The organism is Gordoniibacillus kamchatkensis (assembly GCF_000829455.1).
In the GTDB taxonomy this organism is placed as follows: domain Bacteria; phylum Bacillota; class Bacilli; order Paenibacillales; family NBRC-103111; genus Gordoniibacillus; species Gordoniibacillus kamchatkensis.
This window is the reverse complement of sequence record NZ_JXAK01000014.1, coordinates 1-114,188: the sequence shown is the minus strand read 5'-3', so window position 1 is coordinate 114,188 and position 114,188 is coordinate 1. Positions and strand designations below refer to the sequence as shown.

Annotated in this window: 111 protein-coding genes, 5 pseudogenes and 1 riboswitch (1 of these 117 running past the window's edge); of the genes and pseudogenes, 73 read left to right on the top strand and 43 right to left on the bottom strand. The window is 56.5% G+C overall.

From position 1 onward, the window contains the following. From SD70_RS40285 to SD70_RS10360, 3 genes are all read left to right on the top strand, one after another. On the top strand, positions 1–73 hold the final stretch of the coding sequence (locus SD70_RS40285; protein WP_394297951.1) for a transketolase-like TK C-terminal-containing protein. It extends 413 nt beyond the left edge of the window; the window shows 73 of its 486 coding nt (coding positions 414–486); its start codon lies beyond the left edge, outside the window; its stop codon occupies positions 71–73. A 49-nt stretch (positions 74–122) separates the two neighbouring features. Further along, a complete protein-coding gene (locus tag SD70_RS10365; RefSeq protein WP_041047479.1) occupies positions 123–401 on the top strand; it encodes a DUF2277 domain-containing protein in 279 nt (92 codons plus the stop codon). Between the two features lie 84 nt (positions 402–485). Beyond that, positions 486–1,343, top strand: a complete 858-nt coding sequence (locus tag SD70_RS10360) for an MBL fold metallo-hydrolase (protein ID WP_041047510.1) — start codon at positions 486–488, stop codon at positions 1,341–1,343. 19 nt (positions 1,344–1,362) lie between these two features. On the opposite strand, the gene SD70_RS10355 is transcribed toward SD70_RS10360, so the two are convergent. Both SD70_RS10355 and SD70_RS10350 read right to left on the bottom strand, forming a co-directional pair. After that, positions 1,363–2,178: a DUF2935 domain-containing protein gene (locus tag SD70_RS10355; RefSeq protein WP_041047478.1), complete on the bottom strand. Its 816-nt coding sequence runs from the start codon at positions 2,176–2,178 to the stop codon at positions 1,363–1,365. A 17-nt stretch (positions 2,179–2,195) separates the two neighbouring features. Next, positions 2,196–3,365 (bottom strand): alpha-hydroxy-acid oxidizing protein, encoded by a 1,170-nt coding sequence (locus SD70_RS10350; RefSeq protein WP_231571142.1) that lies wholly within the window; start codon positions 3,363–3,365, stop codon positions 2,196–2,198. Between the two features lie 179 nt (positions 3,366–3,544). Between SD70_RS10350 and SD70_RS10345 the strand changes: the two genes are divergently transcribed. The 3 genes from SD70_RS10345 (at position 3,545) to SD70_RS10335 (ending at position 6,669) form a co-directional block, all read left to right on the top strand. Continuing rightward, positions 3,545–4,888: an ABC transporter substrate-binding protein gene (locus tag SD70_RS10345; RefSeq protein WP_041047477.1), complete on the top strand. Its 1,344-nt coding sequence runs from the start codon at positions 3,545–3,547 to the stop codon at positions 4,886–4,888. 114 nt (positions 4,889–5,002) lie between these two features. Next, positions 5,003–5,854, top strand: a complete 852-nt coding sequence (locus tag SD70_RS10340) for a carbohydrate ABC transporter permease (RefSeq protein ID WP_082053250.1) — start codon at positions 5,003–5,005, stop codon at positions 5,852–5,854. Next, positions 5,851–6,669 carry a carbohydrate ABC transporter permease gene (locus tag SD70_RS10335; RefSeq protein WP_041047476.1) on the top strand — a complete coding sequence of 273 codons (819 nt, stop codon included), beginning with the start codon at positions 5,851–5,853 and terminating at the stop codon, positions 6,667–6,669. The genes SD70_RS10340 and SD70_RS10335 overlap by 4 nt, the downstream gene beginning before the upstream one ends. A gap of 152 nt (positions 6,670–6,821) precedes the next feature. On the opposite strand, the gene SD70_RS10330 is transcribed toward SD70_RS10335, so the two are convergent. Together SD70_RS10330 and SD70_RS36870 are read right to left on the bottom strand one after the other, a co-directional pair. After that, the gene (locus SD70_RS10330; protein WP_041047475.1) at positions 6,822–7,007 is read right to left on the bottom strand and encodes a hypothetical protein; all 186 of its coding nucleotides are present in this window, start codon (positions 7,005–7,007) and stop codon (positions 6,822–6,824) included. Positions 7,008–7,028: 21 nt separating this feature from the next. Next, entirely contained in the window at positions 7,029–7,286 is a 258-nt protein-coding gene (locus tag SD70_RS36870) for a hypothetical protein (protein WP_197080984.1), read from the bottom strand. A gap of 200 nt (positions 7,287–7,486) precedes the next feature. On the opposite strand from SD70_RS36870, the gene SD70_RS10320 reads away from it, so the two are divergent. The 7 genes from SD70_RS10320 to melA are packed head-to-tail and all read left to right on the top strand — an operon-like array spanning position 7,487 to position 15,370. Next, positions 7,487–8,692, top strand: coding sequence for a sensor histidine kinase (locus SD70_RS10320; RefSeq protein ID WP_197080983.1), 1,206 nt, complete (start codon positions 7,487–7,489; stop codon positions 8,690–8,692). Next, positions 8,670–10,181 (top strand): response regulator transcription factor, encoded by a 1,512-nt coding sequence (locus tag SD70_RS33155; RefSeq protein WP_052487262.1) that lies wholly within the window; start codon positions 8,670–8,672, stop codon positions 10,179–10,181. The genes SD70_RS10320 and SD70_RS33155 overlap by 23 nt, the downstream gene beginning before the upstream one ends. A gap of 34 nt (positions 10,182–10,215) precedes the next feature. Next, positions 10,216–11,364: a mandelate racemase/muconate lactonizing enzyme family protein gene (locus SD70_RS10310; RefSeq protein ID WP_041047472.1), complete on the top strand. Its 1,149-nt coding sequence runs from the start codon at positions 10,216–10,218 to the stop codon at positions 11,362–11,364. Then, positions 11,361–12,356 (top strand): alcohol dehydrogenase catalytic domain-containing protein, encoded by a 996-nt coding sequence (locus tag SD70_RS10305; protein ID WP_041047471.1) that lies wholly within the window; start codon positions 11,361–11,363, stop codon positions 12,354–12,356. The genes SD70_RS10310 and SD70_RS10305 overlap by 4 nt, the downstream gene beginning before the upstream one ends. 39 nt (positions 12,357–12,395) lie before the next feature. Beyond that, positions 12,396–13,226: an SDR family NAD(P)-dependent oxidoreductase gene (locus SD70_RS10300; protein ID WP_052487261.1), complete on the top strand. Its 831-nt coding sequence runs from the start codon at positions 12,396–12,398 to the stop codon at positions 13,224–13,226. Further along, the gene (locus SD70_RS10295; protein WP_041047470.1) at positions 13,223–13,999 is read left to right on the top strand and encodes an SDR family NAD(P)-dependent oxidoreductase; all 777 of its coding nucleotides are present in this window, start codon (positions 13,223–13,225) and stop codon (positions 13,997–13,999) included. The genes SD70_RS10300 and SD70_RS10295 overlap by 4 nt, the downstream gene beginning before the upstream one ends. Positions 14,000–14,047: 48 nt before the next feature. Continuing rightward, positions 14,048–15,370 (top strand): alpha-galactosidase, encoded by a 1,323-nt coding sequence (gene melA / locus SD70_RS10290; RefSeq protein WP_041047469.1) that lies wholly within the window; start codon positions 14,048–14,050, stop codon positions 15,368–15,370. 432 nt (positions 15,371–15,802) lie between these two features. On the opposite strand, the pseudogene SD70_RS37865 reads toward melA, so the two are convergent. Then, positions 15,803–16,519, bottom strand: a pseudogene (locus tag SD70_RS37865) (DUF1906 domain-containing protein). 190 nt (positions 16,520–16,709) lie between these two features. Continuing rightward, on the bottom strand, positions 16,710–16,895 hold the full coding sequence (locus tag SD70_RS10280; protein WP_041047468.1) for a hypothetical protein: 186 nt from the start codon (positions 16,893–16,895) through the stop codon (positions 16,710–16,712). Between the two features lie 80 nt (positions 16,896–16,975). Between SD70_RS10280 and SD70_RS10275 the strand changes: the two genes are divergently transcribed. The 7 genes from SD70_RS10275 to SD70_RS10250 all read left to right on the top strand — a co-directional run bounded on the left by SD70_RS10275 (position 16,976) and on the right by SD70_RS10250 (position 23,112). Further along, entirely contained in the window at positions 16,976–17,638 is a 663-nt protein-coding gene (locus tag SD70_RS10275) for a sugar phosphate isomerase/epimerase family protein (RefSeq protein ID WP_052487260.1), read from the top strand. Continuing rightward, entirely contained in the window at positions 17,604–17,798 is a 195-nt protein-coding gene (locus SD70_RS33150) for a hypothetical protein (RefSeq protein ID WP_197080982.1), read from the top strand. Before SD70_RS10275 ends, SD70_RS33150 begins: the two co-directional genes overlap by 35 nt. 25 nt (positions 17,799–17,823) lie before the next feature. Further along, positions 17,824–19,008 carry a Gfo/Idh/MocA family protein gene (locus tag SD70_RS10270; protein WP_041047467.1) on the top strand — a complete coding sequence of 395 codons (1,185 nt, stop codon included), beginning with the start codon at positions 17,824–17,826 and terminating at the stop codon, positions 19,006–19,008. A gap of 73 nt (positions 19,009–19,081) precedes the next feature. Continuing rightward, positions 19,082–20,059 (top strand): helix-turn-helix domain-containing protein, encoded by a 978-nt coding sequence (locus SD70_RS10265; RefSeq protein ID WP_052487258.1) that lies wholly within the window; start codon positions 19,082–19,084, stop codon positions 20,057–20,059. Further along, positions 19,971–21,293, top strand: a complete 1,323-nt coding sequence (locus tag SD70_RS10260) for an ABC transporter substrate-binding protein (RefSeq protein ID WP_052487257.1) — start codon at positions 19,971–19,973, stop codon at positions 21,291–21,293. The genes SD70_RS10265 and SD70_RS10260 overlap by 89 nt, the downstream gene beginning before the upstream one ends. 35 nt (positions 21,294–21,328) lie before the next feature. Next, on the top strand, positions 21,329–22,282 hold the full coding sequence (locus SD70_RS10255) for a carbohydrate ABC transporter permease (RefSeq protein ID WP_041047466.1): 954 nt from the start codon (positions 21,329–21,331) through the stop codon (positions 22,280–22,282). 59 nt (positions 22,283–22,341) lie between these two features. Beyond that, entirely contained in the window at positions 22,342–23,112 is a 771-nt protein-coding gene (locus SD70_RS10250) for a carbohydrate ABC transporter permease (RefSeq protein WP_082053249.1), read from the top strand. 48 nt (positions 23,113–23,160) lie between these two features. Here the strand turns inward: SD70_RS10250 and SD70_RS10245 are convergent, their stop codons facing one another. Both SD70_RS10245 and SD70_RS36865 read right to left on the bottom strand, forming a co-directional pair. After that, complete coding sequence (locus SD70_RS10245; protein WP_041047464.1) at positions 23,161–23,550, bottom strand: MarR family winged helix-turn-helix transcriptional regulator; 390 nt, start codon at positions 23,548–23,550, stop codon at positions 23,161–23,163. Positions 23,551–23,593: 43 nt separating this feature from the next. Then, positions 23,594–23,794 (bottom strand): hypothetical protein, encoded by a 201-nt coding sequence (locus tag SD70_RS36865; protein ID WP_052487256.1) that lies wholly within the window; start codon positions 23,792–23,794, stop codon positions 23,594–23,596. Between the two features lie 60 nt (positions 23,795–23,854). Between SD70_RS36865 and SD70_RS10240 the strand changes: the two genes are divergently transcribed. Continuing rightward, entirely contained in the window at positions 23,855–25,459 is a 1,605-nt protein-coding gene (locus SD70_RS10240) for a chloride channel protein (protein WP_052487255.1), read from the top strand. 521 nt (positions 25,460–25,980) lie between these two features. Here the strand turns inward: SD70_RS10240 and SD70_RS10235 are convergent. Further along, positions 25,981–26,520: a PadR family transcriptional regulator gene (locus tag SD70_RS10235; protein ID WP_041047462.1), complete on the bottom strand. Its 540-nt coding sequence runs from the start codon at positions 26,518–26,520 to the stop codon at positions 25,981–25,983. A gap of 379 nt (positions 26,521–26,899) precedes the next feature. Between SD70_RS10235 and SD70_RS10230 the strand changes: the two genes are divergently transcribed. From SD70_RS10230 to SD70_RS39205, 11 genes and pseudogenes are all read left to right on the top strand, one after another. Next, positions 26,900–27,901: an FUSC family protein gene (locus SD70_RS10230; protein ID WP_052487254.1), complete on the top strand. Its 1,002-nt coding sequence runs from the start codon at positions 26,900–26,902 to the stop codon at positions 27,899–27,901. Between the two features lie 136 nt (positions 27,902–28,037). Then, positions 28,038–30,364, top strand: a pseudogene (locus tag SD70_RS10225) (xanthine dehydrogenase family protein molybdopterin-binding subunit). After that, on the top strand, positions 30,361–31,194 hold the full coding sequence (locus tag SD70_RS10220; protein ID WP_041047461.1) for an FAD binding domain-containing protein: 834 nt from the start codon (positions 30,361–30,363) through the stop codon (positions 31,192–31,194). Before SD70_RS10225 ends, SD70_RS10220 begins: the two are co-directional and overlap by 4 nt. Before the next feature lies 1 nt (position 31,195). After that, positions 31,196–31,654 (top strand): annotated as a pseudogene (locus SD70_RS10215) ((2Fe-2S)-binding protein); the annotation flags it as partial. Then, positions 31,620–31,910, top strand: a pseudogene (locus SD70_RS40280) (XdhC family protein); the annotation flags it as partial. The pseudogenes SD70_RS10215 and SD70_RS40280, both read left to right, overlap by 35 nt. Positions 31,911–31,951: 41 nt before the next feature. Further along, the gene (locus SD70_RS10210; protein WP_052487253.1) at positions 31,952–32,767 is read left to right on the top strand and encodes an XdhC family protein; all 816 of its coding nucleotides are present in this window, start codon (positions 31,952–31,954) and stop codon (positions 32,765–32,767) included. A 183-nt stretch (positions 32,768–32,950) separates the two neighbouring features. Next, positions 32,951–33,718, top strand: coding sequence for an HD domain-containing phosphohydrolase (locus SD70_RS33140; RefSeq protein WP_052487252.1), 768 nt, complete (start codon positions 32,951–32,953; stop codon positions 33,716–33,718). A gap of 186 nt (positions 33,719–33,904) precedes the next feature. Then, the gene (locus tag SD70_RS10200; RefSeq protein WP_041047460.1) at positions 33,905–35,326 is read left to right on the top strand and encodes an ATPase domain-containing protein; all 1,422 of its coding nucleotides are present in this window, start codon (positions 33,905–33,907) and stop codon (positions 35,324–35,326) included. An 11-nt stretch (positions 35,327–35,337) separates the two neighbouring features. Next, positions 35,338–35,574 (top strand): hypothetical protein, encoded by a 237-nt coding sequence (locus SD70_RS10195; protein ID WP_041047459.1) that lies wholly within the window; start codon positions 35,338–35,340, stop codon positions 35,572–35,574. After that, complete coding sequence (locus tag SD70_RS36860; protein WP_041047458.1) at positions 35,571–36,110, top strand: hypothetical protein; 540 nt, start codon at positions 35,571–35,573, stop codon at positions 36,108–36,110. Before SD70_RS10195 ends, SD70_RS36860 begins: the two co-directional genes overlap by 4 nt. Further along, positions 36,047–37,729 (top strand): helix-turn-helix transcriptional regulator, encoded by a 1,683-nt coding sequence (locus SD70_RS39205; protein WP_041047457.1) that lies wholly within the window; start codon positions 36,047–36,049, stop codon positions 37,727–37,729. The genes SD70_RS36860 and SD70_RS39205 overlap by 64 nt, the downstream gene beginning before the upstream one ends. 5 nt (positions 37,730–37,734) lie before the next feature. Here SD70_RS39205 and SD70_RS10180 read toward each other — a convergent pair whose 3' ends face one another. The 8 genes from SD70_RS10180 to SD70_RS10145 all read right to left on the bottom strand — a co-directional run bounded on the left by SD70_RS10180 (position 37,735) and on the right by SD70_RS10145 (position 44,770). Continuing rightward, positions 37,735–38,820 carry a GerAB/ArcD/ProY family transporter gene (locus SD70_RS10180; RefSeq protein ID WP_041047456.1) on the bottom strand — a complete coding sequence of 362 codons (1,086 nt, stop codon included), beginning with the start codon at positions 38,818–38,820 and terminating at the stop codon, positions 37,735–37,737. A gap of 24 nt (positions 38,821–38,844) precedes the next feature. Beyond that, positions 38,845–39,087 carry a hypothetical protein gene (locus SD70_RS10175; RefSeq protein ID WP_041047455.1) on the bottom strand — a complete coding sequence of 81 codons (243 nt, stop codon included), beginning with the start codon at positions 39,085–39,087 and terminating at the stop codon, positions 38,845–38,847. Between the two features lie 10 nt (positions 39,088–39,097). Then, a complete protein-coding gene (locus SD70_RS10170) occupies positions 39,098–40,312 on the bottom strand; it encodes a Ger(x)C family spore germination protein (protein ID WP_041047454.1) in 1,215 nt (404 codons plus the stop codon). Continuing rightward, positions 40,309–41,403 (bottom strand): GerAB/ArcD/ProY family transporter, encoded by a 1,095-nt coding sequence (locus tag SD70_RS10165; RefSeq protein ID WP_041047452.1) that lies wholly within the window; start codon positions 41,401–41,403, stop codon positions 40,309–40,311. The genes SD70_RS10170 and SD70_RS10165 overlap by 4 nt, the downstream gene beginning before the upstream one ends. A gap of 1 nt (position 41,404) precedes the next feature. Next, a complete protein-coding gene (locus SD70_RS10160) occupies positions 41,405–43,021 on the bottom strand; it encodes a spore germination protein (RefSeq protein WP_052487251.1) in 1,617 nt (538 codons plus the stop codon). A 29-nt stretch (positions 43,022–43,050) separates the two neighbouring features. Further along, a complete protein-coding gene (locus SD70_RS10155) occupies positions 43,051–43,425 on the bottom strand; it encodes a spore coat protein (protein WP_041047450.1) in 375 nt (124 codons plus the stop codon). Positions 43,426–43,441: 16 nt separating this feature from the next. Next, positions 43,442–43,747: a hypothetical protein gene (locus tag SD70_RS10150; RefSeq protein WP_041047449.1), complete on the bottom strand. Its 306-nt coding sequence runs from the start codon at positions 43,745–43,747 to the stop codon at positions 43,442–43,444. 114 nt (positions 43,748–43,861) lie between these two features. Continuing rightward, positions 43,862–44,770: a LysR family transcriptional regulator gene (locus tag SD70_RS10145; RefSeq protein WP_041047448.1), complete on the bottom strand. Its 909-nt coding sequence runs from the start codon at positions 44,768–44,770 to the stop codon at positions 43,862–43,864. A gap of 167 nt (positions 44,771–44,937) precedes the next feature. Here SD70_RS10145 and SD70_RS10140 point away from each other — a divergent pair, with 167 nt between their 5' ends. The 4 genes from SD70_RS10140 (at position 44,938) to SD70_RS10125 (ending at position 50,253) form a co-directional block, all read left to right on the top strand. Continuing rightward, on the top strand, positions 44,938–46,212 hold the full coding sequence (locus tag SD70_RS10140; protein ID WP_041047447.1) for an HlyD family secretion protein: 1,275 nt from the start codon (positions 44,938–44,940) through the stop codon (positions 46,210–46,212). A gap of 5 nt (positions 46,213–46,217) precedes the next feature. Continuing rightward, positions 46,218–47,453, top strand: a complete 1,236-nt coding sequence (locus SD70_RS10135; protein WP_041047446.1) for an ABC transporter permease — start codon at positions 46,218–46,220, stop codon at positions 47,451–47,453. Positions 47,454–47,483: 30 nt separating this feature from the next. Continuing rightward, positions 47,484–48,785 carry a TolC family protein gene (locus SD70_RS10130; RefSeq protein ID WP_052487250.1) on the top strand — a complete coding sequence of 434 codons (1,302 nt, stop codon included), beginning with the start codon at positions 47,484–47,486 and terminating at the stop codon, positions 48,783–48,785. 205 nt (positions 48,786–48,990) lie between these two features. Further along, positions 48,991–50,253, top strand: coding sequence for an ATP-binding protein (locus SD70_RS10125; RefSeq protein WP_052487249.1), 1,263 nt, complete (start codon positions 48,991–48,993; stop codon positions 50,251–50,253). A gap of 75 nt (positions 50,254–50,328) precedes the next feature. Here SD70_RS10125 and SD70_RS35910 read toward each other — a convergent pair whose 3' ends face one another. Beyond that, positions 50,329–50,424, bottom strand: a complete 96-nt coding sequence (locus SD70_RS35910) for a sporulation protein YjcZ (RefSeq protein WP_156157958.1) — start codon at positions 50,422–50,424, stop codon at positions 50,329–50,331. Between the two features lie 265 nt (positions 50,425–50,689). After that, positions 50,690–50,828: riboswitch (cyclic di-AMP (ydaO/yuaA leader) on the top strand. 6 nt (positions 50,829–50,834) lie between these two features. On the opposite strand from SD70_RS35910, the gene SD70_RS10120 reads away from it, so the two are divergent. The 5 genes from SD70_RS10120 (at position 50,835) to SD70_RS10100 (ending at position 56,471) form a co-directional block, all read left to right on the top strand. Next, complete coding sequence (locus tag SD70_RS10120) at positions 50,835–51,458, top strand: CAP domain-containing protein (protein ID WP_041047445.1); 624 nt, start codon at positions 50,835–50,837, stop codon at positions 51,456–51,458. A 329-nt stretch (positions 51,459–51,787) separates the two neighbouring features. Beyond that, on the top strand, positions 51,788–52,801 hold the full coding sequence (locus tag SD70_RS10115) for a LacI family DNA-binding transcriptional regulator (RefSeq protein ID WP_041047444.1): 1,014 nt from the start codon (positions 51,788–51,790) through the stop codon (positions 52,799–52,801). A 54-nt stretch (positions 52,802–52,855) separates the two neighbouring features. Next, positions 52,856–54,688: a DUF5054 domain-containing protein gene (locus SD70_RS33135; RefSeq protein ID WP_052487248.1), complete on the top strand. Its 1,833-nt coding sequence runs from the start codon at positions 52,856–52,858 to the stop codon at positions 54,686–54,688. Further along, on the top strand, positions 54,685–55,437 hold the full coding sequence (locus SD70_RS10105; RefSeq protein WP_041047443.1) for a glycosyl hydrolase-related protein: 753 nt from the start codon (positions 54,685–54,687) through the stop codon (positions 55,435–55,437). Before SD70_RS33135 ends, SD70_RS10105 begins: the two co-directional genes overlap by 4 nt. 467 nt (positions 55,438–55,904) lie before the next feature. After that, positions 55,905–56,471, top strand: a complete 567-nt coding sequence (locus tag SD70_RS10100) for a DUF1273 domain-containing protein (protein WP_041047442.1) — start codon at positions 55,905–55,907, stop codon at positions 56,469–56,471. An 86-nt stretch (positions 56,472–56,557) separates the two neighbouring features. Here the strand turns inward: SD70_RS10100 and SD70_RS10095 are convergent, their stop codons facing one another. Continuing rightward, the gene (locus tag SD70_RS10095) at positions 56,558–56,755 is read right to left on the bottom strand and encodes a CDGSH iron-sulfur domain-containing protein (protein WP_041047441.1); all 198 of its coding nucleotides are present in this window, start codon (positions 56,753–56,755) and stop codon (positions 56,558–56,560) included. A 164-nt stretch (positions 56,756–56,919) separates the two neighbouring features. Here SD70_RS10095 and SD70_RS10090 point away from each other — a divergent pair, with 164 nt between their 5' ends. After that, positions 56,920–57,366: a MarR family winged helix-turn-helix transcriptional regulator gene (locus tag SD70_RS10090; protein WP_052487247.1), complete on the top strand. Its 447-nt coding sequence runs from the start codon at positions 56,920–56,922 to the stop codon at positions 57,364–57,366. Positions 57,367–57,883: 517 nt separating this feature from the next. Here SD70_RS10090 and SD70_RS10085 read toward each other — a convergent pair. Both SD70_RS10085 and SD70_RS10080 read right to left on the bottom strand, forming a co-directional pair. Continuing rightward, positions 57,884–59,053: a YhgE/Pip domain-containing protein gene (locus SD70_RS10085; RefSeq protein ID WP_041047440.1), complete on the bottom strand. Its 1,170-nt coding sequence runs from the start codon at positions 59,051–59,053 to the stop codon at positions 57,884–57,886. A 142-nt stretch (positions 59,054–59,195) separates the two neighbouring features. Beyond that, the gene (locus SD70_RS10080) at positions 59,196–60,077 is read right to left on the bottom strand and encodes a LysR family transcriptional regulator (RefSeq protein ID WP_052487246.1); all 882 of its coding nucleotides are present in this window, start codon (positions 60,075–60,077) and stop codon (positions 59,196–59,198) included. A 145-nt stretch (positions 60,078–60,222) separates the two neighbouring features. Here SD70_RS10080 and SD70_RS10075 point away from each other — a divergent pair, with 145 nt between their 5' ends. The 6 genes from SD70_RS10075 to SD70_RS10050 all read left to right on the top strand — a co-directional run bounded on the left by SD70_RS10075 (position 60,223) and on the right by SD70_RS10050 (position 67,728). Further along, complete coding sequence (locus SD70_RS10075; protein ID WP_052487245.1) at positions 60,223–61,224, top strand: DMT family transporter; 1,002 nt, start codon at positions 60,223–60,225, stop codon at positions 61,222–61,224. Positions 61,225–61,468: 244 nt separating this feature from the next. Continuing rightward, positions 61,469–62,446 (top strand): ABC transporter ATP-binding protein, encoded by a 978-nt coding sequence (locus SD70_RS10070; protein WP_041047439.1) that lies wholly within the window; start codon positions 61,469–61,471, stop codon positions 62,444–62,446. Next, positions 62,443–63,246, top strand: coding sequence for an ABC transporter permease (locus tag SD70_RS10065; RefSeq protein WP_041047438.1), 804 nt, complete (start codon positions 62,443–62,445; stop codon positions 63,244–63,246). The genes SD70_RS10070 and SD70_RS10065 overlap by 4 nt, the downstream gene beginning before the upstream one ends. A 6-nt stretch (positions 63,247–63,252) precedes the next feature. After that, positions 63,253–64,035: an ABC transporter permease gene (locus SD70_RS10060; protein WP_041047437.1), complete on the top strand. Its 783-nt coding sequence runs from the start codon at positions 63,253–63,255 to the stop codon at positions 64,033–64,035. Positions 64,036–64,129: 94 nt separating this feature from the next. Beyond that, entirely contained in the window at positions 64,130–65,797 is a 1,668-nt protein-coding gene (locus SD70_RS10055) for a hypothetical protein (RefSeq protein WP_052487244.1), read from the top strand. After that, positions 65,794–67,728, top strand: coding sequence for a TOMM precursor leader peptide-binding protein (locus SD70_RS10050; RefSeq protein ID WP_041047436.1), 1,935 nt, complete (start codon positions 65,794–65,796; stop codon positions 67,726–67,728). Before SD70_RS10055 ends, SD70_RS10050 begins: the two co-directional genes overlap by 4 nt. Before the next feature lie 74 nt (positions 67,729–67,802). Here the strand turns inward: SD70_RS10050 and SD70_RS39200 are convergent, their stop codons facing one another. Beyond that, a complete protein-coding gene (locus tag SD70_RS39200; protein ID WP_269432454.1) occupies positions 67,803–67,928 on the bottom strand; it encodes a hypothetical protein in 126 nt (41 codons plus the stop codon). Between the two features lie 230 nt (positions 67,929–68,158). Here SD70_RS39200 and SD70_RS10045 point away from each other — a divergent pair, with 230 nt between their 5' ends. The 12 genes from SD70_RS10045 (at position 68,159) to SD70_RS33115 (ending at position 80,471) form a co-directional block, all read left to right on the top strand. Continuing rightward, the gene (locus SD70_RS10045) at positions 68,159–68,833 is read left to right on the top strand and encodes an orotidine 5'-phosphate decarboxylase / HUMPS family protein (RefSeq protein ID WP_041047435.1); all 675 of its coding nucleotides are present in this window, start codon (positions 68,159–68,161) and stop codon (positions 68,831–68,833) included. A 32-nt stretch (positions 68,834–68,865) separates the two neighbouring features. Then, positions 68,866–69,762: a sugar phosphate isomerase/epimerase family protein gene (locus tag SD70_RS10040; RefSeq protein WP_041047434.1), complete on the top strand. Its 897-nt coding sequence runs from the start codon at positions 68,866–68,868 to the stop codon at positions 69,760–69,762. Between the two features lie 6 nt (positions 69,763–69,768). Continuing rightward, complete coding sequence (locus SD70_RS10035) at positions 69,769–70,908, top strand: glucose 1-dehydrogenase (protein WP_082053243.1); 1,140 nt, start codon at positions 69,769–69,771, stop codon at positions 70,906–70,908. Between the two features lie 57 nt (positions 70,909–70,965). Next, positions 70,966–72,138, top strand: coding sequence for a Gfo/Idh/MocA family protein (locus tag SD70_RS10030; RefSeq protein ID WP_041047433.1), 1,173 nt, complete (start codon positions 70,966–70,968; stop codon positions 72,136–72,138). A gap of 76 nt (positions 72,139–72,214) precedes the next feature. Beyond that, entirely contained in the window at positions 72,215–73,051 is an 837-nt protein-coding gene (locus SD70_RS10025; protein ID WP_041047432.1) for a metallophosphoesterase family protein, read from the top strand. A gap of 213 nt (positions 73,052–73,264) precedes the next feature. Beyond that, positions 73,265–74,323 (top strand): glycoside hydrolase family 15 protein, encoded by a 1,059-nt coding sequence (locus SD70_RS10020; RefSeq protein WP_041047431.1) that lies wholly within the window; start codon positions 73,265–73,267, stop codon positions 74,321–74,323. Positions 74,324–74,504: 181 nt separating this feature from the next. After that, positions 74,505–75,017 carry a DUF4912 domain-containing protein gene (locus SD70_RS33130; RefSeq protein WP_052487242.1) on the top strand — a complete coding sequence of 171 codons (513 nt, stop codon included), beginning with the start codon at positions 74,505–74,507 and terminating at the stop codon, positions 75,015–75,017. 25 nt (positions 75,018–75,042) lie between these two features. Further along, on the top strand, positions 75,043–75,300 hold the full coding sequence (locus SD70_RS39195) for a hypothetical protein (protein WP_197080981.1): 258 nt from the start codon (positions 75,043–75,045) through the stop codon (positions 75,298–75,300). Further along, positions 75,279–76,529, top strand: a complete 1,251-nt coding sequence (locus tag SD70_RS34695) for a glycoside hydrolase family 57 protein (protein ID WP_197080980.1) — start codon at positions 75,279–75,281, stop codon at positions 76,527–76,529. Before SD70_RS39195 ends, SD70_RS34695 begins: the two co-directional genes overlap by 22 nt. Next, positions 76,526–78,016, top strand: coding sequence for a glycosyltransferase family 4 protein (locus SD70_RS36845; protein WP_197080979.1), 1,491 nt, complete (start codon positions 76,526–76,528; stop codon positions 78,014–78,016). The genes SD70_RS34695 and SD70_RS36845 overlap by 4 nt, the downstream gene beginning before the upstream one ends. 32 nt (positions 78,017–78,048) lie before the next feature. Continuing rightward, complete coding sequence (locus tag SD70_RS33120; protein ID WP_052487241.1) at positions 78,049–79,155, top strand: sugar phosphate nucleotidyltransferase; 1,107 nt, start codon at positions 78,049–78,051, stop codon at positions 79,153–79,155. Next, a complete protein-coding gene (locus SD70_RS33115) occupies positions 79,116–80,471 on the top strand; it encodes a hypothetical protein (RefSeq protein ID WP_052487240.1) in 1,356 nt (451 codons plus the stop codon). Before SD70_RS33120 ends, SD70_RS33115 begins: the two co-directional genes overlap by 40 nt. A 696-nt stretch (positions 80,472–81,167) precedes the next feature. Here SD70_RS33115 and SD70_RS09990 read toward each other — a convergent pair. From SD70_RS09990 to SD70_RS09985, 3 genes and pseudogenes are all read right to left on the bottom strand, one after another. Continuing rightward, positions 81,168–81,755 (bottom strand): VOC family protein, encoded by a 588-nt coding sequence (locus tag SD70_RS09990; RefSeq protein WP_041047429.1) that lies wholly within the window; start codon positions 81,753–81,755, stop codon positions 81,168–81,170. 560 nt (positions 81,756–82,315) lie between these two features. Next, entirely contained in the window at positions 82,316–82,618 is a 303-nt protein-coding gene (locus SD70_RS35900) for a hypothetical protein (protein ID WP_156157955.1), read from the bottom strand. A gap of 652 nt (positions 82,619–83,270) precedes the next feature. Beyond that, positions 83,271–84,238, bottom strand: a pseudogene (locus SD70_RS09985) (NADH:flavin oxidoreductase/NADH oxidase). Positions 84,239–84,649: 411 nt separating this feature from the next. Between SD70_RS09985 and SD70_RS09980 the strand changes: the two are divergent. Both SD70_RS09980 and SD70_RS09975 read left to right on the top strand, forming a co-directional pair. Beyond that, complete coding sequence (locus SD70_RS09980; RefSeq protein ID WP_041047428.1) at positions 84,650–85,516, top strand: helix-turn-helix transcriptional regulator; 867 nt, start codon at positions 84,650–84,652, stop codon at positions 85,514–85,516. Positions 85,517–85,915: 399 nt separating this feature from the next. Then, positions 85,916–86,581, top strand: coding sequence for a lysoplasmalogenase (locus tag SD70_RS09975; protein WP_052487238.1), 666 nt, complete (start codon positions 85,916–85,918; stop codon positions 86,579–86,581). Between the two features lie 267 nt (positions 86,582–86,848). On the opposite strand, the gene SD70_RS09970 is transcribed toward SD70_RS09975, so the two are convergent. Both SD70_RS09970 and SD70_RS37855 read right to left on the bottom strand, forming a co-directional pair. Next, entirely contained in the window at positions 86,849–87,259 is a 411-nt protein-coding gene (locus SD70_RS09970) for a cupin domain-containing protein (protein ID WP_041047427.1), read from the bottom strand. 20 nt (positions 87,260–87,279) lie between these two features. Beyond that, a complete protein-coding gene (locus SD70_RS37855) occupies positions 87,280–87,942 on the bottom strand; it encodes an aldo/keto reductase (RefSeq protein ID WP_052487237.1) in 663 nt (220 codons plus the stop codon). 191 nt (positions 87,943–88,133) lie between these two features. On the opposite strand from SD70_RS37855, the gene SD70_RS09955 reads away from it, so the two are divergent. Further along, positions 88,134–88,679 (top strand): TetR/AcrR family transcriptional regulator, encoded by a 546-nt coding sequence (locus SD70_RS09955; RefSeq protein ID WP_041047426.1) that lies wholly within the window; start codon positions 88,134–88,136, stop codon positions 88,677–88,679. Between the two features lie 631 nt (positions 88,680–89,310). On the opposite strand, the gene SD70_RS09950 is transcribed toward SD70_RS09955, so the two are convergent. Next, the gene (locus tag SD70_RS09950; protein ID WP_041047425.1) at positions 89,311–90,147 is read right to left on the bottom strand and encodes a helix-turn-helix transcriptional regulator; all 837 of its coding nucleotides are present in this window, start codon (positions 90,145–90,147) and stop codon (positions 89,311–89,313) included. A 232-nt stretch (positions 90,148–90,379) separates the two neighbouring features. On the opposite strand from SD70_RS09950, the gene fabF reads away from it, so the two are divergent. After that, the gene (fabF, locus tag SD70_RS09945; RefSeq protein WP_041047424.1) at positions 90,380–91,627 is read left to right on the top strand and encodes a beta-ketoacyl-ACP synthase II; all 1,248 of its coding nucleotides are present in this window, start codon (positions 90,380–90,382) and stop codon (positions 91,625–91,627) included. 74 nt (positions 91,628–91,701) lie between these two features. Then, entirely contained in the window at positions 91,702–92,121 is a 420-nt protein-coding gene (locus SD70_RS09940) for a YmaF family protein (protein ID WP_041047423.1), read from the top strand. 103 nt (positions 92,122–92,224) lie between these two features. On the opposite strand, the gene SD70_RS09935 is transcribed toward SD70_RS09940, so the two are convergent. The 4 genes from SD70_RS09935 to SD70_RS09925 are packed head-to-tail and all read right to left on the bottom strand — an operon-like array spanning position 92,225 to position 95,178. Then, positions 92,225–93,022 (bottom strand): HipA family kinase, encoded by a 798-nt coding sequence (locus SD70_RS09935; RefSeq protein WP_156157954.1) that lies wholly within the window; start codon positions 93,020–93,022, stop codon positions 92,225–92,227. Next, entirely contained in the window at positions 92,922–93,617 is a 696-nt protein-coding gene (locus SD70_RS33105) for a glycosyltransferase family 4 protein (protein WP_052487235.1), read from the bottom strand. Before SD70_RS33105 ends, SD70_RS09935 begins: the two co-directional genes overlap by 101 nt. Beyond that, the gene (locus tag SD70_RS33100; RefSeq protein ID WP_052487234.1) at positions 93,605–94,156 is read right to left on the bottom strand and encodes a glycosyltransferase family 4 protein; all 552 of its coding nucleotides are present in this window, start codon (positions 94,154–94,156) and stop codon (positions 93,605–93,607) included. Before SD70_RS33100 ends, SD70_RS33105 begins: the two co-directional genes overlap by 13 nt. A gap of 2 nt (positions 94,157–94,158) precedes the next feature. After that, positions 94,159–95,178, bottom strand: a complete 1,020-nt coding sequence (locus SD70_RS09925) for a phosphotransferase (RefSeq protein WP_041047422.1) — start codon at positions 95,176–95,178, stop codon at positions 94,159–94,161. A gap of 250 nt (positions 95,179–95,428) precedes the next feature. Between SD70_RS09925 and SD70_RS09920 the strand changes: the two genes are divergently transcribed. Next, positions 95,429–95,626: an ankyrin repeat domain-containing protein gene (locus SD70_RS09920; protein ID WP_331436762.1), complete on the top strand. Its 198-nt coding sequence runs from the start codon at positions 95,429–95,431 to the stop codon at positions 95,624–95,626. A gap of 381 nt (positions 95,627–96,007) precedes the next feature. On the opposite strand, the gene SD70_RS36830 is transcribed toward SD70_RS09920, so the two are convergent. Beyond that, entirely contained in the window at positions 96,008–96,109 is a 102-nt protein-coding gene (locus SD70_RS36830; protein ID WP_197080978.1) for a sporulation protein YjcZ, read from the bottom strand. Between the two features lie 178 nt (positions 96,110–96,287). Here SD70_RS36830 and SD70_RS09915 point away from each other — a divergent pair, with 178 nt between their 5' ends. Continuing rightward, a complete protein-coding gene (locus SD70_RS09915) occupies positions 96,288–97,103 on the top strand; it encodes a nucleotidyltransferase domain-containing protein (protein WP_197080977.1) in 816 nt (271 codons plus the stop codon). Here SD70_RS09915 and SD70_RS09910 read toward each other — a convergent pair. Next, positions 97,056–97,685 carry a flavin reductase family protein gene (locus SD70_RS09910; RefSeq protein ID WP_041047421.1) on the bottom strand — a complete coding sequence of 210 codons (630 nt, stop codon included), beginning with the start codon at positions 97,683–97,685 and terminating at the stop codon, positions 97,056–97,058. The genes SD70_RS09915 and SD70_RS09910 overlap by 48 nt on opposite strands. Before the next feature lie 234 nt (positions 97,686–97,919). Between SD70_RS09910 and SD70_RS09905 the strand changes: the two genes are divergently transcribed. The 5 genes from SD70_RS09905 to SD70_RS09885 all read left to right on the top strand — a co-directional run bounded on the left by SD70_RS09905 (position 97,920) and on the right by SD70_RS09885 (position 104,592). Then, a complete protein-coding gene (locus SD70_RS09905) occupies positions 97,920–99,683 on the top strand; it encodes a cache domain-containing sensor histidine kinase (protein WP_041047420.1) in 1,764 nt (587 codons plus the stop codon). After that, a complete protein-coding gene (locus SD70_RS09900; RefSeq protein ID WP_041047419.1) occupies positions 99,680–101,257 on the top strand; it encodes a response regulator in 1,578 nt (525 codons plus the stop codon). The genes SD70_RS09905 and SD70_RS09900 overlap by 4 nt, the downstream gene beginning before the upstream one ends. Positions 101,258–101,365: 108 nt before the next feature. After that, positions 101,366–102,703 carry an extracellular solute-binding protein gene (locus SD70_RS09895; RefSeq protein WP_156157953.1) on the top strand — a complete coding sequence of 446 codons (1,338 nt, stop codon included), beginning with the start codon at positions 101,366–101,368 and terminating at the stop codon, positions 102,701–102,703. Between the two features lie 94 nt (positions 102,704–102,797). Next, positions 102,798–103,667, top strand: a complete 870-nt coding sequence (locus SD70_RS09890) for a carbohydrate ABC transporter permease (protein WP_041047418.1) — start codon at positions 102,798–102,800, stop codon at positions 103,665–103,667. Between the two features lie 25 nt (positions 103,668–103,692). Continuing rightward, entirely contained in the window at positions 103,693–104,592 is a 900-nt protein-coding gene (locus tag SD70_RS09885; protein ID WP_394297949.1) for a carbohydrate ABC transporter permease, read from the top strand. A gap of 31 nt (positions 104,593–104,623) precedes the next feature. On the opposite strand, the gene SD70_RS09880 is transcribed toward SD70_RS09885, so the two are convergent. Next, on the bottom strand, positions 104,624–105,496 hold the full coding sequence (locus tag SD70_RS09880) for a helix-turn-helix transcriptional regulator (RefSeq protein WP_041047417.1): 873 nt from the start codon (positions 105,494–105,496) through the stop codon (positions 104,624–104,626). Between the two features lie 152 nt (positions 105,497–105,648). Here SD70_RS09880 and SD70_RS09875 point away from each other — a divergent pair, with 152 nt between their 5' ends. After that, entirely contained in the window at positions 105,649–107,034 is a 1,386-nt protein-coding gene (locus tag SD70_RS09875) for an MFS transporter (protein ID WP_082053240.1), read from the top strand. Positions 107,035–107,048: 14 nt separating this feature from the next. Here the strand turns inward: SD70_RS09875 and SD70_RS09870 are convergent, their stop codons facing one another. From SD70_RS09870 to SD70_RS09835, 8 genes are all read right to left on the bottom strand, one after another. Continuing rightward, positions 107,049–108,038: a phosphotransferase family protein gene (locus SD70_RS09870; RefSeq protein ID WP_041047416.1), complete on the bottom strand. Its 990-nt coding sequence runs from the start codon at positions 108,036–108,038 to the stop codon at positions 107,049–107,051. Between the two features lie 239 nt (positions 108,039–108,277). Further along, positions 108,278–108,622 (bottom strand): hypothetical protein, encoded by a 345-nt coding sequence (locus tag SD70_RS09865; RefSeq protein ID WP_041047415.1) that lies wholly within the window; start codon positions 108,620–108,622, stop codon positions 108,278–108,280. Between the two features lie 107 nt (positions 108,623–108,729). Then, the gene (locus tag SD70_RS09860) at positions 108,730–110,388 is read right to left on the bottom strand and encodes a b(o/a)3-type cytochrome-c oxidase subunit 1 (protein ID WP_052487231.1); all 1,659 of its coding nucleotides are present in this window, start codon (positions 110,386–110,388) and stop codon (positions 108,730–108,732) included. 17 nt (positions 110,389–110,405) lie between these two features. Further along, a complete protein-coding gene (locus tag SD70_RS09855) occupies positions 110,406–110,894 on the bottom strand; it encodes a cytochrome c oxidase subunit II (protein ID WP_041047414.1) in 489 nt (162 codons plus the stop codon). 32 nt (positions 110,895–110,926) lie between these two features. After that, on the bottom strand, positions 110,927–111,151 hold the full coding sequence (locus tag SD70_RS40275) for a cytochrome c oxidase subunit 2A (protein ID WP_156157952.1): 225 nt from the start codon (positions 111,149–111,151) through the stop codon (positions 110,927–110,929). A gap of 235 nt (positions 111,152–111,386) precedes the next feature. Continuing rightward, positions 111,387–112,502, bottom strand: a complete 1,116-nt coding sequence (locus tag SD70_RS09845) for a PAS domain-containing sensor histidine kinase (RefSeq protein WP_041047412.1) — start codon at positions 112,500–112,502, stop codon at positions 111,387–111,389. Next, positions 112,495–113,145, bottom strand: a complete 651-nt coding sequence (locus SD70_RS09840) for a response regulator transcription factor (protein ID WP_041047411.1) — start codon at positions 113,143–113,145, stop codon at positions 112,495–112,497. Before SD70_RS09840 ends, SD70_RS09845 begins: the two co-directional genes overlap by 8 nt. A 187-nt stretch (positions 113,146–113,332) precedes the next feature. Next, positions 113,333–113,797: a GAF domain-containing protein gene (locus tag SD70_RS09835; RefSeq protein WP_052487230.1), complete on the bottom strand. Its 465-nt coding sequence runs from the start codon at positions 113,795–113,797 to the stop codon at positions 113,333–113,335. Positions 113,798–114,188: the final 391 nt, after the last annotated feature.

The window sequence follows — 114,188 nt, the reverse complement described above, 5'->3', positions numbered from 1 at the left end:
GGTACTGATCCGCGAGTACGGATTTACGGCGGAACAAATCGTGTCCCGGGTGAAGGCGTTGCTGGCCAAATAACGGCCATGGTATCATGAAACAACAATACCAACTAACCAAGGAGGACGCCATGTGCCGCAGCATTAAGACGCTCTTTAACTTCGATCCGCCGGCTTCCGATGACGAAGTAACGGCGGCTTCGCTCCAATTCGTGAGAAAGCTGTCGGGCTTCACCAAACCGTCCAAAGCGAACGAGGAGGCGTTCAATCGCGCTGTCGAGGAGGTGGCTGCGGCCGCCCGCAAGCTGATGGATTCGCTCGTCACGAACGCCGAGCCCCGTAATCGCGAGACCGAAATTGAGCGCGCCCGCGCCAGATCGGCGAAAAGGTTCGGAACCGGCGAGAGCTGAAGGCCGGTTTTCCGTTGCATAGCTTTGTCCAAACTTTGGAAACCTAACGTTGCCAGTCTACAGACGGAGGTTATGGTTTCGAACATGGACAAAGATATGTTGTACGGAAGCGATTACAAATTTATTCCCGCAACTTCCATAAGCAGCGGCCGCGGCTTGGAAGTGCTGCCCGACTTGTACTGCCATACGGTGCAAATTGTGAATATTTGTTTGCTCGGAAATCCCGATACGAACGATTTTGTTTTGGTTGACGCAGGCATGCCCGAATCGGCGGACGAAATCGTTTCTGTTGCCGAAGAGCGTTTCGGCGCAAACAGCCGTCCCAAGGCTATCGTCTTGACGCACGGCCATTTTGACCATGTCGGAGCTATTATCGATTTGGTGCTCCATTGGAACGTACCCGTGTACGCGCATGAATTGGAGCTGCCTTTCCTGATCGGCGTAAGGCGTTATCCCGAACCGGATCCGACTGTCGAAGGCGGTATGGTCGCCAAGTTGTCCGGATTTTTCCCGAACGAACCCGTCAACTTGGGAAGCCGTGTCGCCCCGCTTCCGCCGGACGGGAGCATACCGCAATTGCCGGGTTTTCGCTGGATTCATACGCCAGGCCATACGCCCGGACACATTTCTTTATTCCGAGATGCGGACCGGGCACTTATCGCGGGCGATGCGTTTGTTGCCGTCAAGCAGGACTCGCTGTATAAGGTGCTTACGCAAGAGCCGGAAATCAGCGGGCCTCCCGTATATTTTACGCCGGATTGGCTAGCAGCCGGGGAATCGGTGAAGAAATTGGAGCAATTGAAGCCGGCTGTCGCTGTGACCGGCCACGGAGCGCCTGTGTCGGGCGACATGCTGGCGAACGGATTACAGCGGCTGGCTCGCGATTTCGACCGGATTGCCGTTCCGCAGTATGGCCGGTATGTCGACGGGAATAACCGCTGACGCGGAAAGCGGAAAGACTTTAAAGCTCGGAGGCACGCGGCTCGCCAGGGTCGCAGGGCGGAGGCGCGGCGCCGGTCGATTCGGCAAGCTTGCGGAGATAGTAGCATTCTTCGCGCGCCATATGATCGGCCATCAGAGGCGAAATGATGCCTAACAGTTCATGCCGGACGGAGAGCTCTTCCAGTTCCTTCAAAAAATCTTGGAAAATGACCAATTCCAGCCCGACATCGCGATGAAAGCGGCGCAATGCGGGAAAATCGTTCAGATGAGCGCGCAAGTAGCCGGCCAGCTCGACCGCCTTCATATAGAAGTGCCCGAAATGCGTCTCGAAGCGCTCTCCTTTGTGCTTCAATTGTTTCTCGGTCACGTCGAGATTGGCGGATATGATCGCCGCATGCGCCGAGGCGTCGGATACCCACAGCAGATGATGGTGAAGCGGATGCTCCTGAGGGGCCATCCGGCCTTGAACCAGAAAACCGAGAATGCGCAAATATTCGTCGAGCTCGTTGACCATATGATTGAAAAACGTTTCGCTCAGCCCCACGGCGACTTCGCCAAAGAGCAGCTTTCTTAACAAATCAAGCTTGAACTGCCGCAGCTCGCCCGTATAGTGCTGCGCTTGCCGGCTGAGCTGAACGATGCCGTCCGAGGCTAACTGTCCGCGCGCCTGCTCCAGCAAATGATCGAATATTTGCATAAAACGATGCGCATGCGCGATGTTGGCCATTTCGACCGGGGCGAGAGAACGGTATATGAATCTGGCGTGGTCGCCCATAATTTGCAGCCAGAACCGGTGCTCGTACAGAGCGACTTGCTCGAAATCGGAGCCGTTCATCCGCGTTCCTCCTTCCGTTATGTGGAACGTACCAGCAAAGAACTGTTCAGGCCGGAGACGGAGCATATGCCGGCATTGGCCATCGATATATCAAGTTCGGCGATCAGGTCGCTTACCACCCGTGTTACCCCCACTTCTCCCGCAACAGACAAAGCGTAAACGTACAGTCTCCCTACAAGCACAGCCGAGGCGCCCAGCGCCAAAGCTTTCATCACATCGGCACCGCGCCGGATCCCGCTGTCCATCAGCACGGGAATGCGCCCGCGGATGCGTTCACAGACGGATGGCAGCGCTTCGAGCGCAGAGATCGTTCCGTCCAGCTGCCTCCCGCTATGGTTGGATACGACAATGCCGTCCGCACCGGCAGCGAGAGCCTGTTCCGCATCGACCGGATGGAGAATCCCTTTGAGTAAAATCGGAAGGCGGGTGATGTTCCGAAGCCGGCTGAGCCCGCGCCAGGTAAACGCCGGATTGTAAAAAATGCGAAACACTTCGTTTAATATGTACGAGTGATCGGCATAATAACGCTTCGGAATGCCGGCCATGAATACTGGATCGGTAATAAAGTTGGTGACGGCATGCGGAAACATGATCGGAAAATAGGCGTTGCGCAAATCCGGTTCCTGCCAGCCTTCCAACGGCCGGTCTACCGTAATGACGATAGCCGAGTAGCCGGACGCTTCCGCCCTTCTTATGAAGCTTTCCGCCACCTCGAAGCTTTTCGGCGGGTAGAGCTGGAACCAGCGAACGGCATCTCCCATAACCGCGGCGACTTCTTCTATCGAGCGCGACGATTCCGTGCCGAGAATAAAAGGCACGCCCAGAGAGGCGGCCGCGCGGGCGGAAGCCGCCTCCGCTTCGGGATGAAAGAGCGCTTGCCTTCCTATAGGAGCGAGCAGGACAGGGGCAGGAAACGTCACCCCGAGCACCTTAACCGAAAGGTCTCTTTTCGCAACGTCTTGCAAAAACCGGGGAACGATGCGCCATTGCCGAAAGGCTTCTTCATCCCTTATTTTCGCGTCTTCGCTTCCGGCCGCGCCAGCCAAATAATCGTACGTTCCGGGGGCGAGACAGGCGCGGGCGCGAAGCTGCCATTCTTCCGGGCTTACCGGCAAACGCAACGGCCGCGGAATGGCGTATTCCATATTGAGCTTGTTCTGCATCTCCGGCCCGTAATTGTCCGACACGTACAAGCCCCTCCCCGGCCTCAAGCCTTCATTTAATCGTATTGCCCGCACACCGTGTTTATGATAAGTGGAAAATAGCGCTTTGAAAGTGGATTTCAACCATTTGTAAGCGTTGCCAATTATGCTAGCATGAAGGGGAGAAGCAAAGCTTCCGAATCGTCAAAGGGAGGATAGGTAACATGAGAAAAGCGGTTATTACAGCATTGACCGTCATCATGGCATTCTCCATCGTACTTATGGGCTGTTCGCAGCGGCCGACGCAAGGAGCCGGCTCGAACGGGAGCAGCGCAGCAGCGCCGCCTGCCGACGCCGGGGCTAAAAAAGACGATACCGCCAAAGCGGGCGGCAGCTCCGGCGGGGACAAAATCCGTCTCACCGTATACAGCACGGTCAGCACCACAGCGATTCAAGACGTTATGAAAGGCATTGCCGGCGACTTTATGAAGGAAAATCCGAACATTCAAGTGGATTTTCAATTCCCGGGCACGGAATATGAAAACATCCTGAAAGTCAAGATGGCCGCCAACGATTTGCCGGACGTGTTCGATACTCACGGCTGGGCGATTATCCGCTACGGCAAATATTTGGCCGATCTGAGAGACCAGCCTTGGGCTTCCAAGCAGACGGATACGGTGAAAAACGTTGTCACGGACAAGGACGGCAAGGTGTACGCCCTGGTCATGAGCGAAGCGAAGGACGGCATTTCCTACAATGCCGACATCTTGCAAAAATACAACATCGACGTTCCGAAAACGTTCGACGAGCTGATGGCGGCAGCCGAAAAGATCAAGACGCAAAGCAAGGGAGAGATCGACCCGTTCTTTATGTCCGGGATCGACAACGGCATGATCGGCGGATTTCTCGATTTATACGCGACGCCGCACTATATCAGCACGAAAGAGAACGATGCGCAAAACTTGCTCGACGGCAAGTTCGATTGGAACAAATGGACGCCGCTCGCGCAAAAGCTGCTGGATATGAAAAATAAAGGATACATCAATACCGATGTGCTTACCGCAAAACGAAGCGATGTCCCGCAGCGGTTCGCCCAGGGCAAAATCGCCTTTATTACGGGAGCTCCTTCGTGGGCGGACGACGTCCATAAAATCAATCCTAACGTGAAAGTCGGGATTATGCCGATCCCTTCCGTCGCACCCGGCGACGAGCCGACTTTCTCCGGCGGCGAACGGTATACGATGGGGGCATGGAAAGACGGAAAGCACCTGGCCGAATCGAAGAAGCTGATCGACTTCTTCGCCAAGACGGAAAATATGGAGAAGATGGCCAACGCGACCAAGATTCCTCCGGGACTTAAGGATGTTGGCTCCAAGCACGAGTTCTCCGAATACTACAGCAAATATGCAGGCAATCGCGTATTCCCGTACTTTGACCGGGTCTACCTCCCGAACGGCATGTGGGACGTGATGTGCAAGACGGGCACCTCGCTCCTCGCCGGAACGGTCACGCCCCAGCAATTCTCCGAAAAAATGAAGCAGGAATACGAGCGTCTCCGCAACAAATAAGCGGCGAATCGGGAGGTGCGGCATTTGGCGGAAACAAACACATTATCCGTGCCGGACAGCCGGACGAAACGGTCGATTTCCGGTTATACGAAGCGGTTTATCCGCAAAGGAACTATGCTGAATCTGCTTTACTTGCCGGCGCTCATCCTGTTTATCGTATTCATTTTTTATCCATTTCTTAAAGGCATCCAAATTTCGTTTACGAACTGGAACGGCTACAATCAGGATTACAAGTGGGTGGGCTTTAGAAACTACGCGAGACTGGCGAACGACCCCGATATCGGCAAAATTATTAGAAATACCGTGATTTATGGCGTCGGAAGCTCGATTTTTCAAAACATCATCGGACTGCTTTACGCTCTGTATTTAAACATGAATATCCGCATCCGAGGGCTGGTCAGAACGATCATATATTTGCCGGTCATTATCAGTTCCCTCATTATGGGCTATATTTGGTACTTCTTTTTCCAGTATCAGGGCGGCGCCATCAACGATATTTTGCTTCTGTTCCAGGATAAGCCCGTGAACTTGCTCGGCGACCCGAATATCAACGTATGGATCATTACGTTTGTAAACACGTACCAATATTTGGGTATTGCGATGGTCCTGTTTTTGGCAGGCTTGCAAACGATCCCGAAAGATTACTACGAGGCGGCCACCATCGACGGCGCCGGCCCGTTCTCGCGATTCGCCCACGTCACTTGGCCGCTGCTCGCCCCGGCCTTCACCGTCAGCATGGTTCTCAATCTGATCGGCGGCCTGAAGCTGTTCGACGTCATCGCGGCACTGACCAACAGCGGCCCCGGCTATGCGTCGGCGTCGCTGTCCACCCTCATTTATTTGCTGTACTTCGGGCGGGAAGATGCCGGTTACGCGGCTACCGTCGGCATTCTCATGTTTGTGATGATTTCCGCCGTCAGCATGATCTCTCTGATTTTCCTGCGAAGGAGGGAGGTTTCCGCATGAAGCTGAGCGGAAAAAAGCTGACCGTCATCCCGTCTCTGGCCATCTGTCTCGTTCATATTTTGCCATTTTATATATTGGTCACTACCTCGTTTAAGGCCATGGACGACTTGAGTTCCAAATGGATCATGCCCGGTTATTTGTACCTCGACAATTTCATCAACGCCTGGGAGCATGCCAGATTGGCGACGGCTTTTAAAAATAACATCATCGTCGCGCTGGTTGCCATAACGTTCATTGTCATTCTCGGTTCCATCGCGGCCTACCCGTTGTCCCGCCGGCAAACAAGGTGGAATAAATTCGTCTACATGCTGTTCGTATCCGCATTAATCGTGCCGCCTTTGACGAGCTTGGTGCCGCTCTATAAATTCGTCGTCGATCTTGGCGGCATGAACCGGTATTGGGGCATTATTTTGCTGCATGTTACGTTCCACTTGCCGATGACGATCTTTTTATACACCGGGTTTATCGGCACCATTCCGCGCGAGCTTGACGAGTCGGCGATGATCGACGGCGCGGGACAGTTCGGGTTGTTTTACCGAATCATTTTGCCGCTTTTGATGCCGATCACGGCGACCGTCATTATTTTGCACGGCGTTTCGATTTGGAACGATTTTCAGTTCTCGCTGTTCTTTTTGCAGAAACCGGAATTGAGAACCGTTACCGTCGCCCTTTCCAGCTTTTTCGCCGAAGACAGCAACATGATCGGGTGGGTCGCCGCAGGCTCCTTTATGGGCGCGCTCCCGATGACCGTCCTCTATTTGTTCCTGCAGCGTTACTTTATTACCGGGCTTTCGGCAGGCGCAGTGAAAGGGTGAAGCGAGCCGCCGTGCCCAGGCTGCCCGAGAAAGGCGGAGCGGAGGATGGGAATGTAGGCCTTGGAGCGCAGCGTGCGTCTGTGAACTCGTGTTCCAACCGTGGTTTCATCATTCAGGGAACACGAGTGCGGCGAAGCCGGAGACCCGCATTCTTAGGTCCGCAGCGCAGCCGATCTTTCTCGGCAGGCTGAAAAGACTGCAGTAATGGAAACAACGGCGAATCGGTAAAATAAAGTAAAGACGGAGGTCGGACGGAGGGGAGACGCGATGCGGAAGTCGATCCGGTTCAAGCTTACGCTGCTGTTTCTGGCGACGATCGTCTTCCCTGTCGTCGTCATTGTCGTTGCGATGCCCTCCTACTACCAGAAAACGATTGTGAGCCAGGAATCCTCGCAGATGGAAGATACGTTGACGGCGCTTACATTCGGAATCGAAACGTATTTGGACGATTTGGACCGAATGACGGTTACGCCGTATTTGAACGACGATGTCATGCGGGCACTCAAGTTAAAATCTTCCGCCCGCTGGGGGCTGTTGACCGATTTCGAGAAGTATGAGGCGGAGCAGGCGCTTTCCAGCACGCTGCCCAAATTTTTGCGAAATACGCGCAAAGACATCCTGGGCACCATTCTTCTTCCCATGGACGGATCCGTCTATATTACTTCTCCCGCCAGTTATGTCAATGGAGCTGTGCAAGGCTATCAGTTCGAGAAACAGGATTGGTATATCCGCGCCTTGGAGGCCGACGGGAAAGTCGCCTTCATCAGCGTTCACCCGCAAAATTATTTGGAAGGCGGCGGCGCCGAAGTGTTCTCCGTTGCCCGCCTTATTAAAAGACCCCGATACGCGCCGCCCGCTCGGCGTCATCATGGCGGATGCGGACACCGTTGCGCTGGAGCGAATGATGCGCGGAATCCGGCTGAAGGACGGATCGCTTGCGGCAATTATGGACGACAAGAGGAAGCTGATTTATGCGAGCCACGCTCTGTCGGCCTCCGCGCAAAGCCAGCTGGCTGCGGACAATCGTTTGGTCAAAGAGAAGAACGAAAGCTATTCCGTTGTGGCGGAAACGGTCAGCCGCTCGAACTGGCGGATCGTCGTGCTCTTTCCCGAATCGATAATAAAGAAAGAGCTCCAACGTATATATGGGGTAGGATTTTTGTTCGCGGGCTTCGGCTTGGTTATCGCCTTGCTGCTTTATTTCGCTGTATCGCATTGGATGGTCAAGCCGTGCAAACAGATGATCCAGGTGATGAAACGGATTCAGCGCGGGCATTTGGATACTTTGTATCCGGTCCGCGGGGGCGACGAGATGGCCCAGCTCGGCAGCAGCCTGAACACGATGATCCTGCACCTCAGGGAGCTGATCGACCGCGAGTTCCGCGCCGCCCTCGGCCGCCGCAACGCGGAGTTCCGGGCGCTGCAGTCGCAAATTCAGCCGCATTTTCTGTACAACACGCTAAACGGGTTTATCGGCCTCAATCGTTCCGGCCAAAGCCGGCTGCTCGAGCGGGCCATTTTGTCATTAAGCGGCATGCTGCGCTATACGCTGGAGCAAAACGACGAAGTGCAGCTGAAGGAGGAGTTCGATTTTATCGCCAAATACGGGGAGCTGCAGCGCATGCGGTTCGCGCACAAAATGGAGCTGGATATCGCGCTCGATCCGGAAGCGGAGCGCATTCCGGTGCCGAAGCTGCTCATCCAGCCCATTGTGGAAAACGCCATTATCCACGGCATCGAGCCTTGCGGCCGGCCGTGCCGGTTGACGATACGGGCGCGCCTGCGGCGGTCCGCTGGCGATGCGGGGGCGGTGCTGGACATTCGGATTAGCGACAATGGTACGGGTTATGACCCGGACAAAGCGATGGCAGGCGTAGGCATAAGCAATGTGCGGGAGCGGCTGCGCTACGCTTACGAGGACGCGGTGCTGCGCATCGAATCCGCCACCCAGGAAGGGACGACGGTGACGATCTCCATTCCGCTGAAGGAAGTGAATGTAATTGAAGCTGCTCATTGCCGATGACGAGCACTTGGCCCGGATCAGTCTCAAAAGCATGATCAAGGAGATGGAAGCCCCGTGGAACATCGTCGGAGAAGCGGCTGACGGCGAAGAGCTGCTGGCGCTTGTCGAAGAGCACAAACCGAATATCGCCATTGTCGATATCCGTATGCCGAAGCTGGACGGACTAGACGCCATACGTCTCGGCAAAGAACGGTCCCCCTGCACGCATTGGGTCATTTTGAGCGGATTTTCGGATTTTGCTTATGCGCAGCAGGCCGTCAAGCTGGGCGCTTCGGACTACTTGCTGAAGCCGGTCGATCCCGACGAACTGGAGCGGGTGCTGCTCAACATTTACAAGGACAACAAGGACTATATTTCGCTTATGAACGAGCAATTTGCCTGCAGCGTGTTCGCCTTGTGCAACAATTTGACTTCCCTTCAAACGGAACAGCGCGACAGCTTGTTTTACCGCGGCCGCTTTATCGGCTGGCTGTTTGCGCTGGACGCCGAATTGCCGCTCGAGCGTATCGCTGCGCTGGAGAGCGGGTTTTACGGGATGCTGCGGGAGACGCTGCCTGGCTACTTGGCATACGGCATGCATGTGGCGTTGACGGCGCTTGGGGACGGCCAGCTTGCGCTCATTGCGGTGTGGGACCCGAGTCTAGGGCCGGAAGGGAAGCGGCGAGTCGACGAATATGCCGGCTTCGCCGTCGATGCCGCCGCCCGTTACGGCAGCGCAAAAGCAGCCATTACGATCGTGCAGAGCGAGCCATGCGGCGGCTTCGAAGCGCTCGGCGAGCAGCTTCGCGATTTGCAGCAGTGGGCGCCGCTCCGCGCGTTATGCGGCATCGGCCGCAGCCTGACGTACGCTGAACTCGAACGGCAGGCCGCCGTCCCGGGCGCGGCGGAAACGGCCCGCAGCTTATGCGACATCGCCGATCATTTGAAAAACGGGCTGTACCTCCACTATCAGCAGGCGGTGAACGCCTTCGAATTATCGCTGCGTACATACGGCTGGTCGGGTCCGGGCGCAGAAGGGAAAGGCGCCGGCATCGTTCCGTTTTTGCGCGCCGCCGTAGGGCTGGATGTGCGGGAAGACGCGCCGCGCGCGGCCGTGATCGAGGCGCTTCGCCGGCACGGGGAAAAGATGCTGCGCGGCCAATGCAGCAAGGAATCGGCCGCGTCCGACCTCGCCGAGCAAGTGATCCGCTTCGTCGACAAACACTACATGGACGATATCGGAATCGGGCAAATCGCTTTGAATCTGGGCGTTTCTGTCAATCATTTGAGCGCCGCGTTCCAGAAAAAAACGGGCGTGACGTTCGTCAAATATTTGACGCGAATTCGGATGTACAAAGCGAAGGAGCTGCTGCTGGGAACGAATTTGCAAGTCAAGCAAATCGCCGAGCGGGTCGGCTACTACAGCACCCGCCATTTCACGAGACTGTTTACCGAAACGTTCGGCAGCTATCCGTCGGATTACCGCAAGATGGAACAAGCGAAATTTTAGGCAGATTAACGGCCGAAGGAGGTTTTGGCGAGGCATGAAAATTACGGATGTGGAGACGTTCATATGCGGAAATCCATGGAAAAATTGGCTGTTCGTCAAGCTGCACACGGACGAAGGCGTAACCGGCATCGGCGAAGGAACGCTCAACGGGTTTGCGAAGACGGTGGAAGCGGCCATCCACGAGCTGAAGCATTTGTATATCGGCATGGACCCGCACGACGTGGAGACGATCGCCCTGAAAATGATCCGCGACGTCTATTCCGACGGCGGTCAAATTCAAGGCTCGGCGCTGGCCGCGGTCGAAACCGCCTGCTGGGACATTATCGGGAAAGCGGCCGGGCAGCCGCTCTACAAGTTGCTTGGCGGCAAGTGCCACGACAAGCTGCGCTGCTACGCGAACGGATGGTACAGGGGGCCGCGCGAGCCGCAAATGTTTCACGACAAGGCGAAGGAGGTCGTCGCCAGAGGCTACACGGCGCTCAAATTCGATCCGTTCGGGAACGCTTGGCGGACCGTGGAGCGGAAAGATTTTCAGACGGCTATCGAGATTATTGCCGCCGTGCGGGAAGCGGTCGGGGACGAGGTAGACATCCTGATCGAGGGGCACAACCGCTTCAGCGTCCATACGGCGCTGCAGTTTGCGGAAGCGATGGCCCCGTACAAGCCGGCCTGGTTCGAAGCGCCGGTGCCGCCGCAGCGCATTTCCTCGGTCGTCGAGGTGGCGAAGCGGAGTCCCGTGCCGATCGCCTGCGGCGAAGATTACTACTGCCGCGAGCAGTTTGCGGAGCTGCTGAAGCACGACGCGGTTCACATTATTCAGCTGGAGCCGCAGTTCCTCGGCATTTCGGCAGCCAAGCAAATTATCGGCATGGTTCACGCCCATAACGGCGTCATCGCGCCGCACAGCGCGCAGGGGCCGGTTTGCTCCGTCGTTTGCGCCCATTTGAACATGGCTTCGCCGAACTTTTACTTGCATGAAATGTTCGATGAATTCAACGAGCCGTGGGAAGAAGAAGTGCTGCAGCCGCCGCTCAAAGTCGAACGCGGCTTCCTGCGGCCGCCGGAGCGTCCGGGCATCGGCGTCGAGCTCAATTTGGAACAAATTGCGAAGCATCCGTACGATCCCGGCTACTGGATACCGCTGTTCAAGCAAGGCTGGGAGAAGAGGGAGGGACAAGGGTGAGGGCGCTCGTGTACGAAGGACCGCGGATCATGAACGTCCGGGAAGCGGAGGCGCCGGAGCCGGGAGAGGGGGAAGTCTTGATCCAGGTCGAACGGGCAGGCATTTGCGGCTCGGAATTAAGCGGCTATTTGGGCCACAACTCGCTGCGCAAACCTCCTCTCATTATGGGGCACGAATTTTCCGGCGTTGTCGAGCGCCTGGGCAGCGGGTGCGAAAGCGCGGCGCTCAGCCCGGGCGACCGGGTGACGGCGAACCCGCTTGTCTCGTGCGGCAAATGCCGCGCTTGCACGAACGGCGCCGCGCAGCTTTGCGCCGGGCGGCAGCTGGCCGGAGCTCACCGGCCTGGAGCGTTCGCTGAATATGTTGCAGTGCCTGCAACCAATGTGCATCGGCTCGAAGACCATGTCTCCTTCGACGAGGGGGCGTTTGCCGAGCCGTTCGCATGCGCCGTCCACGTTTGCCGTAAGCTGAAGCTGCGGCCGACCGACCGGCTGCTCATTATGGGGGCCGGGCCTATCGGGCTGTTGACGCTGCAGGCGGCTCAGGCGTACGGCTTGCGTCACGTGGCGGTCGCCGACCTGAACGATGAGCGGCTGAGCATCGCTGCGGAGCTTGGCGCCGCCGCAGGGATGAGCGTGCAGGCGCTCGCCGGCGGGGATAAGTTCGACGCCGCCGTCGACGCCGTCGGTGCCGGGGCAACGCGGCGGGCTTGCGTGGAATTCGTGAAGCCTGGCGGGCGGGTCGTGTTCACCGGGCTGCATGAGGAGGAGAGCAGCCTTCCGCTCAATCTTCTCGTACGCAGCGAAACGCAGGTGACGGGAGCGTTCGCCTACCATACGGACGACTTTGAGACGGCGCTGCAATGGATCGGGGAAGGCCGGGTCCGGCTGCTGCCCTGGACGATTCACGCACCTCTGGAAGAAGGACGCGCGTGCTTCGAGCGGCTCATTTCCGGCCCGGGCCGCGTTGCCAAAATATTGCTGACGCTATAGCCTATAGACGCAATCCATGAGAGGGAGGCGCTAGTTGCTATGCATATCGATCTGCATGGGAAAGTGGCCATCGTCACCGGCGCAGGGCGGGGAATCGGCCGCGAAATTGCCATGACGCTCGCCCGCGAAGGCGTTGCCACCGTAATGACGGACGTTAACGAGTCCGACTTGAAGGACGCGTATGAAGGGTTTGTGAGCGAACGGTTAACCGGAGCTTATTACCCGTGCGACGTGCGGGATTATACGCAAATCGAACGGATCGTGCGGCAGGTGGAGCAAGATTGCGGGCGAATCGACATTCTCGTCAACAACGCCGGCGTAGCGAGCGGCGGAACAGTGGAAACGCTGCGCGAGGACGTATGGGATTTGAACCTTGACGTCAATCTGAAAGGCACGTTCCTGATGTGCAAGGCGGTCGTGCCGGTCATGAAGCGGCAGCGGTCGGGGCGCATTATCAATGCGGCGTCGTTCGCGGCTATCGTGCCGAGCTACGGCGGCGCCGCCTATGCTTCCTCAAAAGCGGGCGTAGAGCAGTTCACCCGGGTGCTCGCAGGCGAGCTCGGGCCGTGGAACATAACGGTCAATTGCTACGCGCCGGGCATGATCCCGACCGCGATGAACGGCTTCGCCGAGCTTCCGGCGCAGCGGCAGGAGCGTTTGCTCGACACTTTGACGCTGCGGCGCTGGGGGGAGAAGCGGGAAGTGGCCCATTTGATCTGCTTCCTCGCTTCCGATTTCGCCTCCTATATTACCGGCACGATGATCGATGTGAGCGGCGGCAAGCTGGCGACGCAAATCCCCCGGGTCGCTTACGAGCAGGCGGAGCTGCAAGGGGAATACGAGCTGGGGCTGCGGAGGGAACCGCGATGAAGGAGGCGATCGATTTTACCGGGCGGACGGTCGTCGTTACCGGCGCTGCGCAAGGAATCGGCGCGGCGATCGCCGAGCGTTTCCTTCGGCTCGGAGCGGCAGCCGTCGCCGCCGATGCGGATGAGCGCGGGGAGCATACCGCCGCCGGCTGGCGGCAAGCGGGTTACGCGGCGCGCTTCGTCCGCTGCGACGTTTCGCGGGAGGCGGACGTGCGCAGCATGGTCGCGTACGCCGAGCAAGAGTTCGGCGGCATCGACGTGCTCGTCAACAACGCCGGCATTTTTCCGCGCTCCGATCCGTTTGAAATGGAGGAAGCGTTCTGGGACCGCGTCATGGGCGTCAATCTGAAAGGGGCGTACTTGGCGTGCCGGGCCGCCGCTGCCGGCATGATCCGGCGTGGGCGGGGCTGCATCGTCAATATCGGTTCGCTGCACGCGTCGAAAGGGGCGCCCGATACGCTCGCTTATGCGATCTCCAAAGGCGGGCTCGTTACCTTGACCCGCAATCTGGCGGCAACGCTCGCCCCGCACAGTATCCGGGTGAACTGCGTGCATCCCGGGTGGGTCGCCTCGGAGGGGGAGCTGGCGCGTTTGCGGGCTTTGGGCGAAGACGCCGAGCAGCTGCAGCACGCCAATCGGCGCATGCCGATGGGGCGCATGCAGACCGGGGCCGACATTGCCGACGCCGTCGCCTTCATCGCGTCCGATTGGGCGGAGCAAATTACCGGGCAGCAGCTGACGGTCGATGGCGGCCTCAGTCTGGGCAAGCTGTAGGGCTGCTTTCCGGGAACCCGATACTTTGTTGGGAGGAGAATTCGCGAGATGAAGAAAATCGCTTTTATCGGCGCAGGCAGTCTCGTCTTTACGAAAAACCTCGTCCGCGATTTGCTGACGTTCCCCGCTTTCGCGGACTGTACGATCGCCTTGATGGACATCAATCCCGAGCGGCTCGGCTATGCGAAGAGCGCGGTAGACAACATCATCGCCGCCGGCGGATACCGGGCAGCGGTCGTTGCGACGACCGACCGCATCGAAGCGCTGTCCGGAGCGGACGGGGTCGTGTGCACCATTTTAGCCGGCGATTTGGACGTATGGCGCTACGATTTGGAAATACCGAAGCGGTACGGCGTCGACATTAATATCGGCGATACGCGCGGGCCGGCGGGGATATTCCGCTTTCTGCGCACGGTTCCCGTCATGCTGGACATTTGCCGAGATATCGAGCGATACTGCCCCGACGCGATATTTTTGAATTACACGAACCCGATGGCGATGCTGTGCAGGGCGATGCAGAGCGAATCGAGCGTGCAGGTGACGGGGCTTTGCCACAGCGTGCAAGGCACCGCAGCGATGCTGGCCCGCTGGATTGGAGCGCCGATGGAAGAAATTACGTACCGCTGCGCAGGGATCAATCATCAGGCGTTCTATTTGGATTACAAATGGAACGGCAAGGACGCCTACCCGCTCATTCGCGAGGCGGTCGTCAGCAGGCCGGAAATTTACAACGAAGAGCAAGTCCGCAACGAGATGTTTCTGCACCTCGACTACTATGTGACGGAATCGAGCGGCCACAACTCCGAATATAACGCGTGGTTCCGTAAACGGCCCGATCTGATTGAGAAGTACTGCACGCACGGCACCGGCTGGAATCCGGGGGAATATGCGTACACGGTCAAGCGCGCGGAGAGCAGGCGCAGCCGCTGGCAGGAGCAGCTGGAGGAGTGGCGGGACAGTCCGATCGATTTGCGGCGAGGGGAGGAGTACGCCTCCTCCATTTTCAACGCGACGATCGGCGACGGAACGCTGTTCGAGTTCAACGGCAACGTGCGCAACTTCGGCCTGATCGACAATTTGCCTCAAGGCTGCTGCGTCGAAGTGCCGGTATTGGCCTCGAAGCGAGGGCTGAGCCCGATTCATGTCGGCGCGCTGCCGGACCAGTTGGCCGTTCTTGTCAATACGAGCGCGAGGTGCGAGGAGCTGGCTGTCGAAGGCGCTTTAACGGGCGATCCGCGCAAAATTTTCCATGCCATCTGCTTCGACCCGCTCACTTCCGCCGTGCTCAGCCTGGCCGAAATCAAGTCGATGGTCGACGACATGTTCGCGGCGAACCGGGAGTGGCTGCCGCAATTCCGGCATTTTTCTTGACGGAGCAGGCGTATAAGCGCGTCCCGGCACGGCGGCGAAGGACCATTCCATAAGGCGGCATATTGCTTCCGTCTTTCGTCCACGATTGCGGCGTCTGCGGCAAAGGGGCATAGGGAGCCGCATCGCAAAGAGGCGGCTCTCTTTTTGGCGTGGATTGCAGTTTTGCTGAGCTGGCGCCCCCTCGACTCTGTAAAATGCAAACGGAGATCGAACCATGTTCATTTACGGCGGTGACCGTCAGGTCAGGTTTGATTTCCCAGGGAAGGAGGGCTGGTCTTCGAACGGAAATCGATAATTGTGCCCGCTGAATGTGGCCCCGCGTCCACGTAGCATATTTTTATTGAGGAGAAATAAAGACGAATCCCTTCAAACAGGTAAAATCATTATACTTGCGCCAGCCAAAGCCAGCGGAGTGATGAACTTTTACCCTCATTAAGTTGTCGGTTGCCCCGATGCCTTACGCAGTTCGTTCGCCAATCGATGAAATTCCGCCTGTGCTTCGGGTACATTCGTCGCAAAGTAGGCCGCTGATAAAAAGGCAATGATCTTATTCGCATCGTCTATACTTAACCTTATATTCCACCATCCTTCCATTCCGTAGGATTCATCCAAATCGATATCAATCCCGTTAGAAGTAATATCGTTCTGATATTGATAAATATTTAGTGCGTCCGACTTATTACCTCCGCTCCATGCGTATGTCTGCCAGAACCTTGAGCATGCGCCGGCAGCTCGTACAGCTTCAACAACTGCATAGGGACCATAGACGCCCGTTGAATAGTTTGGCGTTGCTTCTGCAGCTGCCTGGATGTATTCAATTACAGTTGGCATCTGCTCTGCAGTAGCATCAAAATCAACAGCAAAGTATATCGCGCTTTCTTCCGGTTGGCCAACTGCCTACGCAACTTGCAAAGCAGTTGCGCCATCCTCTAACCCAGCAGCACGGCCGCCGAGTGCCCGGCCGGCGCTTGTCTCGAATACGGAGACGATCTGTAGTCCCGCTGCACTGATTGCATCCACTTCTGCTTTCGTCAACGCCTTCCAACTGTCTGGTACGAGGTAGCGGCATACGAAGTCATACCCGTCACTTTTGAACTGTGTCGCTGTGGCCGTTGTCAACGGTGTAGCGCAATCAAAACCTTTAGCCATTCTACCTACCTCCCGGTCCGCATATCTGATACAAGTCTCGGCGTAGTGCAGCTCGCGCTGATATGAGAAAATCTTATGCGCCCCGCGTCTGCTGCTTGCTCATCTTCTCTCAGATGAATGATTCTTTTAAAGTAGCATATGAATTTCTCTTATATTTGAATCCGCTTTTGCCCATGCTAATCATCTTAATTTAAACCGGAACCCGAAGTAAGCCGTACACCGGGCCGCCGCTGCTTAGAGCCGCAACGCTCGCACAATACTTATAAAATACCGCTTTGTCCTGATCCGACAAAGCGACATTTTTCATGAGACTGCCCGAAATGCAGCCGTCGCAAGAAGTCAATTTCAGCAAAATGGCAATGCAAATTTCGCCCATCCGGCAATACCGCCCTAGCCGGAAACCGCTTTATGATAGAAAAAGAATATATACTTCTTCCGAAAGGATGAAACGATGGCGTGTTTACGTTAACCGGCTTTGCGGACGAGATTTCGCACGATTTGAGCGTGCAGCTGGAGGAATTGAAGAAGCTCGGCATTCGGCACTTGGAGCTGCGGGGGATTTGGGGCCAAAATGTGCTGGAATTGACTGACGGTGACGTAGCCAAAGTGAGCAGACTCTTGTCGGAATCGGGCTGCGCCGTTTCCAGCATCGCCTCGCCGATCGGCAAATATCCGATTCGCGAACCGTTTGCTCCGCAGCAGCAAGCGATGAACCGGGCGATCGAGCTCGCGAATCGACTTGGCGCGTCTTACATACGGGTGTTTTCGTACTATGTCCCGCAAGGCGAAGATCCGGCGCAATACCGGGACGAGGTGATCGGCCGTATGGAGCAGCTTGCCCGGCAAGCCGAACAAGGCGGCGTGACGCTGGTTTTGGAAAACGACCGGGGCGGTTTGTACGGCGACAATGACGACCGGGTGCTGGACATCGTGCGGACGGTCGGCTCTCCGGCCCTGCAGCTCGCTTTCGATCCCGGAACTCGTTCTCGAGAACGTGGCCCCGGTCAGTCAGGCGTACGGCAAACTGGCGCCTTATATCGCTTATGTCCATATGAAAGATGCCGATATGGGCAAAGAAATGTTCGTGGAAGCCGGCAGAGGCGACGGGCAAATCGCTGAGCTGATCGACCGTCTGCGGGAGTCGTCGTTTTCCGGCTTCTTGTCGATCGAGCCGCATCTGCACAAGGCTTACCCCGAAGCGAGCAATCCGGAGCGGTTTGCCATTGCCGCCAAGGCGCTGCAGCAGCTGCTTAAAGACAAACAGATCGAGTGGAACTAACGAACTTCGAAGGAGGCAGCATACGATGAGTGGCCGCAAATTGAAACTTGGCCTGGTAGGGCTCGGAAACATCGGAAAGACGCATTTAAGAATCGTGAAGGAACTGGATAACGTGGAACTGGTAGGCATATGCGATGTTGTGCGGAACAGAGCCGACCAGTTCGCCGCAGACAACGGTACAACCGCTTATTACGACTACAAGGATATGTTCGATCGCTCCGGTCTCGAGGCCGTCATCATCGGGGTTCCGCACTATGGGCACAAGGATGTCGCTATGGAAGCGTTCTCGCGGGGGCTGCACGTGCTCTGCGAGAAACCGATAGCGGTTCACGTGGGCGACGGCAACGACATGATTGCCGCGTACGAAGCGGCCAAAGCAAAGAAGCCCGAGCTGATCTTCGCGCTCATGTTCCAGGAGCGCACCCTTCCCTATTACAAAAAAATTAAAGAAATTGTCGCGAGCGGCGAGCTTGGCCGGCTGATGAGAGCGACATGGATCAATACCGCCTGGTTCCGGTCGCAGGCGTACTACGACAGCGGCGATTGGCGGGCGACATGGGCCGGGGAGGGCGGCGGCATTTTGACGAACCAATGTCCGCATAACTTGGATTTTTACCAGTGGGTGTTCGGCTTGCCGCAGCGCATCAGCGGCCATGCCAATATCGGCAAATACCACGACATCGAGGTCGAGGACGAAGTAACCGCCTATTTCGAGCATGAGAACGGGATGGTCGGCCACTTTATCGTCACGACGGCAGAGACGCCGGGGACGAACCGCCTCGAGATCGTCGGCGAGAACGGGCGCCTTCTGTTCGAACCGGGGAGCCTGAAGCTGTACCGGACGCCGATGTCCATTTTGAAGCATTTGAAAGAAACGGCACAAGGCTTCGCTAACCTGGAGGCGCAAGAAGAAGACGTACCGGTAAACCTCGATGCGCCAAGCGGCCATCGTGTCGTGATTGAAAAGTTCGCCGAGTCCGTGCTGAGCGGAAAGGAGGACCTGATAGCCCACGGAAAGGAAGGCATTCGTTCGGTGACGCTCGCCAACGGCATTATGCTCTCGTCGTTCACCGGGCGAATCGTAGAGCTGCCGCTTGACGCAGACGAATTCGAGCGCCATCTGCAGAAGCTGATCGCTTCTTCCAAGTACGTGAAACAAACGCGCGACGGCGGGCATGCCGATATGTCCGGTTCTTTTACGAAAGCATAAGAGGAGTTACGGCATCGACAGCGAAACAGACTCTAAGGAAACGCGTCACTATCGCTATTTCGGAGGGTTTGCGATGAGGCTGCCTTACTTGCTGAACTACGAATATTTGAAAAGCGTCCCGGCAAAGGCCGGAGAGTTCCAGTCCCACTCGAACTATGAAATCTTCTACTTTCACGAAGGCCGGGGTTACTACTTAATCGGCGATAAAATTCATCAGCTGTTCCCGGGGACGCTCATTCTTATGCACGGCTTGACCCTGCATACGCCATGCAGTCTCGACGGGTATCCGTACGTCCGGACGCTCATGAATTTTGACCAGTCTTACGTTCGTGCGGCGGCGGAGCATCTGTTTGCGACGAACGTGCTGGAGCCGTTCGAGAAGCTGGGCAACTATGTGATCCTGCTCAACGAGGAGGAGAAAGCCGAGTTCGAATCGATCCTGGGCATGATGCAGCGCCATTACGCGAAGCCGGATACGACGTCGCGGGAGCGTTTTCGGCTCCATTTTCTCGATGTCCTGTTTTTTGTTTACGACGTCATGAAAAAGCCCTTGCGGAGCGTGCCCGAGCTATCCCAACTAAAGGAAAGGCACATTCAAGCGATTTTGTCTTACATTGACCGCCATTTGACGCAAACGATCCGGCTTGAACATCTCGAGAAGAACTTGCACTTGAACCGGCATCACATCGTACGGTTGTTTCGCGATGTGACGGGGATGACGGTATTTCAATACATTTTGAAGCGAAGGCTCAACGAGGCGAAGCTGCGGTTTTTAACGGAGCCTCAGAGCGGCGTCACCGATGTGTGTTACTTGTCCGGCTTTAAGAACGTGTCTCATTTCAGCCGGGCGTCAAACAGCAGGAAGGCTGCTCGCCGGAGCAATACCGGCGGCAGCTGCGGCTTTCTCTGTGAAGCTGCGTTTGAACAGGCAGTTTTGAAATCGCTTTCTAAAGGAGAGGGTAATGGTGAGCAAGCTGTTAAAGAGTATGGGGACCGCAATCGTTCTTCTCGTTGTTCTTGCCGCAACAGGCTGCGGTTCGATCGGAGTTAAGGACGAGGCGAAAACAGACAGCGCGACGAGCGCGGATTCGGCCAAGACGCCGAAAGCTTCCGCGATCAAGCTGCGGATCATGTGGTGGGGCTCGCAGGCCAGGCACGATGCGACATTGAAAATTCTCGATTTGTACACAAAGAAAAATCCGAATGTAACGTTCGAAACGCAATATTCCGGTTATGACGGTTATTTGGACAAGCTCTCGACGCAAGCGGCGGCGAAAAACGCCCCGGATATTATGCAAATCGACGCTCCTTGGCTCGCCGACTGGAACGCTCGCGGGCAATTCGCAGACTTGTCCGCCGGCATCAACACGAAGGACATCGACCCGAACCTGCTTGAAACCGGCAAATACAACGGGAAGCTGACAGCAATCCCGCTCGGAAACAACGCATGGGGCATGATATACGACAAAGCCGCGTTGGAAAAGCTGGGCGTGCCTCCCATAAAGGACGGCTGGACATGGGACGAATATTTTAAACTCGTTGAGGATATTCAGCCCAAGCTTGGCAAGGGGCAGTATGTCATTAAGGACGGGACCAACGACGGGACGCAGTATGCCGCTTTTCAGTTAAGCAAAGGAAAAGGGTGGCCCATTACGCAGGACGGCAAATTTAACTATGACCGGGACACCTGGCTCGAGTGGGCCAAGAAGTTTGCGGATTTGCGCAAAAAAGGCGCCGTGCCTCCGCCGGACGTCCAGTCAGCGGATAAGGATCTGGATCCGACCCAAGATATGCTCCTCACCGGCAAACTGTTATTTAAAGGGTTGCACGCGGCGCAAGTATCTGCTTTCGATGCATTAAAGCCGGGCAGCATTGGCGTTGCGACGATGCCGAGAGCCGCACAGCCAGGCGGGTGGCTGAAAGCGACGTTTTATTTCTCCGTAAGCCAGGATTCTCCGTACAAAGAAGAGGCGAAGAAATTCATCGACTGGTTCATTAACGACCCGGAAGTGGCGGAAATTGCCGGCACGACAAGAGGCGTTCCGATCTCGAACAAAATCGTTTCGCTGCTGCAGCCGAAATTTAACGCAGGCGACAAGCTGACGGTCGAAATGATCAACAAAACGGCCGTAAGCTCGCAAACGTTCAATCCGGGGGCGCCGGGATGGACCGATTTCGGCAAGGACGAGAAAGACATTAAAGACCGGCTCATGTTCGAAAAGATTACCCCGGAGCAAGCCTACGACGAGCTTGCCAAAGCGGCCAAAAAGTACGAGAAAAAATGAGGCGGGCTGATGCCCGTATCGAATCGGAGGCCACCATGTACCAAGACTCGGTGCTTGAAGGCGGTAAAACCGTGAAAAGAGCCCGGACCGCCAAATTGAAAAACCATTCGGTATCGAACGTTGCCGGATATTTGTTTATTTCGCCTTGGCTCGCCGGGTTTCTGTTTTTGACGCTTTGGCCTATGGCTCAATCGCTCTATTATACGTTCACAGATTTCTCCCTGCTCAGCGCACCGAAGTGGATCGGCCTGCAAAACTTTCAGGAAATCGCGCAAGACCGCTTTTTCTACAATTCGCTTAAGGTCACATTCACTTACGTGCTGACTTCCGTTCCGGCCAAACTGGGCTTTGCGCTGCTCGTAGCGATGCTGCTCAATCAAAAGCTGAAAGGGATCGAACTGTACAGAACGATCATTTACTTGCCGTCATTGATAGGCGGCAGCATTGCCGTAGCGGTGCTCTGGAAAAATATATTCGGCATCAGCGGCTTTATCAACCATATCGTTCCGCTCTTCGGCATTCCGGCGAAAAATTGGATCGGAACGCCGGGTACGGCGCTAGGCACTTTGGTGACGCTTAGCGTATGGCAGTTCGGTTCGGCCATGATCATTTTTCTGGCGGGACTCAAGCAAATTCCAAGCGATCTGTATGAGGCCGCTGCGGTGGACGGAGCGGGGAAATTCCGGAAATTCGTCTCCGTGACGCTGCCGATGCTGTCTCCGGTCATTTTCTTCAATCTGATTATGGGCGTTATCAGCTCGTTCCAATCGTTCACCGCGGCATTTGTCATTACGAACGGCGGACCGCTCAATTCGACCGAAATGTACGCCCTCTATTTGTACGAAAAAGCTTTCGCCACTTTGCACATGGGCTATGCTTCGGCACTGGCCTGGATCTTGCTCGTTATTGTCGCAATAGCGACGATGATCAATTTTATGGCATCGAAATATTGGGTGTTTTATGAAAATGAGGCGGGTGGAAGAGGGTGAAGGCGATATCGAGGAACAAATGGCTGACTCACTTCGTGTTGATCGCATTCAGCGCATTGATGTTTTACCCCGTATTGTGGTGGATCGGGGCGTCCCTCAAGCCGAACGCGGAGCTGAGCTTGCCGTCGCTGTTTCCGAGCCGCTTCATGTGGAGCAATTACTCGGACGGCTGGGTGGCGCTGCCCAAGTATACGTTCACGTATTTTTACATCAACAGCTTCAAGCTCAACATTACCACGATGCTGCTGACGGTCATTTCGAGCAGTCTTGTCGCTTTTGGCTTCGGGCGCATTCAGTTTGCCTTCAAGAAAGTATGGTTTTCCCTTCTTCTGCTGACGATCATGCTGCCCGCTCAAGTTACCCTCATTCCCCAATATGCGATGTTTCATAAGTTCAACTGGGTCAACACGTACTTGCCGTTTATTGTGCCCAGTGCGATGGGGGGAGCGTTCTTTATCTTTCTGTTGGTGCAGTTTATACGCGGGATTCCCGGCGAACTGGACGAATCCGCCAAAATGGACGGGTGCAGCTGGTTCGGCGTTTATTGGCGAATCATATTGCCTTTAACGAAGCCCGCGCTCATTACAGTGATGATCTTTTCGTTTCTGTGGCACTGGGAAGATTACTTAGGTCCGCTCATCTATTTAAATTCCGTAAGCAAATTTACGGTGCCTCTCGCGCTCCGAATGTTTATGGATACGCAAAGCGCCGTGCAATGGGGACAATTGCTGGCTATGTCGCTCGTCTCGATCGTTCCTCAAGTGCTGCTGTTTTTTCTGGCGCAGCGGCACTTTGTGGAGGGCATTTCAACTACAGGCTTAAAGGGCTGAGTAAAAAATTGTAAGAGCCTCAAGGAGCTGATCCGCCAGCTCCTTTTTTCATTTGTTCCACAGTCCGATCCGGTTCAGTTCCTCCCAGTGAATTTCCGACAAAGTCTCCAGCAACCTTCTTCCTTCCGGCGACAAATGAATATAGATGCTTCTCCCGTCCTCCGGATTCGGCTTGCGCTCGACAAGGCCTTGCCGTTCGCAGCGGTCGATCAAACCGACGCAGGCGTGATGAGTGAGCTGCAGCCGCTCTGCCAGTTCGGTCGGGGTGACGTAATCGCGCCCGGGATAGCCCATAATGGCCAGCAGCAATTGGTGGGACTGCGGCGTCAGCCCGTTCCGGCGGGCGGCCTGTTCGCTGAAATGTATAAATTTCCGTAGCCGGTACCGGAAATCGGCGAGCTGCTCGTAAACGGCTTTGTCCATCATTTTTTTTGTCATATCGCTTGTCTCCCGTCTTGTATTTATATCTCAATGCGATGTATTATGAATCGGGCAGCACAGCATACATAAGGAGGTTAACTGCGTTGAATGTTGCGTCACCAACGAGCTGGCCGATTTCCGGTTCAGCGCCCGCAGCCTGTATATCGCTGCGCTCGCAGCCGTTGTAGGGGCCAGCGGGGCTTGCATCGCCGTCGTTCTGCAAAAAATGATCGGTTTCTTCACCAACCTGTTCTATTTCCACCGGCTTTCGTTCTCGTTCGTACCGCCATACCCGAACGCATTGGGCTTGGGGGCCGTCTTCGTGCCCGTCGCGGGCGGACTGCTGATCGGGCTGATGGCCCGGTACGGCTCGGATAAAATACGCGGCCACGGCATCCCGGAAGCGATGGAGGCGATTTTGAACGGCAAAAGCGTCGTCTCGCCGAAAGTGGCGATCCTGAAGCCGATTTCCGCAGCGATTTCGATCGGCAGCGGGGGACCGTTCGGCTCGGAAGGGCCGATTATTATGTCCGGCGGTTCGCTCGGCTCCGTCATCGGGCAATTTCTTCATTTGACCGCAGGCGAACGGAAAGTGCTGCTTTTAAGCGGTGCGGCTGCAGGTATGAGCGCTACGTTCCATGCGCCGATCGCTGCCGTCTTTTTCGCCGTCGAGCTGCTCGCTTTTGAAATGCGCCCGCGGAGCATCGTGCCTATCGCGGTCGCCAGCGCCATAGCCGACTTCATCCGGCAATATTGGATGGGGACGGAGCCGGTGTTTCCGAGTTCGGCCGTTCCCGCCGGCCGGATGGACATCGTTGCAGCCGCTCTGGGGCTAGGCGTGCTGGGCGCAGGGCTCGCTTATATTTTAACAAAAGCGATCTACGGAACGGAAGATTGGTTCGAGAAGCTGCCGATCCACTGGATGTGGTGGCCGGCTATGGGCGGTATCGTCATTGCGCTCGGCGGCCTTGCCGACCCGCGCGTGCTGGGCGTCGGCTACGATTCGATCGGAGAGCTCGTGGCGGGGCGGTTTCCGATGCATTTCCTGCTAGGGTTCCTGCTGATCAAAACCGCGATTTGGGTCGTCGCACTCGGATCCGGCACGTCCGGCGGCATTATGGCGCCGCTGCTCATCATCGGGGGGACGGTCGGCGATGCGCTCGCCGCTCTTGTGCATGCCCCCGATCCCGGCGTATGGGCGATAATCGGCATGGCCGCCGTATTTTCCGGGGTCACCCGTTCCCCGCTGACGACCGTCGTGTTTATGCTCGAACTGACGCACGATTTGCCCGTGCTCCTGCCTGTCCTGCTCGCTTGTACCGTAGCGGCAGGGCTGTCCGCGCTTATTTTGCCGCGGTCCATATTGACCGAAAAAATCGCCCGCCGCGGCCGCCATATCGCCAGAGACTACGCGGTCGATCCGCTTGACCAGGTGAAAGTGTCCCAGCTGGAGCTTGTGCCAATGCTGTCTTTCCACGAGCACGAAACGGTTGCCGGAGCTTTGGAGAAAATGCGCCACGCACCGGACGAATACCGGTACAAGGGCTATCCGCTTGTTGCGGGCAACGGCCGATTGATCGGCGAAGTGCGGCGGGCCGATCTGGAATCGCTCGCGAAGTCGGGCGCGGCCGGCAACTCGCCGCTGTCGCGCTACTTTGCCGCAGCCGTGCCGGCGGTTACCCCGGACCATACGTTCGGCGATGTGTGCCATATTATGCTGAGTACCGGCCAGACGCGGCAGTACGTCGTTGACGAAGACGGCCGGTCGCAAGGCCTGCTGACGCGCCGCTCGATTCTTGAATCGCGAAGAAAACAGTGGGAGGAAGAAAACCGGAGGGAACGTTATCTTCATTTATTCCGTTGGAGTTCGGCGGCGAGGCCGGTCGGGAAGCGGGAACCGTCCGCGGGCGGACATGTACGGTCGTGAGAGGAGGCTAGGAGAGGCTCTACCGGGCTAGTAGAACGTTTGCTCATTTTGAAATAAAGGAACATGGTTCCGTTATCGCACGGCCAGAGGGAAGCCGGATAAAGCTTAGCGGAACGGAGTTCCGTTATCGGTCTGGAACAAGAGCGATTCTCGCCTAAAATGCGGAGATAGCGTACTCTCGTTCCGCTAATTTCGCGAAATACCCGGGAAATAGGTCGATAGCGGAACAAATTTCCGCTAACCGGGAGAAGAGGTTCCCGCTGAAACATTCTGGTCGAAAACAGGCTTGCGAAGTCCCTTGCCGCAGAATCACTTAGGCAAGCCGACAGATGGAAGCGACTGCTAATGCAGCCGAACCGTACCCGCTTAAAATGCCGCTGGAGTTGCGCAAAGCATACTTCCAGCGGCATTTTAAGCGCAGCATGCCAGCCGTAAGTACCGCAGTAGCAACTGCAGCAGCAGGGCCGGGCCCGCACAAGTATGAAAACCGGCAAGCCCGCGTCTTTACGACGGCATTGAAGCTATTCCTTTTTCAACAATTTCTCGCACCACTCGATGTACAACCGTTCGTATTGAATGCCAAATTCGACGACGGAAATGGTGGAGGCAATCGGATCGTGGCTGTCCGGCGCGTCCAGCATCGCGGTGAGCTCCTCCACTTTGGCTACATAGGCGGCCAGCCTCTCTTCGTGCTGTTTTTTGACTTCCTCGATTTGCGCAGCCATCTCTTCGGGCTTAACAAGCCAGGAGTTATATGCCTTCAGCAGAAAATCGTCGCGCACGGTTTCAACGCCGCCGCGCTCCAAAGTCCACTGAATAAGCGCTTCCCGCCCGGCTTCCGTAATCTCGTACAATTTGCGGACGGGGCGATAGGCGTGCTGTTCCGTCCCCTGCAACCGGATCAAGCCTTCCCCTTCCATCTTGGACAATTCCGGATAAACCTGATTGCTGCCCACTTTCCAAAAAGGGCCGATCCGGCTGTTCATTTGCAGCTTGATATCGTAGCCGCTAAGAGGCTCGCGCGCCAGCAGCGTAAGCAGAGCGTAACGAATGGAGCTCATAAATGCGAACTCCTCCTTTCGATAAGATCATTTTGTCATAGGTTCATTTTAATATATAAACTTGGACCAATCAAATTTTAAGTGCGCGATAAAGCCTGTGCTTGCCCCCAAACGTTGCTGCGCTTCACCGCCAAAATTGGTGAGGAAGCGCATGGCCAAAATCGGGACGTTGCTGTTGCAAGGCGATCGTTTTTTGCATGGCTGGATGAAGTGTTGAACGTCAGGCGATAATGGTAATAGAGGAACTGTGCAGCATAGGTTGAGAACCGCGACGGTATTTCGCCTGCTTCCGGCAGCCGGTTTTTGTGCCGTCTGCGCGTCGATTTGCGGCGGCGGAAACGCGGTAACATTTTGCCCTGGATGCGGCAAGGAGTACGATATGGGCAAGCGCATTGTAAGCCTGATTGCCATGATCTTGAAAATGTCCGCAGCTTCCGGCATCGCTTGGGAGCTGGCGAAGCTGTGCGGCTCGAAGCATCCTTACCTCGCGCCGCTGTCGGTTATCCTGTGCTTGCAGACCACGGTTCTGCAGTCCGTCCTGTATTCGTTCCACCGGCTTTTCGGCACTGTTGTCGGCGTCGTATTAACGGTCTGGGCCGCCGATTATGTGCCGCTAAACGGCTGGACGCTGGCTTTGCTGCTCGTTCTCGTCTCGGGAGCCGCCCTGCTGCTGCAAAGAAAAGAAAGCGTCGTGCACGAAGCAGCTTTAAGCGTGCTGCTCGTGCTCGCTTTGCAAAAGCAGTCGCCTGGACATTACGGGTTCGATCGGATCCGGGACACGATTATCGGACTTGCCGTCGGGCTCGCTGTCCATATGCTCGTTTATCCGCCAAACTTGACGAAACAGGCCGAACGTGCGGGGCTCGCGTTGGCACAGCGAATGGCGGAACGGTTCGCGCAAGCGGCGGCTTGGGTGCAGGACGGCTGCCGCGCGGACCGGGCGACAATTCTGCATGCGGAGTCGCAGGCGCTGCATAAGGAGCTGTTTCAAGCGCACAAGCAGCTGGAGCAAGCGGCGAAAAGTTTGAAGCTCAACTGGTTCGCCGAGTCGAGCCGATCGCTTCTGCAAGCGAGTAAGCGCCGGGCGGCGCTGCTCGAACGCGGCGTGTTGTACTTGCAGAGAACGGTTCGCATAATGGCCGAATGGTCCTCCGCCGGGACGCTGCCGCCGGCTGAGCAAGAGCGGTGGGCGAGCCGCCTCCGCTCTATCGGCGTCTGCTGGAGCGATTTAAGCCGAAGCAAAGGAATCCCGTTCGTGTCCGATCCGGACTTGATCGCCTTGCGCGACGGAGCGGACGAGCCCTCTCCTGATGCACGATATACAGCCATGCTCCATGCGGGAACGTCGGAGCTGCTGCAAGAACTGAATCGATCGTCTTGACCGGCACCCCATACGAGGGGTGCTTTTCCTTTTTGCCCGCGGCGTCATAACCTTCCTTCGCCGTCCGTATAATGAAACGATTGGCGGTAACGGAGCAGCGGCACGGGATGAGCTGGGAGGAAAGGAGCGATCGGCTTTGGAGGCGATCGGAATTAGCGTTCCGAAAAAGGAGTCGTATGACAAAGTGACGGGGGCCGCGCGATATACCGGCGACCATCAGGAAGCCGGGATGCTGTACGCGCGGCTCTTGATAAGCCCTTATGCGCATGCGCGAATCGTTTCTATCGATACGGCGGAGGCGGCGAAAGCGCAAGGGGTTCGCGCCATATTGACCGGAACAAGCTGCGATGTGCTGACCGGGGAGGAAACCCGCGACAGGCCGATCATCGCCAAGGACCGGGTCCGCTTTTACGGTGAAGCCGTCGCCGTAGTCGTAGCCGATACCGAAGCGCAGGCGCAGCAGGCCGCGAATATGATCCGTGTCCGGTACGAGCCGCTTCCGGTTGTTAATTCCCCCGCGGAAGCGCTGCGCAGCGATGCGCCGCTCATTCACGAACGGCTGGGCGAATACAAGACGGGCCCGGGTGTCGTTCCGGTTCCCGGCACCAACATCGCCTGCTTGCTGAAAGTGCGCAAAGGAGATTTGGCCGAAGGCATGAAAGCGAGCGAAGTCGTGATCGAAAATTCGGTGTCGTTCGCCCCATCCGATCACGTGGCGATGGAAACGCGCAGCGCTGTTGCGGAGATTAAGCCGGACGGGCATGTTTACATCGAATCGTCGACGCAGGCCCCTTTTGGCGTCAAAAGATACGTGGCGGCTTATTTCGGTATCGATCCGGGCTGGATTGTAGTCCGCACCCCGTTTGTCGGCGGCGGCTACGGCGGCAAAGCGGCGATTCAGCTCGAGCTGATCGCTTATGTCGCTTCGTGCGCGGTGGGCGGCCGCAAAGTCAAAATCATCAATACGCGCGAAGAAGACATGCTGACTTCTCCCGGACATATCGGGCTTGACGCCACCGTTCGGCTCGGAAGCACGGCAGCGGGCAAAATTGTGGCGGCGGAAATCATTTACCGCTTCGACGGCGGCGCCTACAACGACAAATCGAGCGACGTTGCGAGAGCGGCTTTGGCGGACTGCTCGGGTCCTTATGCGATCGACCACCTGTATTGCGACTGTCTGACGGTGTACACGAATCATCCGTACGCTTCGGCTTTCCGGGGATACGGGCATGCGGAGCTCACTTTCGCCATCGAGCGGGCGATGGACGTGCTGGCCGACAAGCTCGGCATCGATCCGTGGGAGCTTCGCATGCGGAATGCCGCCGTGCCGGGGGATACGGCGCCGACCCGCGACGTGCGCACGCCGAGCAATTTGGGCGATTTGCGACGTGCATGCACCGGCTGCGCGCGCTCGCCGGATGGGACGACTGGCAGGTACGGCAAGTGGACGCGCATACGATCCGGGCGAAAGGAATCGGCTGCTTCTGGAAAAATTCCTCGATAGATCCCGATGGCAGCTCGGGCGCGATCGTTTCCTTCAATCAGGACGGGAGCCTGAATCTGGAAACCGGCGTTGTCGAGATCGGCACCGGCACGAAGACGATACTGGCGCAAATTTTGGCGGAACGGATGAGAATGAGCCCGGACCATATTCACGTCAAGTTCAAGATAAGCACGGACATTACGCCGGAGCATTGGAAAACGGTGGCGAGCCGCGGCACGTTTCTGGCCGGCCGCGCGGTGCTGAAGGCGGCTGACGACGCCATCCGCCAACTGCTCGACATAGCGGCATGCGTGCTGCGGGCCGATCCGGTCGATTTGGAGCTGGGGCATGGATACGTGTATGCCCGGGCCGACCCTTCCGTCAGAATCGCCGTCAAAGACATTTGCTACGGGTACAAGTATCCGAACGGAAATTCCATCGGCGGGCAAATTATCGGGCGGGGCCACTATATCCAGCGGCGCATGAACTACACGAACCCGGAAACCGGGGAAGGCACGCCCGGGCCGGAGTGGAACGTAGGGGCCCAGGCGGTGGAAATCGAGCTCGATACGAGAGACTATTCCTATAAGCTGCTGAAAGCGATCTCCGTCAACGACGCGGGCAAGGTGCTCAATCCGAAAGCGGCCAAAGGGCAAGTGATGGGCGCCATGTCCATGGGGCTAAGCTTCGCAAACCGCGAAACGTTTATGTTCAGCGGCGAAGGAGCGATTTACAACGCGTCGCTGCGCGATTACAACGTGATCCGGTACGGCGAAAATCCTGAATATGTCGTCGAATTCATCGAGAGTCCGTGTCTGGATGGGCCGTATGGCGCCCGCGCGCTGGGCGAGCACGGGCTTATCGCGATGCCCGCCGCCCTGGCCGCCGCGCTCTCGCGCGCTGCAGGGGTTCAGCTGAACCGGCTGCCCCTGTTCCCGGAGACGATCTGGAGAGCGAAAATGGGGGAACCGCAACCATGATCCCTTACAATTTCGACTACTATGCGCCGGCCACCGTAGCCGAAGCGGCCGCCTTGTTTCAGCGGCTCGATGCGGAAGGGAAGCAGCCGCTTTATTATTCCGGGGGCACCGAAATCATTACGATAGGCAGAATTAACCGCATTTATACGGAGGCCGTGATCGATCTGAAGCGAATTCCGGACTGCCGCCAGGCGGCGGTTCAGAGCGGGAAGCTCGTGCTCGGTTCGGCTTTGACGCTGTCCGAGCTTTACGATTCGCGCGTGTTTCCGCTGCTCGGAGAGACGGGGGCCGGCGTCGCCGACCGGACGTCGCGCAACAAAATTACGTTCGGCGGCAACATTTGCAGCAAGTTCATTTACCGCGAAGCGGTGCTGCCCCTTTTGCTGACGGACAGCGAAGTGCGGATCGCCGGCCCCGGGGGCGCGAGGCAGACCCCGATCGCCGAGGCGTTCGACGGCCAGCTGCGGCTCGGGAGAGGGGAGTTTGTCGTACAGACGGTTACGGACGAAAGCTATGCGAGAATGCCGTATGTAACGATAAAGAAGCGCAAAGTCGCGGCGATCGATTATCCGCTCGTCACTGTCGCGGCGCTGCGAACAAGCGAAGGAATCCGCATCGCGTTCAGCGGCGTCTGCGCGTTTCCTTTCCGCTCGCAGGCTGTCGAACGTATGCTGAACCGCCGGGAGCTGCCTCTCCGGGACAGAATCGATCAATCGATCGCGTTGTTTCCCGCCCCTGTCATTAGCGACATCAAAGGCTCGGCGGCCTACCGCGAGCTTGTGCTGAAGCTTGTCATGGAACAGACGATGAGAGCGCTGGGAGGGGAATGAGATGGCGGGAACGGACCGCTATACGATCGTGCTGGAGCTGAACGTGAACGGGGAAATGCGCCGCGCCGCCGCGCGCCCCGCGGACTTGCTGCTGGACGTGCTCAGGGATTCATTCGGCTTGACCGGCGCCAAGCCCGGCTGCTTGAACGGCGATTGCGGCGCTTGTACGGTGCTCGTGGACGGATGGCCGATGAAATCGTGCCTCATGCTCGCGGTCGAGGCCGAGGGGAAAGCGGTCACGACCGTAGAAGGTTTGAAAAACACCGCCGTGCAGCGCGAATTTGTCGACAAATTCGCTTTCCAGTGCGGTTATTGCACGCCGGGCTTCGTCATGAACGTCTATGGGCTCGCCCATCTGCGCCCTGACGCCGATGAACACACGGTGAAAGACTGGCTGCAGTCGAACATATGCCGGTGCACGGGGTATGAAGAAATTCGCGACGCCGTCGTCTCGGTATTGCAACGCCGCGCTTCTTCGGCAGCGGATGCGGCGGTTGCAGAGGATGCGACGAATGCGGCGGATGGCGCGGTCGATAGCCCGATGCGGAAAGGAAGCGCCGCCAATGGATCCGATACATGACATTTTGCGGGCGATCGGCGAACAGAACAAAGACTGCATACTCGCTACTATTGTACTGGTGGAAGGCTCCGCCTACCGGAAAGCCGGCAGCACGATGCTGCATCAAGCGGACGGGAGGCAGGTCGGCGTATTGACGGCCGGCTGCCTAGACGGCGACCTGGCGCCCGGGCGGAAGAAATGCTTGGCGGCGAAACGCCGTCACCGCAGCTGCTCGCCTACGATATGCGCGAGGAAGACGATGCGGGATGGGGGCGGGGAGCGGGCTGCAACGGGATCGTTCATATCCTGCTGGAAAAAGTCGACGAGCGGATGCGGCGGCACTATGGCGAAGTCAGGAAATGTCTGGATGACCGTATTCCCGTCACCGTCGTGAAAGCGGTGCAGGGGGAGAGCGCCGGGGATTATTTGTTCGTCGCCGGCGAAGAAGGCGAAGGGCGGCTGTTCGGGAAGTGGAGAGGAGCGGCGGACGACGCTTTGCTGTGCATGGCGCGCGGCTGCTCCGACAGCGGCTTGCAGCCGGAAGCCGGCCTGTTTATGCACCGGATGCGGCCGAAGCCGCGGCTGTTTCTGTTCGGCGCCGCTCCCGACGCCCGGCCGCTGGCCGCTCTCGCGGCGCGGACGGGTTTTTCCGTTACGGTATCGGACTGGCGCCCCGCCTATTGCACGAAGGAGCATTTTCCGGGGGCGGATGAGCTGCTGCTCGGCTTTCCGGACGAAGTGATGTCCCGGCTGTCTTTCGGTGCGGACGATTGCGTGGTCGTGATGACGCACGATTTTCAAAGGGATAAGGAGCTGCTCTCCCGGTTACGCCCGACGCAGCTGCTGTATTTGGGAGTGATGGGCTCCAAACAGCGAACGTCCCGGCTGCTCGAAGAAAGGCCGGCGCTGGACGGCGTCAAATCTCCCGTCGGCTTGCCGATCGGCGCTCAAGGCCCGGAGGAAATCGCCGTGAGCGTCGTCGCGGATCTGATCCGGCACGTACGTTTGCCATAGCCCTCATAGACAGAAGAGGAAGACCGTTCCTATGCCTCCCCTTGGGAAATAGGAGCGGTCTTTGTGCGTCTAGTAAGTCCCTCCTATTTTCTGCACAAAGCTGGAAATAAGAGCATATGCTGATAGATTCATAGCAGCTTGCCGGCCATAATGAAGCTGATCAATTAACGGGGGGCTGGAATCATGAGTCTATCAAGCCTGACCGATTCGGCTTCGGGACTGCACAGCATCGTTGAGTTCAGTCACAATGACATATGCTCTTTTTTGCTAAGAAAATTGCGAAAACATCATCGCGAAACGTATTTGCATTCCGTTCGCGTAGCAGCCCTGTCGGCCGAGCTATTCGCCGCTCTTGGCTTGCCGGCGGAGGAGGCGGAGCCGCTATTGCGTTCCGTTCTGCTGCACGACATCGGGAAAATCAGCATCGACCCGGCCTTGTTGAACAAGCAGGGGCCGTTGCGGAACGAAGAATGGCAGCTGCTGAAGCATCATTGCCGTTACGGTTTCGACATCCTCGATACCGACGCGTTGAGAGGCTGGATCGATATGGACATCATTCTTTACCATCACGAAAATTTGGACGGCACGGGCTATTACGGCCTGAAGCAGGACGATCTGCCTTTGGGAGTCAAAATCGTGCGCGTGGCCGACAGCTTCGACGCCATGACCGAGCCGCGGGCCTACTGCCGAGGGATGACCGCGCAGGAAAGCTTCGAGGAGCTGTACCGCTGGAGCGGCGTCCATTACGATCCCGATGTCGTCGCTGTGCTGTATGCACTTAAAAATCCGGAAAAAACGGGGGGACCAACGTTGAATATGATGGAAATGCTAAATCGCTTAAGAGACAGACTGGTCGAGACGTATTTGCAGTACGGCAGTTTGAGCCATCCCGAAGTGGTCAAAGCGAGCCAGAATCTGGATCAGGCGTTAAACGAATTCCAGCTTCACTAAAGCCGCCTGCCGGGGGCACGGGCAGCGGCAGGGGCAGCCGGCATGCTCCGGCGACGGTCAGCCTAGCAAACGGGACGATTGAACAAGTATACAAAATAGTTTAAAATAACCAAAGATGCGACGAATTGTATCAGTTTGATTGTCCCGGACAAAAGGCGCTGACAATCGCTTTAGGAGGGGAGCATAATGGAGTACGCCAAAACCGGCAATACTTGTTTGGATACGATAATGCATGGAGGCATTCCGCGCGGTTCTTCCATCGTGCTGGAGGGTGCCCCCGGCACGGGGAAAACGACGCTTGCCATGCAGTTTCTTTATTATGGCGCAACGGAGTACGACGAGCCCGGTATTTACATTACGTTCGAAGAGTTGCCCGATCAAATTTATCAGGACATGGAACGGTTCGGCTGGGACTTGAAAGCGCTTGAGAGGAAAAATTTGCTGCGTGTCATCTGCATGTCGCCGAAGCTTTTTATAGAGCAATTGACGAAAGCCGGCGGACTCATCGAACAAGTCATATCGGAGCTCGGGTGCCGGCGCATCGCCATCGACAGCGTCAGCTTGCTTCGTTTCGAAGCCGAAGACGGGGCGTCTTACCGCAAAATATTTTATACTTTGCGCAGCGCGCTGCGCAAGTTTCAAATGACTTCCTTGCTGCTCCAGGAAAGCATTACTTCGAGGCATGACGATATTCCCCTCGAAAATTACGTGTCCGACGGAGTGATTCGGCTTTCCTTGAATAGTCATATGGAAAGCTACCGCAAACGGACGCTGGAAGTGCTCAAAATGCGCGGAACGCCTATTATGGAGGGCGAGCACCGCTACAAAATTACGGACCGGGGCATCCATGTCGTTCCTTCCCTATCGCTGATCGAGGACCGCGAAGCCGCGACCGACGAATGCGTCGGGACAGGCATTCAGAAGCTGGACCAGCTCTTGTTCGGCGGCATTCGCAAGGGCACCTCCTTCCTGCTTGACACGAACAGCAAGGCGAATTACAAATATGTCATCGCTTCCATCCTTACGGAGCATTTGCGGGCCGGCTACAAAATTATCGCCTACAGTTCCGGCCTGAGTACGTTCTACGATTTAATGAACATTTATTCGACGCTGAACATCGATCTTGCCAAAAAAATACGGCAGCAGCGTTTTTATTTTGTCGAGCATTTCGGGAGGGCCTATCCCGAGGAATTTCAATCGGGAGTCATCGATGTCAGCGACGTCGACCCTTCTTCCTATAACCGAATCGTGGAGGAGAAGCTCGCCCCCGTTATGGGCCCGAGCCTTGCGCGCGGGGAGAACTGGATCGTTTATTACGACTTGAATACGATGTTTTCCCAGCAGGGCGTCGATTTTGTGAGCCGCTACTATTCCGGGGAAATGGCCAAGTCCAGGGCGTCCGGTCTAACGGTGCTCGCCTTGTGCAATTTTGCGGAGATCAGTTCCGATGTAGCGTCTTATCTGGAAAGATCGAGCGGCGGAGTGATACGCACCTGGGTGGACGGGAGCTACCAATATTTGCAGCTGACCAAATCGCCACATGGCGTCGTTTCCGAGCCTTTGATCGTAGTGAGTGTACCCCAAGCGCCGTTCATTCAATTGTTGTAGGGGGGATCCATATGGGGGACAGCGATTTGCTGCTTCGGCTCGAGTGCTCGCTATTTTTTCAGCAAAACCCGTACACGCTGGAGACGGAAGAGGGGGTCGCGCTTCGGCTCGGGAGAATAAGCAAGGAGCTGCGTCCTGCGTTGGAATATTTAGTAGGACACGGCATTCTGGATAAAATCGGGGAGGGCGAATCCGCGATATATCGTTATCTCCAGCCTTTGGTTCAGGAGGAGAGCGACGTCCTGTGATACATCCGTTACCGTCCCCCCTACTTGCCGATTTGCAGCGGCTGCTGCAAGCGGACGGCATGTATGCGTTGTTGACCGATCGCTGCGGGATCAGCCAACCGTTTGGCGGCAATTCTGTGCTCGATTTCATCGTCCAAGAGGAGCGCTTATGGCCGCTTTCCACCCGGCAATGGCTGAAAAAAATCGAACAATCGAGCCGCCCCGTCACTCTGGAATTAGAGCTGCCGGGATTATTTGTTCATGTAGCCCCGATCAAGACGAAAGAGGATGTATACTGCTTATGGGCAATGGACGGGCTGAGTGCGGAGGCCAAAAGCCGGCTGCTCGATTTTGCGGCCGCGCATTACGGGCCTGCGCACGAATGGCACGCCGTCTTGCAAGCGCGCCGGCAACGGGCACGAACAATCGGGACAAAGTCCGGCACAAGCTCGAGCTGCTCGTCCGGATTGCGGCGAATGCGTCCGGTTCCCGCATGGCCGGAGCGGCGGCGCATCCGCCGCAGGCCGATGCGCTGCTCAAAGCCGCGGCACGGATGAGAACGGAAAGCTCTGCCGCAGAAGAGTTTGTCGGCGAGCTTGCCCGCTCCGCCCCGGACTCGTTCTTCTGCGGCTGCGCCGAGGCTTTGGATCATGACAAGTACAGCATAGCGGCGATCGTTCATGGCGGGACGAAGCGCCCGCTCGGCGTCACGTTTCGATCGGGCGAAGGGTTTCTCGGGCAAGCTTGCGTGATCGGCGAATGTTTGCAATGGCACCGTATCGGCGCGGATCCGAGGAGCCAATTTTTTATCCGGCACGGCATTAAGCCGGAGCATCTGTATTGCGTGCCGATCAAAACGGCGGAAGGCGCCGTGAACGGACTCATCTTTTTCGGCAGCGTCGACCCGGACAACGACCTTGCGGCGATGGAATGGCCGGTCAAGCTATTCGCGGAGCTGTACGGCTTTCAGCGTTCCTTGCAGCGGTTGGAAGGGGCTTACCGGAAGCAAAATATATATTTGTCCTCATTGATTGAAATCGCGAAACTTGTACATATTATCCAAGATATCCGGAGTCTTCTTACCGTATTGGTGGATATTTCCGTCAATCTGGTCGAGGACGCCAGGTCCAGTCTGCTCATGTTCCTCTTCCCGGGCAAAACGAAGGCGAACATCGTCTCCCGCGGCATTACGCAAGAGCAAGCCCAGCAGTACTGCAAGGAGCTGGCGAGCCGCTACTTCGGCCTGGCCGCGCCGATCGACGAGCCTCGCGTCGCGGATGCCCCGTGGGGACAAACGGCGCTCGAGTGCCCGATCAGCTACCGGTCCGAGATTCGCGGGGTCATTAGCGTTTTCGTTCCCGAGTCGCAGCGAAGCGATCACTACGTCAGCATTTTTCGCGCCTTCATGATTTTGACTCATATGGCTATTGAGCGAGCTGCCCGCAGCGAAGCCGGGAACGAAGCGCAGCGCGACATCGGCTTGCTGTTCGAAGCGCTCGGCGAATGGGATCATGAGCGGCAGCGGCTGCTCTCGCAAGCCCGGCTCTTGGCGGCCGAGTTCGCCGCATCGTTCATGCCGGCTCAAGAGGATGTTGCCTTGATCTCGTCCGCTTGCCTCCTGACGCCGTATTCAATCGATTTTATCGAGCGGCATTTTGCCGCCGAAGGGCGATTGATCGGGCTCCTGAGGGAATACCGGGACTGCTTGCATGCCGCCGGACAAAGCGATCAGCAGCCGTACAGCGAGGCGTGCCAAATTATGGCGCTGGTCTTCGCGTATTTGTACGGTGCGGAAAATCTGGAATCGGTATATCGGCTGCAGCATATTCCGCTCGCGATGCGGGAATCGTTCGCGCAATTTCTCATGAAACGGCACACTTTGCAGTTTGAAGCTCCGGTCGGCGCGGAACAAGCGGGCGCGAGCCAAAGTCTTGATTTTGACGGGCTGATGGAGCGCCATCATCTTTCCGGCCGAGAACGCGAAGTATATGAACTCGTTGTCAAAGGACTGAGCAACCGGGACATCGCGGAAACGCTGTTTATCAGCGAGCATACGGTCAAAAATCATATCACCAACCTGTTTCATAAGCTCCAAGTGGGCGATCGCGCGCAAGCGATCGCGCTGGCTTACAGCTCGCAATTTGGCGTCAGGCGGACCGGCCAGGACAACGCGTAAAAGCGTCAACGCTTGGATCTGCGCTTTTTCACCGCGATAATAAGCAGTAGCGCCGCCGGAAGAGCGATTTGAAACCAAGGAAATATTCGTAAGGTAGAGACCTCGATTCCTATCCAAATGTGATAAATGTAGTTGGGCTCGAGAAACGAGGCGAAGTAAATCAGCACGCCCGCCGGAGCGACGAACGCGCGATGATCGGTACGTTTCGCCAGCTGCCCTAACACGACAACCGAGCTTAAATACCACAAAGTCGCCTTCACGAATAAAGCAAGAAACAGCAACATAACGACAAATGCGTCGATTCTTCCCATAAACGCGCCGATCGTCATCATTCGGACCGCATGCAAAAGCGGCAACGAACTGATGCCGGCGAGGGGCGCCCCCAAAATCATAATGTTGCAGACGTTTAAAATGGTAAGTATCGTTCCCGTCACCAGGTAGGCACAAATCGACACTTTCGGGACGAAGGACTTGTCCTGAGCGAACTGCCAAAAAATAAGAAACACGACCATCTGCCCGAACGGAAACATGACGATACTGGGTACGGCTTTCAGGACGGGCGCGATGCCGTCTTCCAGCACGGGCAAAATCCGGTCCGTCCGCAACACGTCGGAAGCAAAAAACAGAACGATCAATAAGATGTAGCTGAAGCCTACGAGAGGTAGCAGTATTCCAACCGTGCGAAAAAACACTTCCACCCCTTTGTAAACGGCATATCCGGACAACAGGATCAGCACGAGCATAATGAAGGAGATCGGGGTGTTCGTCAAAAATGTCGTGGCCATCAAATCGCCGAAATCTCTGACGTTGCGCATCGACTCATAGGCAAAATACAAGCTGTAGGCCGCTGCAACGAGCGTTCCAAGCCACCTTCCGAAGTGCCGCCGCAGCGTATCCGCAAAATTGCGTCGGCCTTCCTGGCCATTAATGTACAGAAACATGCCCAGCAGGAGCAGTCCGGCGGCGAAGGCGAGCAGCATCGAGATCCAGGCGTCCCGATTCGCTTTTGCCCCTAATTGGAACAGTGAGCTGCTTCCGACCTCGAACAAAATGATCATCGCCGCCAGCTCATATTTCCCGATCCGCTCCATCGCTAAACTCCCCTTCGCTCCAATTTAGCCGAACGGTCCTCCCAAGACGGTTTCGAACCACGTTTCGTACGGCTGAAAGATGAAACGAATCGCCCCCGGAATCGACATTGCGGGCAAAGACAACTGATCCGCGAGCGCGGCATATGCGGAAACGGCGGCGAGGATGAGGAGAAGCACGGCCTCCTTTGCTTTTTGCTTGCGCCGCAGCATTCGAACGCCGAGGAAAGCGGCCATCGCATGAACGAACAGTACGGATCCGATGATCATCGCCGCTCCCTCACTCCTTCACCTTGCTGGAAAACGAATCGTTGATCATTCCTGTGCGCCGGATGCTCACCCGTAAGTCGGAAACAAGCTCGATGTCGGGCAATTTGTCGAACCACTGCTGCTCCAGCTGTTTCCATTTGCGGGGATAATGAATATGCACCTTGTCGCCGAAGCCGAAAATGTCCGTCTTTAGCGCCTGCGCTCGTTTCCAGGAAAGCGCAATATCGCGCTCGATTTGCTTTTTGATTTGCCCCTCCATCAGTTTGATGCTCTCCGGTTTGGATAAATTGACGTTGCAGCCGGTTTCGTCCAATGTCCCATGCGCGTCAATCGCCGCCTTTATTTTGATCGTGTCGCTGGTGATGACAGGAGTTATTTTGGTACGCGACCGGTCGACCAGAAACGTCGATCTGCGGCTTTCTGGTTCTTCATCGCTGCAAGGGAACGAAATGACGGAGTTCTCGATGCGGTCGGACAGCCAAGCGATGCCGATGCTTTCGTCGCGGCTTAGCCAGGCGGCCAATTTGTCTTTCCGAAACACGCCGATATCGCCGATTTTGAGCACCGCCTTTTGCCTCGTTTGAGCCAATTCATCGATGGACTGTCTATGTTCCCGCTCGCCCGAAATGCGAATTTCCGGAGCCACCGCGCTTAACGCAGGGGTGACCAGCATCGCGGCGAATTCGCTCAGCTTAATTCTTCTGGCAAACGATAACTGCGTTTCCGTTTCGTAAAAAATGCGGTCGATCGCGTTGGCCGGTATTTTCTCCTGAGGGTTCAGCACTTCCAGAATGCTTTTGGCCGGTCCTTTGCTCAGCACGACATCGACCGTCTCCCGGCTCTCGCCGTCCCGCAAATAGAAGTCGACAATTTGGGAGACGCCTTTTTCCCTGGCCGCTTTCTCGCTAATAATTAATATTCGGTTATGGGCAAAGAAGGGGGTGCGCGACGACTCGAGGCTTATTTTCTGGATTGCCTGGGCAAGCGAATCTCCTTTCGTGGAAAATACCGATATCGGCGATTGGCTCACCCCTCCTCCTCCAACCGTTTGGGAAGCGATCGCCTGGGGAATGATGACTTGGAACGTAGTCAGCCATTGATTGTCCTCGACGTCGATCGCCGTACCCATAATGACGCTCAATTCGTTGAGCTCCACCCGGTTCCAGCAGCCGCCGAGAACGAACAGGCCGAACAGCGCGAACAGCATTTGGCCGGCCCGTTTCATGGCATAGCCCTTTTGCCTGCATGTTTCAAACGCAAGGCAATGTAAAGAATCACAGGGACGACAAGAGACAGAAGCAAATAAAAGCCGATGCTGTTCATCAGAAATTGCTTATATTCGACTTTGCTGCTCCAGGAGACGATGGAGAGCGTAAGCGTCAACAGTCCGAAAGGAGCCAGAAACGTTTTTGGCTCCGTAATGCCGAACGTTTGACATAAACAATAATGGCTGAAAAAGACCAGGATCGACATCTTCATGATCGTCATTCCTACCCAGATGGCAATGTAGAAGGCGTCAATGCGCTCGAGAAAACGGGCAACGTCAATAATGCGGAATACGTTGAAGGTCGGGTAATCGAACAGGGGGATAATTCCGACGCCAAAAATGGCAATCGAGCCGGTCACAATCCATATTAGGCTCAGCCCCGTTGCCGATACTCCAATGAGAGCGACGGCTCTCGTACGGCCCGGATTGTTCAGGAAAGTAGCGAGCAGAACGATGACAAATACTTCAGTAAACCAGCTGCTGGACAAATAGGCCCCCATCAAAATGCGGCCGATCGGGGAAACGAAGATCGGGAGCAGATTGCCGATCTTCATTTCATAGAAGTAGACGGGGGTACTAATGGCAAAGACGAGGATACCGCCTACGGTCACTATCGAATTGACGCGGGCAATGACCTCGATGCCTTGGTATACGGCGTATAGCGCGAGCAAGACGGCGATGCCGCCCAAGACGACGGAGGGAGTTTTCCTCAGGACGCTTTGCATCATAAAGTCTGTAAACTGGCGCAGAACATCGATGCTGGTCACAACAAAATATGCGGTAAACAGTACGCCAACTGTTTTGCTGCACACTCGTCCCAAATGCTTGTCCATAATTTGGAAAAACGACAATCCCGGATGCATCAGTGCGATGCCGCTGGAAACGATCGCTGTGCATATGCCGATAAGAGTGCCTAACAGGATCGAGAGCCACGCATCCGTCGTGGCGTACTTCACAATGCCGGTCGGCGCTGTCAGCATGGCGGTCGGTAAAATTGTGCCGACGATGAGAAGGATAGCCTGCCCGGTGGAAATTTTAAGCTCCTGCATCTTAGGGCTCCTGCTTCTGATCGGATTTCTTCTTTTTGCGGCTTGCGAACGCAGCCTGCGCGGTAGTCCCCTGGCGCTTTTGATTTTGCTGTACGAGCAGCTTCGGCCGCATAATCATGAGCCACCAGGGAACGCGGATGAAAACGTCTTTCTGGTTTGCGGCGATGAAAGGGGCAATCGGTGTTAAATAGGGGACGCCGAAGGAACGAAGGCCGGCCATATGGATCAAGATGGCGAGAAGGCCTGCCATAATGCCGAATAGCCCGAGCGTTCCGGCGAGAAAGATGAGAACGAAACGGAGCAGGCGGGCGGCAATGGCAATATTGATGGCGGGCGCCACGAAATTGGAAATGGCCGTGAACGATACGACGATGACCATACCGGCGGATACGAGGCCCGCTTGCACCGCCGCTTGACCCAGGACGAGCGCGCCGACGACGGAAATGGCCGAACCGATCGCTCGCGGCATGCGGATGCCGGCTTCCCTTAGCACCTCAAACGTAAGCTCCATCATTAACGCTTCGACAAGTGCGGGGAAAGGCACTCCTTCCCGCTGAGCCATCAGACTGATCAGCAGCGTGGTCGGCAGCATCTCCTGATGAAACGTCGTAATGGCCACATAAAGCGAAGGCATCAACATGGACATAATGAAAGCGATGTACCGCATAATGCGGATGAAGGTCATGATGTCGTAGCGATGGTAATAGTCTTCGCTGGAGTGGAAAAATTTAAAAAACGTAACGGGAGCAAGCAAAACAAACGGCGTACCGTCAACGAGAATGGCGATCTGCCCTTCCAAAATGCCTGCCGCCGCCGCATCGGGCCGCTCCGTATTCATAATCGTCGGAAACGGGGTGAACGTCGCATCCTGAATAAATTCTTCGATGTACCCGCTTTCGAGAATGCTGTCGGTGTCGATCTTGTTCAGCCGGTTTCCGATTTCCGCGACGACCTTATCGTTGGCGACGCCTTTCAAGTACATGACGGATACTTGCGTTTGCGTCACCTTGCCGATCGTCCTCGTCTCCATCCAAAGATTCGGGCTTTTGATTCTTCTTCGCAGCAAAGAAGCGTTGACCACGATGTCTTCCGTAAAGCCTTCTTTGGAACCGCGGATGACGTTTTGAGAGCGCGGCTCCTCCACGGACCGGCGGTCTCCGCCCGACGTTTCGGCGGCAATGGCGCGGCTGCACCCTTCGATCAGAACGATCGTTTGGCCGGAGAGCAGCGCAGAGAAGAGCTGCGGCGTTTGCGTAACCTCCTGAATGCCGCCTACCGTCAAAATGCGGTTCCACAGCAAGGCAAAAGGACCGCCATCCGGCGAAGCGACCTCATTTTCGCTTGGCTGCATGAGCGGTTTGAGAATGTGATCGTTGATTTTGTCCGCGTTGACGATACCTTCCACATAGACTGCGGCGACAGCCAGCCCGGCGCCGATCGGTGCGGTCAGGCGGCGGAAGACGAGATCCGAACTGTTCCCGAAAATCTGTTTGATCAGCGCTACGTTGCTTTCCAGCTCGGCAGACAGCTCCTCGGCCTGCAAAGGAGCTTGCTGCAGCTGCTGAGCCGCGATCTTATGGGAAATTCCCGAACGAAACAATCGATGGATAATATTCATAACCGCAGCCGGCGCCCGAGGCCGCCTCTCTATTGAACCGCGCTCGTCTGGTACGGAAATTGGGACATGTAGCCGCTGAATTGCTGATAAGCTTGATCGAGCTTCGTTTGCTGCTCCGCCTCCAATTTGTAGTGGCCTTTGCGGAACATCATTTGGAACATGTCATATTGGCATTGATGGGTTTCGTTCAATACCGTCATAATGTCCTGATGAAGGGAGAGATGGCTGGCTTCCCGAGCCGATACGTTGAAGCTGTCGGTCAAATATTTTTCCAGCGCCAAAATGTCGTTAAGCCGGTCGCGGTCCGTCATTTCCGGCCCTTTTACTTGCGGCTCATAGGGCGGCTTCGGATTTTGAATCGTCGTAGCGGATTGGCTCTGGTTCTGGCTCTGATTTTGGTTCATGCGGGCTGCTCCTCCTTTACTGCTGTAATTGCTGCACTTGCGCCATCGCTGCGGCGTTGTTGGTTTGCAGATGCCCCAGCAAAAGCCGGTAGTGTCGCTCATGCATTTGCCCCGCCCGGTCGATGGCCTGGGCGATGTCGGGATCGGAGCACTCCGCGGCGAAATGTCGGCATTTTTTCATCGCGAGAAGCTCCCACGACAGCTGGTCCTTCACATACAAGTAGTCTTTCGTCGTAATGACTTGCGGCGGCTGCGGCATGACTTGCTGCTGTTGCTGCTGTTGTTGCTGCTGTTGCTGTTGTTGTGCCGGATTTTGCAGCATACGGCGGACGTCCCCTTCCCTCAAGTTGTGATCGGTGTTAGATTGCCCTGGGAATGGAGAACATATCCATCGCATTTGGATGAAGGACGAGGGGGGAGGATAGCCGCACGGCCTTCACTGCTTTTGCAGCTCGTAGCTCAGCTTGTCGATAAAGAGCCAGGCCGCCTTGGAAAAATGCGTGTTTTCGGCGCGGATCCAGCCTAAATAAATCGGCTCCGGATGCGGTACCTCGAGGTCCAGAATGACCAAATCCCCTTTGACCGCCTGCGGAATTTTGGCAAGCGAGAAGTCGAGCCCGACCGTAGCCGCATTCCCTTCGGCCAGCGCGCGAAAAATCGCATCCGTGTTATTCGTCGTAAACAGCACGTTCACCTGGCCGAATTCGGCCTGAAATTGCTCCATATACCATTTCACGTAGTCGTCGTTGTAGAGCGCCAAAGATTGCTTGCGCAGCTCCTCCGGAGTAATCGACCGGTTTAACGAAAGCGGCGAGTGCCTGCTTACGCAAGCGACCATTCTCCCTTCCAGCAGCCTTCCCGTTGCCAGCCCGACGTTCTTTTTCAGCAAATGCTCGAACAGGACGATAACGCCGAGATCGGCTTTGTTGTGCCGGATATCGTCGATGATTTCCTGGCTTCCCTTCTCGCTCACCTCGATGCGGATTTGCGGATAGTCTTTTTTGAAGCGGATGAGCGTGTCGAGGTATAACGACAAGGGGCCGGGAATCGTCGCGAGGCGCAATTCGCCGCTTTCCGTGCTCGTGCTGGCGTAATCTCTTGCCGCGTCTTTCAGCTCTTTGATTTTGCCGATAATTTCAAACGCCTTCTTGATGATGACCTGGCCTTCCGCGGTCGGGGCTGCGCCTTGCCTGGAGCGGGTGAACAGCGTTACTCCCAGCTCGGCTTCCAGATTGGAGATCGATTGGCTGACAGCCGACAACGTGACGTGCAAATTTTGCGCGGCGTTCGTTAATGAGCCGGTTTTGGCTACTTCGACGACGCATTCCAACTGTTCCAAATGCATGCTGAACGGACACCTGCCTCAAGCGGTTATTTACTTAAGTATTACTTAATTATACATCAATAATATTAAATTTACGTGAATCAGATATGGAAGTACAATACGTGATGTGGCTGTGAACCTATCGCGGTTGCGGCAACGAGATTTCATCAGGATCAGAGGTGGCGGTTATGCGTTACATTCGGCCGGTAGTTTATTGCGTTATGGCGGCATTGATCGGAGGGAGCATCTATCTTCTAAGCGCCAGGCCGGCGGCAAGCTCGACGGGGGAGACAGGGCAAGCTCGTCCGACGGCATACATAGAATCGGATACGGCGAGCGCCAGCTTCAAAGTCGGCGGGCGCATCACGGAACTGCTCGTCAAGGAAGGCGATGCCGTCAAAAAAGGGCAAGTGCTGGCCCGGCTTCAAAGCGCGGAGATCGAAGCCAAGGTGGCTCAGGCCAAAGCGGCCGTAGCGCTCGCCCAGGGCAAAGTGTCGGAGGCGAAAGGAGCTGCGGCGACGGCGGAAGCGAAGAAGGCGCAAGGAGCGGCGGGCGTCAAAGCTACGGCGGATGCGTCCGAACAGCAAATCGCCCAAGCGAAGGCGGCCGTCGACGCCGCGCAGGCGAAAGTCGACGCTCTCCACAGCGGGGCAAGGCCGGAGGAGAAAAAACAGGCGGAAGTCCAGCTGAACGCCGCCAAGGAAGTGTTTGCTCTCGCGGACCAGAACTTGAAGCGGATGACGGCGATGCTGGAGCAAGGGCTCGTATCCGAAGCGGATGTAGATAAGGTGAAGATCAGCTATCAGGAAGCGAAAACGAAGTACGATCTGGCCCAGCAGCAGTACGACATGGTGCAGCAGGGCCCGCGCGAGGAAGAGGTGCGGGGCGCGGAGTCGCTGCTCGAGCAGGCCAAGGCGGCGTATGAGCTCGCTGTAGCCGGACGCGAGCAGGTGCAGGTGCGCCAGGGCGACGTCGCCGCCGCGCAAGCGTCGCTGCAGCAGGCGCTCGGTGCGGTGCAGTCGGCGCAGTCCGGAGAGCAGCAAGCGAAGGCGGCGCAGCAAGAAGCGGAAACGTACCTCAGCTATACGGAGCTGCTTGCGCCGAGCGACGGCATCGTGCTGTCGCAATCCGCGCAAGCCGGGGAAATGGTGGGGACGGGCTTCCCGGTGTTTACGCTGCAAAAGGAAGACGCGCACTGGGCGAAATTTTATATGCCGGAGGGGGCTGCGGCAGGGCTTAAACCGGGCGATAAAGTGTCCCTGACGCTCGCGGCCACGAAGGAAAAAGTGACGGGCACCGTGAGCGCGGTAGCCGCTGCGCCGGATTTTGCCGTGAAGAAGGCGACGCAAAGCAGCGGGGAAACGGATGTGCGCTCGTTCGCGGTGAAAGTCGACTTGCCGGCTCTGCCGCCGTCGGCGCTCGTCGGCATGACGCTGCAGTGGGAAGGCAAGACGGAAGGGTGAGCGGAATGAGGCCGACTGTCGGAACGACCATCGCCCGGGAATGGCTCCATATCGTCAAGGATAAGCGGCTGTTCATGATCCTGTTTGCGGTTCCGCTCCTGTATACCGCACTGTTCGGTTCGATCTACGTGCACCACAAAGTGACGGAGCTGGCAACCGTCGTCGTCGACGAGGACCGGAGCCCGCTCAGCCGGCAAATCGTGCAGGCGTTCGACGAGCACGAATCGTTCCGCATCGTGCGGGAGGCGTACAGCGAAGATGAGGCGCAGGCGGCTATTGCGAACGGCTCGGCGAAAGTGGCGCTCATTGTGCCGGCGCACTTCGAGGCCCGCGTGAAGGCGGGGCAGACGCTGCCCTTAGTTACGCTCATCGACGGCAGCAACATGATGATATCCAATACCGCGACGAAAGCCGCGGGTGAAGTGATCACGACTTTCAGCATGGGGCTTTCGGGCACGAGGCTGAAGCTGCAGCAAGGGCTGCAGGACGCGCAAGTGATGAACACGCTGGCGCCGATCCCGTACCGGTACAGAATTTTGTACAATCCTGCATTCAATTACAGCGAGTTCATGATGTTCGGCTTGACCGGAGCGGTATTCCAGCAAGTGCTGTTTCTCGGCATCGCGCTGACGATTTCGAGGGAGAAAGAAGCGGGCACGTGGGCAAGCTACGCCGTTTGGCGCCGCGAGCCGTGGCTGCTGGCGTATGCGAAGACGGTTCCGTACTTCCTGATCAACCTGTTCAATACGATCGTCTCCTACGTCCTGTGCGCCTATGTGTTCCATATTCCGCTGAACGGACCGCTATGGGCCGGAATTGTGCTCATTGCCGCCTTTACGTTTGCGGTCTGCGGATACGGCTACCTGATTTCCATGTTTTCCGGCAATCAGCTCGGCGCGACACAGACGGCAATGCTTATTGCCGTCCCTTCGTTCCTGCTTTCCGGCTATACGTGGCCGATGGAATCGATGCCTGCGGCGCTCAGGGTGCTGTCGCACGGATTGCCGCTCACCTATTTTCTGGAAGGGGCGCGCGCCGTGTTCGTCAAAGGCAACGGGCTGGAGCTTATTTGGCGGGACTGCGTGGCGCTTGGGCTCATGGGGACGGCGGCGTATTTGGCCGCGCTGCTGCTGACGCGTTTTGTCGTGTTTCGCAAGACGGCGGCTGCGGAAGCGGAGCACCCGGAGGAAGCGGCTCTGCCTGCCCTTCCCCGCAGCGGCGCCCCCCTCTCGCAGCATTAAGATATTTTTTACAGAAAGAAGGACTTTCCGATGAAGAAAACGGCTTGCACTTTGCTCTTCGCAGCCGCGCTGGCAGCGATCGCCCCGTCTGCGGCAATGGCCGAAGGCGACACGGTTTACGACCCGGCGAAGCAGCACGCGTATGTGAACGAGCTGACGCTGGACAAAGTCGATGCGCTCGACCTGGATACGGTTTTGGAACGAGCCTTGAACAACTCTTTTAATCTTCGGCTGCTCGAGCTTAAGGCGGCGGCGCAGGACAGCAAGGCGAAAGACCTTGACGAGCAGCGGGACGCTCTGCCCGGCATTCCGTCGCCAAGCGGCCGGCTGCCCGTAACGGCAAGCGAACTCGCTGCGGCGACAGGGATTCCCGCGCCAAACCCGGCGACGGATTTGTGGCTCGGTCCGGCGATCATGACGAATACGGCCGTCAATCAAGCGATCGGCGGCATCGGGCAAATAGCCGGCGGCATCAACGCCATGCTGTCTCAGCAGCGGGAACAGATGAAGGAAGCCGCCCATCAGCTTCGCAACGACCGGAATAACACGTACATGCAAAGCGAGGAAGCGAAGACGGGAGTAAAGCTGCAAATGACGGCCCAATATGCCGGGCTGCTCGGGCAGAAGAAGCAAATCGAGTTTATGCATGCCTATCAGGCAGTTCTCAACAAGGAGCAGCTGCGCACGACGCTTCTGCAGCAGCAGGGACTGGCTTCGAGAGACGATGTCGATACAGTCACCCGGGCCGTCTACAAGCAGAGGGACGACATCGGCCAGCTCGAAAATAACTATAAGCTGTCGCTCGTCCAGCTCTCGTTCGATATCGGCATCGCCTACAACCCGGACATTGTCCTGAAAGATATAGAGCCGATCGTGCCTAAGCCGGTGGTGCGCCCGGACACGGCGACGGTGGTGCAAAATACGTACGAGATGAAAATAGCCGCGGGCAACATGGACGAAGCGATATGGCAAGCGCAGGCGACGAGCGACAGAACCGCTCCCGGCCAGCAATATTACAACATTAACGTGGGAATCGCCGGCGTGCAAAACTCGCAAAAGCAAGTCGAGCTGTCGAAAAAGATCGAAGCCGCGTACAGCGAGCTGGAGAACGCGTACCAGGCTTGTTTGACCGAGCAGCGCAATGTGGACGATGCCAAGGCCGATTACCGGAAAATGCAGCAGCGCTACTCGATCGGCGTCGTCTCCAGGCACGATCTGAACAAATTCGCGCTGAAAGTGCAGCAGAGCGAGACGGCGTTGTATGCCGCCAAATTGAAATATTACGTGCTGAGCGAGAAGGCGGCTGCGATGAACGACGGGTTCGTGCAGTAGCTTGGCTGCCGGCTTTACAACAGACCAAAGCAAAAGACCGCGCCGCGGTCTTTTGCTTTTTTGCAGGAAGATTACCTTTGCGGAGCTGTCAAACATGACGAATACATTGCGGCAGCAAGGGAGGGGCTTCCCGGGAACAAGCCAGTATGTTAAATTGATGATAATTATAGGTTAAGCTGGAAAAAACATAGTGACAGGTGCCCCCATGATCAATTTTTATAAAGATTTTTTGTTAAACATGTTCTTCATTTTCGTGCCCTTATTGTTTTATCCCTACATCCTCAAATTCAAGAACCGTGCGCTGGCTCATCGGCTCTTGCTGTTTCTTCTCATTGCCTTCTCCCTCGTCGCAACGATGTCTTTTCCGCTCCAATTGCACGGAATCATCTACGATTTTCGCTCTATTCCATTGACCGTCGGCTTGTTGTACGGCGGCCCGCAAGTTGCCCTGCTCTTGTATGCGGCGCTTGTCGTTTACCGCTATTTGCTCGGCAATCCGCATAGTTTGCTGTACGCTGCTTCGATTGCGCCTACCTATCTCCTCCTAAGTTGGTATTTGCGAACTTTTCCGCTTTCCGGCTTGGCGCGCAAAGTGATCGTCTCCGTGGCGATTGGCGCGTTCATCAAATTATTTACGTTCACCGCCTATTTAGCCGCTACCCATAGCTTATCGCAGCTGTTCGATGCCCCCTTGTCCACCTTAGGAATCTATGTGCTGCAAGGCTTGCTCGTCGCTTTGTGCGTGTATTTGCTGGAATCGATCCATAAATATTCCGTCATCCAGGAAGAAGTCCAGAAAAGCGAGAAAATCAAAATCGTCAGCGATATCGCAGCCTCGGTCGCGCACGAGATCCGCAATCCGCTCACTTCCGTCAGAGGCTTCATCCAGCTGCTCGGCAGCGACGGCCTGAACAAAGAAAAACGGGACTACTATCAACAAATTTGTCTGGAAGAACTGGACCGGGCCCAGCACATTATTTCCGATTACCTTTCTTTGGCCAAGCCTGACCCGGAGCATATCGAGGACATCAAGCTGAACGACGAGGTGACGTATGTCGCCAATATTTTGCAAACGTATGCCAATTACAACAATGTACAGATCGGTATGAACATGGCGGAAAGCGAACCGCTGCTTATTCTGGGAGACCGATACAAGCTTCGGCAGGCGCTAATCAATATAGGGAAAAACGCTATTGAAGCGATGCCCGACGGCGGCGTATTGCAGTTCACAACGAACAAAGCGGGAGGTGAAGCCGAGCTGTGCATCAGCGATACGGGTATCGGAATGACGCCGCAGCAAATTAGCAGGCTCGGCACCCCTTACTATTCGACCAAGGAAAAAGGGACGGGGCTCGGAACGATGGTTTCCCTCGGCATCATTAAAAAAATGAACGGAAAAGTCAACATCGAGAGCGAAGTAGGGAAAGGCACCGAGGTGCACATCGCTTTTCCGATATCTTGCGCCTAGCGCTAGCAAACCGGCTTCCCCATGCAAAAAGGGACCGCGGCATGCCAAGCGGCAAACCGCGGTCCCCGAGTCGGATTACCATACGACCATCCGGCTGATGATAACTAACAAAATGAAAAGTACAAGAATCGTTCCCGTGTTCGTGAAGCCGTAACCTGCAACGTGGCTCATAGTAACACTTCCCCTCGGTAATAGTGTATTCGCCTTATCATCGTATGCAACGGGTCCGGCCCACGATTGGACGATTGCCCCGACGGCGGGGACGATTGTCACGATGCTGCCAGGGCGGCAATAGTCGAATTGGAATATTTTTTGCAGATGGGATCGCAGCCAGGCTGGCTGCGGTCCCTTTTTGCATTGGTAAACTTTGACCGGTGTACTGACTGCGGCCGCATGCTACAATAGTAGCCAATCAGCAGGCGATCCCTGCTGATGATCAATTATAAGGCCGAAGCTTCGCTTCGCGAAGCGCGGGGGAACCATTATTTTGGGGTGAAACCAAGTTTATTGGCAGGGTCGTTTTCTCTTTAACCCGAATCCGTCAGCTAACCTCGCAGGCCGTAAAAAGGAGAGATTGTGAGATGCGTTTCAAGAAAACCGCAATGGCCGGCCTGCTTCTGCTCGGCACAATCGCCGGCGCCGGTGCGGCGTCTGCCGCTACGTATACGGTCAAAGCGAGCGATACGATGTGGACGATAGCGAAGCAGCAAGGCATTCCGTTCTACAAGTTATTGCAATTGAATCCCCAGGTGCCGAACAAGGACATTATTTGGCCCGGGATGAAGCTTAACATTCCCGAAAAAGCAGCTTCGGGCTCCGGCACCGTTTCGTCCGCAGCTTCTTATGCCGAGCAAGTGGTGTCCCTGGTCAATCAGGAACGCGCGAAGGCGGGACTGAAGCCGCTGGCAAGCAATAAGGCGCTGTCGGCTATGGCGCTGGACAAGGCCAAAGATATGTACGACAATCATTACTTCGATCATACTTCGCCGACCTACGGCTCTCCGTTCGATATGATGACCTCTTACGGCATTTCTTACTCCTACGCCGGCGAAAATATCGCCATGGGGCAAAGGACTCCGCAGGAAGTCATGACGGCCTGGATGAACAGCTCCGGGCACCGCGCCAACATTTTAAACCCGCATTACACCCAAATTGGCGTAGGTTATTACAATCACGAGTGGGTGCAGGAATTTATCGCGAACTAACCTGGCTTCCCGAGAAAATATGGCGGCGCGGCGGATTGGGAATGAGGGTCTCCGGCGTCGCCCACAATCGGCCGATGCTTACGGCGTGGGTTTTGCTGCGCATAACTTGCAGTTCGATAGGCCGATAATCCATCCTCCGCTCCGTTTTTCTCGGGCTGCTGAACGAACCGCTCGGCATCAAAATAATGGTTGAACATTGCCAAAGTGTCCCTTATAATGAAGGCATAAACGATTAAACCGGTTTAATTTATTAAGCCGGTTTTCCTTTTGCAGATCGTTAAACCGGTTTAACAATCCTTCCGGCGATCGGCACAATAAGGGGGAATTCGGTGGCCACTATCGACGATGTCGCTAAACTAGCCGGAGTATCCAAAGGAACGGTCTCCAGCGTATTCAGCAAAAAAAGACCAATCAGCCAGCTTGTGACGGCGCGGGTGCTAGAAGCGGCGAAAGAGCTGGGCTATTTTCCGAACCATGTCGCGCGCAGCCTTGCCATTAAAAAGACGCTGATTGCCGGGCTGAAGATGCCGATCTCGACAGACGGCGGCATGTCGGCTTTCGAGACGCAGATGATGGGCGGCGTCATTCAAACGTGCACGAAGCACGGCTATCGGGTGCTGCTGGACACATTGCCCGAGCATGACGACCCGACGCAGTTTTCCATCGATCCGGTGGACGGGGTTATTATGCTGAATCCGAGGCAAAACGATCCGCGCATCGAGCGTTACGGGCAGATGGCGATACCGCTTGTGCTCGTCGGCAGGCCCGACCCGATGGACGAAGCCGTTTGCTTCGTGGACAACAATAACAAGGAAGTCGGCCTGCAGGTGGGAGACTATTTGCTTGGCATTGGCCACCGCTCCATTTTGTTTCTGAATGCTTCGTCCGATATGACAGTCGCATTCGACAGGCAGAGCGGTCTGGCCCAGGCATACGAGCGTCACGGAATCCCGTTCGGCGAGGCGATTGTGCTGAACTTCTCGCGCAAAAAGCATAAAAACATGGCCAATTACGGTTACGCGGCGCTGCTTGAGACGTATGGCAAGCGACCGTTTTCGGCCGTTATCGCCGATACGGACCGTGTGGCTCTAGGGGTGCTGAGGGCGGCGCGGGAGCTCGGCATTGCGGTTCCCGACCGGCTGTCGCTCGTCGCGCTGAGCAACGACGCTACCCTAGCGCAGGAAACGACGCCCAAGCTGACGACGGTGGAGCTTTCGGCAGAGCTGCTCGGGGCCGAAGCCGCGCATATCCTCATCGACAAAATGAACAATATCGAAGGCGTGCACCAGCGCATCGTCGATGCCAAGCTGGTCATTCGGGAATCTTGCAAGCCGCTCGCTTAGCGCGCCGCCGACGGGAATAACGATGCCGACAACAAGAAAGACGAGGGCAAAAGAATGAAGGCGCTGGAAACGATCTATATCGTATTTAAAACACACGTCGACTTGGGATTTACCGACTTGGCGCGGAACGTCGTAGAGCAGTACAGCGGCCGCATGATGGACGAAGTGCTCGCCGCCTGCGAACTGACGCAGAGCGGCGATCCCGATCAGCTCTTCGTATGGACGCTGCCGGCCTGGATGCTGAGAACTTGTCTCGATTCCGTGCCGGCGGACAAGAAGCGGCGGCTGGAGGCGCTGATTCGGCAAGGGCAGCTGCGCTGGCACGGGCTTCCGTATACGACGCATACCGAGTTTTGCGGAACCGAGGAATACGTGCGCGGCCTGTACGAGTCGGAGCGGCTGCGGCAGCGGTTCGGCCGCGAGACGGTCGCCGCCAAAATGACGGACGTGCCGGGGCATACGTGGATGCTCCCGACGCTGCTGAAGGGGGCTGGGATCGAGTTTTTGCACCTCGGCGTCAATGCCTGCTCCTCTCCCGTCGACGTGCCGAGACTGTTTTATTGGGAAGGCCCCGACGGCAGCCGGGTGCTGACGTACTATTCGAAAGGCGAATACGGCACCAGCCTTCTGCCGCCCGGCGATTGGCCTTATCCGGTCTGGATGGCTTTGCTGCAAACGAACGACAATCACGGTCCGCAGAACGGGGAAGCGGTGCAGCGGCTGCTGGACGAAGTGAAAGCGCATTATCCGGATACGAAAGTGAAGATCGGCACGATGGACGATTTTGCCCGCGACTTTTTGTCCCGCGGCTTTTCGGACATACCGGTCGTCCGCAAAGATTTGGCGGATACGTGGATTCACGGCGTCGGCACATACCCGGCGGAAGTGTCGGCCGTGCGCCGGCTGCGGCCGGAAATCGCATCGCGCGAAAGCCTCGCCGCCCTGGAGCGGCTGCAGGGGACGGCGGAGGCGTATCCGGCGGAGCCGATAAGGAAAGCTTATGAGCAGACGCTTCTGTTCGGCGAGCATACGTGGGGCATCGACGTCAAGTCGGTGCTGCTCCCGGGACGAAACAGCACGCGCGCTTTTTACAAAAAGGATGTCGAGCAGGACCGCCGCCTGTTTCCCGCGAGCTACCGCAAAGCGGAGCAGTCGTGGAGCGAGCAGAGCGGATATTTGGAAGCGGCCGCGGCCGCGTTGTCCGAAGTTCGGCCTTATGCGGCGCAAGGCTCGTCGGTGATCGGCGTCTACAATCCGCTCGGCTGGACGCGGCGGGACGCAGAAATCGTCCTGGCCGGGCGCGCCTCCGGCATCCTGCGGGACAGAAGCAGCGGCATAGCGTATCCGGTAGGCGAAGACGGAACGGTTCGCATTGGCGATGTGCCTGCGCTCGGCTACCGCACCTTTGCCTATGACGAGGCAGCGGCAGCCGGAGATGCAGCGGCGGCGCCGATTGGCCGCCAAAGCGGAGACCAGGCGGTGTTGGAAAATAGCTGGCTTCGCATCACGGTCGATGCCGGCAGCGGCGCCGTCACGAGCTTTTACGACAAGGCGTGCGGCAAGGAATGGGCGTCTGAGCGCGGTTTTGCCGCTTATGAATACGACGTGTACGGGAAAGATGATGTCAACGGGTTTGTCAAAGCGTATGCTTACGATTTGACGGATTGGTATGTGAACGATTTCGGCAAGCCCGGCTATCCGCGCATCTCTCACCGGCAGTACGGGGCAACGCTCGAGCGGATCGAAATCGCGAATATCGGCGTGAGCGGAAGCATTCGGCTCAGCTTCGGGGTTCCTCCCGAAAGCTGCGAAACGTTCGGCAACGCGCAAGCGTCGAGGTCGAAATTACGCTGCACCGCGACGGCCGGTACGCCGATTTCGCCGTGACCGTTAGCGGCAAAGCGGCGAGCGCGTTCGCCGAAGCCGGGCACTTCGTCTTTTCGCTGGCGGCGCAAAGCCCCGAGTATGCGTATCAGAAGCTCGGTAGCGTCGTCGATCCGCTTGTTGACATCGCCGACGGGGCCAATTTTCATAACCATTGCGCAAGCCATTGGGTCGACGTGCGGGACGGGGAAGCGGGGCTCGCTTTGCTTCCGGCCGATACGCCGCTGTTCTCCATCGGCGAGAAAGGGATTTACCGCTATTCCAGGCGCTACATACCGCAAAGCCCGGACCTCAACTTCAATCTGTTTAACAATCAGTGGGGGACGAATTTTCCGCAATGGATCGGCGGCGATTTCCGCTATCGGTTCCGGGTGGCGCCGCATGCCGGCGGCTGGAAGGAGGCCCGGGTGCAACGCATGGCCGAGGAATACAGAACTCCGCTGCTCGTTGCGGAAGGATGGCGGGAAGCGGCGCCGGAGCGGTTTGCCTTGCTGGCGTCGGATATCGGGGACGACATCCGCATCCTCGCGTTTAAGCTTGCCGAGGATGGCAGCGGGTATGTCGTGCGCCTGCAAAATTTGACCGACGCGGGCACAACCGCTCGGCTGATCTTTACGCGACCGCTCGCCGATGCTATGTTGTGCGATTTGGTGGAGCGCGAGCGCGGCCCGGTCGGGGATTGCTCGCAAGCGGGCTTGAAAGTGCCGCTGGGGCCGTTTCAAATCGAGACGATCAAGCTGCGGTTTGCCTGAACCGATCGTGAGCTGCATAACGGAACGTATTTCCGTTATCAAGGGTATTTCCCGATATTTCCCTAAATTAACGGAACAAGAATCCGTTATTTGCCTGCACAACGGTGTAAAACCGGGTATGAGCAACCTATTTGCCGTTGATAGCGGAACACGGTTCCGTTAATTTCTCACAATCATTCTCATTCTGATAAATAACGGAACACTGTTCCTCTATGCTTTTGCGGGAGCAGAAGGATTCATGCGGTACATAATGCGTAGTCAGATTGGATGCTGGGTCCCGCGGAGCAGACCATGCCGAATGGACATGGCCCCATATGACAGCCCGAACGAGTGCTTATTGCCGTTACTAACAGTGTCGCTATGCAGCCCGGCAATTGCCAATCGGGCGGATTAGCGTTACTATGGGTTCAATAGCGTTAAGCATGCATGAGGTCAGGGGCAGCCCTATCTTTTCCAAGGAGCACAGTGTGAAAAATCTTCTCGTCACAGGCTACCGCGCGCACGAACTCGGCATTTTCGATCAGAAGCACCAAGCCATCTCCTACATCAAAAAAGCGATCGAAGCCCGGCTCGAACCGCTGGCCGAAGAAGGGCTGGAATGGGTCATCACGCCGGGGCAGTACGGCACGGATTTATGGGCGTGCGAGGTCGTGCTCGGCATGAAAAAGCGGTATCCGCAGCTGCAGGTTGCCGTTATAACCGCCTATCTCAACCCCGAGGAGAAGTGGAACGAGGACAAGCAGCAATATTACCGGGACATCGTCAAAAGCCTCGATTATTACGGCTCGGTCAGCCGGCAGCCGTATCAGGGCGTATGGCAGCTGACCGCAAGAGACGAGCTCCTGCTCAGGAAGACGGACGGCATCTTGTTGTTCTACGATGAGGAAGCCGGCGAAGCAAGCCCCAAATATATGAAGCGCAGAGCGTTGAAAAAGCGCGAGGAAGACGGCTATCACTACTTCAGCTTGACGATGGACAGTGTTCAGGACATCGCAAACGAGGGGCAATGGGATATGCCGGACTTCCAGACATAACCGATTCGGCCATGCCCATGCAAAATCCCTCCTTGATCTAGGCGGCAAAGCCGCCGGTCAAGGAGGGATTTTCATTTTGGCTGCGCTTATCTTGCCTCGGAAGCTTCACGGAAGCCGCAACTCTTGTGAGTGCTGTCGCAGAACGGTTGGGTTTTCGATTGGCCGCAGCGGCACACCGCTATGCTGTCCCCGGTCTGGAACGCGTTGCCTTTGCCGTCGACGAGGATGAAGTCGCCTTGAATGACGTAGGGACCTTCATCGTACTTTGTAACTTTAACCGACATGATTGCTTCCCTCCGGATCAGTTGATGTTGGTGATCGATTGTTGATCACACAACTAAAATAGCACGGTTTAGTTGCGCAGTCAACAATTATTTGTTGATTGTGCAACATTTATTGTTTATAGTGAAATCAGATCAGGCCGTGCATACGCGAAAGGAAGATTGCGATGGAACGAGTAACGGAGTCCGAGCTTGCCGCATGGCGCTTATTTATTAAGACGTATGCCCGCATTATCGAGCAAATCGAACGCGATTTGGCGGAACAGAAGCGGGTTCCCCTCACCGCTTACGATGTGTTGATCGCTTTGTTCGAAGCGCCGGGGCACAAGCTTCGGCTTGGCGAGCTGACGCAAAAAATGGTTTTGACGAAAAGCGGGATCACGCGGCTGCTCGATCGGCTGGAGCGGGAAGGGCTGGTGCAGCGCGAAAAAAGCGAAGAGGACCGCCGCGGCGCCTACGCCGTTTTGACGCCGGAAGGGGAGCAGCAGCTGAGGAAAGCGTGGCCTGTGTACGCCAGGGGGATCAAGCAATATTTTGCCGCACCTTTATCGGAAGAGCAGACCCGGCAGCTTATCGCCGCATTCGAAGCTATGCAGAAGGGGCAGGAGCTTTAACGAGGGGATAAGGGGAGCCTATTCACAAAGTGCAGACGCTCGGTTTGGATGCAGCCTTGTTTACTAAGAGGCAACCGGCGCCGCGTTGTACCGGAAGGCCGCCGAAAAAGGCGCGCGCTGCCTCAATTGCTCCAACGGCAATTGTAGCGGCTACGTTCGCGAATCGGTGCTCTGCAAGAGCTTTTGGAGCAACTGTGTAAGCATTAGTACGGCTAAACCTCGAACGCGCCGCTGCAATTGCCCAAAGCAATTGCAGCGGCTAAGTTCGCGAACCGGTGCACTGCAAGAGCTTTTGGAGCAATTGTGTATGCATTAGAACGGCTAAACCTCGAACGCGCCGCTGCAATTTCTCCAAAGGCAAATGCAGCGGCCATATTCGCGAATCGTCAATGTGCAAGTGCTTTTGGCGAAGATCAATAAACTCAGTCTTGCATGAAAAAAACTTCTAACCTGGAACGTCTCCCAACAACGCAACGGTCAACTGGATAGATCCGGTTGACCGTTTGTGCGTACAAAATTAGTTCAGCGCGAGACCGGCAGGTTTGGCGGCTTCCAGTGCCGGCTGCGGTTTGTTTTGTTTTTTCAAGGCGGTGACCGCGAGGGCAATCAAGACGCTGCATACGGTCGCTGCAACCAGCTTCCACACATCCTTGCCGGTGTGAATGCCGCCGAATTGCAAATTCATGATCCCTTCAACGGCGTAGGTCGCGGGCAAATATTGGCCAAGCCACTGATAAAAGCCGCTTAGCATCTGTCTCGGCACGATGGTTCCGGACGTTACGAGCTGCAAGGAAAGCATCGCCATATTCAGGAACATGCCCGCCATGCCGAATACTATCAAGAACATTTGGGCAAAAAACATGAACGTTAACAAAGTTGCAAAGTGGAACAGCCAGAACGAACCGAAGCCGCTTTCCATTTGCCCGCCGAGTGCGGCGATGAGAGAAGAGCCGACGATGGAGATGAGGGCGGCGGCGGCGACGATAATGAGCGAGCGAACGGCGATATGATGCCATTTGGAAATGGAAGCCCCGATAGCTTCCGATACTTGATGGATGTTCATGGCCATCATCATGGCGCCGACGTACGAAGCCAGCACGAGCATCATAGGAACCATTTGATTGTGCATGCCGTTGACAGAATGTAGCGATTGCACGTCGGACCCGACTTTGTTCACAACGCTTTGGGCGGTTTTCGAAGCTTGCTCCGCAGGGAGCTTGAGTTGCTGCAGCACTGCTTGCGTTCCTTGGAGCGAAGCGCTCTGGTTCAACTCGTTCGTAACTTTGGCCACGATCGTTTGCATGACGCTTTTGGTGAGCTGCGGATTGGATTCATTCATGATATAGGACAGCTTCGCCTGCATGCCGGGCGCCGTTAAAGATTGGCCGAAGTTGGCCGGGATCATGATAACCAAGTGAACGTCGCGCTGCACAAGGTCGTCCATAGCTTTTTCTTTGGCGGGAGTCGTGATATCAAAAGGCAGATTGCTTTGCAACTGTTGCTGGACGGTTTTGCCGAACTCTCCATCCTCATTGACAATGGCGATTTTTAAATGATTGACCCGATCCATTACACCGTCATAGGCAGTCATCCATACGATGCAAAAAATGAGCTGAGCCATCAAGGCTACGACCACCGCGACGGCTGTTTGAGGTTTTTTCAAATACGCGAGCAAAGCATGTTTCATTTCGTTCACTCCATTCAACATTTGATATAAGTTAAATTTTTCATAGGTCAATATTAACCCATAATTTTCTTGGAGTCAATAAAAAATATAGGTTATTTTTAACCTATATCAAAAGTGTTGTTTATTTTGTTTTCTCCGCTATTTACGGCAAGGCTGGTCTTAGGATATGGCCGACGCCGGGGGCCAGCAGCCGATACAGCTTCGCGCCTGTTTCGGCTGTTCGTGCGGCGAGTGCGATCGTACGACGCAATCCGGGTTCCGCAATCGGTACCGTATGCAAGCCTAGCCGCTCCGCCTGCGCCCCGAACAATTGAGGCAAAATCGTAATGCCGGTGCCTACAGCCACCACCCCGAGCAAAAAGTCGTTATCGTCCACTTCCAGCTTGACATCGGGGCGGAAGCCGTACTTCTCCGCAATCGTCACGAACCGGGAATGCGTATCGCAATGCGTTGTGAACACGAAGGGCTCCCGCTTCAAATCCGCTACGCTCACAGCGTTCCGACCCCGCAGCGTATGGCCTTCCGGCAGGATGGCGATATAGGCTTCGGTGAATAGCTCCCGGCTCCAGAGCGGCCTTCCCGTATAGGCCGAATCGATAAGCGCGGCGTCGAAAGCCCCTTCCCGCAGCTCTTCGAGCAATTCCGCCGACGTTTGCCTGATTTTGACCGTAATCGGGTAACCGGCGGCATGGTAATCGCGCAGCCGGCCAGGGAGCACCTGCGTCGCCACGCTCGGCAGACTGCCGAGCGTATACCCGGGCTCAGCCGCATATTGGCGCATTTCCGCTTCGATCGACTCGATCGTTTGCACAACAGGCATAATCCGCTCCAGAAAGCGCCTGCCGGCTTCCGTCAAATCGACTCCCGCCGTCGTGCGCCGGAACAGCTCTACGCCGTAAGCGGCTTCCAGCTGCCGGATATGTTTGCTTACGGCCGGCTGGGTCATGCTCAGCTTGTCGGCGGCTTTGGACAAGCTTTTCCACTTCGCCGCCTCCGTAAAACTCCGGTACCATTCCACCTGCATGCAGCAGCCCCCCCATAACGAAATGTTATACCCATGCTACAAAAAGGAAGTTCCGAAACCGTCCCTTCCGCGTTATTGTTGTAGATGATATTCATCATAACACAGCATACGGCTGCCGGAGAAGCCGGGATAAGGAGTGGTCTTGATGTCAGGCAAAAACGGATGGTGGCTGGGGCTGGCCTGCTGCTTGTTCGCGGGGGCCGCCTTCGGAGCGCAGTTTCCGGTGGCGGGGCATATTTTGCAAACCGTGTCCCCGATGTACTTCGTAGGAATTCGATATTTGCTGGCGGCGTTGGCGTTCGTGCCTTTGCTTGCGTTCAAGGAAGGCAAAGCCGCCTTTCGATTGGAAGGCAAAGCGCTGTTGGTATGGCTGTTCGGAACGCTGGCGTTTACAGGCTATAATGGTCTCGTTTTCATCGGCCAGCGTTTGGCGGGACCTTCCGGTCCGATTGTTTCCTCGGTGATGATGGGGTTCATGCCTCTTGTGACGGCCATTATCTTGCTCGTGTGGAAGGGCGTCCGAATGGCGTCGGCAACGGTCGTTTGCATCGGGATCGGGTTGGTCGGCGTTTTCCTCGTTGCGACCAAAGGCCACGTCCGCGAGCTGTTCGCCGGCGGCAACACTGTGTGGGCGATTGCGCTCATGCTGGCTGCGGTGGTATGCTGGTGCACGTTTACTGTCGGCGCCTCGCTGTTTCCGTCATGGTCTCCGCTTCGCTACACGACGCTCACTTGCGTTGGAGGCACGATAAGCAACGCTGTACTAATAGCCCTTGGCACCGGTGTCGGCGTGCTGGAGCCGCCGGCATGGCACGATCTGGCAGCCAACGTGTGGCCCTTCCTGTACATGGCGCTGATCGCCGGCGTAGCCGCCGTGCTCGCCTGGAATACCGCCTGCAAAATCATATCGCCGGTCGATGCCGCGCTGTTTACGAACAATATCATTCCGATCGTATCGGCGGTCATTACTGTGCTCTCCGGTTACCGCATCGGCGTTCCGGAGCTGGCCGGCATCGCCTTGACGCTGCTCGCGCTCATCGCCAACAATGTGGCGGGGCGAAGGCGCGTTGGAAAACGGGAGGCCGCCGTAACGGAGACGCGGCACGGGCTCTCCCTCGAGTCCTGCAAATCATTGGCGAACAAATAAAAACGCAAAAAAGGCTGCTGCAAACGCGCCGGCGGGCGCCACTGCAGCAGCCTTTTTTTTGCGGGTAAAAATAAAAAATACGACATATGACATGTCGTATGGCTATTTTAGATAAATTTTAACTAAAGGTAGACGACCTCGGCCTCTATAATATTAGTATAATCGAAACAAAATTATAAGTCTATACTTTTTTTGCCACTTTGGATATATTTTTTTCGGAAGCAGCGAAGGGAGGAAACGACGATTGATCGAACTGCGAGGCATTGGGAAATCGTTCAAGGTCGCCAAACGCTCGGCCGGGCTCACTCAGGCGCTGAAAGCGCTGTTCGTCCGCGAGCACACCGTGGTGGAGGCGCTTCACGACATTACGTTCCAGGTAAAGGAAGGGGAGATTGTCGGGTATATCGGCCCTAACGGCGCAGGCAAATCGACGACTATCAAGGTGATGAGCGGCATTCTGGTGCCCGATCAAGGATTTTGCTCCATTATGGGGTATACGCCCTGGAAGCAAAGAACCGCGTACGTCCATCATATCGGCGTCGTCTTCGGCCAGCGGTCCCAGCTGTGGTGGGATGTGCCGGTCATCGATTCGTTCGAGCTGCTGCGCGACATTTACCGCATCCCGGCTGCGGCGTACAAAGCCAATTGCGAGCTGCTGGCGGAGACGCTCGACCTGCGCGATCTGCTGCACGTCCCCGTTCGCCAGCTGAGCCTGGGCCAGCGGATGCGCTGCGAAATTGCGGCTTCGCTGCTGCACGGCCCGCGGATTCTGTTTCTGGACGAACCGACGATCGGACTTGACGCCGTAAGCAAAATCGCCGTTCGGCAATTCATCAAAACGATCAATAAAGAGAAAGGCGTCACCGTCATTCTGACTACCCACGACATGAGCGACATCGAGGCGCTGGCTGACCGGATTTTGATGATCGGAGGCGGGACGCTGCTGTACGACGGCACGCTCGGCGAGCTGCGCGGCAAATTCGGCACGCAGCGCACCGTCACCGTCGATTACCGCGCGCATGCGCAGCCGCTCGACGTTCCGGAAGCGTCGCTGCTTTCGTGGTCGCCGGAGCGGGCGGTGTTCAGCGTCGATACCGAGAACGCTTCGATCGCCGACGTAATCGCCAGATTGTCCCGACAGGTTGAACTCATCGACGTCGCGATCGAAACGAAGCCGGTCGAGCAGCTGATCGTTGAGCTGTATAAGGAGCATGACGTATGAAAGCATATATGTCCGTATGCAAGCTGCGGTTCATCAACGGTTTGCAGTACAGGTCGGCGGCGCTCGCCGGGATGGCGACGCAGCTGTTTTTCGGCTTCGTGTTCATTATGATTTTTGTCGCCTTCTACAGCCGAAGCACTGTGCCGGCGCCGATGCCTTTGCCGAGCCTGGTCGCGTACGTGTGGCTGCAGCAAGCGTTTCTCTCCTTTATTATGCTGTGGTTTCGCGACAACGAAATTTTTCAGCTGATTACTGGCGGCAACATCGCCTATGAACTGTGCAGGCCTTGCGGCATATACCAGTTCTGGTTCGCCAAGCTGCTGGCGCAGCGGCTGTCTAGCGCGGTTTTGCGCTGTCTCCCGATTTTGCTTGTGGCGTTTTTGCTGCCTGAGCCGTATAAAATGGGCTTGCCGCCTTCCCCGGCGGCGCTGGCGCTGTTCGCGATCACGCTGCTGCTCGGCCTGCTGGTCATTGTCGCGATTTCCATGCTCATCTACATCTCCGTGTTCTGGACGATGTCGCCTGCCGGCTCTATGCTCATGTTCTCCGTCATCGGCGAGTTTTTTGCCGGGATGGTCATACCGGTGCCGCTCATGCCGGGGTGGCTGCAAAACGTCGCCTACGCGCTGCCGTTCCGCTGGACCGCCGATTTTCCGTTTCGCGTCTATTCGGGGCAAATTCCGCAAGCCGAGGCGCTGTGGGGCATCCTCGTTCAGCTTCTCTGGCTTGCGGCGCTGATCGGCGTCGGCCGATGGAGCTTGCATAAAGCGCTGCGGCACGTTGTCATACAAGGAGGGTGAGGCCGGATGCGGCTTTATTTCAAATATTTATCGATTTTGTTCAGGTCGCAAATGCAGTACCGGGCTTCGTTCTGGCTGCTTACGTGCGGCCAGTTCTTCAGTCCGTTCGTCATGTTTGCCGGAGTGTACTTCATGTTCGAGCGGTTCGGGCAATTGCGGGGCTGGAGCTTTTACGAGGTGGCGCTCTGTTTCGCCGTCATCCAAATGGCTTTCTCGCTCAGCGAATGCTTCGCGCGCGGCTTCGACGCGTTCTCGGGGCTCGTGGCGGGCGGCGATTTCGACCGCCTGCTCGTCCGTCCGCGCAGCACGGCGCTGCAAGTGCTCGGCTCGAAGTTCGAGTTCACCCGCTTCGGCCGCCTGCTGCAAAGTATCATCGTGCTCGTGTGGGCTTTAACCAACCTGCCGGTCGCGTGGAACGCCGCCAAAGCGGTAACGCTCGTTATGATGGTCGCGAGCGGCGTTCTCATTTTTACAGGCATCTATATGCTGGCCGCAACGCTGTGCTTCTGGACAATCCAGGGACTGGAGGTTGCCAACATCTTCACGGACGGCGGACGGGAGATGGCACAATATCCGCTGAACATTTATCAGAAGTGGGTCACCGTATTTTTCACGTTCATCATTCCGTTCGGGTGCGCCAACTATTTGCCGCTGCTGTATATTTTGGACAAGGCTGACGGCCACGAAGTCATGTACATGCTAGCTCCGTTTGCCGGCGCTCTGTTTCTGCTGCCCTGTCTGCTCGTCTGGCAGATAGGCGTACGCCATTACCGGTCGACCGGGTCTTGACGCCGCATCATACATAAAGTTCGCTGCGCCCCAATATCATCTCTAGGTAAGGAGTCGCCGAGTGAAGACGGACAATGTGGCGAGGAGGTCCAAGATGATTGCGCTGCGTTGGAAAGAAGGGCCGGGCGAAGCGGGCGGCGGGGGCGATCCGCCAGGCGGTCAAAGCGGCGGTGTGCTGGCGGTCGGGGCCGGACCCGTTTTGCTGTCGCTGGCGGAATCGCTTTTCGACACCGGCTTGTCGAAGCTGCACCTGCTGGTTACGGATGCGGCGCCGACGGATCGGCAGCGGCTGGAGCAGCTGTTGGAGAGCGCCCGCCGAACGGATCCCGGGGCGGAAGCGGAGCTGGAACTTGTGCAGCTTGCGGACAAGGAAGATGCACGGAACATGTGGCGGGAGTCGGTACGGCCGTTCCGGCACGTTTTGTATGTGTCGCAAACGGGAGATGCGGAGGAGCTGCGAGCTCTTCATGCGGTTTGCAGGGAGGAGCGGAAAATGCTGCTGCCTGCCGTGTGCATAGGGCGGACCGGAGTGGCCGGTCCGCTCGTGCATCCGGACAGCGGCGTATGCTGGGAATCGGCGTGGCGCCGCATTCGCTGTCCCGTCCCGGACGAAGGCGAGGACGCGCAGCCTTGCTCCGAAGTTGCCGGGGCGATGCTCGCGAACGCCATCGTCCATGAATTGTGGAATACGGCTATGGCCGAAGGCGAAACGCCAGCAACGAACCGCTTGTTCATGCTAGATTTGGACACGTTGGAGGGGGACTGGCACGCTTTCGCGCCCCACCCGCTTGTGGCGCGCTGCCCGCCGGCCGAGTTGGTGCGCGATCCGCTTTACCGGCCGGAAGGCGGCGCAGTCGCAGCGGAGCCGGAGCGGCTGCTCCGTTATTTCGCCAGCTTGACGTCGGAGCGGACGGGAATTTTCCATGCGTGGGAAGAAGGGGATTTGCTGCAGCTGCCGCTTTCCCAGTGCCGCGTTCAGGCGGCAGACCCGCTGGCGGACGGCCCGGCCGGGCTGCTGCCGGAGATGGTGTGCGCGGCCTTCACGCATTTGGAAGCGCGCCGGGAAGCCGGGCTGGCAGGCATCGAAGCTTACGTATCGCGGCTGGCCGGCAGGCTTGCGGCAACGCTGCCCGGCTGCGGGGAGCTATTGCAAGCAGACGGCGCAAGCCAGGAGCCCGCCATCGCCATCGGGGCCGGGGAGACGTTCGCGGAAGCCGTGTGCCGCGGCCTGCAAACGTGTTTGACCGAGCGGCTCAAGAACGGTTGTCCGTCGCATGGCATGCCCAGCATCCGAGCTGCCCGGCTTGGCAGTATAGACGACGAGCGCTGCCGCTATTATTGGGAAGCGTTGACCGCGCTGCGCGGAACGCCTGCGGCCTGCCTCGGCGAGGACGTCTGCGGCTTCCCTGCGGTATGGATAGGAACCGAAGGGGAATGGCATTGCGGCGTGGATGCCAACGTGACGCTGGCGCTGCGCAGAGCGCTGCTGCACGCGTTGCGGCAGGCGCAAAATCGCGCGTTCGATCGCGCCGGGGGCGGCTCTGGCTTGCCGCTCCTGCGTCCGGAGCAGCACGAGCCGATCCGCGTTCCGATTCCTTCCGTCGAACAAACTACGCACACAGAGACGCTGCGGTCGGCTATTTCCATTTTGGAGCGAAATGGCAAGAGTCTTTTCGTTTGGGCATGGCCGGCCGACCCGGCGTTTGTCGGGGCGCCGGTGCAAGTCGTCGCTACGCTGCTGGGGGAGGTGGTGCCGCAATGAACGGCAACGTTGCGGTTGTCGGAACCGGATTTATGGCCGACTCGGTGTGCAGACAGCTGAACGGGCGATGTAATGTCGCTCGTTATGCCGATATCGCGGAAGGGGTGCCGCAAGCGGCGGAGCTGGTTATCGTGGCGGACGATGAATTGCCTTCCTCCGGCTATTTCGAGACGGAAGAGGCGATGCGGCAAGCCGGCGTCCAATGGCTGCGCGGCTTCGCAGCGGCGGAGCAAGGCGTCGTCGGACCGCTCGTGCGGCCGGACCGGCCGGGCTGCTCTCAATGCGCGGACGACCGGCGGCTTACGGCGCGAGGCGATTTCGGCGGGGCGCCGCCATTGCTGCGGGAAGCGGACGGAAAGTCCCGCCACGCGGGCGCTTTACGTGCCGGCTTGCGGCACATCTCCCATTTGCTTGCGGCGGAAACGATTCGAGTGCTGCAGGGCCGCCGGGCCCATACCGAAAATCATCTGTATCTTATCGACCTCGGAACGCTCAAAAGCTCGCTCCATGCCGTGCTGCCCGACCCGCTTTGCCCGGTATGCGGCGGGGTACCCGACGACTCGGAGCAGCTAGCCCGTATTTCGCTGCAGCAGAGACCGAAATGGAGCCCGGACAGTTACCGCTGCCGTCCGCTGCACGGCCTGAAAGAAACGCTGCGCCAGTATGCCGATCCCGAAACCGGCCTTATCAACGCCATTGAACCGGATCTCGTCTCGCCGTTTGCCGCCATGAACGCGAACGTGCCGTCGTTCACGATGGGGGACGAAGTGACGGCAGGGCGCAGCCATCGGTACGAGGAGAGCCGCCTGACCGCCATACTTGAAGGTTTGGAGCGGCGCTGCGGCCAAGCTCCGCGCGGCAAACGGACGGCGGTCCGCGGCAGCTACAACGATGTAGCCGGCCATGCGCTCGATCCCGCCAAGGTCGGCCTTTATTCGCCGGAGCAGTACGCGCTGCCGGATTTTCCGTTCGAGCCATACGACCCCGACGTCCCGCTGGATTGGGTGTGGGGCTATTCGCTCGTGCAGGAGCGGCCGATTTTGGTGCCGGAATGTCTCGCTTATTATTGCGCGGAGTACGGTGACGGCTTCGTCCAGGAAGGCTCGAACGGCTGCGCGATAGGCGGATGCATAGAAGAAGCTATCCTGCACGGGATCATGGAAGTCGTCGAGCGCGATTCGTTCCTGCTCACTTGGTACGCACGTCTGCCGGTTCCGCGCCTCGACCCGCTTTCTTTCGGCGACCGGGAGCTGCGGCTCATGATCGGCAGGCTGCGGGCCGTAGCAGGGTATGAGGTGCATTTGTTCAATACGACGATGGAGAGCGGCATTCCGAGCATATGGGCGGTGGCGAAAAGCCGGGAGCCGGGAAAAATGAATCTCGTCTGCGCGGCCGGAGCGCATCCGGATCCGCTGCGGGCGGCGAAAAGCGCCATTCACGAACTGGCTGGCGCGGTGCTCTGGCTCGAGCGCAAGCTCGCGGAGCATCGGCACGAGCTTGTGCCGATGCTCGACGATCCGTCTCTGGTGCAGCGGATGGAGCATCACGCGTTGCTGTACGGGCTGCCGCAAGCGGAAGAGCGGCTTCTGTTTTTGCTCGATGAACGGCGGCCGCTGCGCACTTTTGCCGAGGAATTCGCGCCAAAGGCAAGCCATGCGGATTTAACTGACGACCTCCAAGACATGATCGGCGTATTTCGAAGCTTGAACCTCGACGTGATTGCCGTTGACCAGTCGTCGCCGGAAACGGCGCGCAGCGGTCTGCATTGCGTCAAAGTGCTCATTCCGGGGATGCTGCCCATGACGTTCGGACATCAGCTTGCCCGCCTGAACGGGCTGGAGCGAGTGCTTCGGGTTCCGGCGGAGCTCGGATACGCGCAGAAGCCGCTGACGATGGACCGGCTCAATCCGCATCCGCATCCGTTTCTGTAACGGCACCCGAAAAAAAACGCCGGCCGCCCGGAACAGCTCCGGGCAGCCGCGTTTGGGTGCCAATCGGCTTGGCATTAATAACCGAGGATCGTGCGGCTCACGATGACCAGAAGAATGAACAGCACCAAAATAGCAGCCGTGCTTGTGAAGAGGCCATAACCGGCACAACTTGCACAACTTGCACCATAACCTACGCCCATGTTCAAACGCTCCCTTCTTAATGAAATCGCACTTGCGTTATAATCTTATGTACGTTTTGCGGACTTTGCTTGTATAAACGCCCGGTTCTCGAAGTTTAGCCGCGAATTGAAATCGAATGGGCAAGTCCGCAAGTTCGCGGATTGCCTTAAAAAATTTTGGGACATAGTCGCCAAGTCTCTTGCTATAATGATAGTAAATAAGTTCCAATAGAAGAAAGGGATGCGCTTTCATGAATCCAATTGTACAAATTTCGCTTGATCTGACGAGCATAGAAGAAGCGCTGGACATGGCCAGGGTGGCAGTGGAGGCCGGGGTGGATTGGATCGAGGCGGGGACGCCGCTGCTGCTGGCGGAAGGTTTGCATGCGGTCGAAGCTTTGCGGCGCGCTTTTCCCGAACACCCGATTGTGGCCGATTTGAAGACGATGGACGGAGCCTATTTGGAGACCGAAATGATGGCCAAGGCCGGCGCCACGCACGTTGTCGTCATGGGTGTCGCTCATCCGGCGACGATTCGCGCCGCAGTGAAGGCGGCACGGCAGTACGGAATTTCTGTCATGGGCGACATTCTCGCTGCCCCCGATCCGGTGGCATGCGCCAAAATGCTGGAAGAGAACGGTGTCGATTACATTATCGTCCATACCGGTTTCGACGAGCGGGGGGAGGACCGTGAGCGCACTCCGTTCGACCATTTGCACGAAGTCGTTCGCGCCGTATCCGTGCCCGTTCAGGCCGTCGGCGGACTATCGATCGACCAGGCCGCGGAAATGCCGAAGCACGGCGCCCCGCTTGTCGTTATCGGCGCACCGCTCGTCATCGATAAGCGGCAGTTTGCGCCGAGCGCGGACCGGGAGGAATTGAAGCATATTTTGCGTCAATTCGTCGAAAGGGTGAAGAACGGATAACGGATCGCAAGAAAGGAGGTGGAATCGCCAGCATGAGTGCGGAGGCGCGAATTGCAGTATTTCCGAAAGGGCTCATCGACGACTTGTCGACAGGCGCCATGAGCTTGCCGGAATGGATCGGAATGGCGGCGACGCTGGAGGCGGACGGATTGGAGCTGTACCCGAAATTTCTGCGCGACACGGCGCTGCCGGCGCTGCTCGAAGTGAAGGCGCTGGCCGAGCGCCACAAGCTGCAAATCCCGATGATGTGCGCATCGCCGGATTTTACTCACCCCGATCCGGAATTCCGCGCGGGCCAAATCAAGCATATGCAGCACATGATATGGGCGACCGGCGTGCTCGGTCCGGAGTCGTTCCGCAGCTGTCGGGTGCTGTCCGGGCAGCGGCGGCCGGACGTGTCGCGCGAGGACGGCATCCGCTGGACGGTGGAGGCGATCCGCGAGCTGCTGCCCGTCGCCGAGCAGCATGGCGTGCACCTTGTCATGGAAAACCATTATAAGGACGGATTCTGGACGGCGCCCGAGTTCGCCCAGAAGGCGGACGTATTTTTGGACATCATCGGGCAGATCGACTCGCCCTGGTTCGGCGTCAATTACGATCCTTCCAACGCCATCGTAGCGGGAGAAGACCCGCTGTGGCTGCTGCGGCAAGTGAAGCACAGAGTCGTCACCATGCATGCGAGCGACCGGCACCTCAAGCCGGGGTTTAGCCTGGAGCAGCTGCGGCAGCACGATTCGGCCGGTTACTCGTCGGCGCTCGTGCACGGCGTCATCGGCGAAGGCTTGAACGATTACGACGCCATATTCGCCGAGCTGCGTTCCGTCAATTTCCGCGGCTGGATTTCCATCGAAGACGGTGTGAACGGCTTGGACGAAATGCACCGGTCGGTCGCTTTTATAAGAAGGAAAATTTCCGAGCATTTGCTGTGAGGGGCGGTGGCCAATTTGAAAGCGATTACGATCAGCAGCGGCAAGGAGCGGGCTAACGTTGCGCTCGCGGACGTTCCGAAGCCGGTTCTGACAAGCGCGGAAGACGTCGTCATTCGAGTGCTCTGCGTCGGGCTCGACGGAACGGACCGGGAAATCATCGTCGATAACTTCGCACGTTTTCCCGAAGGCAAGTCGGACATGATTATCGGGCACGAATTGCTCGGCATCGTCGCGGAAGCCGGCGCCGAATCGGGCTTGTCGCGCGGAGACGCGGTAACGGCGCTCGTCCGCAGGCCATGCGGCGACGAGAGCTGCGTCAATTGCCGCAGCGGCCAGCAAGACTTTTGCCGAACAGGGCTCTATTTGGAGCGGGGCATTCAGGGCGCCGACGGGTTTCTGTGCGAATACGTGGCGGAGAACGCCAAATATGTCGTCAAAGTTCCGGCTGAATGTTTGCCGTACGGCGTTCTGGTAGAGCCGCAAAGCATCGTGGAGAAGGTGTGGAACGAGGCGCAAATCATTCAGCAGCGCATGCTGTGGCAGCCGCGGACGGCGCTCGTTACGGGCTCCGGGCCGCTCGGCCTGCTGGCGGCGCTGACGTGCCGGACCCTCGGCATGGACGTCTACGTATGGTCCAAATCGCCGGAAGGCAGCTTGAACGCAGACATGATCCGCAGCATCGGCGGACATTACCGGCAAGCCGGCGAATCCGCTCCGGGCGAGTTTGCTTCCGGGCTGACGGAATACGCGCAGCAGCTGGGCACCGGCTTCGATATGATCTGGGAATGCAGCGGCTATGCTCCGCTCGGTTTCGAGGTCATCCCCCTGCTCGCCCATAACGGCATTGTGGCGCTGCTCGGCGTCACTCCGGGCCAAGGGAGGCTGAACGTGCCGAGCGATATGATCTACCGGGAAATGGTCGCCAAAAACAAATGCATTATCGGCTCCGTGAACGCCTCGCGCCAAGATTTTGCAACTGCCATCCAGCGTCTGTGCACGATCGAACAGCAATATCCCGGCATGCTCGGCAAGCTGCAGACGAATCGTCTGACGCCCCGGCAAGTGCCGGAGATCGATTTTTCCCGCATTTCGATCAAAGCGGTCGTGGACTTCGTTTCCCCCGCCGAGTGGGCTTCTCTTCTTTGATTGGCGGCGACGGCGGCTCTAGTACAACATATCGCCTATAGGGAGGTATTCAGCGCTATGAGCAAAGCAAAAAAGCAAATCCGGGTCGGCATGATCGGCTACAAATTTATGGGGAAGGCGCATTCTCACGCGTACCGGGACGTTCCGTTCTTTTTTGATCCCGACGGGGTTCCCGTCATGCAGGCGATTTGCGGGCGCGACGAGGCGGGCGTGAAGGCGGCGGCGGACAAACTGGGCTGGGCTTCCTACGAGACGGACTGGCGCAAGCTGATCGAACGCGACGACATCGATCTGATCGACATCGGCGCGCCGAACAACGCCCATGCGGAAATCGCCATCGCCGCCGCCAAAGCCGGCAAGCACGTGCTGTGCGAAAAACCGCTTGCGATGAACATGGAGGAAGCGAGAAGCATGCTGGAGGCGGTGCAAGAGGCGGGGGTCGTCCATATGATATGCCACAATTACCGCTTCGTCCCCGCCGTCCAATACGCCAAAAAGCTGATCGACGAAGGCAGGCTCGGCAAAATTTACCACATACGGGCGAACTATTTGCAGGACTGGATTATGGATCCGAACTTCCCCTTGGTGTGGCGGCTCAAAAAAGAAGTGTGCGGCTCGGGCTCGCACGGCGATCTCGCCGCCCATTCGCTCGACTTGGCCCGCTATCTGGTCGGCGAATTTAAAGAAGTGAGCGGGATGATGGAGACGTTCGTCAAGGCGCGGCCGGTCGGCGAGATGAGCGGGGGGCTGAGCGCGAGCGTCAAAGGAGGAGATCTCGGGGAAGTCGACGTCGACGACGCCTCGATTTTCATGGCGCGGTTCGAGAACGGCGCTGTCGGCGTCTTTGAAGCGACACGCTTTGCCGGCGGCCACCGCAACGGCAACCGGTTCGAGATCAACGGCGAGAAAGGCTCGATCCGCTGGGATATGGAGCAGATGAACACGCTGGAATATTATTCAGCGGAAGACGAGCCGGGCCTGCAGGGCTTCCGCTCCATCAACTGCCAGGAAGCCGTCCATCCTTTTGCGGGAGCTTACTGGCCGCCTGCGCATCTGATCGGCTATGAGCACACGTTCATCAATTTGATTTCGGAGCTGATGAACGGCATCGCAAACGGCGTCAAGCCGGCGCCGAGCTTCGAGGACGGCTTGAACAATCAGGCGGTGCTCGAAGCGGTGCAGCGATCGGCCGAAAGCGGCCGCTGGGTGTCCATAGCGGAAGTGAAATAGCGCCTCGGGCTATACCCGGCAAGTCCGCTTGTGATACACTGTTACCGATAACAACAATTGCCACAGGGGGGCGGCTATGCGTATCCGGATCATGACAGATTTGCACTATACGCATCACGCGCACATAGCGGTGCGGGATTCGTTTTACCGGGCGTATTTGCAAAAGTTTTTCGAAGACGGGCCGGAAGCGGATCTTTACGTATCGTTAGGAGATTTGACGCAAAACGGCACAGAGTCGGAATACCGCTCCGTGTACGGCATGATCGATTCTTTCGGCCGCCGCGCCTCGTTCGTCCATATTCCGGGCAACCACGATTTGCTGGAGGCGAACGCCGCGCAGACCGAAAGCTGGGCCGGCACGCCGCCGATCCGGGACGGGTTCGGGTGCATCGAAAACGATCTCGCCGTGCTCGTCTTTCTCAACAGCTGCCAAGCGAGGAAGCCGCACGACTGGGGCGGCCGCCTGAACGACGTTCAGACGGAGCTGCTCAGGCGCAAGCAGGCTGAGGCGAACGGCAGGCCGCTGCTCGTTTTCGCGCATCACCCGCTGCCGAATACGACGGCATTATCCGACGTCGAAATGATGCGGGTCGAGGAAGCGGCTTCCCTGCTGGCCGTCATGAGCGAAGCGCCCGGACCGTGCCTGTGGTTCAACGGCCACAATCATATCCAGTCCATCGTGCGCAAGCGGCAGTGGACATACGTGCAGACCGCTTCGGCCATCTGCCTGCCCTGCTGGCGGGAAGTTGCCGTAACGGGCGGTGCCGTGACCGTAACGACGGCGACAGTGGACGATCCGGCCATTCGCGAGCTGGCCGCGCAAAGCCTTACCGGCTTCGGCGGCTTTCACCGGGTGCCGCCGGCGCAAGCGGCGGGAGAAGACCAAGATCGTTCCGCCATCATCCATCTGTAAAAGGCAAAGCGCAAGCTTCCGCAATGCGGCGGCTTGCGCTTTTTTTGTACGATACATAGGGAGTTCCGGGATGCAAGGCTGAACGGAATTGGCAAAATTTTGCGCAAAGACGGGGACAATTCGCGTCATTCCTGCACATGATATTAGGAAGCGCTAACAGTGGTTATGCTTCGAAACCGGTTCCTTGCTGGGAACGTGGAGGAGGTATTTGCCATGTTGTTGGAAAGCTATCAGGTGCTGGAGCGGCTGCGTTTGCCTCACGGCTTGTATATTGCAAGCCCGTCCGAGCAATACAGCTACGTATGGCTTCGCGACTGCGTCTACATGTCCATGCCGTTTCTGAACAAACCGGGAGATGTTTACGAAAAGGCGTATCACCGTATGCTCGATCTGTTTCGGGAATATGAGTGGAAGCTTGACATTTTATGCAGGCACAAACCGACTTGGGAATGGGAGTATATCCACGCCAGATACCGGGCGGACGACGTGACGGAAATTCATGATCAGACCTGGGGACATGTACAGCATGACATGATTGGCGCCGTTTTGTTTGGCATCGGATCCGGATTGCAGGCCGGCAGACCGATGCTGCGGGATGAAAAAGACAAGGAAATCGTGCAAAAGCTCGTGCAATATTTGCAAAATGTTCAATATTGGTGCGATCCCGACAACGGAATGTGGGAGGAACGGCGGGAGGTGCACGCATCGTCGGTCGGCGCCTGCGTAGCCGGGCTGAAGGCGGTTGAATCCATCGTCGACGTGCCCGATCATCTGGTGAAGGCCGGCTTGCGCACCTTGTTCGGGCTGTTCCCGCGGGAAAGCAGCGACCGTTCGGTCGATTTGGCGCAGCTAAGCCTCATCTACCCGTACCGGCTGTTTACAGGGCTTCTCGGCGAAATGATCGCTGCTCGCGTAGAACGGGAGCTGCTGCGCAAGAGAGGGGTTATCCGGTACCGCGGAGACAGCTATTACAGCACGCTGGAACAGGAGCACGGACGCGGGCATCCGCCTGCGTTCTACGAGGGGACGGAGGCGGAATGGACGTTCGGGTTTCCTTGGCTCGCTTTGTGCGCGCTGGAGCTGGGGCACCGGGACAAAGCCGAAGCGTACGTCCGCCGGACCGAAGACATCATGCTGAAGCCCGGCGTTTTGCCGGAACTGTACTACAGCGGGACGCCGGTGCCGAACCCGAACACGCCGTTCGGCTGGAGCGGCGCCATGTACATTTTGGCCAAGGAAGCCGTGCAAAGCAAGTACGAGAAAAAAATATGAAAGTTTGAAAAAAATTTTACTGGTAGACGCCTTCGGGCGTCATTTTGTTTTTTAGACATACTTTTGGTTTCCGGGTTATATACATCTTATTGCATTTCGGGCGACGGCGCCCGAATCCTCCGGAGCTTATCCGAGCGGTAAAGGGCGGAGGGGGGATACACGTACAGAAAGGGGGGAACGCATGGAAAATCAGGTGATGGCGCCCGAAGAGCGGACATTTGACTCATTTTTTGAAAACTATGAAAATGACAGGCTGGTCGTTCTTGTCCGCGATCCGTACACGCTTTATGCGTACTGGGCCTGCACCGGCTTCAGGCGCAGGGCGGCCGAACGGCTTTTGGGCTGCCGCTGGGAGGAGATGCGCCATGCGCTAAGGGTGCACGATGTGAAATGGCTGCAGTTCGAAGGCGAACAAGACAATTGGCATCGGGAGCTTGCAGTGCATTCGGCGGGCGGTAAAGGCAGCACGTTCATAAGCGCGCTCCAGCCCGACTCGGCTTATATCGCCGACTTCGGGGTCAAGACGGCAGACGGTCGCTTTGTCGCGCTGCTGCGCTCCGAACTTGCCCGCACGCCGCCGGACGGGGTGGAGAACCTACAGCCGGCGCCAATGTTGCAGACGGATCATACCGCCGGGCAGAAGCTTCCGGGATGGTGGAAGCAGTTCGACGGCTATACGCTGAAAGATTCATAACTTACTGGGACGGGGGAAACCGAGTTTGGAAAAAGGATTTGTGGCGCTCGTGCTCCACGCGCATTTGCCCTACGTGCACCATCCGGAAAGCCGGAAGGTGCTGGAGGAGCAGTGGTTGTTCGAGGCGTTGACCGACACGTACTTGCCGCTACTGGAGGTGTTCGAAGGGCTCGTTCGTGACGGAATCGGTTTCCGCATCACGATGTCGCTGTCGCCTACGCTTCTCGGCATGCTGCTTCGCCGCATTTGCAGCATACCTATGTGGAATACCTGGACCGTTTGATCGCCTTGTCGGAGCTGGAGCTGGAGCGTACCCGCAGCGATGCCGCGCTGAACGGTTTGGCGGACATGTACCGCAGCCGATTCGTCCGCTTCCGCAGCAAGTTCGTTTCCGATTATGGCAGTAATGTAATCGAAGGCTTCCGTCAGGCGATGGAAGCGGGAGGCCTTGAATTGATCACGTGCTCGGCCACGCACGCGTTTCTTCCTTACGTGCAGACGGAGCAGGCCATTCGAGCGCAGCTGGAAAACGCCGTACGGGAATATATCCGCCATTTCGGCAAACCGCCCCGCGGCATTTGGCTCCCGGAGTGCGGGTACCGCGAAGGGCTGGACCGGCTGCTCCTGGAATACGGCTTCGAGTATTTTTTCACGGATACGCATGCGGTGCTTCACGCCCGTCCCGCGCCGGATTGCGGCGTGCACGCTCCGGTCATGACGACGCACGGGGCTCAAGCATTCGGGCGGGATCCGGATACGTCCCGCCAAGTATGGAGCTCGCTCGAAGGCTATCCCGGCGATTACGATTACCGGGAATATTACCGGGACGTCGGCTTCGAGCTGCCGTATGACGAGATTCGGCCGTATTTGCACCCGAGCGGCGTCCGGCACAATACCGGCTTCAAATATTGGCGCATTACCGGACGCGAGGAAAAAGAACGGTACGACGTGCAGCGCGCTGCGGCCAAAGCCGCAGCGCACGCGGACCATTTCGTGGCTGAGCGGATTCGCCAGGCGGAGCGGCTCGCGGCCTGCGGACTAAGCCGCAAGCCGCTGATGACGGCGTCGTACGACGCCGAGCTGTTCGGACATTGGTGGCACGAAGGGCCGCAATGGATCGATGCGCTGTGCCGCAAGGCGCATGCGGAACCGGACGGCATCCGGCTGCTCGCGCCGCCCGATTATTTGCGCGAGTACCCGGAGTCCTCCTGCGCGGAGCTGGCGTTCTCCAGCTGGGGGCGGGGCGGATACGGCGAGGTGTGGCTCGGGGAGCCTAACGCGTGGATGTACCGCCATCTGCACCTCATGGAAGAACGGATGGCGGAGCTGGCCGGCCGCTTCCCTGAGGCAGACGGGCTGCGGCTTCGCGCGCTGAACCAGGCGGTGCGCGAGCTTCTTCTCGCCCAGAGCAGCGACTGGGCGTTCATCATGGACAGCCGCACGACCGTCGAATACGCGGTACGCCGCTTCAAGCGCCATGCCGTCCGGTTCGAGCGGCTGTACCGGGCGTGACGGACGGAACGCTCCGGGAGCCGGAGCTGGCGGAGATGGAGGCGCAGGACGCCGTTTGTCCGGGCGCCGACTATAGCGTGTTCCGCTCGCAGCAGGAACCGGCCGCTTCGCCAAGGAAGGCAGCGCTCCGCACGGCGCAGCAGGAGCCGGCGGGTACGCAGGAAGGCGGGCGGGTTCAATCAGACGGCGGATGCGCAGGCGGACGGCTCTTGCCTGCGCCGCAAGCGGCAAGCGCTCCTTTCGCGGCTTCCGCGGATCGGACCGGGCGCAGGGTGATCATGCTGTCCTGGGAGTTTCCGCCGATGAAGGTCGGCGGGCTGTCCGCCCACGTCGAGGCGCTGAGCCGGGAGCTGGCTGCCCAAGGCACAGAAGTGCATGTGGTCACCTGCCACGCGGACGGTGCGCCGGCTCACGAAGAGGCGAACGGGGTGCAGGTGCACCGGGTGCGCACGTATCAGTCGGGCTCGCTGACGTTCATGGAATGGGTAATGCAGCTCAACCTGGCGATGTACGATTACGTCCGCACGTTGAATCGCCGGTTCGGTCCGTTCGATCTGCTGCATGCGCACGATTGGCTCGTCGGCGAAGCGGCGGTCCAGCTCAAGCGGGAATGCGGCCTGCCGCTCATCGCGACGATTCACGCTACCGAGCACGGACGCAATCACGGGCTGCATACCGACCTGCAGCGGTCGATCCACGCCCAGGAGCGGGAGCTGGCGCAAGAGGCGGAGCTCGTAATCGGCTGCAGCCGGTACATGGAACGGGAAATCAGGGAACTGTTCGGCATCGCGGAGCACAAATTGACGGTCATTCCGAACGGGGTCTTCCTGCCTGCAGCGCCCGCCGATCCGCAGCAAGAACGGGCTGCCGTGCAGGCGGCTTTTGCCGGGCCGGGCGAGCGGATCGTGTTTTTCGTCGGCCGCCTCGTCCGCGAAAAGGGCGCTCACGTGCTGCTCGAGAGCGCGCCGCTCGTATTGGAGCATTGCCCGCAGGCCGTATTCGTCATCGCCGGCAAAGGGCCGGCGCTGGAGGAGCTGCGGGCTCTCGCCGAATCGCTCGGCGTCAGCTCCAAGGTGCGTTTTGCCGGCTACATCGACGATGAAACCCGGAACCGGCTGTACCGCTGCGCGGCGGTCAGCGTGTTTCCGAGCCTGTATGAACCGTTCGGCATCGTCGCCCTGGAGGCGATGGCGGCGGGAGCGCCGCTCGTCGTATCGGGAACGGGCGGATTGCAGGAAATCGTCGATCACGAGCGCGACGGATTCACCGTGCTGCCGGGCGACCGCGCTTCGCTGGCGCATCATCTGATCCGCATGCTGCGGGACGAACCGTCCGCCGCTGCTATGGCCGCTCAGGCAATGCGCAAGGTAGCCGAACGATTCGGGTGGGCGCGCATTGCGAGTCTTACCGCGGACGCTTACGAGCGTCTGCCGAACAGCCGCAGGAAAGTACAATCCGAGCGGATCTATGCCGAGTTGAAAGTCTGAATCACTGCAAACATGCAACGGAGGATGATGGGATGAAGGCTGTCATTATGGCAGGAGGAAAAGGTACGCGCCTGCGACCGTTAACATGCAATACCCCGAAACCGATGGTGCCGCTGATGGGCCGGCCCGTCATGGAATATACGATCGATTTGCTCAAGGAGCACGGTATTTCGGAAATAGTCATAACGACGCAGTATTTGACTGACGTCATCCGCGGCTATTTTGGCGACGGATCGGATTTTGGCGTCAAGCTGCACTATTTCGAGGAGGAAACTCCGCTCGGAACGGCCGGGAGCGTCAAGCAGGCGGAAACGTTTCTCGACGAGACGTTTGTCGTCATCAGCGGCGACGCGCTGACCGACTTCGATTTGTCCCGAGCCATCGCTTATCACAGGCTTCAGGCTTCGTCAGCCACGCTCGTTCTGACCAGGGTGGACCACCCTTTGGAGTTCGGCGTGGTGATGACCGACGAGTCGGGGCGGATCATCCGTTTTCTGGAAAAGCCGGGCTGGGGAGAAGTGTTCAGCGATACGGTCAATACCGGCATTTATATTTTGGAGCCCGCCGTGCTTCGGCATGTACATTCGTCGGGGCCGTTCGACTTCAGCAAAGATCTGTTCCCTCTTCTTATGAGCAAGGATGTGCCGCTGTACGGCTACATCGCCGAAGGATATTGGTCCGACATCGGCAACCTGGAGCAATACCGGCAGGCGCAGTTCGATTTGCTGGACGGCAAAGTCAAAGCGGATATCCGGGCCAGGGAAGCGATGCCCCGCGTATGGATTGGCGACGGCGTGAAGCTGGACCGCACCGCGCTCGTCGAAGGGCCCGCTTATTTGGGCGCCGGGACGATCGTGGAGGAGGGAGTATCCCTCGGCGCTTACAGCATCGTCGGCGCCGGCGGCAGAATTGAAGCGGGTGCCTCGCTGGAGCGGGCCGTCTTATGGAACAACGTCAGCATCGGGCGCGGCGCTGAGGTGACCGGAGCTACTTTGTGCCGCAATGCCGCGGTCGGCAATCAGGCAGCCGTGCGCGAAGGCGCAGTCGTTGGCGATTCGGGCCGGATCGGCTTCAAAAGCGTCGTACAGCCCGGCGTAAAGTGTGGCCGTATAAATCGCTCGAATCGTACGCGGTGCTAAGCGAGTCGCTGATTTGGGGCGATCGGGCCGGCAAACGGCTGTTCGGGACGCACGGCGTGTCCGGCAGCAGCGGCGCCGACATGACGACAGGGTTCGCCAACCGGCTTGCGCTGGCGTTCGGATCCGTGCTTCAGCCCGGCGAACTGATCGGCATCGGCCACGACGGAAGCCCCTACGCGCGGCTGATCGCAGGAGCGATGGAGAGCGGTCTTCATGCATCGGGGGTGCACACGGTTTCTTTCGGCGTTTCTACGTCGGCCGTTTCCCGTTTTGCCACCTCGCAGCTGGAGTGCCGCGGCGGCCTGCACGTCCGCCGGCTCTCGGATGAAGAGCCGGATCGGCTGGCGATCGAGTTTCTGGACGAGGAAGGCCTCCCGCTTAGCCCCGATGCCGAGCGAAAAATCGAGAATGCGTATATCCAGGAGGACATGCGGCGCATGCCCGCCCACCGGCTCGGCCGGCGCAAGCCCGGCCAGCGCGCCATCGAGCTTTACGGCGACCGGCTGCTTGCGGCGCTGGAACGGCACGCCGTCCGCGATCTCGGCTATGTCGTGGTGCTCGAGCACGGCGGCGAGCCGTTCGACGCGCTGCTGAGCCGGATCTTCGAAGCGCTCGGCTGCCGCGCGATCAGGCTTCAGCGCGCGCCGTCCGCGCGCTCCGCAGCCGCAGCCGACCTGGCTGACTGCGTGCGCTGCAACGGCGCCGACCTCGGCGTGCGCCTCGACGCGGGCGGCCAAGTCGCGCTGCTCGTCACCGACCGCGGCGAGCCGGTTGGCGAAGATATGCTGTTCGTGCTGCAGACGATGGCGCAGCTCGAACAGCAAGACTCGCCCCTCGCGGTGCCGGTGAACGCGCCCGATATCGACTGGCTGCTAGGCATGGCGGTCTCCGGCGGCGTCGTCCGCACGAAGGCCGATCCGCGCGCGCTTATGGAGAGCAGCCGGCACGAGGGGCTGCACATTCACTTTGACGGCCTGTACAGCCTGGTCATGACGCTTCAGCTTATGGCTGTGCAGGGCAAGCGGCTGTCTCAACTGATCGAGGCCGTTCCGGCATTTGCCCTGTTCAAAAAGCAGGTGGAATGCCCATGGAACGAGAAGGGCAAAGTGATGCGTTTTTTAATGGAAGAAACGAAGGGGAAAAAAGTTGAATTGATCGACGGCATCAAAGTGTTCCACGACGAAGGGTGGACGCTCATTTTGCCCGATCGCGAAGAGCCGATGTTCCAAGTGTTCGCCAATGCCGATTCGCCGCAAATGGCGGAGGAACTCGCGGTCCGCTACGCGCAAAAAATCATGCACTTCCGTGAACGATAAAGCATGTGACATCGGCCATAGCCCCGCTCATGCAAAACGGCGCGCCCTCCGCAGCGTGGAGGGCGCGCCGTTTTCTTTTTTGGCCAAATTTGGCCCAATTAGGCGGTGTTGTTCTGTTTGGCAGGGGCAGGGGGGATCTGTTTAGTTATAACGAACACGTTCGCTGTACAGCGTCATGCAGGGCGCTATTAGGCGCCGCTTTGACGGAATGAACGTATAGAGACCGATGATTCCATGAACAGCGACGAAAATTCGTACGGATCGACCTTCGGGGCGCTAACGTCAGATTTATCCATTTTGGCCCAACATCAGTGCCCGCAACGTCTCTGTTTAGAGAACATGGGCTTTATTGCAGCTTACAGCAATGTGAGACACTTGAAGTATAATTTTGCCGCAACGGCAAGGATTTACTGCAAAGAACCCGAAGCAAAGAAATGCTTCAAATCGCGAATAAAACGGGAGCCGCAGCCGCAGCTCCCGTTTCAGTTCATTCAACTCGTTCTCAGTGTAAAGACCACCGCAGCTGTCTTGTTCAGCTATCGTACCCGGTAGCTCAATGCTTTTTTGCTGAGATTCCATTTTAAGACATCAGAAGTAAGAACCGAGGCGGAAGGTTTGCACCGGCATTCCCGTAAGTTCCTTCTTCCGGCTTCCGCCCGGTTCCGGTTGTATGCCTGATTGTTTTGCGACTCCTGCTCAAGAACCTCGAATTTCCGAGATGATGGAGCTGAGAAACTTTTGCTGTTCAACATTGGTTTTTTCACATAACCCCCATAGCAATTGATTCTCATGCTCGGTCAGATCCCGTTTGAGCGTTGAACTCATTCTTCGTTTCAAGTCGAAATACACGCCTCTTTCTTCGACCGCCCGAATATAGTGCCCGTCCGGATCGTAAAAGGTGAAATAACCGAAATCATTGGTAAATACAGGTTCGTTATCAATATGGGCTCCAGCTTGTTGAATCCGTTCATGCAAAGCAAGCAAATCATTCGTTAGTATCTCAACCATCGTCACGTGCCCCGTGCCGCTTGTGATAAAGAATGAACGAGGAAATACAAACTTCAATTGGGTGACATCTTCCGGCTTGGTTTCCATCAAAAAAATACCCGGGCCGTTTCCATTTTTCAATGCAACATGTGCCTCTCCAAACTGAAAATCTGCCGAATTCAATTCATAGCCCAACACATTGCAATAAAAATCTACCGACCTTTTCAAATCCGAGACCGGAAATCTCATGCAACAGTAACCGATAACATCCGCATTATTCGTTTTTTTGCTCAGCATATGCTACAGCCTCCTTTTTTAATTAGCTATTTTTCGTTGTGAATTACTAAATTTCACTTGCGTCTTCAGTACCCGGTCTCGCTTCCGTGCCGTTCTGCGTTCACGACATTCCTTGCCTGCGCCTTCCGCTTCTCGCCAATATCGCCTCACCTTCTTTAGTCTCGTCACAGGGAATGGGTTATCTCTCTAACATTCCTTGAGGAGGGGGATTATCTTCGGACGGGCGAACGCGCGATTATTGGACGATATCGTACAGCACCTTCGAATTGGCCCTATTTAAATTGACACCATTGGCAGGTGAAATCTAACGTGCGTTAGGAAATTTATTTTTTTGTACCTCGCAGCCCCTGCTAGAACGTGCAACATCTCGCCGCCATATGGGGGCTATTCGGTTAGTTCCTTCAAATTCTTAGTCATGATCGCCATTGCTGGTTCTCAGATCAATTCCGATTCCTTTTTCGTTAAAAAATTCCATAATCCTGCCAGATCGTTCAACGACAAAGCAGACTGCCGCGGCAGTCTGCATGATTACGCTATCGTATCCTTATGTTCAAAAACATTTAATGAACCAATTTAATTATCGATAAAATACCCAAATAAAAAAATAAACAAGCAAGTGAAATTAGAAAGGTTTTCGCCAGCCACCAAGGACTATATTTCATAAAAACTCCATAAATAAAACTCGACACGATATCGAATATAAATCCTAATAACGATAAATCACCCAACGATGGAAAGTTAGCGGAATGCTCAAGCACACCTTTCTTCTCATGGTTTTCTTTTGTTAAACGTAGTCCTGTTATCAAAATTCCGAATCCAATTGACCAACAAATTACAACAGCTATTAGCCACCACCATTTCATTGAAAATCTTACAGCCCCTTTTTTTCCTCTTTCCTGTTAAGCATCAAATCCATTATTTCCCCCAAAATGTAGCTTACGATACCTTATCGAAATTTATAATCGTGCAATCATGCCAGTTAGTAGAGTAGGAGTCCTTCACCCCTAAAAATAACGTCTATACAACTCTCTTCGTCGTTCGCGCAGTTGTGCAAATAGTTTCGCTTAGATAGGGAAGGTTTATTCTATATCTTAAGTTTTAATGCACGAGTGGTGCCGTTAGTTTAGTAATGGGGGTGATTTTCGGAATTATATCTCATTTTTTGGCAGGCCCTGTCCGGCGCACCGATATCATTTTCTATATTCGAACATACACACAGTATCGCGTACAGAAATATAGTCAGGAGTAAGAATCCCGAGAACTTCGCTATTTATACTTGTAAGGGAAGAGAAAGCTTATTTCGTGAAATAGATAAGCACATACAGAAAAACCATCTCATATAGCAAGCCAGCAGAAGATCACTTGTAAACCATCAAAGGACCAAAGATTATGCGAAGTAATTGTGTTTTAAAGCCATTATTTTTCCTCAAACCGGTGCGGTTCGCGACCATTGCCAAAAAAGGCGGAGCTCTGCCGAGTCTCCGCCGATTTCGTACCATATCCAACCTCATTCGATTACAGATACGCCCGCACGTATTGCTTCGGAATGTTGGTCTGCTCTTGTTTCAAAGCGATCGCCGCATGCGTCGCCCAGTACGGGTCTCGTAGCATGCCGCGGCTATCGCCACTAGATCGGCATCCCCGTTGCCGATGACGGCATCGGCCAGCATCGGATCCTCCAACATTCCCACCGCAACGACGGGGACGTTAAGGGCTTCTTTGATGCTCCGGGCGAACGGCACCTGATAGCCCGGATAGTTGCCGGGCTTTCTTTGCCCCGGCTGACCCTCCCCGCCTGAGCTGACATGGAATACATCCACGCCCGCGTCCCGGTAAGCTTCGCACAGACGGATCGCGTGGTCGATGTCATAGCCGCCGTCCGCGTATTCGACGGCTGAAATCCGGAAGAATAACGGCATGTCCGCCGGCATCGCTTTTTTCACGGCCTTTATGACCTGAACGCCGAATCGAGTCAGATCTTTCCCGTATTCATCGTCCCGCTTGTTGGTTAGCAAGGAGTGGAACTGATGAATCAAATACCCGTGAGCCCCGTGAAGCTCGATCGTGTCCACCCCCGCTTGGACGGCGCGCCGCGCCGCGTCGCCGAAAAGCTGCACCGTCCGTTCGATTTCGTCGGCCGTCATGGCACGAGGCATCCGGTAGCGGGAACCCGGGAACGCAATCGCCGAAGGGGCGACCGGCACTTCCGCATCCTCAGCCTTGCGGCCGGCGTGGGCGATTTGAATCCCGATTTTGGCACCGTGGGAATGAACCCCTTCGATGATTTTAGCGAAAGCGGGGATATGCTCGTCTGACCATAGCCCCAAGTCGTAATTCGAAGTGCGGCCGTCCGGTTCCACATCCGTCATTTCCATTATGATCAGGCCGGTCCCCCCGATGGCCCTGCTGAGGTAATGGACATAATGCCACTCGCCCGGCTTGCCGTCCTTGGCGGTAACGGAGTTTTGGAGCATGGGCGCCATCACAATGCGATTCTTAAGCTGCAGTCCTTTAACTTGATAGGAGGAAAACAAACGCTGGTCCAAATCGAACACCACCTGTTTAGAATTGTTAGTCGAAATCGGTCCCCGGTAATCGGTGCCTTACAGACGAACCGCTTGCCAGGCCTCAGCCTGCATGCGGACCTGCAGAGCCGCATGGACGAAAGCGCCGGAGGAGGGTCGCGCCAGGTCGCATGCGATGCTCATGCTTATTCCTCCTGGCCCCTGAACATGGTAAAATGAAGTGTAACGGAATATGGCTTCATCTTACTGCAACCTGACGATCTGAAGAAGAACTGCATTACTATTCATATCCCTGCCAATACCATTGCCAACCCTATAACTGACGAATCTAGTATTGATAGTATCAGTCTCAAAGGAGTGAACACCGACATGAGTGAGGAACAACGGCGATTGGAGATAGGTCAATTTTTACGATCCCGCAGGCTGCGGTTGACACCGCAGAGTGCCGGCTTGCAGCATGCCGATTTCACCCGACGGAGAACGAAGGGGCTCAGGCGGGAAGAAGTCGCGGCGCTCGCCGGCATCTCGCTGCCTTGGTATACTTCTCTCGAACAAGGCAGGGACATCAATGTTTCCGATCAGGTGCTCGACAGCCTGGCCCGTGTGTTGCGTCTGAACGGAGACGAACGTAAACATCTTTATCTCCTTGCCAGCCCGTCTCGTATCGCCAACAATCGGAACGACGATCAACCGGCCGTATCGGATTCGTTAAAATATTTGTTGGACCAGATGCCGTTATGTCCGGCATATATTTCTGACGGGAAAATGAACGTGCTGGCCTGGAACCAGTTGGCTGCCTCCGTCTTCGGCTCCTTCGAAACGGCTGACAGCCGCGAGCGCAATATGATCTGGCGCATGTTCATGCTTCCGTCATACCGGACGATGTTCATTGGCTGGGAAGATCTTGCCGGATCGCTGCTCGGCCATTTCCGAGCCATGTATACCCGACATATAGAGGATCCCTGGTATGCGGAATTTATTAATGAGATGACGGAAGGCAGTACCGAGTTCGCGGCAATGTGGGAGAATTACATAGTTGGATGCAAGAGCCAGCACCCCCGCGTGATTGCGCATCCCAGGGCAGGCTTGCTCAACTTGTCGACACATCTCTTCCCTGTTCAGAACAGCTCCTGTCAGTTCCTGAGCGTTTTTACGCCTGATTTGCAGGACGGCTCGGCCGGGCGTCTGGCTATATTGGCGGAAGAGTCGCTTTCTAAGCAAACGGCAACGGTTTGACGGAAGTGCCGGCCTATTCAACGAGCCGGAAGTTGTAAAGAGGTGGTCCCGGCACTACCTCTTTTTTTGATTATAAAAGAATTCTAAGGCGTGCATTTCTTCTCCACCAAGCAGCAGAATGCTTACTGTTTAATATTCCGACTGTGCAATATTGATTCGACGCTGTGTATTAGATGTATGTTGAATTACTCTTGCACCATCCAACTCATCTGGGATATGCATCTTATTCCCTCATCTTCGCACTATACTGTCCAATCGCAATAACGGATGCCGCGAGGTTAGCCGTTGAAGCTTTTTTTTCGAAAAAATAAATTATAAATCTATTTAAACGCCTTTTAAACTGGAGCTTTTATACTAGGTCAGTGTTCAATTATAAAAAAATCCAGAAAGGGGATGTGCATGTATAAAAAATTGTTAATTGCAGCTATTCTCGTTTCAGGCTTAGGGTATTTATTCGCATTAGCGGACGGAAACATGCTTTTGCGCTGGATCTTAAAGCCCGGAACCATCGTGCTCATGATTATACTGGCTTCAACGGCCGCAAGGGAGGTCGGAACCTACCGGAATTGGGTCATTGCAGGGCTGTTCTTTTCGGCTGTCGGGGATTCCTTTTTATTGATGCAGGGGACCGAATGGTTCTCTTTCGGAGTATTCTCATTCTTGATCGCCCATCTCATTTACATTTCGGCTTTTATCACCCGTTGGCGGTTTTCCGCGGTTCATCTGCTTTATCTTATTCCAATCGCGTTATATTCCTTTTTTCTATTGCGTGGTCTGCATGAAGGAATGATTACTAAAAATGCCGGTGGCATGTGGGGCCCGATCTTGATTTACGTGATCGTGATCTCCTTGATGATCTGGAGTGCAGTCATCAGCAGAAGCTGGGTTGCCATCACAGGAGCTATTCTGTTCTTTTTATCCGATTCATTGCTTGCATGGAACATGTTTGTTAATCCAATCCCATTAGCCGACTTTTGGGTTATGGTTACGTATTACACGGCCCAATTTATGATTGCGGCAAGTATCGAAAGGCCGCCACATCACAAAAACATGATAACCGCTTAGCAAGAGTCGATGCTTCCCTCTCTTTAAATCCGGGCATTATCTTTGGAGTTGCCGCGGCTGCAGCTCTTTTTGGTCCGTTTCGTTATCACGGTATTGAACTAACGTACCTCGTCGTAACAGATTATTTGATTAATGTATTCAAAACTCTCCAATGTTTTTTCCGTGACATCCGGCAACGGTCTATCCGATATAACTTCTCTTTTATAGAAGAGCACATTATAAAGCGGAAAAAGCCCTGTATAAAAGGGCTTTTCGTTTACTCAACTATTATTTTAATTTGTTATATTCCTCGTCCGATACCGGTTCTACCCATTCCGGTTTACCTGCAGTGATTGCAATATGTTCAAACCAGCTGTCTTTTGTAGCGCCATGCCAGTGTTTGACACCATCATGGGTAACAATAACATCACCGGCTTTTAAGAATTGAGCAGGTTTTCCTTCTTCTTGGTACCATCCTTCGCCACCAGTTACTAATAAAATTTGATATCCATCACGATGAATATGCCAGTTATTTCTGCATCCCGGTTCAAAAGTTACATTCCCAACACCAACATTCACTTTAGGATCAGCTACTAATGATTTAAGATAACTTTGCCCCACAAAATATTGTGCAAATGCTTCATTTTTTTCGCCCGCCGGGAAAATAACGCCATTTTTTACTTCTTCATGTTTTGCCATTTTAATTTCTCCTGTTTACTTTAATTTCCCGCCAACACCGGGAAGAAACTATGCTCACCATAATTCCGGATGTGCTCTACATTGTTCAAAGTCTCCATATCTGCATCGCTGATAACAAAATCAAGCTCTGCATTGTTTCTCATGTGATCCGGATTTGTCGTCTTAGGAATTACTACAAGACCAAGCTGGATATCATAACGTAGGCAAAGCTGAGCAACAGATACTCCATACTTATCAGCTATTACCTTAACTTCTGCATTATCAAGGACTGCACCGTGTGCAATTGGTGAATATGCCTCTACCAGGATGTCATTCTTTTGACAGACCTTGACTGTCGCAGAGCGGGCGCGCGTGCTGATCATCGAGTTGAGATATGGGCTGCCGTTGTACTTCGCACGGTACGCATGGTCGATGAGGTCGTTAATCTGTCCGTCAACTGGCTCGAAAGCGACATCCTTCGTCATGCCTGCGACCGTAGTCCTCCCTGCCTTCTGCCGTAATGCTGCCTGGTACCAACGTGAATTCTGCCCATAGTAGGCGCGCACGTACAGGGCGTTGTCAACCACGACAGACCATATCCAAGTCGGCGTGCCGTAGGTCTCTCCGTCCTCTCGGAAAGGCGAGATGTGCAGGTCATCAGCATCTGTTATCCTGTACAGTTCGTCTTTCGACCAAGTGTCCATTATGAATCCTCCTCGAAGCTAGGCATCATTATCCATTACCTTTGACATATTAAGCATTGATTGTATAATCAACTCATGTTTATAATTTTAAACGGAAACAGACTACTTTCAATCTTCAATTTCATGCGATGTGTGGATTACTGAACATATCATCAACAGTTGTTGGTTATCTAAGAAAGGTGATTTATAAAATGTCAAAAGTGGATAGAAGGGTTCTCAAATCTCAAGAAGCAATAAAGAAAGCAGTTCTTGAACTGATGGCAGAAAAAAACTTCGATGACATTACAATCCGGGATATTTCTGAACGGGCAAATGTTAATCGAGGAACGATTTATCTCCATTACACGGATAAATTTGATTTGCTTGATAAGATTATCGAAGAACATATAAATAATCTCCGGGAACTCTGCCAATCTGCTTCTGAAATGACTTTTACAGAAGGAAATTATGTATGGTTTGAATATTTTGCAAACAATCATTTATTCTTTTCAACAATGTTAAACACTAAAAGTGCAGCTTCTTTTCGTAGTCGATTCCTTGATTTAATCGTCCAAGAGTATAAGGTTGAAGTGGATGTAACCGAAGGAAAAAATCAAGGATTAAGTGAAGATGTGATTGTTCAATTTTTTGCGGCAGCGGTCGTGGGGGCTGTGGAATGGTGGTTCAGGAATGGAATGCCTTTACCGCCTCGTATCATAGCTGAACAAACAGGAGTGTTGTTAGATAGGAATTTGTAGTCGATTCTAAAAAGCAGCTCATGCAAGGAGCAGATGCCTTAGGCTAAATGCTCCTTGTTTGTATTAGAGTTTCATCACTTATTAAACTAACCTGCCCGTTTGTTGCGCGATGCAGCACAAAAAATACGGATGATATCCAGTACTTGCGACAATGAAATGCTTCAAATTTAGAACCGGCGGTAAATTAATGCTTAAAAAATGGTCAGCAAATATTTACATGATTAATTTCACGGCAAAATTATGATTCAAACTTTGGCAAAGAATGAATTCAAGTCACACAATGGTTGGTTTGCTTAAAGAACAGGTTCGCTGTACAGCGCCAAGCGGGGCGCTGTTAGGCGCCGATTTGACGGAATGTAGGTGCAAGGACCGATTGTACTCTACATAGCGACGAAAATTCGTACGGAGCGACCTTTGGGGCGTTAAGGGCCGGTTTTTTCATTTTGGCTCAAGATCAGCGTCCGAAAAGTCGCTGTTTAGCGCACACGGGCTTTAATGCAACGGTCAGTAGCACCTTTCCGGGACCATGCCATGACCCGAATTCGGGGGGGACTTGAGCCGCCTTATTGCAGCAATGGCTTGGTTTACAGGCAATGAGGCATTGCAGATATAGCAACACCCGAACGGACCGCTACCGTTCCATCAGCTGCCGCAGCTTGTGCTCGGTGGAAGAGTTCGGCGCCGGCGTATAGATGCTGCAGCGCAAATCGGCATCGCCCTGCACCTGCAACGAAGTGAGCTGGAACAGCATTTTGCCGGCTTTGGCATGGCGAAATTCGATCAGTACTTCCGGGGCGGAGCTGACTTCGCTTTGCTCCCATAGGCCCTTGAAATCTGGGCTAACCTGCCTCATATCGGCGAGAAAGCGGTCGTACCACTCGTCTTCCACGTATTGGCCGTAATAGGCGCGAAATATGGAGAGGAATCCCCGGACAAAATGCTCCCAGTTGACGGCCAGCCGCCTGAACTCTTTGCGCGTAAACAAGAGCCGGATCATGTTGCGCTGTTCCGCAGGAATCTGTTCGAAGTCCAAAAACACATGGGAGGCGGCCCGGTTCCAGCCGACGATGCGGCATTTGCGGTCGGATATGATGGTCGGACAGAAGCGGAGCTCCTGCAATATTCGCGACAAAGACGGGCTGATCTCCGCCATTTCTTCCTTCAGCGGTCCGGCCCCGTAGCTCGTATCCATAGCCAGCGCGTACAAATATTTGCGCTCGTCGGCGTTCAGCCGCAAAGCTAACGCGATCCGATCGAGCACTGACGCCGACACCTTGATGTCACGCCCTTGTTCGAGCCACGTGTACCACGTGGCGCTTACTCCCGCCAGCTGCGCGACTTCCTCGCGCCGCAGCCCCGGCGTTCTGCGGCGCGTTCCCGTGGGCAATCCGACGGCGTGCGGAGCGACTTTGGCCCGCTGCGCTTTGAGAAAAGCCGACAGCGCTTGAAGCCTTGTTTGATGATTCAACGACAGCTCCCCCTAGGTCTTATGGAATAAGAAAGTATAAGCTTCCTCGGGTACCTCCCTGATTCGGCATGAAAAACTTCCGCTAAAACGCGATCGCTCATCCTCGAAAATGCTGGATAGAAGTTTTACTTATGCTGGTATTAATTATACTATAATAAACTACAACTTGTAATAGGATAAAACGAGTGGCACAATAATTCCAACAAAAGCTGTTTGCAAGGAGGAACAAACGATGGAAAAAGTTGTAGTCACCGGAATGGGCGTCATTTCGCCGCTCGGAAACGATACGGAGAGCTATTGGCAACGTTTGGTACGCGGGGAATCGGGAATATCGCGCATCGACGCCTTCGATACTTCGCGGTATAAAGCAAAAATTGCCGGCGTTGTCCGCGATTTCGACGCCGAAGCGCGTTTCGGGCGCAAGGAAGCGCGGCGGCTGGACCGGTTTTGCCAGTTTGCGCTCGCAGCCGCCGAGCAAGCGGTGGATCATGCGGGTCTCAAGCTTGAGCAGGTGGACCGGGAGCGCGTCGGGGTGTATGTCGGCTCGGGAATCGGCGGCGTCGGGACGCTCCTCGATCAGCATAAGGTGCTGCTGGAGCGCGGTCCGGAGCGGGTCAGCCCGACGCTGGTGCCGATGATGATCGCGAATATGGCGGCGGCTGCGATCAGCATCAAGTACGGCACAACGGGTCCGACGCTGGCCCCGGTAACGGCATGCTCGATCGGGAATACGGCGATCGGCGAAGCGTTCCGTCTCATCCGCGCGGGCGGGGCGGACGTCGTTATTGCGGGCGGCGCGGAGGCAGCGATCACGGAAATATCGTTGGCAAGCTTCGGCAACGCCACGGCGCTGTCCGCCCGCAATGACGAACCGGCCCGGGCGAGCCGGCCGTTCGATGCGGGGCGCGACGGGTTCGTCATGGCCGAAGGGGCCGGCATTCTCGTGCTGGAATCGCTGTCCCACGCCTTGCGCCGGGAGGCACGGATTTATGCGGAAGTGATCGGCTATGGCGCCAGTTCCGACGCTTACCATATGGTCGCTACCCACCCGGAGGGGCTCGGCGCCTACCAGGCGATGAAAGCGGCGCTTCTGGAAGCCGGCATTCGGCCGGAAGACGTGGACGTCATCAGCGCTCATGCGACAAGCACCGACGTTGGAGACAGGTCAGAGACGCTGGCGATCAAAAAACTGTTCGGGGATTACAGCAGCCGCATCCCCGTTACGGCGAACAAGTCGATGACAGGGCATCTGCTAGGAGCGGCGAGCGCGGTGGAAGCCGTCGCCCTGGTGAAAAGCTTGCAGCATGGCGTCATTCCGCCGACGATAAACCAGGAGCAGCCGGATCCCGTCTGCGATTTGGATTACGTGCCGAACACGGCCCGCGAAGCGAAGCTGAACATTGGCATATCGAACTCCTTCGGCTTCGGCGGACATAATGCAGTCATCGTGTTGCAAGCCTATCCAAGCACGGTTCATTAACCCAGACATGCTGCGGCTGTCTTTCATACTATGATGAGAAATCATTTTGGGATGAAAGGCGGATGGAAGGGGTTATGGGGAAAAGGAAGGATCGCAAAGGAGTTAAGCGCATTCCGGTGAAAGGGTTTGTCGTCTCTTCTCCCGATGGCGAATCGAACCACTCGCACAAATTGTACATTACGTCCTGGGACGGCAGGCCCGTTCATGTGCATCCGTTTGCGGGAACGACTTCGTTCGATGTCGGACATGACCATCAGTATGCCGGGATGACCGAGCCTGCACCGAGCGGCGTGCCGCATGTGCACGCCTATTATGCGCATACGTCGTTCGACGACGGCCACAGCCACATCATCAAAGGTACGACAGGGCCTGCGATCGACTTGCCGGGAGGCGGACATGTTCATCATTTCGAAGGCTATACGACCGTGAACGGCAGAACGCCTCATACTCATATGTATCGGGGCACGACGGGAAGCGAAGACAGCTTTCTTTGAAATGAAGCCGGAGCCGGGAGGCACAAAAAGAAAAACCAGCTTATGCGCTTCCATCGCGCCGCGCATAAGCTGGTTTTGTTTCCATTTACGCCATAGGCCGGCATCAGCGGCCGGATTCCTTCCTGACCTTGTAAGCGAGCCAGCGCCGGATGATGCTGCGCAGCTGTTTTTTGCGCGTCAGCAATAAACGGCGAATGAAGCGGCGTTCATTTGTACGGAGACAGCCGACCGGGACGCTGTCCAAAGCTTGGTCGATATGCGCCGGGGTGAGCTTCTCAATGCGCCGGACCATCGGATCCAGACGTTTCCAGGACGATTGCAGCCGCAGCAGCCCTTTTGGAGTATGATAAAACGTCCACAGCTTTTGCCAGAGCGGATTGTTCCATGCGCCGCGGGCCCATTTGCGCGGCGAGCCGTAAAGCGTATGCCCGTGATCGATCAAATACCACCGGTATTTCTCGTCGCCGGAGCTGCGGTACAGCACGAGATTTTTGCCTGAAGCCCGGTCGATGTTGGCGATCCACGCGTCGAATACGATCAGGGAGCGGAGCAGGTCGGCCCGCTTCACGTATTTGGCGGGATGCGACCGCACTGCTTCTCCTGCCTCGTTCCACGTTGTCACCTCCTTGGCCCTGGCGGCGACGGAGACGAGCCCTTTTTGCAGCCGGCCGTCAGGTCCGGCGACGGTAGCCAGCTCCAGCTTGGCGACAGGCAGCCCAAGCTTTGCCGCGAGCGCAGCGGCGATGTATTCGTTGGCGATCATCGGCCCCGAGAAGTACCACTGATCTTTCCTCGTAAATTTAAAATACCCGTTCCGGCCGGAGTGGCTTCGCACGACCCAAACTTGCCCTTGGCGTTTCGCTTTCCAAGCCCGGATCAGCTTCCAGCGATGTTCCGTCATTTTCGAGTCCCCTTCGCGTCACAATGTCGGCAAACAGCTCGCGATAGCGCGCGGCGATTTGCGGCCAGCCGAATCGTCTTGCCGTATCCAGCCCGTTTGCGATCCGTTTTCTCTTGAGCTGAGGCGAACGCCACATGCGCAGGATGCCGGCTGCAATGCTGGCTGCCTTCGCTCTCGGAATGACGGTGGCGTTGCTGTTGCTTACAAAACTGCGGAGACCGCCGCCGCGAGTCGATACGAGCGGGACGCCGTGAGACAACGCTTCGAGCGCTACCAGGCCGAACGATTCGTAGCGGCTCGTGACGACGACTGCGCCGTAAGAACGATAAAGGCGCTGCACTTTGCTCGGCTTCAGCTTCCCTAACCAGTTAAGATTGGAGCTGATACGAAGCCGGCCGGCCAGCCGCTTTAGCTTGGCCGTATAGGCCGGACCTCCTTTTCCGACGATAGCGAGACGTACTTTCGGCTTGTGGCGCTTGAGCAGCGAAACGGCTCCGAGCAGCTCTTCAATTCCTTTTATCGCGGTGAGCCGGCCGACGTAAAGCAGCCGGTTCGGATGTGCCTGGAGCTCCTTTACATCCTCTACAGCGGGCACTCCGTTGGGATCGCCTCAATGCGTTTTATATAGCGCGGATAGCTGCGCCTGATCATCGCTTTCTGCCAGCCGCTCGGTGCCGTGACGACGTTCGCTGCCCGGAGCAATTGCCGCTGGCGCATTTCCATCGGTTTAAGATTGCTTTGTTTCGGCTCGAGGCAAATCAGGGAGTGGCACGTGTAGACGAGCGGAATTTTATATTTTTTGTTGTAATATAGGGCCAGATCATCGCACTGGATGCTATGGACATGAATGATGTCCGGCTGCCCGAAGCCGTGTGTTTTCATCCATTTGGCAATGGGCCGGGCGTGGAACAGCTGCCTGGCGCTCGAATGATATTTGGAGCTGCGGGGAAATCGCACGACCGTTAACGATTCGCCGCTCTCTACCGCAACCCGGCGCGTATGTCCGGTTTTGCAAATGACGGTTACGGACGTATCGTTGCTGTTGGAGAGCGCGCGCGAAAGATGGGTCGCCACGACGCCGAGTCCGCCGACATTGTTTCCTTCATATTCGTTGGTCATCACCCATACTTTCATGTTCATCGGTCCTTTTTCGCGTAGCTATCCAGCTTATCGAGCAGCGGCGCCAGCTTGCGTTCGTCGGCAATAACAGAGCGGAGAGTTTGGGCGATTCGCCGCTGGCCCGCTTCGCCCAGGCGGCTGCAATGCCGAAGCAGCTTAACCGCTTTATGCGGAAACAGCAGCCACGCTTTCAGCATGTCGTAATCCGCGCGCCTCAGCTTCGATACGCTCTCGTAGCCGTCCAGAATCGCTCGTGCGGTATCGAACTGCCAGCCTTTGTTTTTGCAGGAAAGGCGGATCATGCGATACAGATCGTAAACCGGCAAATCGATTCGCAGCGTTTCAAAGTCGATCAGGTACACTCCCTGCGAGGTGATCACAAAATTTTTCGGACCGCTGTCTCCGTGGCAAAGCGTTCCGTTCGCAGCGGCTTTGCGGCAGAGCGATTTGTAATCGCTTCCCTTCAGCAGGCCCATCGCTCGTTCCGCTCTGTCGAGGAGCTCGGGACCGTACTTTTGCAGCACCTTGTTCAGCGGCATCGCGAGCCGGTTTTGCCGGGCTCTGCGGATTTGCCGCTGCAAAAAGGCTTCATGGGATCGCAGTTTCGACGGCCATTTGCCGAGTACACAATAAGCTCCGGCAGCAGGAGACGCCGCTTTGCGGCCGGCGATATGAAAGGTTGCAAGCGCTTGGGCGCATGCCTTCAGGTCCGCTTTGGACGCCGGGGAAGGTTGTTTCCCTACAATCCAGGGGGTGAGAATAAACGGGGAGCTGCGCGGTGTGGGGAGGGCAAACAGCGGGTGCCCCGCCGCCCCTCGCGGATTGCGCCAGGCAATCGCGGGGAAGCCGCGCTTTCGAAGCCGTCTGAGCACGCGATCCATCCAGCGCAATCGCGACGGAGCATAGCGCATCTTCTTTAGGCAGTAATGGCTTCCCGCTGGGGTAACCAGATGATACACACCCGATTTGACCTGGATGATCCGCTTGGCCCGTACGCCGAACTGGCGTGCCAACCGTGTCAGCTGCCGACTGTTCATGGATACCGTCCTCGCAAGCGTGCCGTAAAAGCAGGCGTATGTACAATATAATTATGGCAATTGTAAAGAAATTGTTATTGTCGAATGAGCCTGAAATTGGACGTAAAAGGCAGCGTGGGTATCCGCATAAAAGTGTCATGCTGCCCAGTTTGTTATTGACGATAATGGCAGGCTAAGCGGGGGGCTCACGCCTGCTCGGAACAAAGAGCGATGAAGTTTTGCGCCGCTTTGGACAAACCATATTAACAACTTGGGCTGGACGGCTCTGATGGAAGCAATCGTGCTGGGCCATGGGGGCAAAGAGCACCAAGCGATCGTGAGGCTGCTCATCGATCACGGTGCGGACGTGAACATTAAGGACAAGGACGGCGTTTCGCCGCTCACGCATGCGAATGCCCGCGGCTTCGTCGCGATTGCGGATATGCTTGTGAAAGCCGGAGCGCGCTAATGTGAGGTTGAAGCTATCGCTCAGCACCGTCCCATGCTGGAAACCATCTGCCTGGCGTCTAGGCAAATAGACAAAAACATAGTGGAAGAAACCCGCCAGTTGCGATTCATTCGCGATCTGGCGGGTTTCTCTTTTAAAAAAGGCTCTGTTAAACTGTGATGTTGATTTGCGATTGGTCTCAATGGAGCCAATAAAGCTGGCGTTACTAATTGAACGATTAAACCAATTCTGAAGTACTTGTTGTGAGGATACGATAGTTGAGAATTAACCGCCACATTGGGCGGCGGATTTTCTTTTGGTTAAAAATCAACACTCGAGGACAACAGAGCCTTAAAAAAAGCGCAGCGCTTTCCCCGACGGGGAACGCTGCGCCGCTCCAAATTAGATGCCGAACGAACGGCTGACAATTACAAGCAAAATAAACAACACCAAAATTGCAGCGGTCGAAGTAAAGCCGCGCCCATATCCAGCCATAGCGGACATGCAGTTCACCCCCCTAATAAAGATATAGACAATGTATGCGAAGGCGAACAGGTTTGTATAGGCAGCTGCTGCGCCCGCCCGGTTATTTGGCGAATATGCTCATGATCGTCCCGATCAGCCATAAGATAGAGTAAGGAAACCGGCCGCAACAAATACAAAATGATAAGAAGGTGGGCGTGTGAGATTGGAGGGTAAAGAAGCGGCGCTGCAGTTCATCGCGAAGCATTTTCCCGATTGCAGCGTAGCCGTGCTTGCCGGGAGCGTCGTGACGGGGCGGGCTACGGCACGGTCCGACCTCGATTTGGTCATCTTCGACGACAGCCAGCCGAGCCCGTTCCGGGCGTGCTATCGCGAGTTCGGCTGGCCGATCGAGGCGTTCGTCCTGACGACGGAGTCGTACCGGTATATTTTCGAGATGAATCAGCTGCGCGCCATCCCGTCCATCCAGCGCATGTGCGCGGATGGAACGATTTTGAAAGATGACGGTACGGCGGACGCATTGATCCGGGAAGCGAAGGAGATGCTGCGCGAAGGGCCATGGCCGTGGACGGAGGACGAAATCCTTCAGGCAAGATATGAAATCACGGAATGTCTGGAAGATTTGGCAGGCTCGTCGTCGCGCGCCGAGGACTTGTTTACGGTGAACCGTCTGGCCGGCCTCGTGCAGGAAATGGAGCTGAGAATGCACGGCTGTTGGACCGGGGAAGGCAAATGGGTCGTCCGTTCGCTCCGCATGTATGACGAAACGTTTTGCCGCGAGCTTGTTCAAGAGCTCGACCTGTTTTACAAGATGGAACAGAAGGAAGGTCTCATCGCCTTCGTCGACCGGGTGCTGGCGCCGTACGGCGGGAGATTGTTCGAAGGCTTCCGGCAGGAGGATGAGCGCTCATGCTGCTGGCCGCGTGTAAGAACGGGCACTCCCGCTCCTATTCGTATGCGTCAAGGCTTATCGGCCGTCGCGCGATGGCGGCGCAAAAACCGGAGCAAGCGTTGAGGGGCGCAGCTTGCCGCCCAAGCCGAAAAACTCGCAAAAATTCATGATAAGCGGGTTCCACTTCTCGGGATCGATGTAGTTCGCTTCCCCGTCCATCAAGATCCGCTCATCGACATGAACGCGCACGATGCTAACTTCGATGGCCGTCAGACTGCTGGGCTGGCCGAAGGCGTGAATTTGTTCGACAAGCGCCTCCAATTGAACGGGGCACTCTTTGGCCCGGGGAGGTTTTACGAAATGAGACGGTTCCGGAGAAAGTCCGGCGGTTCCGAATTTATCGGGCTCGTAGCGGTATCCTAATTGCGCCTTGGTGTCCGGCACCGGATTGCGGCCGGTGAGCAGCGCCAGCCGGTCGACCGCGTCCGCAAGATTCGCCGAAGGCAGATTCAGTACACATTGCCGCTCGCGCGCCATGTTGCGCACGGTTTGCGATTTTTCGCTCATGCCGAGCATGCAGGATTGGTTAAGCCACCATGCCGACGACATCGGGGCGAGGTTGGCGGTCCCGTCTTCGTTTAACGTGCTGATGAGGACGACCGGGGTGCCGAAGTACAAAATTTTTGGCGTAACGACTCGATGCATGTTCGAATGCACTCCTTTGCCATGTCGGTTTTGCGTGAATTGTAGCATAGAGCGGAGCGGAACACCGGGTTTCGGAATGTGAAAGCAACATTTCGAAAACCCGGTGTTGCTTTGATTTTCATTCAAACGAAAAGTTTGCCAATATAAAAAAAAAGTGTGAACGATCCGGGCAAATATGCTAGTATTATCCCAACAAATCATTGGTCTGGTGCCAGAAGCGGGAATGGGGAAAGCATGAAACGGTGGCTGGATAAATCGCTGAAACGCAAATTGTCGCTGCTTCTCGTCGTTGCCGCCGTGCTGCCTTTGCTGGCGACCGGCGTCGTGTCTTACCGGATCGCCTCCTTGGTGACGGAGGAGAAAGGGAAGGAGTCCGGCCTGAACACGCTCGGGCAAATAGCCGATAAGCTCGATTTTGTCGTGAACGACGCTGAGAACATGTCAATCTTTATTATCGGCCAGAAGGACATCCAGACGTATTTGAGCTACCAAGCGGCGGACGTGAACTTGTTTACGCAAAATATCGGATTTTTGACCAATTTGGCGTTTTCCAAAAAATACATCTCCAATATTACGATCACTTCGGCCAGCGGCTATCCTCCCTTGTCCAGCACGACCATACTCCGCTCGGGGCTGCCCGAGGTGCTGGCCCAAAACAAGGAAGCTTACGAGTCCGGGCCGAAGTGGTGGTCTCCCCTGTATGAAAATATGACGACGGAGGGCCTCAAGCGGGTCATTTCGCTCGTGCGCCCGATTCGCAACATGAACAATTTTCAAACGATAGGGACGCTGGCAATCAGTATCGACGAGGCGGAGATCCGCAGCTATTTGACAAGCGCGGGCTGGGAAAACAAAGGGTATTTGCTGCTTGTCGATCGGGACGGCAGCATTTTGTCGGGCGGAAATAGCGATTGGTCCGGCCGCCCCGTCAGCCGGTATTTGCCGAACATCCCCCTGCCGGAAGAAGGGCGCGGCACGTTTGCGTACAAGCTGAATAGCGAGCAGGAAACGATATTTTATTATGCGCTGCCGAGCCTCCATTGGAAGCTGATCGGCGTCATTCCTACCGACATATACAAAGCTCAAAACAAGTACGTCCTGACCGTCACCGCCGTCGCCATCGGCATCGCCTTGCTGTTCACGGTTGCGCTCGTGCTCTTTTTTATCCAGCGGGTGACCCGGCCTTTGACCGTGCTGGCGGAAACGATGAAGGACATTAATCCCGAAGGCGCTTTCCCTACTTACGAGGTGAAGAGCACGGACGAAGTGGGGCTGCTGCTGCACAGCTTCAACAGGCTTTACGACCGGATCGGGCGGCTGATGGATCAGGTGCAGAAAAACGAGGCGATGAAGAAGGAGGCGGACATTCTCGCTCTCCAGGCGCAAATCAACCCACACTTTTTGTACAACACGCTTTCTTCCATCCATTGGATCGCGCTGATGAACAAAGACAAGCTCATCTCCGAAATGGTCGGCGCGCTCAGCGATTTTTTGCGCTTCAGCTTGAACAAAGGCGAGGACTTCTGCTCCGTGCAGCAGGAAATCGCGCATGCGCAAAATTACGCCTACATCATGTCCATGCGCTTTCAGGAAAAATTCGATATCGCGTTCTACGTCGATCCGCAGCTGCTGCCGCTGCCTATGCTGAAGCTATTGCTGCAGCCGCTCATCGAGAACAGCATCATGCACGGCATTCAAAAGAAGAAGGAAAAGGCTCACATTTACGTGCACGGCGAGCGCCAAAAAGGCGCGATGAAATTCGTTGTGGAGGATACGGGCGTCGGCATCGAACGGGACAAGCTGCTGGATTTGATGAGCAAGCTGCGGGGAGAGGAAGGGGCGAAGCCCGAGCCGGGAAAATCCGGGTACGGGCTAAGGAACGTTCATCATCGCCTGCTCCTGCATTACGGCAGCGAGACGGGGCTGCGAATCGAAAGCGAACCGGGCGCCGGCACCCGCATTTCGTTCACTATACCCATAACGGAGGGAACGCCATGAGGCTGTTGATCGTCGATGATGAAGTCATTATCCGGACAGGCTTGTGCACTGTAATCGATTGGAAGGAGCTCGGACTCGACCTGCTGCCGCCGGCGTCGTCGGCGGAAGAAGTGCTGGAGCGGCTTGCCGAGGACAAGCCCCATATCGTGCTGACCGATATCCGGATGCCCGGCATGGACGGAATCGAGCTGGCTAAGGAAATCAAGAAAGTGTTGCCCGACGCCGAGATCGTCATCTTGACCGGTTATGACGATTTTGCCTATGCCCAGCAAGCGCTGCGGGAAGGCGTGAGCGACTATTTGCTGAAAACAAGCGGCCCTGAAGAAATTATTAAAGCTGCCCTGCAAGCCAAGCAGCATATTTTGGCGAAGTGGGAAGCGAAGAAGCAGGAATCGGTCCAATCCGCTGCGCTGCTCAGCCAGCTGCTGGAGGAAGCGCTGGACGGCCAGACCGAGGCGGCGGCGCAGCTAGCGCCTTTGCTTGACGAGCGGTTCGAGCGGAGCGGGGCGCATCCGCATGCGCTTGCGCAATCCGCCTTGAGCGGGACGGTAACGGTCGCTATCGTGACCGCGTCCGGATGGGGCGAAGGCTCGCTAGCCGGACTGCTTCTCGGCGCCGTCGAGAATATGCTCAGCGAGCTGCTGCCGTCCGTCACACTCATGAAAAAGGACCGGGTCATCGTCGTCATGCGCGGCACGGAAAGCGCAGCGGCGGCGGAGCGGAGCGGGCTCGAGAGGGCGCTGCAGCGCGTGCGCGAGACGCTAAAATGCGAGCTGTTCGCTGCGGTGGGCAGCCCGGCAACCGCTTATGGGCAGCTGCACGCTTCGTACCGGGAAGCGGAGGAAGTGTTCTCTTACCGCAGCCTGCTTGGAGAGCAGGGGATTTACTACCGCGAGCAAATTCAGCATCGCCAAGGCGGGCGGACGGTTTGTTCGCATAAGGAAGAGAGCGAGCTGGCGGCTATTTTGATGAGCAACGATCCGACGCAGCTGCGCCACTGGGTCAACCGGCTCGTGCGCGCGGAGATGGAAAGCCCGGCCGCTACGCCGGCAACGCTGCAGGCGTTCATGCAATCGCTAGTGATCGCCGGACACCGGTGGCTGGAGCGTACGAAGGGGGACCGCAGCAGCGAGGGCGCGCCGCCGGCCGTCTTTGTATCCGGCGACGGTCAACGCCGGCGCCCGGAGGAAGAAGTGTTCCAACTGCTGTCAGCGGTGATGGCGGCGTTTCACGAAACGATGGCCGACACTCGCTATTCCTATGTGCACAAAGCGATCGCTTACATCCGCGGCCGTCTGGATCAAGCGGTTACGCTGCAGCAAGTGGCCAATTTCGTCCATCTGAACCCGAATCATTTCAGTGAAGTATTCAAAAAGGAGACCGGGCAAAGCTATATCGAGTTCGTCACCCGGGAAAGAATGCAACTTGCCGCCCAGCTCCTGCTCTCGTCCCGCAAAAAAATAAGCGAGATTGCGGGAGAAGTCGGCTATGGCGATATGAAGTACTTCAGCCAGCAATTCAAAAAATATTCCGGTCTGACGCCCTCGGAGTTTCGCCAATCGCCAAACGGCTGAGAAGAAAGCCGAATTTTGTCTACCCTACGACTGAAAGTTCTCTCCTACAAGCAGAGCGCTTCGTTCCCTATACTAGCAGTGTAAGCAAATAAGGAGGGGGCTACCATCATGATGAAAAAACTTACCGTCGTTCTTTCGTCCGTCCTTGCTTTGTCGACATTGCTCGCGGCATGCGGCGAGAAGCAGGGCGGCGACAACACATCGGCCGGTGCGGCCAAGAGCGGCGCGGGCAGCAGCAAAATCAAACTGTCGATCTGGCACAATTTCTCGGGTGACGACCTGAGAGCGAAAGCCGTTCGGGCGCAAATCGAAAAATTCAAGCAGGCGAATCCCGAGATAGAGCTTGACGCGCAAGCGATTCCGCCGGACGGCTACCGCCAGCGGCTGAAAACGGTTGCTGCGGCCAACGAAATGCCGGACGTCTTCTTTACCCAATCGGGCACATCGATTAAAGAATATTACGAAGGCGGGCTCCTCCAGCCGATCACCCCGCTTCTCGACAAATATCCGGACTGGAAAAACAACTTTTTCCAGGGCGCGTTCGATCCGTTATCGTTCGATAACAAAGTGTACGCCACCCCGCTCAGCGCGTCGGCGACATCGCTGTTTTTCTACAACAAATCGCTGTTTGACAAGTACAACGTGAAAGTGCCGAAAACGTGGGACGAGCTGATGGCCGCCGTCAAAACGTTCAAGGACAACAACATCACGCCGATTTCTTTAGGAAATAAAGCGGCTTGGCTCGCGCAGTCGAGCATTCTCAGCTCGTTGGCCAACCGCGTTACCGGCACCGAATGGTTCCTGAAAGCGGCCAAGCAGGACGGAGCCAAATTTACGGATCCGGAGTTCGTGCAGGCGCTCACCTACTTCAAAAGCTTGGCCGACGCCGGCGCTTTCCAGCAAGGCTTCAACAGCTTGGACAACACGCAGATGGAGCAATATTTCGTTCAGGGCAAAGCGGCGATGATGATCGACGGAGCTTGGGCCTTGACGAATATGGCGGCTTCCGGCACAAAAGAGCAGCTCGACCAGGTCGAAGTTACCGTGCTTCCCGCGATTCCGGGGGGCAAAGGCGATCCGAACACAATTTCGGGCGGTGCAGGCGGCGGTCTTGCGCTCAGCAAAAATGTAACCGGCAAAAAGCTCGATGCCGCGCTCGAACTGATTTACACGGTAAGCGGTCCGGAAGGGATGCAGGCGATCGCCGAAAGCAATTCGCTCGTCAACTACAACGTCAAAATCGATCCGGCCAAAGTGACTCCTTTGTTCTACAAAGCCTATACGCTTACCCAAAACGTCAAGTTCACTCCGGTCTATGACGCCGTCTTAAGCTCGGCCGGAGCCGAAGCGATCAACAACGGACTGCAGGAGCTTCTGATCGGCGGCAAGCCGGAAGATATCGCGAAAAAGCTGCAGGACGCGCAAGCCAAATCGATCGGCAAGTAACCAGCAAACGTCACTCTGTTGCGATACCGGCCTCTATTCAGGAAAAGCCGGTATCGCATTTCAATTCCCGCTGGATAAGTAAAGGAGGCTAGCAATGGCTGCTGCGAGCCGATTGAGAAGTTTCATCCTGGTAGGCCTGCTGCCCGCCTTGTTGCTCTATTTGATTTTCGTGCTCGTTCCGATCGTCTGGTCGGCTTTTTACGGCTTTTACGAATGGAAGGGCATCGGCGCGGCGAAATTTCTCGGCTTGGCCAACTATACGGAAGCGCTGCGCGATCCGATTTTTTGGAAAGCTTTGAAAAACAACTTGATCATCGTCGCCGCTTCGATATTCGGGCAAATTCCGATCGCTCTCGTGCTGTCGCTTGTGCTTTGGAAAAGCTCGTGGTTCCACCGGTTTGTCCGCTCCGCCGTGTTTATGCCGATGGTGCTCGCTTCCGTCGTTATCGGCATTATGTGGGGCTATATCTATCATCCGCAGATCGGGATCGTCAACTATGTATTGGACAAAGCCGGGCTGCACTCCTGGATCCGGGATTGGCTCGGCGACCCGAAAATCAACATGTACGCCGTTTGCGCCCCGATTATTTGGGCGAACATCGGACCATATATGATTCTGTTCATTGCGGCCATTCAAAACATCTCCTCGGAAGTGGAAGATGCCGCCAAAATCGATGGCGCTATCGGCTATAAGCGATTGTACCTGATTGTGGTCCCGATGATTTGGGACACGATCAAAGTGGCGATCGTCCTGTGCATTTCCGGCAGCTTGAAGGCGTTCGACCTCATCTATGTCATGACCGGCGGCGGACCGGCCCAGTCCACGGAGCTGCTGGCCACTTACATGTACAACAATACGTTTAACATTTTCCGGTACGGCTACGGTTCCGCGGTATCGACCCTGATCATCGTCATCAGCATGAGTTTGGTGCTCGGCAGTCAGCTGTTAATGAAACGAAAATAGAACCCGGAGGAAGGAGGAGACGAACTTGGAGACGACGACGCCCACAAGGGCGACAACCGGCGAATTCAAGCCAGGCGCGGGCTTCGGCACATTATTCAAGCTGCTTAGGCGCGTCAGGTCGTGGGCAGGCAACGCTTTTCTCGCCGCCTACGCAGTCGCCACGCTTTATCCGCTCATTTGGCTGTTCATCAGCTCGTTCAAATCGAATCAAGATTTTTTCGGAAAACCGTTCGCTTTGCCGTCGACGTGGCAGTTCGAAAATTATGCGAAAGCCTGGAAAGTAGCCGGAATCGGCACGGCGCTGGGGAACTCGGTGATCGTGACGTTCCTCTCGCTCGCCCTCACGCTTCTGGCTGGCACGCTTGCCGCCTACATTTTGTCGCGCCTTTCGTTTCGGCTGAAAGGGCTCGTGATGGCGCTCTTTGTTCTCGGGATGCTCATTCCGATTCACAGCACGCTTGTTCCTTTATTTATTATGATGAAGAAAATCGGGATTCTCGATACGTATGCCGCGCTCATTTTGCCGTATACGGCGTTCGAGCTGCCTGTCGCGATATTCGTCGTCGCTGCCTACCTGACATCGGTGCCAAAAGAAGTGGAGGAGGCGGCGATGATCGACGGCAACGGGTACTGGGGCATTTTCTTCAGAGTCATTTTCCCGCTGTCCGTACCGGCTATGGCCACCGTTGCCATTTTGGCGTTCCTCCGCTTTTGGAACGACTTCGCCTTCGCGCTCGTTTTCATTAACAAACAGGCGCTGAAGACGCTGCCGCTTAGCTTGGCGGTATTTTCCGATGGCTTCGGCACGGATTACAGCTTGACGATGGCCGCCATGTCCATTGCGGTCATTCCGACCGTCGTCATTTACCTCGTCTTCCAGGAACAAATTATGAAAGGCATGGTCGCCGGCGCCGTGAAAGGGTAGCTGGTATGTTCAGACAAAATGCCGCCAGGGATCAATGTCCCGGGCGGCATTTTGTTTGCTCGTCTGCTTCCGCAAGCAGCCGTTTCATTTTGTCGGCCGTGCCGTAGTCGTCGAGCGGCGTATTTACCATTACTTTCAGATCGGGGGCATCGTTCACCTGGAACGTAATGTGCTCGAAGGCGAGCTCGCCGGCAGCCGGGTGGTGCAGCAATTTGCGGCCTTCCGGGGCGCCCAGCACGTCGTGCCGGGGCCACCATGCCCGAAATTCGGCGCTCGCCTCGTGCAGCCCGGCGATGAGCTCCGTCCACCACGGGTCGCCGACGAATCGGCCGTATCCGGCGCGAAACTGGGCGAGCCGGCGCCGGGCATGGGCTTCCCAATAGTCCTGCAGCAGCTCGCGGATGAAGGGCGAGGTGAAGGTGCGCCATACCGTATTTTTTTCTTTCTCGGGCATCGAGCCGTAATCGCCGAACACGAGGGCGGCGGCTTTGTTCCAGGCGACGACATTGAGCCGGACATCGGTAACGAGCGCCGGCGCCGTGCCAAGCAGGTCGAGAACGTTTTGCAGCGTCTCGCTGATGACGGGCGAAGAAGGCGCGGTTTCGGGAGGCTGCTGCCCCAAGGCAAGCAAAAATAAATGCCTCCGTTCGTTCTCATTAAGCTGCAGCGCCCGGGCAACGCTTTCCAGCACTTGCACCGACACTTGAATATCCCGCCCTTGCTCGAGCCACGTATACCAATCGACGCTTATGCCGGCAAGCGCTGCAACTTCGCTGCGCCTTAGCCCCGGCGTGCGCCTCCGTTCGCCTGCCGGCAGCCCGGCTGCCACAGGCGCGAGGCGCGTGCGGCGGCTGCGCAAAAAATCGCCCATTTCGCGGCGGCGGTCGATGTTCGTAAGTTCCATAAGTCAATATCCTCCGTGCGGTTGGCCAGACTGGGAGCGGCGCTCCTAGGATAAACTCGCCTCTCGTTGCGATGCTGGTTTCATTATACACTAACCGGCGTGAGGGTGTACGCCGCTCCAATCAACCACTTTCGCGCAAAGGAGCGTATGTCATGGAACAAACAACATCGCCGCTGCAAACGGCATTCGCCGGACGGAAAAAGAAAACGCTGACGATCGCCGGCCTATCGCTCGGCTACTTTATGGTTATGCTCGATATGACGGTATTGAACGTCGCTCTTCCCGCCATTCGCCATGACCTCGGCGGCGGCTTCGCCGGCATGCAATGGGTGGTCAACGCCTATACGATTGCGTTCGCCTGCTTGCTTCTAACGGCCGGCGCGCTCGCCGACAGGCTTGGCGCCAAACGGCTATTTGTCGCCGGACTTGTACTATTTCTCGCTGCCTCCGTACTGTCGGCCGCATCCCCGTCGCTCGGCGTCTTGATCGCCTGCCGGGCGCTGCTCGGTGTGGGCGGTGCTGCGCTCGTGCCGGCTTCGCTGACGCTTATCGCGCACCATTTTCCCGCTGCGGCGGAAAGAGCGAGGGCGCTCGGCGCTTGGGCCGCCGTATCCGGAGCCGCCTTGGCGGCGGGCCCTGCTGCCGGCGGCTTGCTGGTCGATACGCTGGGATGGCGCACCATTTTCCTGCTGCAAGTGCCGGTAGCGCTTGTCAGTATCGGTATCTCCCTTGCCGTCTTGAGCGAGACGGCTCGCCGGACGCAGCGCGGGTTCGACTTCGCGGGCCAATTGTCCGCTATCGTTGCCGTGGCCGCTCTGACGTACGCCTTGGTGGAGGGGGAAGCGAGTGGATGGGGGGCTCCGCCGATCGTGATCGCCTATTGCGCCGCTGCCGTCGCAGCCGTCTGCTTTGTGCGGATCGAAGCGCGCGGCAAACAGCCGATGCTGCCCTTGGCGTTATTTCGCAATCCGGCTTTTTCGACCGCCATGGCGGCAGGACTGGCGGTCAACTTCGCGCTATCGGGCCTGTTGTTTTTGCTGACGCTGTATTTCCAGCAAGCAAGAGGCTACTCCGCTTTCACTGCCGGGCTCGCCTTCCTGCCGCTTACGGTTCCGACGGCCTTTAACCCGATGCTGACCGGGCGGATCGTCGGGCGCATCGGTGCGGCAGCCCCGGCGGCCTTTGGATTCGCGCTCATGGCCGCCGGCACGGTCATTCTATTATGGAGCGACGCGGACTCGTCCTATGCAATTACGCTGCTCGCGCTAGTGCTGACCGGATTCGGCGTCTCCTTCGCGATTCCGTCTCTCCTGGCCGCTGTCGTCGCCTCGGTGCCTAAGGAGCAAGCGGGCATATCGTCCGGAGCGCTCAATGCCAGCCGCCAGCTCGGCGCCGTGCTGGGCGTCGCCGTATTGGGCGCCGTCGCGAACGGATCGGACCGTTTCGTCGCCGGCATGCACGCTTCCTTGCTGGCGACGGCAGCCGTACTACTGGGCGGCGGCGTGCTGTCGCTTCTCTATTTTGGAAGAAGCTCATGAAGCTGGATGGCCGGTCAGTCTCCTTGGCACTCGGCTTGCACGGTTGCCGCTATGAGGCGCCGCAGGTCGTTAATCCGATTGGGCGTCTGAGCCATCGAGCCGTTCAGCATATCGCATAGGGCGATGAGATCGTCAAGCTTGGAAAGCAGTCTCCAATTGGACGGAAGTGTGCCGCCGTGTTCTATATACGCGCGGATAAAATGCCGCTCGAGCGCCGAATCGCGCGGTTCATAGCGCAGCATGTTGGCGATATCGACGAGCCCGCTGCCGGCAAAAGCGAACTCCCAATCGAGCACGGCCGAGACGCTGCAGCCGGACGAATCGCAGCGAACCAGTATATTTAAGCCGTTAAAATCGGAATGAACGAGCACCGGCGGCTCTTCGCGCTGTGAAATAAGCGGGCTGCAGCGCCGGCACATGGACCATACCGCCTGCTTCAGCTCTTCCCCGAGCCATACTCCGGACTGGGCTTCAAACAGGCTGTGCTCCATGAAGCTTAGAAAGTTGTCGGCGTCCATCGCAAAGGGGTGGGCGATGCTCAAATTTGGGCCAAAGAAGCCGGGAGCGGGGAATCGGTATGAATGGATTCGGGCCAGAACGGCTCCGGCAGATGCGGCGGCCGAAGCGATTTGTTCGGCATTGCCGGATCTGATGACGTCCCGAAGCAGCGCGCCTTCGCGCCATTCGACGACAGCCCACGGGCTCTTGTACCGCGTGCGGCTCCAGTCCGCGTATAGGATGTCGGGCACAGGGACGGTTCCCCGCAGCAAACGGGCAATATCGCGTTCTTTGGCGGCTACGTTCTCGTCGCCCCGGTACAAGCGCAGTACGTACGGCTCCCGCATTCCTTCCAGCTCAAGCTTATAGTTGGAATTGCTCAAGCCGATGCCGATCCGCTCGGCTGCGGTCACGCGCTTCCCGCGAAACAGAGGCGCAACCAGCTCGGCTATTTCCGGCAATTCCAGCGTTACAGGCGCTTCCGCCCGTTCCCAATTCTCTTTCAAAATTTTTCCTCCTCCGCCGGTATGGCTGCGACACACTCGGTGCGTGGACTGTCTAGCGATAACTGATTCGCCGTTTTCACTGCCCGTACCTGCCGTCAAACGAATATGGCATGTCATACGGAGGAGATCCGAGCGATGAAAAACAGCACTGGCGCTGGCCGCACGTTAAAAACGGCGGCTTTCGGCCATGAATCGGCCGTTGCCGCCGTGCTTAAGCTGCATCGATTTTAGGTTGCGGTTTATGATTTATGCACATACAGGTAGGGCACTTTCGACACGGTATACGTTCCTTCCAGCATAGCTTCGGATAGGATTTCTGCTTTGATAAGGGCGGTAATTTTCGCGCCGTCGACTTTGGATACGTTTTTCCACAGCTCCGGGTCCGGCAGCGAGTCGAACACCTTCTGATTGTCGTAGCTCTTTTTATCTTGATAGACGATCTTGAGTGTATAGTCGTTGATTTTGATGTCTGAAGAATCTTGGTACATCGCCACGATTTCCTTGCGCAGCTCTTCCAGCTCCTCTTCGATTTCTTTATGCCGCAGCTTCAAATCGCAATAGCGAACCAGCTTGTTATAGTCCATTCGCGCATCGACCGCCTTCTTCTAGCGTTTATGACATGCATATGCGGCGATGGGCGGGACTATACGAAAACTCCCGGCCGCTTGACCCACGGCCGGGAGTTTTTGCGTTACCAGGTTTTATACCCTGGCGAGCCGACACCGGTCTGAATCATTTCGACGACAGGGATCGTGTAGGCGACGAAGATGAGCACGACGGAAATGCCGAGCCACACGCCCCAGCGCTCGAACAGCTTCGGCGTCGGCTCCGCTCCGTCCAGCTCTTCGCCGATCGGGAATTCCTCATATCCCGCCGGAGCCTGGAGCAGCGCATAAATGTTGTAGATCATAAGCAGGACGCCGACAAACAGGATCATGCCGCCGATCGCCATCACCACTTCGTACGGGATCCAGCCCGACGCCTGCGCGTTGTCGCCGTAGGTCGTGTAAGCTGTGCGGCGCGGGGCGCCGAGCAGGCCAACGGTATGCATCGAACCGGACATGAAGAACATGCCGATCACCCAAATCCACGTCTGCCACAAGCCCAGCTTGTTAAGCCGCGGTGTCAATCTGCGGTTCGTGACTGCGGGAATGAGCCAGTAAGCAATCCCGAAAAACGTCAGCGCGACCGAAGTCGCCACAGTCAAGTGGAAGTGCCCGGTAATCCACAGCGTGTTGTGCACCACTTCGTCAAGCTGGTAGCTGGCGTTGATGACGCCGCCGGCTCCCGCCGGGATGAAGATCAGCATGCCCATGAACGGAGCGAAGAAACGAACGTCGTTCCACGGCAGCACCTTCAGCCAGCCGAACACCCCCCTGACCCCCTTGGCCCTGCCTGCCAGCTCGAACGTAGCGAACAGGGAGAACGCGGTCATGAGCGAAGGTACGACGACCATAAGCGTCAGCGCAACCTGGAGGAATTTCCAGAACTGCGAGATGCCGGGCTCCATGAGCTGATGGTGAAAGCCTACGGGAATCGAGAACACGAACAGCAGCAAGAACGACAGGCGGGCTAGCGCATCGCTGTAAATGCGGCCGCCGATTACTTTCGGAATGACGACGTACCAGCAAATGTAAGCCGGCAGCAGCCAGAAATAGACGAGCGGGTGTCCGAAATACCAGAACAGCGTGCGGCTCAGCAGCACATTGATCGTATCGACCCAGCCGAACGACCACGGGATGAGCTGGATAAGCACCTCCGCGGCGACGCCGAGCGTGGCGACTTGCCACAGCAGCATCGTGACGACGGACATGAACGAGAACAGCGGCGAACGTTCGCCGGGATGCGTTTTGCGCCAATAGTTGTATTGGTAAAAGATGCCGTAGCCGCTCAGCCAGGAGCCGACAACGACGAGCGCCAGAGCGACATAGAAATAAGGCGAAGCTTTCATCGGTGCATAGAACGTATAGAGCACTGTCGCTTTATTGAGCAGAATGAACACTGTGCCGACAGCCGTACCCATGCTCATGAGCAGAAAGCCGGTCCAGCCCAGCGCGAGCGTCGTCGGCAGCAGCCGTCCTGTCGTCTTGGCGACGCCCCCGTACAGAAAGCCGATAATGAAGTAGGTGGTAAAAATAAGCGCCATCAGGACGCCATGGGCCGTCAGCAGCTGGTAATACCCGATGCCGTGCGGCAGCGTAATCGTTCCGCCGCGCACCATCGCCTGCAATAGGCCGGCAATGCCGCCCAGCAGCAGCGCCGCGAAAGCGAACAGGACGTGCGCCAGAACGAGCTGGCCGTCGTTCTCGTGAAACGGCTTCCCTGCCGTTATCGAAGAAGTTGATATCATATTTGGTGCCCCCTGTATTATTTCACATTGATCGTCATTTTCATCATTTCATGGCCGGTGCCGCAATACTCGTTGCACAGCACGAGGAATTGGCCGGCTTTATCGAACGTGTGCGTCAACTCCGTCACTTCTCCGGGCTCGGCCATGAAGTTGACGTTCGTCCCCGGAATTTCAAAGCCGTGCACAACGTCCGAGCTTGTCACGATAAAATGGACCTTCGCTCCGTGCGGAATGTCGATCGTGTCCGGATTGTAGCCGAACGCATAAGCGATAAGCACGGCCTCGTATTCGTTGTCGCCGATTTGCTTCAGCCCGGGCTTGTCGAATGGCGCTGTCGTTTGCAGCTTCGTCGGGTCGACTTTGCCGTGATGCATATTTTCGTGGCTGGACGAAGACGGCGGGCTGATGCCCATAGCGAATGCGGCGACGCCCGTCAGCAGCAAGAAGATGAGCAGCATGGCGAGGCCGAAGCCGATCCAAATTTTTTCCAAACGATGAATGTGCATGAGCGTTTTCCCCCTGTACGATCCGAAATGGCTTAGTTGCGCGACAAAAACAGCGCGAGCACGAGCACCCAGCTGGCGATGATGAAGCCGCCGAGCAGCATGACCGCAATGAATGTGCCCTTTAAGGAGGGCTCCTTCGTTTCGGCCGTTTTGTCCCCGGGACGGCTCGCGGACTGGTTCTCCGCTGCGGAAGCCGGCTGGTTCCCGGCAGCGCTTCTCGTTCGGGAAGAAGTGAAAGTGTCCGTCATCTTGTTCATGTCCTCCTTGGTGCGCCGGTCCGGCGCGTTTTGTCGAATGGGTGTGATCTGGTATCATTGTAGCCGCTGCATTACGGGGCAACTGTGAGAAATCTCACATAGGCTGGTTTCAATTGTGAACCGTTTGTTACAAACAAAGAAGCCCGGGGCTAATCGCCCCGGACTTCCGCAGTCCGCGATATGCAAGAGATTATATAATTCCGCTGTTTTAGTCTTGCCGGGCAACGGCTCCGGATCAGCGGGCGTGTTTCGGCACCTTCAGTGCGACAAGGGTGCCGCGCCCCGGCTCGGATTGTACGGTAAGCTGCCCGCCAACGCTCTTCGCCCGTTCTTCCATACTGAGCAGGCCGACGCCTTTGCCTGCGCTTTCGCGAATGAAGCCGCGCCCGTTATCTTCGATCTGTACGATGGCGGCATCGCCTTTGTCGTATATGCGCACGAATGCTTCGTCCGTTTGCGCATATTTTGCCGTATTGGTAAGCGCCTCCTGAATCGTTCGGTATATGACCGTCTCGGTCTGGATATCGAGCCGGCTCCGCAGCTCGTTCTCGAAGCGGACGCGGATGCCGTAATGTTTGGAATAATTGTCGAGGAAGGTGCGGATGGCCGGAACAACGCCGAGATCGTCGAGAACGGAAGGGCGGATTTCCCAGGCGAGGCTTCGCACCTCTTCGATGATTCCGGATATGCCGGCGCGCAGATTTTGCAAATCGGTTCGCGGCTCTTCGCTCAAAATGCGGTCCATTTGGATGAGCAGCGAGTACAAGCTTTGCCCGATGCCGTCGTGCAGCTCCCGCGAAAACCGGCGGCGCTCCTCTTCCTGAATCCGCATCATATCGATCATAAGCTGCTGCAAGTCTTCTTCCACTTGCTTCAGCCGGGTCACCTCGTTGCGAATAGCCAAATATTGATAAGGCTTGCCGTTTTCGTCAAGGAAAGGCACGATCGTCGTATGCACCCAGTAAGGCGAGCCGTCTTTCGCGCGGTTTTTGATGTCGCCTTGCCATACGCTCCCCGATCCGATCGTTCGCCACAAGTCCCGCATGAAGCTCTTGTCGTGAAATCCCGAATTAATGACCCGGTGGTCTTGGCCGAGCAGCTCTTCCCGGGAAAAGCGGGAAATTTCGCAAAACTTGTCGTTGACATATTGGATGCGGCCTTGCCGGTCGGTCAATGCGACGATAGAGGACTCGTCCAGAGCGAATTTGACGTCCGCCAGCTGCTTCAAGGAGTTCCTCAGTTCATCCCGCAGCAGCGGGTCCATCGGTTCCGTCTCCAGCCGCGTAAGTAGCGCCGGCACGTTTTCTCCGATGACTTCGGGAGCCGGCCCTGGTCTCGGGTCGTTACTCAAAGTTCAACAGTCCTTTCTTCAAGGCGTATTTGACAAGGTCCGGGCGGGTCTTGATCCCAAGCTTCTCCATCAGATTCGCTTTATGGGATTCGACCGTCTTCACGCTGATGACCAGATGCTCGGCAATCTCTTTGTTGGAGTATCCTTTGGCCGTCCAGCTCAAAATCTCTTTCTCCCGGTCCGAAAGCGTCTCGAACGTGCCGCCGGCCTCCCCTTTTTTCATTCGATCCAAATATTCGCTCATGAGGCGCTTTGTCGCTGTCGGATATAAATAAGCGTTGCCTGCCGCAACGGATTGGATGGCGGAGACGAGTTCGTCGTGGGGGGCGCTCTTCAGAATGTAGCCCGCGGCCCCGGCGTGGATGGCGCGGAACAAGTATTCGTCGTCGTCGTGCATCGTCAAGATCAGAATTTGCACGTTCGGCTCCAGCTTTTTCAGCTCCGCCGTGGCCGTTAATCCGTCTTTGCCGTGCGGCATGTTGAGGTCCATCAGCACGACGTCCGGTTTCAGCTCCATCGCCTTCGCGATGCCTTCGTCGCCGTCGGCCGCTTCCCCGACGACTTCGATGCCGTGCTTGCCGTTCAGCAGCATCGCCATTCCGGAGCGGACAACCGAGTGGTCGTCTACGATTAACAGTCTCATGGCCTACCTCCGTTTGTGTCTGTTATGTACATAATAACATAAAAAAAGCTCCTATCGGAGCCAATTCGACGAGGCGCGACCGCGTTTAGCGGAAGCTTTTTATGCCGAATCAGGGAGCAACTCGGAGAAGTTTATACTTTCTGATTCGGTAAAAATGAACCCCATAGAGGGGTTCATTTTGGCAGGCTCAAGAAACGGACGGATTGCCATCCGATGGAGATAATGAGTCGGTGATCCGCTGCGCGGACTCGCAGAGCTTCTCCACGGAAGCAGCGTCATAGTCCCGCGGCGACCTTGCGCCTACAAGCAGCACGCCTTTGGAACCGCCCGCCGCGGGTACCGTCACCGGCACCGCGGCGGCGGCTTCGAGCCTTTCCGCTGAAAGCAGCGGCAAATCGTCCTTGCGCAAGTCGGAAGCGTAGCGATGGCGGCCCAGCACGACGGCGCGCCCGGTTCGCAGCGCAGAGCCGGCAATGCCGCGTCCGGATTTTATGACGAGCCCCTTATAGCGGCTGTTCAAATTGCCGGAAGCGCAGCTCCAGCGCCAGGACGCCTCGCCTTCAAGCGGGACCGCGAACGCTGCAAAATCGCTGCCCGTCTCCAGCCGCAGCCGGTCCAGTTCGGCAACCATCGCCGCAGCGCAGCCATCCATCGCTATCACCCCCTTCTGTTAAGAATATGACTCCGCTCCGGGCAAAAGCTTCCACGATTCATTGTAACTTGTTCAGGGCGAATCCGCATTCCGGGAACTCCATGAAATACGCCTCAGGGAATTCCCTATCGCCATAAGCGCAATTTTTCCCTATTGTAGCGCGATTCCCTGACGGGACGGTGTGAGAAACCTCACTAAAAGATCAGGGGAGCGGAGCGGCAAATTCCGGCGATCCCCCGATGGGAAGACTGGAAGCGGCAAGGTATGATGGAGACATCAAATCGGAACGAAGGGGAACGGAACATGACGATACAAGCGTTGGCAACGATGCCGGAATGCAATGCGGAAGGATGCGGAACGCGAAGGGGTGGGGCGCCGCGACGTTCGTTGC

What these genes read in the sequence shown, in the direction of transcription:
- SD70_RS10365 (WP_041047479.1), top strand. Translation starts at nt 123, where the DNA reads ATGTGCCGCAGCATTAAGACGCTCTTTAACTTCGATCCGCCGGCTTCC.
- SD70_RS10360 (WP_041047510.1), top strand. Translation starts at nt 486, where the DNA reads ATGGACAAAGATATGTTGTACGGAAGCGATTACAAATTTATTCCCGCA.
- SD70_RS10355 (WP_041047478.1), bottom strand. Translation starts at nt 2,178, where the DNA reads ATGAACGGCTCCGATTTCGAGCAAGTCGCTCTGTACGAGCACCGGTTC.
- SD70_RS10345 (WP_041047477.1), top strand. Translation starts at nt 3,545, where the DNA reads ATGAGAAAAGCGGTTATTACAGCATTGACCGTCATCATGGCATTCTCC.
- SD70_RS10340 (WP_082053250.1), top strand. Translation starts at nt 5,003, where the DNA reads ATGCTGAATCTGCTTTACTTGCCGGCGCTCATCCTGTTTATCGTATTC.
- SD70_RS10335 (WP_041047476.1), top strand. Translation starts at nt 5,851, where the DNA reads ATGAAGCTGAGCGGAAAAAAGCTGACCGTCATCCCGTCTCTGGCCATC.
- SD70_RS10330 (WP_041047475.1), bottom strand. Translation starts at nt 7,007, where the DNA reads ATGACGACGACAGGGAAGACGATCGTCGCCAGAAACAGCAGCGTAAGC.
- SD70_RS36870 (WP_197080984.1), bottom strand. Translation starts at nt 7,286, where the DNA reads ATGTCTTTGCGCGTATTTCGCAAAAATTTGGGCAGCGTGCTGGAAAGC.
- SD70_RS10310 (WP_041047472.1), top strand. Translation starts at nt 10,216, where the DNA reads ATGAAAATTACGGATGTGGAGACGTTCATATGCGGAAATCCATGGAAA.
- SD70_RS10300 (WP_052487261.1), top strand. Translation starts at nt 12,396, where the DNA reads ATGCATATCGATCTGCATGGGAAAGTGGCCATCGTCACCGGCGCAGGG.
- SD70_RS10295 (WP_041047470.1), top strand. Translation starts at nt 13,223, where the DNA reads ATGAAGGAGGCGATCGATTTTACCGGGCGGACGGTCGTCGTTACCGGC.
- melA (WP_041047469.1), top strand. Translation starts at nt 14,048, where the DNA reads ATGAAGAAAATCGCTTTTATCGGCGCAGGCAGTCTCGTCTTTACGAAA.
- SD70_RS10280 (WP_041047468.1), bottom strand. Translation starts at nt 16,895, where the DNA reads ATGGGCGAAATTTGCATTGCCATTTTGCTGAAATTGACTTCTTGCGAC.
- SD70_RS10270 (WP_041047467.1), top strand. Translation starts at nt 17,824, where the DNA reads ATGAGTGGCCGCAAATTGAAACTTGGCCTGGTAGGGCTCGGAAACATC.
- SD70_RS10265 (WP_052487258.1), top strand. Translation starts at nt 19,082, where the DNA reads ATGAGGCTGCCTTACTTGCTGAACTACGAATATTTGAAAAGCGTCCCG.
- SD70_RS10260 (WP_052487257.1), top strand. Translation starts at nt 19,971, where the DNA reads ATGGTGAGCAAGCTGTTAAAGAGTATGGGGACCGCAATCGTTCTTCTC.
- SD70_RS10255 (WP_041047466.1), top strand. Translation starts at nt 21,329, where the DNA reads ATGTACCAAGACTCGGTGCTTGAAGGCGGTAAAACCGTGAAAAGAGCC.
- SD70_RS10250 (WP_082053249.1), top strand. Translation starts at nt 22,342, where the DNA reads ATGTTTTACCCCGTATTGTGGTGGATCGGGGCGTCCCTCAAGCCGAAC.
- SD70_RS10245 (WP_041047464.1), bottom strand. Translation starts at nt 23,550, where the DNA reads ATGACAAAAAAAATGATGGACAAAGCCGTTTACGAGCAGCTCGCCGAT.
- SD70_RS10235 (WP_041047462.1), bottom strand. Translation starts at nt 26,520, where the DNA reads ATGAGCTCCATTCGTTACGCTCTGCTTACGCTGCTGGCGCGCGAGCCT.
- SD70_RS10230 (WP_052487254.1), top strand. Translation starts at nt 26,900, where the DNA reads ATGGGCAAGCGCATTGTAAGCCTGATTGCCATGATCTTGAAAATGTCC.
- SD70_RS10220 (WP_041047461.1), top strand. Translation starts at nt 30,361, where the DNA reads ATGATCCCTTACAATTTCGACTACTATGCGCCGGCCACCGTAGCCGAA.
- SD70_RS10210 (WP_052487253.1), top strand. Translation starts at nt 31,952, where the DNA reads ATGCTTGGCGGCGAAACGCCGTCACCGCAGCTGCTCGCCTACGATATG.
- SD70_RS33140 (WP_052487252.1), top strand. Translation starts at nt 32,951, where the DNA reads ATGAGTCTATCAAGCCTGACCGATTCGGCTTCGGGACTGCACAGCATC.
- SD70_RS10200 (WP_041047460.1), top strand. Translation starts at nt 33,905, where the DNA reads ATGGAGTACGCCAAAACCGGCAATACTTGTTTGGATACGATAATGCAT.
- SD70_RS10195 (WP_041047459.1), top strand. Translation starts at nt 35,338, where the DNA reads ATGGGGGACAGCGATTTGCTGCTTCGGCTCGAGTGCTCGCTATTTTTT.
- SD70_RS39205 (WP_041047457.1), top strand. Translation starts at nt 36,047, where the DNA reads ATGGCCGGAGCGGCGGCGCATCCGCCGCAGGCCGATGCGCTGCTCAAA.
- SD70_RS10180 (WP_041047456.1), bottom strand. Translation starts at nt 38,820, where the DNA reads ATGGAGCGGATCGGGAAATATGAGCTGGCGGCGATGATCATTTTGTTC.
- SD70_RS10175 (WP_041047455.1), bottom strand. Translation starts at nt 39,087, where the DNA reads ATGATCATCGGATCCGTACTGTTCGTTCATGCGATGGCCGCTTTCCTC.
- SD70_RS10170 (WP_041047454.1), bottom strand. Translation starts at nt 40,312, where the DNA reads ATGAAACGGGCCGGCCAAATGCTGTTCGCGCTGTTCGGCCTGTTCGTT.
- SD70_RS10165 (WP_041047452.1), bottom strand. Translation starts at nt 41,403, where the DNA reads ATGCAGGAGCTTAAAATTTCCACCGGGCAGGCTATCCTTCTCATCGTC.
- SD70_RS10160 (WP_052487251.1), bottom strand. Translation starts at nt 43,021, where the DNA reads ATGAATATTATCCATCGATTGTTTCGTTCGGGAATTTCCCATAAGATC.
- SD70_RS10155 (WP_041047450.1), bottom strand. Translation starts at nt 43,425, where the DNA reads ATGAACCAAAATCAGAGCCAGAACCAGAGCCAATCCGCTACGACGATT.
- SD70_RS10150 (WP_041047449.1), bottom strand. Translation starts at nt 43,747, where the DNA reads ATGCTGCAAAATCCGGCACAACAACAGCAACAGCAGCAACAACAGCAG.
- SD70_RS10145 (WP_041047448.1), bottom strand. Translation starts at nt 44,770, where the DNA reads ATGCATTTGGAACAGTTGGAATGCGTCGTCGAAGTAGCCAAAACCGGC.
- SD70_RS10140 (WP_041047447.1), top strand. Translation starts at nt 44,938, where the DNA reads ATGCGTTACATTCGGCCGGTAGTTTATTGCGTTATGGCGGCATTGATC.
- SD70_RS10135 (WP_041047446.1), top strand. Translation starts at nt 46,218, where the DNA reads ATGAGGCCGACTGTCGGAACGACCATCGCCCGGGAATGGCTCCATATC.
- SD70_RS10130 (WP_052487250.1), top strand. Translation starts at nt 47,484, where the DNA reads ATGAAGAAAACGGCTTGCACTTTGCTCTTCGCAGCCGCGCTGGCAGCG.
- SD70_RS10125 (WP_052487249.1), top strand. Translation starts at nt 48,991, where the DNA reads ATGATCAATTTTTATAAAGATTTTTTGTTAAACATGTTCTTCATTTTC.
- SD70_RS35910 (WP_156157958.1), bottom strand. Translation starts at nt 50,424, where the DNA reads ATGAGCCACGTTGCAGGTTACGGCTTCACGAACACGGGAACGATTCTT.
- SD70_RS10120 (WP_041047445.1), top strand. Translation starts at nt 50,835, where the DNA reads ATGCGTTTCAAGAAAACCGCAATGGCCGGCCTGCTTCTGCTCGGCACA.
- SD70_RS33135 (WP_052487248.1), top strand. Translation starts at nt 52,856, where the DNA reads ATGAAGGCGCTGGAAACGATCTATATCGTATTTAAAACACACGTCGAC.
- SD70_RS10095 (WP_041047441.1), bottom strand. Translation starts at nt 56,755, where the DNA reads ATGTCGGTTAAAGTTACAAAGTACGATGAAGGTCCCTACGTCATTCAA.
- SD70_RS10090 (WP_052487247.1), top strand. Translation starts at nt 56,920, where the DNA reads ATGGAACGAGTAACGGAGTCCGAGCTTGCCGCATGGCGCTTATTTATT.
- SD70_RS10085 (WP_041047440.1), bottom strand. Translation starts at nt 59,053, where the DNA reads ATGAAACATGCTTTGCTCGCGTATTTGAAAAAACCTCAAACAGCCGTC.
- SD70_RS10080 (WP_052487246.1), bottom strand. Translation starts at nt 60,077, where the DNA reads ATGCAGGTGGAATGGTACCGGAGTTTTACGGAGGCGGCGAAGTGGAAA.
- SD70_RS10075 (WP_052487245.1), top strand. Translation starts at nt 60,223, where the DNA reads ATGTCAGGCAAAAACGGATGGTGGCTGGGGCTGGCCTGCTGCTTGTTC.
- SD70_RS10065 (WP_041047438.1), top strand. Translation starts at nt 62,443, where the DNA reads ATGAAAGCATATATGTCCGTATGCAAGCTGCGGTTCATCAACGGTTTG.
- SD70_RS10060 (WP_041047437.1), top strand. Translation starts at nt 63,253, where the DNA reads ATGCGGCTTTATTTCAAATATTTATCGATTTTGTTCAGGTCGCAAATG.
- SD70_RS10055 (WP_052487244.1), top strand. Translation starts at nt 64,130, where the DNA reads ATGATTGCGCTGCGTTGGAAAGAAGGGCCGGGCGAAGCGGGCGGCGGG.
- SD70_RS10050 (WP_041047436.1), top strand. Translation starts at nt 65,794, where the DNA reads ATGAACGGCAACGTTGCGGTTGTCGGAACCGGATTTATGGCCGACTCG.
- SD70_RS39200 (WP_269432454.1), bottom strand. Translation starts at nt 67,928, where the DNA reads ATGGGCGTAGGTTATGGTGCAAGTTGTGCAAGTTGTGCCGGTTATGGC.
- SD70_RS10045 (WP_041047435.1), top strand. Translation starts at nt 68,159, where the DNA reads ATGAATCCAATTGTACAAATTTCGCTTGATCTGACGAGCATAGAAGAA.
- SD70_RS10040 (WP_041047434.1), top strand. Translation starts at nt 68,866, where the DNA reads ATGAGTGCGGAGGCGCGAATTGCAGTATTTCCGAAAGGGCTCATCGAC.
- SD70_RS10030 (WP_041047433.1), top strand. Translation starts at nt 70,966, where the DNA reads ATGAGCAAAGCAAAAAAGCAAATCCGGGTCGGCATGATCGGCTACAAA.
- SD70_RS10025 (WP_041047432.1), top strand. Translation starts at nt 72,215, where the DNA reads ATGCGTATCCGGATCATGACAGATTTGCACTATACGCATCACGCGCAC.
- SD70_RS10020 (WP_041047431.1), top strand. Translation starts at nt 73,265, where the DNA reads ATGTTGTTGGAAAGCTATCAGGTGCTGGAGCGGCTGCGTTTGCCTCAC.
- SD70_RS33130 (WP_052487242.1), top strand. Translation starts at nt 74,505, where the DNA reads ATGGAAAATCAGGTGATGGCGCCCGAAGAGCGGACATTTGACTCATTT.
- SD70_RS33120 (WP_052487241.1), top strand. Translation starts at nt 78,049, where the DNA reads ATGAAGGCTGTCATTATGGCAGGAGGAAAAGGTACGCGCCTGCGACCG.
- SD70_RS09990 (WP_041047429.1), bottom strand. Translation starts at nt 81,755, where the DNA reads ATGCTGAGCAAAAAAACGAATAATGCGGATGTTATCGGTTACTGTTGC.
- SD70_RS35900 (WP_156157955.1), bottom strand. Translation starts at nt 82,618, where the DNA reads ATGAAATGGTGGTGGCTAATAGCTGTTGTAATTTGTTGGTCAATTGGA.
- SD70_RS09980 (WP_041047428.1), top strand. Translation starts at nt 84,650, where the DNA reads ATGAGTGAGGAACAACGGCGATTGGAGATAGGTCAATTTTTACGATCC.
- SD70_RS09975 (WP_052487238.1), top strand. Translation starts at nt 85,916, where the DNA reads ATGTATAAAAAATTGTTAATTGCAGCTATTCTCGTTTCAGGCTTAGGG.
- SD70_RS09970 (WP_041047427.1), bottom strand. Translation starts at nt 87,259, where the DNA reads ATGGCAAAACATGAAGAAGTAAAAAATGGCGTTATTTTCCCGGCGGGC.
- SD70_RS37855 (WP_052487237.1), bottom strand. Translation starts at nt 87,942, where the DNA reads ATGGACACTTGGTCGAAAGACGAACTGTACAGGATAACAGATGCTGAT.
- SD70_RS09955 (WP_041047426.1), top strand. Translation starts at nt 88,134, where the DNA reads ATGTCAAAAGTGGATAGAAGGGTTCTCAAATCTCAAGAAGCAATAAAG.
- fabF (WP_041047424.1), top strand. Translation starts at nt 90,380, where the DNA reads ATGGAAAAAGTTGTAGTCACCGGAATGGGCGTCATTTCGCCGCTCGGA.
- SD70_RS09940 (WP_041047423.1), top strand. Translation starts at nt 91,702, where the DNA reads ATGGGGAAAAGGAAGGATCGCAAAGGAGTTAAGCGCATTCCGGTGAAA.
- SD70_RS09935 (WP_156157954.1), bottom strand. Translation starts at nt 93,022, where the DNA reads ATGACGGAACATCGCTGGAAGCTGATCCGGGCTTGGAAAGCGAAACGC.
- SD70_RS33100 (WP_052487234.1), bottom strand. Translation starts at nt 94,156, where the DNA reads ATGAAAGTATGGGTGATGACCAACGAATATGAAGGAAACAATGTCGGC.
- SD70_RS09925 (WP_041047422.1), bottom strand. Translation starts at nt 95,178, where the DNA reads ATGAACAGTCGGCAGCTGACACGGTTGGCACGCCAGTTCGGCGTACGG.
- SD70_RS36830 (WP_197080978.1), bottom strand. Translation starts at nt 96,109, where the DNA reads ATGTCCGCTATGGCTGGATATGGGCGCGGCTTTACTTCGACCGCTGCA.
- SD70_RS09910 (WP_041047421.1), bottom strand. Translation starts at nt 97,685, where the DNA reads ATGCATCGAGTCGTTACGCCAAAAATTTTGTACTTCGGCACCCCGGTC.
- SD70_RS09905 (WP_041047420.1), top strand. Translation starts at nt 97,920, where the DNA reads ATGAAACGGTGGCTGGATAAATCGCTGAAACGCAAATTGTCGCTGCTT.
- SD70_RS09900 (WP_041047419.1), top strand. Translation starts at nt 99,680, where the DNA reads ATGAGGCTGTTGATCGTCGATGATGAAGTCATTATCCGGACAGGCTTG.
- SD70_RS09895 (WP_156157953.1), top strand. Translation starts at nt 101,366, where the DNA reads ATGATGAAAAAACTTACCGTCGTTCTTTCGTCCGTCCTTGCTTTGTCG.
- SD70_RS09890 (WP_041047418.1), top strand. Translation starts at nt 102,798, where the DNA reads ATGGCTGCTGCGAGCCGATTGAGAAGTTTCATCCTGGTAGGCCTGCTG.
- SD70_RS09880 (WP_041047417.1), bottom strand. Translation starts at nt 105,496, where the DNA reads ATGGAACTTACGAACATCGACCGCCGCCGCGAAATGGGCGATTTTTTG.
- SD70_RS09875 (WP_082053240.1), top strand. Translation starts at nt 105,649, where the DNA reads ATGGAACAAACAACATCGCCGCTGCAAACGGCATTCGCCGGACGGAAA.
- SD70_RS09865 (WP_041047415.1), bottom strand. Translation starts at nt 108,622, where the DNA reads ATGGACTATAACAAGCTGGTTCGCTATTGCGATTTGAAGCTGCGGCAT.
- SD70_RS09860 (WP_052487231.1), bottom strand. Translation starts at nt 110,388, where the DNA reads ATGATATCAACTTCTTCGATAACGGCAGGGAAGCCGTTTCACGAGAAC.
- SD70_RS09855 (WP_041047414.1), bottom strand. Translation starts at nt 110,894, where the DNA reads ATGCACATTCATCGTTTGGAAAAAATTTGGATCGGCTTCGGCCTCGCC.
- SD70_RS40275 (WP_156157952.1), bottom strand. Translation starts at nt 111,151, where the DNA reads ATGAACAAGATGACGGACACTTTCACTTCTTCCCGAACGAGAAGCGCT.
- SD70_RS09840 (WP_041047411.1), bottom strand. Translation starts at nt 113,145, where the DNA reads ATGAGACTGTTAATCGTAGACGACCACTCGGTTGTCCGCTCCGGAATG.
- SD70_RS09835 (WP_052487230.1), bottom strand. Translation starts at nt 113,797, where the DNA reads ATGGATGGCTGCGCTGCGGCGATGGTTGCCGAACTGGACCGGCTGCGG.